This window comes from Paenibacillus sp. ClWae2A (assembly GCF_032452295.1).
Lineage (GTDB): Bacteria > Bacillota > Bacilli > Paenibacillales > Paenibacillaceae > Paenibacillus.
In genome coordinates, this window is record NZ_JAULSQ010000012.1 from 1 (window position 1) to 115,343 (window position 115,343).

88 protein-coding genes and 1 riboswitch (1 of these 89 running past the window's edge) are annotated in these 115,343 nt (G+C 47.4%); of the genes, 16 read left to right on the top strand and 72 right to left on the bottom strand.

Features of this window, described 5'->3' with window-relative positions:
• Positions 1 to 542: 542 nt before the first annotated feature.
• From QVE09_RS25105 to QVE09_RS25135, 7 genes are all read right to left on the bottom strand, one after another.
• Entirely contained in the window at positions 543 to 1,088 is a 546-nt protein-coding gene (locus QVE09_RS25105) for a GNAT family N-acetyltransferase (protein WP_315939018.1), read from the bottom strand.
• A 51-nt stretch (positions 1,089 to 1,139) separates the two neighbouring features.
• Positions 1,140 to 2,744: a response regulator gene (locus tag QVE09_RS25110; RefSeq protein ID WP_315939019.1), complete on the bottom strand. Its 1,605-nt coding sequence runs from the start codon at positions 2,742 to 2,744 to the stop codon at positions 1,140 to 1,142.
• On the bottom strand, positions 2,741 to 4,609 hold the full coding sequence (locus QVE09_RS25115) for a cache domain-containing sensor histidine kinase (protein ID WP_315939020.1): 1,869 nt from the start codon (positions 4,607 to 4,609) through the stop codon (positions 2,741 to 2,743). The genes QVE09_RS25110 and QVE09_RS25115 overlap by 4 nt, the downstream gene beginning before the upstream one ends.
• A gap of 28 nt (positions 4,610 to 4,637) precedes the next feature.
• Positions 4,638 to 5,486, bottom strand: coding sequence for a carbohydrate ABC transporter permease (locus tag QVE09_RS25120; protein ID WP_036616400.1), 849 nt, complete (start codon positions 5,484 to 5,486; stop codon positions 4,638 to 4,640).
• Complete coding sequence (locus QVE09_RS25125; protein WP_315939021.1) at positions 5,483 to 6,433, bottom strand: carbohydrate ABC transporter permease; 951 nt, start codon at positions 6,431 to 6,433, stop codon at positions 5,483 to 5,485. Before QVE09_RS25125 ends, QVE09_RS25120 begins: the two co-directional genes overlap by 4 nt.
• 47 nt (positions 6,434 to 6,480) lie before the next feature.
• Positions 6,481 to 7,821, bottom strand: a complete 1,341-nt coding sequence (locus tag QVE09_RS25130; RefSeq protein ID WP_315939022.1) for an ABC transporter substrate-binding protein — start codon at positions 7,819 to 7,821, stop codon at positions 6,481 to 6,483.
• A 266-nt stretch (positions 7,822 to 8,087) separates the two neighbouring features.
• Positions 8,088 to 10,334 carry a glycoside hydrolase family 88/105 protein gene (locus QVE09_RS25135; RefSeq protein ID WP_315939023.1) on the bottom strand — a complete coding sequence of 749 codons (2,247 nt, stop codon included), beginning with the start codon at positions 10,332 to 10,334 and terminating at the stop codon, positions 8,088 to 8,090.
• A 566-nt stretch (positions 10,335 to 10,900) separates the two neighbouring features.
• On the opposite strand from QVE09_RS25135, the gene QVE09_RS25140 reads away from it, so the two are divergent.
• A complete protein-coding gene (locus tag QVE09_RS25140) occupies positions 10,901 to 11,728 on the top strand; it encodes a methyl-accepting chemotaxis protein (protein ID WP_315939024.1) in 828 nt (275 codons plus the stop codon).
• Between the two features lie 155 nt (positions 11,729 to 11,883).
• On the opposite strand, the gene QVE09_RS25145 is transcribed toward QVE09_RS25140, so the two are convergent.
• On the bottom strand, positions 11,884 to 12,702 hold the full coding sequence (locus tag QVE09_RS25145; protein ID WP_315939025.1) for an endonuclease/exonuclease/phosphatase family protein: 819 nt from the start codon (positions 12,700 to 12,702) through the stop codon (positions 11,884 to 11,886).
• Between the two features lie 283 nt (positions 12,703 to 12,985).
• Between QVE09_RS25145 and QVE09_RS25150 the strand changes: the two genes are divergently transcribed.
• Both QVE09_RS25150 and QVE09_RS25155 read left to right on the top strand, forming a co-directional pair.
• Complete coding sequence (locus QVE09_RS25150; protein ID WP_315939026.1) at positions 12,986 to 14,761, top strand: SWIM zinc finger family protein; 1,776 nt, start codon at positions 12,986 to 12,988, stop codon at positions 14,759 to 14,761.
• Complete coding sequence (locus tag QVE09_RS25155) at positions 14,758 to 17,787, top strand: DEAD/DEAH box helicase (protein WP_397387096.1); 3,030 nt, start codon at positions 14,758 to 14,760, stop codon at positions 17,785 to 17,787. The genes QVE09_RS25150 and QVE09_RS25155 overlap by 4 nt, the downstream gene beginning before the upstream one ends.
• Before the next feature lie 92 nt (positions 17,788 to 17,879).
• Here QVE09_RS25155 and QVE09_RS25160 read toward each other — a convergent pair whose 3' ends face one another.
• Positions 17,880 to 18,347, bottom strand: coding sequence for a hypothetical protein (locus tag QVE09_RS25160; protein WP_315939027.1), 468 nt, complete (start codon positions 18,345 to 18,347; stop codon positions 17,880 to 17,882).
• A 385-nt stretch (positions 18,348 to 18,732) separates the two neighbouring features.
• Between QVE09_RS25160 and QVE09_RS25165 the strand changes: the two genes are divergently transcribed.
• Complete coding sequence (locus QVE09_RS25165; protein WP_315939028.1) at positions 18,733 to 19,416, top strand: type 1 glutamine amidotransferase domain-containing protein; 684 nt, start codon at positions 18,733 to 18,735, stop codon at positions 19,414 to 19,416.
• Between the two features lie 102 nt (positions 19,417 to 19,518).
• Here QVE09_RS25165 and QVE09_RS25170 read toward each other — a convergent pair whose 3' ends face one another.
• The 4 genes from QVE09_RS25170 to QVE09_RS25185 all read right to left on the bottom strand — a co-directional run bounded on the left by QVE09_RS25170 (position 19,519) and on the right by QVE09_RS25185 (position 24,932).
• Positions 19,519 to 20,478: a 2-keto-3-deoxygluconate permease gene (locus QVE09_RS25170; protein ID WP_315939029.1), complete on the bottom strand. Its 960-nt coding sequence runs from the start codon at positions 20,476 to 20,478 to the stop codon at positions 19,519 to 19,521.
• A gap of 6 nt (positions 20,479 to 20,484) precedes the next feature.
• Positions 20,485 to 21,942 carry a glycoside hydrolase family 1 protein gene (locus tag QVE09_RS25175; RefSeq protein WP_315939030.1) on the bottom strand — a complete coding sequence of 486 codons (1,458 nt, stop codon included), beginning with the start codon at positions 21,940 to 21,942 and terminating at the stop codon, positions 20,485 to 20,487.
• 86 nt (positions 21,943 to 22,028) lie between these two features.
• Positions 22,029 to 23,957, bottom strand: coding sequence for a beta-glucoside-specific PTS transporter subunit IIABC (locus tag QVE09_RS25180; protein WP_315939031.1), 1,929 nt, complete (start codon positions 23,955 to 23,957; stop codon positions 22,029 to 22,031).
• A gap of 138 nt (positions 23,958 to 24,095) precedes the next feature.
• The gene (locus QVE09_RS25185) at positions 24,096 to 24,932 is read right to left on the bottom strand and encodes a PRD domain-containing protein (RefSeq protein WP_127546504.1); all 837 of its coding nucleotides are present in this window, start codon (positions 24,930 to 24,932) and stop codon (positions 24,096 to 24,098) included.
• Between the two features lie 322 nt (positions 24,933 to 25,254).
• On the opposite strand from QVE09_RS25185, the gene udk reads away from it, so the two are divergent.
• The 4 genes from udk (at position 25,255) to QVE09_RS25205 (ending at position 31,317) form a co-directional block, all read left to right on the top strand.
• A complete protein-coding gene (gene udk, locus QVE09_RS25190; RefSeq protein WP_036616377.1) occupies positions 25,255 to 25,887 on the top strand; it encodes a uridine kinase in 633 nt (210 codons plus the stop codon).
• Between the two features lie 110 nt (positions 25,888 to 25,997).
• On the top strand, positions 25,998 to 26,327 hold the full coding sequence (gene csaA, locus QVE09_RS25195) for a chaperone CsaA (protein WP_315939032.1): 330 nt from the start codon (positions 25,998 to 26,000) through the stop codon (positions 26,325 to 26,327).
• Positions 26,328 to 26,657: 330 nt separating this feature from the next.
• On the top strand, positions 26,658 to 27,929 hold the full coding sequence (locus QVE09_RS25200; RefSeq protein ID WP_315939033.1) for an S-layer homology domain-containing protein: 1,272 nt from the start codon (positions 26,658 to 26,660) through the stop codon (positions 27,927 to 27,929).
• A gap of 496 nt (positions 27,930 to 28,425) precedes the next feature.
• Positions 28,426 to 31,317, top strand: coding sequence for a DUF5704 domain-containing protein (locus tag QVE09_RS25205; RefSeq protein WP_315939121.1), 2,892 nt, complete (start codon positions 28,426 to 28,428; stop codon positions 31,315 to 31,317).
• Positions 31,318 to 31,720: 403 nt separating this feature from the next.
• On the opposite strand, the gene QVE09_RS25210 is transcribed toward QVE09_RS25205, so the two are convergent.
• The 6 genes from QVE09_RS25210 to QVE09_RS25235 all read right to left on the bottom strand — a co-directional run bounded on the left by QVE09_RS25210 (position 31,721) and on the right by QVE09_RS25235 (position 38,033).
• Positions 31,721 to 32,602, bottom strand: a complete 882-nt coding sequence (locus QVE09_RS25210) for an ATP-binding cassette domain-containing protein (protein ID WP_315939034.1) — start codon at positions 32,600 to 32,602, stop codon at positions 31,721 to 31,723.
• Entirely contained in the window at positions 32,592 to 33,389 is a 798-nt protein-coding gene (locus tag QVE09_RS25215; RefSeq protein WP_315939035.1) for an ABC transporter ATP-binding protein, read from the bottom strand. The genes QVE09_RS25210 and QVE09_RS25215 overlap by 11 nt, the downstream gene beginning before the upstream one ends.
• Entirely contained in the window at positions 33,389 to 34,981 is a 1,593-nt protein-coding gene (locus tag QVE09_RS25220) for an ABC transporter substrate-binding protein (protein ID WP_315939036.1), read from the bottom strand. The genes QVE09_RS25215 and QVE09_RS25220 overlap by 1 nt, the downstream gene beginning before the upstream one ends.
• Positions 34,978 to 35,829, bottom strand: coding sequence for a nickel transporter permease (gene nikC, locus QVE09_RS25225; protein WP_315939037.1), 852 nt, complete (start codon positions 35,827 to 35,829; stop codon positions 34,978 to 34,980). Before nikC ends, QVE09_RS25220 begins: the two co-directional genes overlap by 4 nt.
• The gene (gene nikB / locus QVE09_RS25230; RefSeq protein ID WP_315939038.1) at positions 35,830 to 36,768 is read right to left on the bottom strand and encodes a nickel ABC transporter permease; all 939 of its coding nucleotides are present in this window, start codon (positions 36,766 to 36,768) and stop codon (positions 35,830 to 35,832) included. It abuts the gene before it with no gap.
• A gap of 167 nt (positions 36,769 to 36,935) precedes the next feature.
• Positions 36,936 to 37,128, bottom strand: a riboswitch (cobalamin riboswitch).
• Between the two features lie 77 nt (positions 37,129 to 37,205).
• Complete coding sequence (locus QVE09_RS25235) at positions 37,206 to 38,033, bottom strand: AraC family ligand binding domain-containing protein (protein ID WP_315939039.1); 828 nt, start codon at positions 38,031 to 38,033, stop codon at positions 37,206 to 37,208.
• A gap of 205 nt (positions 38,034 to 38,238) precedes the next feature.
• Here QVE09_RS25235 and melA point away from each other — a divergent pair, with 205 nt between their 5' ends.
• On the top strand, positions 38,239 to 39,540 hold the full coding sequence (gene melA / locus QVE09_RS25240; RefSeq protein ID WP_315939040.1) for an alpha-glucosidase/alpha-galactosidase: 1,302 nt from the start codon (positions 38,239 to 38,241) through the stop codon (positions 39,538 to 39,540).
• Between the two features lie 117 nt (positions 39,541 to 39,657).
• On the opposite strand, the gene QVE09_RS25245 is transcribed toward melA, so the two are convergent.
• The 10 genes from QVE09_RS25245 to ytxJ all read right to left on the bottom strand — a co-directional run bounded on the left by QVE09_RS25245 (position 39,658) and on the right by ytxJ (position 52,017).
• Entirely contained in the window at positions 39,658 to 40,359 is a 702-nt protein-coding gene (locus tag QVE09_RS25245; protein WP_315939041.1) for a response regulator, read from the bottom strand.
• A gap of 1 nt (position 40,360) precedes the next feature.
• Positions 40,361 to 41,953, bottom strand: coding sequence for an ATP-binding protein (locus tag QVE09_RS25250; RefSeq protein ID WP_315939042.1), 1,593 nt, complete (start codon positions 41,951 to 41,953; stop codon positions 40,361 to 40,363).
• 7 nt (positions 41,954 to 41,960) lie between these two features.
• Positions 41,961 to 44,300 (bottom strand): histidine kinase, encoded by a 2,340-nt coding sequence (locus QVE09_RS25255; RefSeq protein ID WP_315939043.1) that lies wholly within the window; start codon positions 44,298 to 44,300, stop codon positions 41,961 to 41,963.
• A 103-nt stretch (positions 44,301 to 44,403) separates the two neighbouring features.
• On the bottom strand, positions 44,404 to 44,964 hold the full coding sequence (gene kdpC / locus QVE09_RS25260) for a potassium-transporting ATPase subunit KdpC (RefSeq protein WP_315939044.1): 561 nt from the start codon (positions 44,962 to 44,964) through the stop codon (positions 44,404 to 44,406).
• A 61-nt stretch (positions 44,965 to 45,025) separates the two neighbouring features.
• On the bottom strand, positions 45,026 to 47,026 hold the full coding sequence (gene kdpB, locus QVE09_RS25265; RefSeq protein ID WP_315939122.1) for a potassium-transporting ATPase subunit KdpB: 2,001 nt from the start codon (positions 47,024 to 47,026) through the stop codon (positions 45,026 to 45,028).
• A gap of 208 nt (positions 47,027 to 47,234) precedes the next feature.
• A complete protein-coding gene (gene kdpA / locus QVE09_RS25270) occupies positions 47,235 to 48,908 on the bottom strand; it encodes a potassium-transporting ATPase subunit KdpA (protein ID WP_315939123.1) in 1,674 nt (557 codons plus the stop codon).
• 63 nt (positions 48,909 to 48,971) lie between these two features.
• The gene (locus tag QVE09_RS31585; RefSeq protein WP_074096687.1) at positions 48,972 to 49,049 is read right to left on the bottom strand and encodes a potassium-transporting ATPase subunit F; all 78 of its coding nucleotides are present in this window, start codon (positions 49,047 to 49,049) and stop codon (positions 48,972 to 48,974) included.
• A 324-nt stretch (positions 49,050 to 49,373) separates the two neighbouring features.
• Complete coding sequence (locus tag QVE09_RS25275) at positions 49,374 to 50,570, bottom strand: spr1629 family repressor/antitoxin (RefSeq protein ID WP_315939045.1); 1,197 nt, start codon at positions 50,568 to 50,570, stop codon at positions 49,374 to 49,376.
• Between the two features lie 38 nt (positions 50,571 to 50,608).
• The gene (locus QVE09_RS25280) at positions 50,609 to 51,367 is read right to left on the bottom strand and encodes a spr1630 family ClpXP-sensitive toxin (protein ID WP_315939046.1); all 759 of its coding nucleotides are present in this window, start codon (positions 51,365 to 51,367) and stop codon (positions 50,609 to 50,611) included.
• Positions 51,368 to 51,477: 110 nt separating this feature from the next.
• A complete protein-coding gene (gene ytxJ / locus QVE09_RS25285) occupies positions 51,478 to 52,017 on the bottom strand; it encodes a bacillithiol system redox-active protein YtxJ (RefSeq protein WP_315939047.1) in 540 nt (179 codons plus the stop codon).
• A gap of 415 nt (positions 52,018 to 52,432) precedes the next feature.
• On the opposite strand from ytxJ, the gene QVE09_RS25290 reads away from it, so the two are divergent.
• Entirely contained in the window at positions 52,433 to 53,290 is an 858-nt protein-coding gene (locus QVE09_RS25290) for a hypothetical protein (protein ID WP_315939048.1), read from the top strand.
• Positions 53,291 to 53,396: 106 nt separating this feature from the next.
• Here QVE09_RS25290 and QVE09_RS25295 read toward each other — a convergent pair whose 3' ends face one another.
• The 20 genes from QVE09_RS25295 to QVE09_RS25390 all read right to left on the bottom strand — a co-directional run bounded on the left by QVE09_RS25295 (position 53,397) and on the right by QVE09_RS25390 (position 80,474).
• Positions 53,397 to 53,825, bottom strand: a complete 429-nt coding sequence (locus QVE09_RS25295; RefSeq protein WP_315939124.1) for a VOC family protein — start codon at positions 53,823 to 53,825, stop codon at positions 53,397 to 53,399.
• A 167-nt stretch (positions 53,826 to 53,992) separates the two neighbouring features.
• Positions 53,993 to 54,364 (bottom strand): hypothetical protein, encoded by a 372-nt coding sequence (locus QVE09_RS25300; protein ID WP_315939049.1) that lies wholly within the window; start codon positions 54,362 to 54,364, stop codon positions 53,993 to 53,995.
• Between the two features lie 84 nt (positions 54,365 to 54,448).
• Positions 54,449 to 54,676, bottom strand: coding sequence for a hypothetical protein (locus QVE09_RS25305; protein WP_017691180.1), 228 nt, complete (start codon positions 54,674 to 54,676; stop codon positions 54,449 to 54,451).
• Positions 54,677 to 54,864: 188 nt separating this feature from the next.
• A complete protein-coding gene (locus QVE09_RS25310; RefSeq protein ID WP_315939050.1) occupies positions 54,865 to 55,737 on the bottom strand; it encodes a sugar phosphate isomerase/epimerase family protein in 873 nt (290 codons plus the stop codon).
• Positions 55,738 to 55,749: 12 nt separating this feature from the next.
• On the bottom strand, positions 55,750 to 56,625 hold the full coding sequence (locus QVE09_RS25315) for a sugar phosphate isomerase/epimerase family protein (RefSeq protein WP_315939051.1): 876 nt from the start codon (positions 56,623 to 56,625) through the stop codon (positions 55,750 to 55,752).
• A gap of 17 nt (positions 56,626 to 56,642) precedes the next feature.
• Positions 56,643 to 59,774, bottom strand: coding sequence for an alpha-mannosidase (locus QVE09_RS25320; protein ID WP_315939052.1), 3,132 nt, complete (start codon positions 59,772 to 59,774; stop codon positions 56,643 to 56,645).
• Positions 59,771 to 62,083: a glycoside hydrolase family 3 N-terminal domain-containing protein gene (locus QVE09_RS25325; RefSeq protein WP_315939053.1), complete on the bottom strand. Its 2,313-nt coding sequence runs from the start codon at positions 62,081 to 62,083 to the stop codon at positions 59,771 to 59,773. Before QVE09_RS25325 ends, QVE09_RS25320 begins: the two co-directional genes overlap by 4 nt.
• 45 nt (positions 62,084 to 62,128) lie before the next feature.
• Positions 62,129 to 64,348 carry a helix-turn-helix domain-containing protein gene (locus QVE09_RS25330; RefSeq protein ID WP_315939054.1) on the bottom strand — a complete coding sequence of 740 codons (2,220 nt, stop codon included), beginning with the start codon at positions 64,346 to 64,348 and terminating at the stop codon, positions 62,129 to 62,131.
• A 175-nt stretch (positions 64,349 to 64,523) separates the two neighbouring features.
• Positions 64,524 to 66,161: a type 2 periplasmic-binding domain-containing protein gene (locus tag QVE09_RS25335; RefSeq protein WP_083679689.1), complete on the bottom strand. Its 1,638-nt coding sequence runs from the start codon at positions 66,159 to 66,161 to the stop codon at positions 64,524 to 64,526.
• A gap of 129 nt (positions 66,162 to 66,290) precedes the next feature.
• Positions 66,291 to 67,199 carry a carbohydrate ABC transporter permease gene (locus QVE09_RS25340; protein WP_315939055.1) on the bottom strand — a complete coding sequence of 303 codons (909 nt, stop codon included), beginning with the start codon at positions 67,197 to 67,199 and terminating at the stop codon, positions 66,291 to 66,293.
• Positions 67,200 to 67,214: 15 nt separating this feature from the next.
• The gene (locus tag QVE09_RS25345; protein ID WP_074093076.1) at positions 67,215 to 68,192 is read right to left on the bottom strand and encodes an ABC transporter permease; all 978 of its coding nucleotides are present in this window, start codon (positions 68,190 to 68,192) and stop codon (positions 67,215 to 67,217) included.
• Positions 68,193 to 68,506: 314 nt separating this feature from the next.
• Entirely contained in the window at positions 68,507 to 69,919 is a 1,413-nt protein-coding gene (locus QVE09_RS25350; RefSeq protein WP_315939056.1) for an alpha-L-fucosidase, read from the bottom strand.
• A gap of 634 nt (positions 69,920 to 70,553) precedes the next feature.
• Entirely contained in the window at positions 70,554 to 71,612 is a 1,059-nt protein-coding gene (locus QVE09_RS25355) for a Gfo/Idh/MocA family protein (RefSeq protein WP_315939057.1), read from the bottom strand.
• 256 nt (positions 71,613 to 71,868) lie between these two features.
• Complete coding sequence (locus QVE09_RS25360; protein WP_315939058.1) at positions 71,869 to 72,735, bottom strand: sugar phosphate isomerase/epimerase family protein; 867 nt, start codon at positions 72,733 to 72,735, stop codon at positions 71,869 to 71,871.
• 105 nt (positions 72,736 to 72,840) lie between these two features.
• Entirely contained in the window at positions 72,841 to 74,598 is a 1,758-nt protein-coding gene (locus tag QVE09_RS25365; protein WP_315939059.1) for a glycoside hydrolase family 35 protein, read from the bottom strand.
• 1 nt (position 74,599) lies between these two features.
• On the bottom strand, positions 74,600 to 75,325 hold the full coding sequence (locus QVE09_RS25370) for a galactose-binding domain-containing protein (protein ID WP_315939060.1): 726 nt from the start codon (positions 75,323 to 75,325) through the stop codon (positions 74,600 to 74,602).
• A 9-nt stretch (positions 75,326 to 75,334) separates the two neighbouring features.
• Positions 75,335 to 76,060: an alpha-L-fucosidase gene (locus tag QVE09_RS25375; protein ID WP_315939061.1), complete on the bottom strand. Its 726-nt coding sequence runs from the start codon at positions 76,058 to 76,060 to the stop codon at positions 75,335 to 75,337.
• 30 nt (positions 76,061 to 76,090) lie between these two features.
• Positions 76,091 to 76,855 carry a copper homeostasis protein CutC gene (locus QVE09_RS25380; RefSeq protein ID WP_315939062.1) on the bottom strand — a complete coding sequence of 255 codons (765 nt, stop codon included), beginning with the start codon at positions 76,853 to 76,855 and terminating at the stop codon, positions 76,091 to 76,093.
• A gap of 454 nt (positions 76,856 to 77,309) precedes the next feature.
• Positions 77,310 to 77,501, bottom strand: a complete 192-nt coding sequence (locus tag QVE09_RS25385) for a hypothetical protein (protein WP_017691199.1) — start codon at positions 77,499 to 77,501, stop codon at positions 77,310 to 77,312.
• Positions 77,502 to 77,690: 189 nt separating this feature from the next.
• On the bottom strand, positions 77,691 to 80,474 hold the full coding sequence (locus tag QVE09_RS25390; RefSeq protein WP_315939063.1) for a glycoside hydrolase family 3 C-terminal domain-containing protein: 2,784 nt from the start codon (positions 80,472 to 80,474) through the stop codon (positions 77,691 to 77,693).
• A gap of 672 nt (positions 80,475 to 81,146) precedes the next feature.
• Between QVE09_RS25390 and QVE09_RS25395 the strand changes: the two genes are divergently transcribed.
• Positions 81,147 to 81,827 carry a PBECR4 domain-containing protein gene (locus QVE09_RS25395; RefSeq protein WP_315939064.1) on the top strand — a complete coding sequence of 227 codons (681 nt, stop codon included), beginning with the start codon at positions 81,147 to 81,149 and terminating at the stop codon, positions 81,825 to 81,827.
• Between the two features lie 114 nt (positions 81,828 to 81,941).
• Here the strand turns inward: QVE09_RS25395 and QVE09_RS25400 are convergent, their stop codons facing one another.
• From QVE09_RS25400 to QVE09_RS25435, 8 genes are all read right to left on the bottom strand, one after another.
• Positions 81,942 to 83,030 carry a low temperature requirement protein A gene (locus tag QVE09_RS25400; protein WP_315939065.1) on the bottom strand — a complete coding sequence of 363 codons (1,089 nt, stop codon included), beginning with the start codon at positions 83,028 to 83,030 and terminating at the stop codon, positions 81,942 to 81,944.
• A gap of 203 nt (positions 83,031 to 83,233) precedes the next feature.
• Complete coding sequence (locus tag QVE09_RS25405) at positions 83,234 to 84,190, bottom strand: ring-cleaving dioxygenase (protein WP_315939066.1); 957 nt, start codon at positions 84,188 to 84,190, stop codon at positions 83,234 to 83,236.
• Between the two features lie 132 nt (positions 84,191 to 84,322).
• Positions 84,323 to 84,550 (bottom strand): DUF896 domain-containing protein, encoded by a 228-nt coding sequence (locus QVE09_RS25410; RefSeq protein ID WP_315939125.1) that lies wholly within the window; start codon positions 84,548 to 84,550, stop codon positions 84,323 to 84,325.
• A gap of 247 nt (positions 84,551 to 84,797) precedes the next feature.
• Positions 84,798 to 85,841: an SPFH domain-containing protein gene (locus QVE09_RS25415; RefSeq protein ID WP_315939067.1), complete on the bottom strand. Its 1,044-nt coding sequence runs from the start codon at positions 85,839 to 85,841 to the stop codon at positions 84,798 to 84,800.
• Positions 85,842 to 85,918: 77 nt separating this feature from the next.
• Positions 85,919 to 86,722 (bottom strand): TPM domain-containing protein, encoded by an 804-nt coding sequence (locus tag QVE09_RS25420; protein WP_315939068.1) that lies wholly within the window; start codon positions 86,720 to 86,722, stop codon positions 85,919 to 85,921.
• Positions 86,719 to 87,750 (bottom strand): TFIIB-type zinc ribbon-containing protein, encoded by a 1,032-nt coding sequence (locus tag QVE09_RS25425; RefSeq protein WP_315939069.1) that lies wholly within the window; start codon positions 87,748 to 87,750, stop codon positions 86,719 to 86,721. Before QVE09_RS25425 ends, QVE09_RS25420 begins: the two co-directional genes overlap by 4 nt.
• A gap of 36 nt (positions 87,751 to 87,786) precedes the next feature.
• On the bottom strand, positions 87,787 to 88,491 hold the full coding sequence (locus QVE09_RS25430; RefSeq protein ID WP_315939070.1) for a PspA/IM30 family protein: 705 nt from the start codon (positions 88,489 to 88,491) through the stop codon (positions 87,787 to 87,789).
• A gap of 227 nt (positions 88,492 to 88,718) precedes the next feature.
• Positions 88,719 to 88,937, bottom strand: a complete 219-nt coding sequence (locus QVE09_RS25435; protein ID WP_076329625.1) for a hypothetical protein — start codon at positions 88,935 to 88,937, stop codon at positions 88,719 to 88,721.
• A 228-nt stretch (positions 88,938 to 89,165) separates the two neighbouring features.
• On the opposite strand from QVE09_RS25435, the gene QVE09_RS25440 reads away from it, so the two are divergent.
• The 4 genes from QVE09_RS25440 to pdxA all read left to right on the top strand — a co-directional run bounded on the left by QVE09_RS25440 (position 89,166) and on the right by pdxA (position 94,389).
• Positions 89,166 to 90,848, top strand: a complete 1,683-nt coding sequence (locus QVE09_RS25440; RefSeq protein ID WP_315939071.1) for a sigma-54-dependent transcriptional regulator — start codon at positions 89,166 to 89,168, stop codon at positions 90,846 to 90,848.
• 166 nt (positions 90,849 to 91,014) lie between these two features.
• Complete coding sequence (locus QVE09_RS25445; RefSeq protein ID WP_036616292.1) at positions 91,015 to 92,001, top strand: 2-keto-3-deoxygluconate permease; 987 nt, start codon at positions 91,015 to 91,017, stop codon at positions 91,999 to 92,001.
• A gap of 94 nt (positions 92,002 to 92,095) precedes the next feature.
• On the top strand, positions 92,096 to 93,391 hold the full coding sequence (locus tag QVE09_RS25450; RefSeq protein WP_315939072.1) for a four-carbon acid sugar kinase family protein: 1,296 nt from the start codon (positions 92,096 to 92,098) through the stop codon (positions 93,389 to 93,391).
• Entirely contained in the window at positions 93,388 to 94,389 is a 1,002-nt protein-coding gene (pdxA, locus tag QVE09_RS25455; RefSeq protein WP_315939073.1) for a 4-hydroxythreonine-4-phosphate dehydrogenase PdxA, read from the top strand. Before QVE09_RS25450 ends, pdxA begins: the two co-directional genes overlap by 4 nt.
• 209 nt (positions 94,390 to 94,598) lie before the next feature.
• On the opposite strand, the gene QVE09_RS25460 is transcribed toward pdxA, so the two are convergent.
• Positions 94,599 to 95,522 carry a helix-turn-helix domain-containing protein gene (locus QVE09_RS25460; RefSeq protein WP_315939074.1) on the bottom strand — a complete coding sequence of 308 codons (924 nt, stop codon included), beginning with the start codon at positions 95,520 to 95,522 and terminating at the stop codon, positions 94,599 to 94,601.
• Positions 95,523 to 95,721: 199 nt separating this feature from the next.
• Between QVE09_RS25460 and QVE09_RS25465 the strand changes: the two genes are divergently transcribed.
• Positions 95,722 to 98,895, top strand: coding sequence for an alpha-mannosidase (locus tag QVE09_RS25465; RefSeq protein ID WP_315939075.1), 3,174 nt, complete (start codon positions 95,722 to 95,724; stop codon positions 98,893 to 98,895).
• Between the two features lie 117 nt (positions 98,896 to 99,012).
• Here the strand turns inward: QVE09_RS25465 and QVE09_RS25470 are convergent, their stop codons facing one another.
• From QVE09_RS25470 to QVE09_RS25535, 14 genes are all read right to left on the bottom strand, one after another.
• The gene (locus QVE09_RS25470) at positions 99,013 to 99,867 is read right to left on the bottom strand and encodes an aldo/keto reductase (protein WP_315939076.1); all 855 of its coding nucleotides are present in this window, start codon (positions 99,865 to 99,867) and stop codon (positions 99,013 to 99,015) included.
• 165 nt (positions 99,868 to 100,032) lie between these two features.
• Positions 100,033 to 101,277: a macrolide family glycosyltransferase gene (locus QVE09_RS25475; protein ID WP_315939077.1), complete on the bottom strand. Its 1,245-nt coding sequence runs from the start codon at positions 101,275 to 101,277 to the stop codon at positions 100,033 to 100,035.
• A 182-nt stretch (positions 101,278 to 101,459) separates the two neighbouring features.
• Positions 101,460 to 101,960, bottom strand: a complete 501-nt coding sequence (locus QVE09_RS25480; protein WP_315939078.1) for a hypothetical protein — start codon at positions 101,958 to 101,960, stop codon at positions 101,460 to 101,462.
• A gap of 329 nt (positions 101,961 to 102,289) precedes the next feature.
• Positions 102,290 to 103,543, bottom strand: coding sequence for a mechanosensitive ion channel family protein (locus tag QVE09_RS25485; protein ID WP_315939079.1), 1,254 nt, complete (start codon positions 103,541 to 103,543; stop codon positions 102,290 to 102,292).
• 148 nt (positions 103,544 to 103,691) lie between these two features.
• Positions 103,692 to 104,333 carry a polysaccharide deacetylase family protein gene (locus QVE09_RS25490; RefSeq protein ID WP_315939080.1) on the bottom strand — a complete coding sequence of 214 codons (642 nt, stop codon included), beginning with the start codon at positions 104,331 to 104,333 and terminating at the stop codon, positions 103,692 to 103,694.
• A gap of 175 nt (positions 104,334 to 104,508) precedes the next feature.
• Positions 104,509 to 105,384, bottom strand: a complete 876-nt coding sequence (locus QVE09_RS25495) for a carbohydrate ABC transporter permease (protein WP_249913690.1) — start codon at positions 105,382 to 105,384, stop codon at positions 104,509 to 104,511.
• Between the two features lie 15 nt (positions 105,385 to 105,399).
• Positions 105,400 to 106,269 carry a carbohydrate ABC transporter permease gene (locus QVE09_RS25500; protein WP_017691225.1) on the bottom strand — a complete coding sequence of 290 codons (870 nt, stop codon included), beginning with the start codon at positions 106,267 to 106,269 and terminating at the stop codon, positions 105,400 to 105,402.
• Positions 106,270 to 106,475: 206 nt separating this feature from the next.
• Complete coding sequence (locus QVE09_RS25505; RefSeq protein ID WP_315939081.1) at positions 106,476 to 107,789, bottom strand: extracellular solute-binding protein; 1,314 nt, start codon at positions 107,787 to 107,789, stop codon at positions 106,476 to 106,478.
• A gap of 144 nt (positions 107,790 to 107,933) precedes the next feature.
• A complete protein-coding gene (locus tag QVE09_RS25510) occupies positions 107,934 to 109,685 on the bottom strand; it encodes a response regulator (RefSeq protein WP_315939082.1) in 1,752 nt (583 codons plus the stop codon).
• Positions 109,676 to 111,706, bottom strand: a complete 2,031-nt coding sequence (locus QVE09_RS25515; RefSeq protein WP_315939083.1) for a cache domain-containing sensor histidine kinase — start codon at positions 111,704 to 111,706, stop codon at positions 109,676 to 109,678. Before QVE09_RS25515 ends, QVE09_RS25510 begins: the two co-directional genes overlap by 10 nt.
• Positions 111,707 to 112,345: 639 nt before the next feature.
• Entirely contained in the window at positions 112,346 to 112,708 is a 363-nt protein-coding gene (locus QVE09_RS25520; protein ID WP_315939084.1) for a hypothetical protein, read from the bottom strand.
• 108 nt (positions 112,709 to 112,816) lie between these two features.
• Positions 112,817 to 113,524 (bottom strand): uracil-DNA glycosylase, encoded by a 708-nt coding sequence (locus tag QVE09_RS25525; protein ID WP_315939085.1) that lies wholly within the window; start codon positions 113,522 to 113,524, stop codon positions 112,817 to 112,819.
• A gap of 356 nt (positions 113,525 to 113,880) precedes the next feature.
• Positions 113,881 to 114,387, bottom strand: coding sequence for a hypothetical protein (locus tag QVE09_RS25530; RefSeq protein WP_315939086.1), 507 nt, complete (start codon positions 114,385 to 114,387; stop codon positions 113,881 to 113,883).
• A 44-nt stretch (positions 114,388 to 114,431) separates the two neighbouring features.
• Positions 114,432 to 115,343 carry the 3' portion of an MBL fold metallo-hydrolase gene (locus QVE09_RS25535; RefSeq protein ID WP_315939087.1) on the bottom strand. Its footprint extends 69 nt past the window's final position, so only the last 912 of its 981 coding nucleotides appear in the window; the start codon falls outside the window, past its right edge; the stop codon is at positions 114,432 to 114,434.

Genomic DNA, 115,343 nt, shown 5'->3' on the forward strand with positions numbered 1-115,343 from the left:
AAACTTTCGCGTTCATTCTGCAAGCAGAATGTTTACTCACTCGTTGTTCAGTTTTCAAAGATCAAACTTGTTTTGTTACCGAACGTCGTTCTCTTCAGCAACTTTTATATCATAACACTTCCGAACCAACTTAGCAAGCTCTTTTTTTAAGTTTCTTTTCGAAGCTTATTTGTTTTGCCTGCGGCACTTTGTTTCTCGTGTTTTTTTGGCCGGAAATAGAATATATCATATACACAACACAATTACTACTTGTAAAATATCCCATTAGAAAACTAACTATATATTTGATTCAATCTCTTCATAATCTCTTTTTCCAATGGCAATATCCTCTTACTATATCCTATATACACTCACCGGTCTAATCTATCTCAATAATAGGTTGTGAATAGACTCATTCAACATCATTACATTCGTTCTATAAGATAAGAAACATAATACATCTACTTAATAACACTGCTATCTATTATGTCGGTATCAAATCTAATAATTAAACTCCATAAGCTATGGGCTTATATAGATTGTGCTTTTCACTTTTTATGCTATTAGTCTCTGAACCTGCCCATCACTATCGTGTCGTGATACTGTCCATCCGTGTGTCGCCGATCCTTTTTCAAAATGCCTTCGATCCCGAAGCCACTCTTTTGGTATAACTTGATTGCCTTTTCATTGGATGCCAGCACGTTCAACGTCATCTTCTCTACACCAGTCTGGTCTGCCCATTCTATCGACTTCTCCAGCAAGTTCTTGCCAATCCCATGTCCCCAAAACTCTCTGGTTACACACACACCGAACTCAACCTTATGGCAAAAGCGCTTCAGCTCTGTACCTTCACATCGGGAGTATCCCACAATCTCGCCTGCTACTACAGCAACAAGGAACAGATTCCGTGACTTCTCAGTGTCCAAATGGATAATCCGCCTAAACCCGGCTGCGTCGATATACGCCTCGCCCTCTTCACGATCCATGTTCTCGGTTTCCCCATCGATTTGTACACGAAGTGAAGACAAGGTCTCAGCATCCTTTTCCTCTGCCGATCTAATGGAGTAAGATAAACCTTTAATGTAATATTCCTGCTGATCCATCATCATAAGAACCATACCTCCTCTTCCACTTTATCTAATTACTGTACCTGTATCACTCTACCCCACCTCAGACGGACTCTTGCCCGTAAGCATTTTGAACACCTGGCTGAAATACGTTGCATTACGGAACCCCGTCATCTCGCTCACCTCATATACCATGTAATGTCCCGACTGCAACAGTTCCAACGCTCTCTGAATCCGGTACCCGTTCAAATAACTCACGAAATTCTCACCGGTCACCCTTTTGAACAGTTGACTCAGATACTTCGGATGTACGAATAGTCCCTTGGCTATCGCTTCAAAACTAATCTCTTCGGCGTAATGCAGCTCCACATACTGTTTCACCTGCTCGATAAGTTTATTGCTTTTCTTCTCGCCCATCTCCTTGCGTATCTGTTCCAGCCAGTTGCAGATAATACGATCCATCCAGCTTACCAGATCATGCAAAGCATATTTCGATTGAATTTCACGCAGAAAATCACTCATCGCCAGCGGCGGTGTTAACATAGGGTGAAGTCGGTTCCAGCTATGCATCAATGTGTCAAACAGACTGACGGCCACCACCTGTACATCCTGTATCCCAACACATTTCCCCTCTTTCAGCAAAAGGCAAATATGATGCCATACCTCTTCCGCCAGGTCAGGTCGAATATCCGCCCAAGCCTCATTCCATTGACGAAGCAATAATGAATAATCGGTCACACTTGGTTCTGTATCCTCAGACGCTTCATAGTGGTAGATACGACTTCCACCTTGAAACTCTGCTGTTTCCACCGCTTCCCTGCTCTCGAGATAAGAATCTATCACCTCACATGGGTGACTCTTGGATCTCCCGATTCCAGCACTCACTTCAATTTTCAGATACGTAAAGATCTGATCGATCATCCGCTCCACAAGTGGCAGGCATTCCTCCAGATGATCTTTATCTCCTAATAGAAGCAACACAAATACCTGATCCGAATAATCAACGATCTCTACCTGACCATTCATGTGCGCCGTATGCTCCTTCACCGTCTCTTGAATAATATCGGCCGCACCATAGCGGAGAAGCTGCCAATCCCGTTCTTTCATCCGTGTCAAAAATACGGGGCGATTCAGTTGCAGACTAATGGCGCGTGTCTGTGAGGACATATGAATGCCTATATAGTCCATGCGTTCTTTAGGCAGTTCCTCTGCCCGATATCGCGTAGTCAGCAGTTCGTGAAGGAATTGTTTACGCAAATAAGGAAGCACCCGTCCAACCTCCTGCTTGTACGTCTGCTCCAGCAACTCATGCCGCTCCCGCACATCTTGTTCCAGTAGCACCTCCCGAAGCACAGACTCAATCTCCTCAACCTCTGCCGGCTTCAGCAAAAAGTGATTCACCCCCCAGCGCATGGCTGCCCGGGCGTTCTCGAATTCGTCATATCCACTAAGAATGATGATCGGCAGGTGGGGATGATCACGTCGTAACGTCTGTGTGATCTCAAGCCCGGTCATCCCCGGTAGATAGACGTCAGTCATAACGACATCTGGATTCATGCGGTGAAACAGGTCCAGCGCATCCAAGCCATTGGAAGCAGTGCCTGCAATGCTGAGGCCCAGAGAAGGCCAATCGATATGATCTGTTAATGCCTTTACAATATGAGGATCGTCATCAACAAGCATAATGGTCTTCATCATTTTTCACCGTCCAGCCATAGATTTAATTGCTCGTCGGTCTCAATACGCGGCAGCGTAATGGTCACTTCCACGCCACCTGACTCTCTATCGCCCAGTTGAACGCCATACCTCTTCCCGCAATAAAGCTGAATGCGCTGATGTACATTCCGTACACCGATGCCACACGTCTCTTCGAGTTTCCACCCCTCCGGCAACCCCCGCCCATTATCCGTGATACGAATGACGATATCCTGATGCGGGCCTTCCACTTCGTGCATATGCACCTGAATTCGAAGTGTGCCTTCTTCAGGGTGCCCATGCATAACGGCATTTTCGATAAAGGGCTGCAAAATGATCTTGGGAATGTAACAACCGCGAATACGCGGATCGATCTGCTCCTGATATTGAATGGAGAACGGTAGCCGCTCTGACTGTATGTTGACGTAGCAACGGGCATGTTCCAACTCATCACGAACCCGTATAAACAATCTCCCTCCACTCAGTCCGATCCGCAACAGCTTACTGAGTTGTACAATCATGCGACTGATATCCTTGGCTTCGTAATCAAGTGCGCGCCAGTGGATCATGTCGAGGGTGTTGTATAGAAAATGGGGTTTGATCTGGGCCTCAAGCAAGCCCGTCTGGGCTTCACGCTTAGCCCGGCTCTCATCCTTCACCTGTTCCATCAGCGTCGTGAGCTGTGAAGCCATGTGATTAAAGCCATATGCCAAATGGGCATATTCCTCCGTAAATGAAAGTTGGACCCGGGTATCGAAGTCCCCTTTCTCCAGTTGTCTCATTCGTTTGATCAATTGTCGCAGAGGGCGGATGATCTGCCTTACAAACAGGTACGCAAGCACAGCCGAGCATAATAGTCCCAGCACGGCGATGCCGAGGATCTGCCAGCCCGCTTGTCTGAGCGGAGATAACAGTGTATATACCGGAATAGTCTGTACGAGGCGCCATTGAAGCATGGCTGGCCTGGAGTACAGCACCAATTGAGCACCTCCGGGTTGGCCGGAAACTACTTCGTATCCGTCTGCACCAGGTTTTACATGTTCCTGAATCCATGCACTATCTATAATAGAAGAAGATGAATTTACAGCTCCACCCGTTTCCTGTACTGTACTCGCTTCATTTCTTCTATCCGCTCGTTCATTCTCCCCTGCTGGATCAACTTTCCCCATCTGCATTACGACATTACCAGCCGTATCTACCAACAGGACTTTTCCATCAAGCACCATGGGTACATCGGCAAACCTGCGTACGATGTCCGCTCTACTCAGTCGAATGAGCACATAGGCAACCGTTCCCCCACGACTGTCGAAAATCCGTTGGGCGTATCCGACCAGAGATTGGCCCGATTCGTTCTCACGCAGCGGAACCCAAGCCGCATCAGCCGTTTCCAGCGTAGCAAACCAAGAGTCGTGTGCGATGGTGTCCACTGGAAATATGCGATCAGCCATAGTTACTGTCACTTCATTAAAGACATCCGTATACAGTTCTATGGAAGTGATGCCTTCACTGACGACCATGGTATGATCCAGGATTCGAGAGACCTCTCTCCGCTGGTGAATCTGTGCAAGCCTGCCCGTATCAGCCGTTTCGAGCAAATTGGACAGCTCCCGATTGCTTGCCAGAGCATAGGCGGTTCCTGTTACCCCTGTGATGAAATCAAATCCCCGACGTGTGCTCTCGTTCAGAAGAGCCAGACGTGCTTTGCTAATCTCAGCAAATGTGACCGCGGAGAAAGACTGATATGCCAGCCAGACGACAACCGAGACAAGCAACAGGTTAAACGCAATAAAGCAAGTCACCATCAACGTGGAGAGCTTGCTTTGTTGCAGCTTTTGATTAATAAATGAAGACCATCTTCCTTTCCCCATGGAAAAATCAACTCGTTTCGTCTTGGAATTACCCTTTGAGCCCAGAGGTCGCGATTCCTTCCACGAAGTACTTTTGACACACGATAAATACAATGAAACATGGCACCAACGACAACACCGACATGGCAAACATCGGACCCCAATCAGATTGAGAGCTGGAATCAAGGAACAGACGCAGACCCAGCGGCACGGTGTATTTGCTCACGTCACTCAAGTAGATCAACTGACTGAAGAAGTCGTCCCATGTCCACAAGAACGTAAAGATCATCGTGGTAACCAGCGCTGGAAAGGCAAGTGGAATGATGATTTTGGTGTATATTTTCACAGGACCGCATCCATCAATGGTAGCCGCCTCATCCAGCTCTTTAGGTAATCCCCGGAAGAACTGTACCATGAGGAATATGAAGAAGGCGTCGGTCGCCAGCCATTTTGGCACCACAAGCGGCAGATACGTATTCACCCACTCCAGGTGGTTGAAGAGAATATACTGCGGGATCAGCGTCACATGATGGGGCAGCATGATCGTCATAAGCATCAGGCCGAAGCAGATGGCTTTGAAACGAAAATTCAATCTGGCGAAGGCATACGCCGCCATAGAGCAGGAGATGACATTGCCCAGCACGGCGCCAAGCGACAAGATGACAGAGTTGGTCAGGAAGCGGGAGAATGGATTGCCCTGAATACCCGACCAGCCATTCATGTAATTTTGCCAATTCCATTCCTGTGGCCAAAACCAGGTCTCTGTAAAGATCATATGTCCCGGTTTGAATGAGCTGCCCAGCATCCAGAGGATCGGGTAGAGCATGACAAAGGCGATGCCTGAGATCAACACATGTTTGCTGACGACCCATGCTGTAGAGTTCCGTTGTCCAATCATGATTTCCCACCATCCTCATAGTGCACCCACAGCTTGCTGCTGCGGAATACGAGCAATGTAAATACGCCAATCAGGATGACCAGCACCCAGGCCATCGCAGAAGCATAACCCATCTGAAAGAATGAAAATCCTTTTTTGTACAGATACAGAGAGTACATTAAGGTTGAGTTCACTGGCCCTCCGCTACCATTACTGATAACAAAAGCCTGTGTGAACGATTGAAAGGACGTAATCAGCTGCATGACAAGATTGAAGAAGATAACGGGTGACAGAATCGGCAACGTTATATAGAAGAATCTCCGCAGAGGACCTGCACCATCTACCGCTGAAGCTTCATCATACTCGGGTGGAATCTGCTTCAGGCCTGCCAGGAAAATAATCATCGACGATCCGAACTGCCACACGGATAACAGCACGATGGAGTACAGAGCATATTTCGGATTCGCTACCCAATCGGGCGCTTTAATGCCTACCATGGCAAGAACACTATTGAGTAGCCCGTCCCCACCCAGCATTTTACGCCACAACATCGCAATCGCCACGCTACCTCCAAGCAATGTCGGGATGTAATACACTGTCCGATAAATACCTAATCCTCGAATCCCTTTGTTGAGCAACATCGCTACAAGCAGCGCGAAAATCAATTTGACCGGTACGGATACAGCGACATACGTGAATGTGACTTTGAGCGACTGGGTGAACAGTTTATCCGATGTAAACATCGTGGTGTAGTTATCCAGACCGACCCAGGAAGGGGCGGCCAGGATACTGTAATCGGTGAACGAGATGTATAACGATACCAACATTGGACCCAAGGTGAGAAATAACAATCCGACAAGCCATGGGGCGAGGAACAGAAGCGCAGCTCCATTATGCGCATATCTCCGTTTGACCCGCCGGGTAGCTACACGCTCGATTCGGGCTTGACTGACCTGTGATGTGTTCATCTTCGCAACCTCCCCGCGGAATTAGAAGTGTGAGACAGTTTCAATCATTATTGACTCGATCCAAGCGTAGCCTTGGCTCCTTCAATAAACTGGGCAATGACATCTGGATTATTGCCTTGACCGAAGGCGATCTGCTCGCTTGCGCTCTTGAAACTTGTGTCCACTTCAGCAAATCCTTGCGGGTATGGCGGGTCAATCTCGCTGGAGTGCTTCGATACAGTATCGATAAATTGGAAAATGGTTTGCTCCGCTTCCGGCAGCGTAGGTTGCATCTGTTCACGAATGCTGGAATTGACCGGCACCCCACGTTCAGAACCAAGAATAGCGGTTGCTTCTGGATCATTGACCATGAAATCAATGAACATGGCAACTTCCTTTGGATGTTTGGTTTTGCCATAACCGGAGAGGAACTGGCCTGGTTTCAGGTATTCACCGATTTGCTTTTCACCTACACCATGCGGAAGCACCTGTATGCCGAGCTTATGATCCTGGTTTTTGTTCACCTGCTGGAATGTCAGCAATTGATTGGACCATGCAAAATCCATGGCAGCTGTGCCCAGTGAGATCGGGCGTGTCTCCAGCGCATTGGTTGTGGATGCCGTTATCTCCGCTGTGGTCACTCCACCATTCTCGCGTAGTGCGCCCCACATATCGAACCATTGCTGAAGCTCCTCGCTGGTAGCGGTCATTGTGCCACCGTCGAACAATCCTTTTCCGGATTGCCGGATAAACACTTCAAACATGTTCGTTGTACCGGAAATGTCTGCTGATCCATAGAACCCCTCACCTTTGGCTGCGGCAATCTTGGTTGCAATATCCCCAAAATCCTTCCATGTCCAGCTCTCTTGCGGTTCTTCAATACCTAATTCCTGAAATACGGTGGCGTCATATATGACACCTGGTGCGTTAACTCCGAGAGTAATCGCATATAATTTATCGTCAATTGATCCGGCTGTAATCATGCTCTGATCATGATCCTCTGTCCGCAGCTCTTTGCTCTCTGCAAACGGGGTCAGGTCAAGCAAGGCACCACGCCGGGCAAAGTCAGTCAGAAATGCGTAATCCATCTGGATGATATCTGGAGCATTCGAACCCGCTACCTGTGTAGTCAATTTGTCAAAATAACCATCCCAACCGGAGTATTCAGGCTTAATGGTGATTCCCGGATGTTTCTCTTCAAACAATTGGATGACTTTGGTCGTCAGATCATGTCTGGTCTGTGATCCCCACCAGGTCATGCGCAGTTCAATCTTGCCTGAAGAGTCTCCTTCACTTTCACTTGCTTCACCAGAAGAAGCTGGCTTATCAGAGGCCCCTCCCGAACAGGCTGTAGCGAACAATAACAGGGACAGGCAGAACAGGGTTACCCACTTTTTGGTGATCATCATAAATGAATTTCCTCCCCTTTTGCTTCTATGGAATCGCTTACAAAACCTATTGTATCGGTCCATTGCTGGACATGACATAAACAAAAGTAAGCTTTCCTGTCAAAAAAGTAAGGAGTTGAAGGATTTAAAAACCACCGGGAATACCATTCCCGGCGGTGATGTTCCCGTTTCAGATTATGATTACGGGTATACAACCGTATTACGTGTAGCATAAGACACCATGTTGTATAGGAACGATAGTATGAAAATCAGACCTCGGTGGTCCGTCAGGAATGTGAGACCGCAGGTGAAGACACCCTGTGCTCAGCCAGATGTTTCTTCATTTTGGCTACCTCAGTTCCTGCCAGCATCATAATGCCTATTCCGTGATTGTCATTGGTGACGGTACGCAAGTCCTGATCATAATACTCTGCGGTAAACGCATATCGCGATCCACTGCACACGCCATGGACATTCCCTTGACGATCAATCGCTTTACAAATGAGTCCCCTCCAAGCTTGCTCGGCTGCCGTGACGTAAACTTCAGGGTCTTTGAACCAGCCAAAACGTACACCTCTCGCAAAACCATAGGCAAACATCGCCGTGCAGGAGGCTTCTTCATACGTCTGCGGTTCGTTCAACACCTGATGCCACAACCCACTTTCCCCTTGAAGGGCCGCATACCCTTCACACAGTTCGTTGAAAAAATTAATCAGAGCCGGGCGCTTGGGATGCTCTGTTGGTAAAGCTTCCAGTACTTCCGTCAAGGAAAACAGTGTCCAGCCATTGCCCCGTCCCCATGGAATCTGCGTTGCCTGTCCGTATTTGAAATCATACACATGGGACATGATCTTGAACTCAGGCATGAACAGATATTTCCGATACAGTGAAAATTGTCTGGCGGCTTCATCCAATGCGGCTGAGTTGCCTGTCACCCGTGCATAACGAACGAGAAACGGCGTGCTCATATATAGGTCATCTGCCCACATGGTATTCTCGGCATACTCGCCTACACATGTGCGATAAAATGCTCCATCCTCCTGCCTTTCCAGGCGACAAAGCATGAAATCTGCAATCCGTTCAGCAATCGGAAGAAAAGTTGGTTCATGACACTCTGAATACGCTTCCAGCATGGCCGAACCAAAAGAACCGCAGTTATCCAACATTTTCAACATGACCAATTGTTGATTGACAGCCGGGAAACCATACTGCTCCCGATCCCATAATGAGTACTCATACATCTGGGTACATGCCTGCACATGCTCAGCCGCATAACGTGTAATATCCGGTCTCTGCAAATAACGCCCAGTCCGTAATAGACCATATACAGTGACACCCAATGGATAATCCCAGCGACCATAATTGGTCACACTGCCCACGGTCCATTTATTGCTTAACATGGCGTTTTCATAATAGGGTCTGATCCATGCATCTGGTCGATCTAAACGCCAATACGTCTGTTCCAGCCCCGTTTGGTACACTCGGTCCGTTCGAGTCAGATCCTGCAAATCCAGTTCAACCTCCGACTCAAAAGGGCCGACATATAACCAAGACTCTCCGGAAGCACCGTGCACACGCTGAGGAAGTTCCAGTGAAAGTGGCTTACCCGAAACGGTTGCGTTCAAATTAAAATGCCAAGGTCCCGCCGCCGTATCATTGCATTCACTTCGGACAAGCAGGTCATTCCGTCCAAACGGGACTGGTACATCCACTTCGAACGAACCCTGTTCCTTCACTTGCGCCACAGGCTTGCCGCTAATCCAAATACTCAGAGAACCGGAAGATTGACCTGACAATCGCACTGCATTCCCGGTTGGATCGTTATTGTTCAGATGGGTCCAAGCATAAGCATGCTTACCAGCAAGATTTCCGAATATTCGCTCGAAAGCTGGCTTGGTTTTATCTTCATCAGACCAGCCTGTCTCAGGCAGCCAGTTCAAGCTGTAGTCTAATTCTTTTCCAAGCAGGTCCGGTTGTTTACTCGTGGCTGGGTTCGGTTGGGAGAACACCCACCCCGCTTGTCCCTGTCTCTCCTGGAATGGAGCAAATACATTCAAAATGCGCACTTTACCTTCATCTGATCCGAACTGGCAACCGAAGCCGGCAGGGGTGTTTTTCATTTCCAGCCAAATGGTGTTCCAACCGGGCTTGATGTCGATGCTGAGCTTCACCGTTGCATCAGGACTAATCTCATCCATTACGGTAGAGCGATAGACCAACTGCTCATTGAAATAAAAGCGAACAGGTCCATAACAGCGGACCAACACATCCAGATTCCGGTCCTCATCCCCCCAGACCAGCGCAGCTGCGTAAGACATATGGTCTTTGGGTGCATCAGGAAAGCGTTTACCTAAATTCAGATCATAAAGCCCTTTTTCATTTTGCAAAATACCAGACTTCTGGAATACCCGATATACAAAATCAGCCTGCGCATTGGCTCCAATATACCTCTCGGCCAGTACTTTCAACACCTGATCCTGATCTTCTCCAAATCGGTAATACATGCTCTGCGGTTCACTGAAATAGGTCGTCATTGATGGCACACATCCCTCTCGCGTTGAAATAAAATCTTATCCGAAATAAAACGTTCGCCTGGGCAGATCAGATCCGTATTCTGCTGTCGAAGCTTCAGAAGATATAGCGCTTAACCTTCGTAAGAAACTCCCTTGCCCTGAACGTTAATACCTTCTAGTTTACTCAGACACCAATTAATAATCCCAGTATAACTGACATGTTCTATGGTGGCTATAGATTTTTGATTACGCTTACAAAAAATCAGGGAATTCGGTTTTTCCTTCGCCAATTACACCTTCATTGGGACATTAATTTAAAAAAAACGGAAAATGTTACCGATATAGAGACTATATAAGTTGAACTAATCATTTACACAGAAACGTAGAGGACAGAAAAAACCTGAAAAAGCGAAGCGTTCGCCTTTATCACCGGATTTTTCCCTTGAGAAAAGGGAATCAAAAAAATCTGGAGATAACAGCGATTGGAAGGTTATTCTGTCATCGGAGTGTACGTGTGAATATATCTTTAGTTCAACTTATATAGATTTAAAAATTCCACTTTTTGTAACGGGAAGGAAAGATGAACATTGAATACTCTTGAATCTCTGGTAAATGCTATGCCTTTTGTTAGCCAAATGTTCCGTGACGACATATCCATATCCATTAATGATCATGAGAAAGTATTGTATTTTTCCGAAGCAAAAAGTCTGGAGATTGGTGTGAAGGTTGGGGATGAGCTGCATGACGATTATAAAAATTTCAAAATGCTCACCAACAAGGATACGCGTACCGTGGCACGTATGCCTGGTGATCTGCAAGGCAGACCCTTTGACGCCATCCTTATTCCCATTAAGGAAAAAGATCAGGTCGTGGGTATATTGGGTGTGAACTACGCACTGGATAGTCACATGACACTGGAGACGCTGATTCGTGAAAATGAAACAACCATTAATGCGCTCGTCGGTGGCATTCAGCAGATTGCGGCACATTCGGAAGAACTCTCTGCGACCTCGGAAGAGATTCTGCGCAACTCCAAAAAAGCTTCAGAGAACTCCGTCAGTGTGTCTAAAGTAACAAACGTCATTCGTGAAGTATCGGAACAAACCAATCTGCTTGGACTAAACGCCATGATAGAGGCAGCTCGTGTGGGCGATCAGGGAGCCGGCTTCGGTGTAGTTGCCAGTGAAGTACGCAAGCTGTCCGATCATACAAAACAAGCAGCGGCTGATATCGAAACATCCCTCGGTAGTGTGCAGGATTCCATGAAACATATGGAGCAGGAGATCGGTCAGATTACAACCGCAACAGTGGATCAGGCCAAGCTTGTTTCTGAGTTCATGGAAAGTATCGAACAGCTTAGTGAGACAAGCGCGAATCTGAAAAAGTTTGTACATCAGATGCTGGCGCTCGAATAACAATACAGTTCCACAACAGAAAGAACAAACGATATGAAATGTACATAGAAAATGATTTAGAATGTGAAAAGCCTCCGGCCACTTCCCTTTGCAGGAAGTCAGCGGAGGCTTTGCTTCGTATTTGAGGTGATGTCCCATTTATAGTCACACGGCTGTTATATCTCTACAGCGACGCCAAAATGGTCAGACACGACCGGCCCGTTTTTACCGTTCAAGACCACGGTGGAAGACTTGGCCTGGATTGGACGATTGGAGAAAATATAATCGATCCGAAGATCGCGTTTGTTATCTGCCCAGCCGGCAATAGCCTTCACCACGGTTGCTCCTTCATCCTTTTGCAATGCTGTGGTGTACAGGTCATTCCAGCCTTTGCTCATCATATAATCATAGCCTTCATCACGCACTTCCGCGACATTATTAAAATCACCCATTATATATAACGGCTGATCCATGTAGGGGGCAAGCTTGCTCTCCGTCAACTCCCACTGTCCCTTGAAAGGTTCCTGCGCATCATCCCACCAGTTATAATGTCCGTTCACAAACCAGGTTGCTTCACCTTGGACAACCGTCTGGATTCCCACAATCTTGCGTGTACGGTAATTGTTATAATCCCGCATGTGGGACACGTATTCCCCAAAAGCCTGCTTAACCGGCGTCCGGCTAAGGATCGCGAGTCCTTCATCGTATTTTTGGAACCCGACATGCGCGGGAATCCACGTCCAGTGATATTGCTCTGTCAGCTGCTGAAGCAGGACGTATGCGTAGTTGTCTTTTTTAATCACAGCATCCGATTCAGTAGCATAATACATCTTCAGTTCTTCTTCAGAAAGCGCCGCTTCCTGCATGGACTGGTTGACCTCTTGCATGGAGATCACATCAAATTGATGTGTATTAATAAAATCAGCCAGTTGACTGATCTTCTTCAGTTGATCCTCTTCCGCCCAGGCGTGTGTGTTTAACGTAAGTATTTTCATATGCTCTCTCCTGTTGTGTGTAATATGACCGTTTCCCCGGCCTGCATCGTTCCTGATAGGAATACATACTATAAGCATACACAATATGCTCCATTCTTGCATGTCGGCCGCCAGCAGAACCGACGTGTTCATCCTGGTTCCTGCTGGCCTGAAATAACTTCAAATTCTTCATAACCCATGCACGGATTGGCTCATAACTGATATGATGGATACAGCAAATTTACAACATCACGTTATAGACGTGGTGATTACTGAACCTATGTTTACCCCAGGAGATGGAATGATGAACATACCGAATAACATGAGAATGGATGATGCGCAGTGGCAACAGTTGATCAGGCAGGTTGCGGAGCATTTTAATAACCTGACGATCATGCGCGGATTCCAATATTATAAACAGAAACGTGTCGGGCCATTAACCTATTCCGAACAACAAGGGATTTCGGCCGTTGTACAAGGATCGGAAGAATATGAGGTCACCCTGAGCATGGAATCCCTGACTACAAGTCATTGTACCTGCCCGGTGAGTTCCGTATGCAAACATATGACAGCTGTATTGATGAGTTATGCCGAGCAACTGGAGCGACCTGTGCATGCAATTGTGAATGCACACTCCAGTACTGCGCTCAAACAAACGACCAAACCCGTCGGGGCCATGTCCGCAGGACGATCCAGCTATACAGATGCCGATGAACAACAGGATATGGACCTTCCGGACAACCAATACAGCCAGATCAAGGAGCGTGCGACAGAGCTTGCTGATCTCGAAATCTCGGAATGGCACGAGCTATTCCACTCCTGTCTGAGACGGCTGGGTACCGGCACAGCAAGCACATCCTACGTGCAGGAAGCAACGGACGAGCTATATGCCATTAAGCCAAGGCTGAACTCTGCGATGGACCAACTTTTTGAATTACATGTGCAGCTGCACCTCATACGATTCTGCGTACCGCCGGCTCGTAACTCAATCACGCATACCCCCGTGTACTTGAGCTACCCTGCCCAGCTCGCGGTGGATGCACTTCTGAAAGACATTGAGCGGATCTTTAACCATCCACTAGACCTTTCGGGTCTAAAGGGAAACAAGCTTGAACAACTTTGGAACAGACTGGCCGAAACCTCAGCTTATTTACGCAAACAGATGATGCCTGAAACAGCCAGCATGATGTTCTTCACTCCAATCTATCGACAACTGTGGTTGAACTGGATTGTGCCTGAGCTTCAAGGTTCGCGGGACATATTGGCGTCGGAACAGGCCATCTTAGATGATATAGAACACAATATAACCACCGCTTCGCCACCTTCCCAGTCAGGTGGAAGTGTCTTGGGTAGCGCTCAGAGTAATGGAAGTAATAGTGATAGACCAGGCAAAGCCGTAACACTGCCTTTACCACTGGTACTTGCGCAGAGCTGGATGTACTTCCATGTAGGGCAAGATGATCAGGCGTGGCAACGACTCGTCCATGGAAGCTCAGCCTATGGCATCCCGCCAGAACATCTGTTGCATTTTCTCCATGTGCTCGCAGATTCAGCTGAATGGAAGCGGCTTGGGGATTGGTTGGTACAACTTGGCCCCCTGCTGGCGAATCGGCGCAATACACCTTTGAATGATTACATGCATCTATGGGATACGGCCATTCAACATCTGCCCGATGCAGAGAACCGTATGTGGGACACGCTTGTCAGTATGCTTCCCCACTCCCGCCCCGCCTACGAGGATGCTATGCATTCGCGTGGACAGTGGCGCAGATGGATTGATTTTCAGCTGAGTACGGGAACGGAACCTCTCGAATTCCGCGTAGCGATGCTGCAACCAATCGAAAAAGATGCACCTGAGCTGCTGCTTCCCTTCTATCATCAGGCAGTGGAGCGTTATATCGGACACAAAAACAGGGACGGATACAAAGCAGCGGTGAAGCTGTTGAAACGTCTGTCCAAAATCTATAAAAAAATGAAGCAAGAAGCGCACTGGGAGCAATTCATCACCACACTCGCCGTTCGTAACAGTCGGCTGCGCGCCCTGCAGGAAGAGCTTCGGAAAGGTAAACTGATCTCATGAGCTTAATTCATCCTTACACTGAAACGATTGAGGTTCACGTCGCTTTAACCGGATATGGCGATGCTTTGTTTTACGGAGCACTCAACACACACCACTTTGTACCGGGACAGTCGCTTAAGCAGCGGTTATTCGCTTGGCATGTGCCTTCCTTCTACGGTACCGAACTGGAAGTTCGGCAGATTGAGGAGATTGAGCTGGTTGTTCTGCCTGCGGAAGAAGTGATTCCCTTTTTTGCCGAGATGCATACTCTGCTTCATATTGAATGGAAGTGGGACGAGCAAGCGGAACATCTGATTCGACTAGCTCCAGCACTGGCATCCTCCATAGAAAAACGAAAATACGTACCTAGCTTCGAGGCATACCGTGCAGGACAGCTTCAGTGGACCTGGGACCCGGATAGCTTGAAAAAGCAGGATCGGGCATCGCTTACCAAAGCGATGCAGCAAACGGACGAGAGTTATGCCGAAGGACTTGGGGCGGCCTACTCCGCCTTTGTGTTCCAGCGCTGGTACAGTTCGGAGGAAGCGGCAACCGATCTGCGGCGTGAATTCCCGCAGTTGTTTCCAGAGCGCGGCACTCTACCCAAGACAGCCGGGATGGATGCTCAGTCCTGGCTCGTATCCATTGGCTGGAAAGCAGATGCCACACCATTCAGACCCATGCTGCAATTGCAGGAGCCGGACGAGGATGAGCCATCTTGGCGGCTACGACTGGTATTGCAGAATAAGCTGGATGCCGCTGTATTGGTACCCGTCATGCTAGATTCACGGGGCCGGCTTGAAGGGGAGTGGCCCGAGGTATGGACACCGTTCATTCTGGATCGCTCCGCCGGATGGCTGGATCAGCTGCGTGCACATCTGCCGCGTCTTGGAGGTTCCATTAGCGGCAGACGGGACGTGCTGAGTGATCCTTTGGGAGATCAGGAAGCCTGGCAGTTCCTGACGCAGGATAGCGGCAGGTTGCTGGCAGCGGGTTGGCAAGTCCTGCTCCCAGGTTGGTGGGAAGCAGCCCGCAAGAAAAAACCGAAACTGCGTGCAAAGGTGAAGCCAGAGGAAGGCAGTGAGCGAGGACAGTCGTTCTTCGGCCTGGACTCGATTATTCATTTTGACTGGCGCATTGCGATTGGTGACACGGATCTTAGCGAAGATGAATTCGCCGACCTTGTTGCCCGTAATGAACGATTGGTTCGCTTCCGTGGAGAATGGGTTCCTCTCGACCCCGACCTGCTGGAACAGATACGTCGTGCCATGGGCGGTGTAGATCGGGAACAGGGACTCTCATTCCAGGATATTCTGCACCTGCATCTGTTGCATAATGAGCAAAGGGAATATCGCAACCAGAAATGGAAGGAAGGACAACAGACGGAGGAAGAGCAGCAACCACAGGATGATCAGAACATTCGGCTGGAAGTTGAACTTAACGAACACCTCAACCGGGTTATCGCACAACTGGGGGGCGGACAAGGCGGTGCGCCTTCACTGCCCATTCCGACAGGGCTTCATGCCGAGCTGCGATCGTATCAGAAGGAAGGTTTTGCATGGCTTGGTTTCCTGCGCAGATTCGGCCTTGGGGCATGTCTTGCCGATGATATGGGTCTCGGGAAAACCATTCAATTCATTACGTATTTATTACACATCAAAGAACATGAACCACGTAAGCCGGGACAGGCTCCGGCACTTCTGATCTGTCCAACTTCTGTATTGGGCAACTGGCAAAAGGAGATTAGCCGCTTCGCACCCTCCATTCATGTCAGCCTGCATTACGGAGCACGCCGATTAAGCGGGGAAGAATTCCGGGAGCAGACGGAGCAAGTGGACATTATCATCACCTCCTTTGCTACCGCTACACTCGATCAGGAAATGTTGCAGGCTTATACGTGGTCATGCATTTGTCTCGATGAAGCGCAGAATATCAAGAATGCTCAGACCAAACAGTCCCTGGCTGTTCGCAGTTTCCCGGCGAAACACCGCATTGCCATGACAGGCACGCCAATAGAGAATCGGTTGTCCGAGCTGTGGTCGATCTATGATTTTACCAATCCAGGCTATCTGGGGAGTGCACGGGCATTCCAGACTCGCTTTATCAGTGCCATAGAGAAAGATAAGGATGAGCAACGGATGCAGGATCTTCAACAGCTCGTGAAACCGTTCATGCTGCGCCGTAAGAAAAAAGATCCGAATATCCAGCTTGATCTGCCGGACAAAAACGAGATGAAGACCTACATTCACCTTACGGGAGAACAAAGTGCATTGTATGACCAGTCCGTGCAGGCCCTGATGGATAAAATGAAAGAGCTGGAAGGCATCAAGCGCAAAGGTGCCATTCTATCGGCGTTAACCCAGCTTAAACAGTTGTGTGATCACCCTCTGCTTCTAACGAAAGAAGCCTTGCCTGAGGAACTGCCCGATGACGGCGCATTAACATCTTCTTATGATGTGTACAGTCCACAAGATATGGCGATGCTGATCAGCCGCTCTGCGAAGCTGGAACGACTGATGGAGCTTGTCCGAGAATTACGGGACGAGGGTGAGCGATGTCTGATTTTCACCCAATACATCGGTATGGGTCAGATGCTGCAACAAGTACTGCGTCAAGAGTTGCAGGAACCTGTGCTATATCTGCACGGGGGCACATCCAAGACGGCACGGGATCGCATGATTGAGGAATTCCAATCCCGCACATTGCCTGAGGATAAGCAACCGTCCGTCTTCATTCTGTCCATCAAGGCAGGCGGTGTGGGATTGAATCTGACCGCAGCCAATCATGTCTTCCACTTTGACCGCTGGTGGAACCCTGCTGTTGAGAATCAAGCTACCGACCGGGCTTACCGAATGGGCCAAACCAAAGATGTACAGGTGCATAAGTTCATATCTCTCGGTACACTGGAGGAGCGGATCGACGAGATGTTGGAGAGCAAACAACAGCTTAGCGATAACATCATCACAAGCTCCGAGAACTGGATTACGGAATTGTCAACGGACGAGCTGAAAGATCTGTTCACTCGGCGTCGGGACTGGTCAGGCTAACTTGAATTGAAGAGAAACACAAAAAGAGCGAAGTTTCGGAATTAAAATTCCGGCTTCGCTCTTTTTGTATTGTTGCAGTTAATCATCCGTTCTTAACGCATGTTACCGATGATGGATGATCTTGAATCCTGCATTTTTTTGACAAAGTTTGTCATTACATCAAATGCTTCATTGCGCTTGTTGGACATGGACTGCAGACGAAGCATGTCCATCTGTTGGGAATTGCTCGCTGCATCAATTTGGCCTTTCAGCTTTTGAACAGCTGCTTCATCCCCGTTTTGCTGGGCGATCTGCAATTGAGAGTTCAACTCCGCGATCTGTTGATTACGGTTCTGAACTTCCTGAATTTGCATTTGCAGTTGGACATCCAATAATTTGGTACGTTCGCTCTGAACCATCATCAAAGCTGTTTCGATATCCATACTGCTGCTGATGTTGATCGGTGTTACGCTAGAGATGTTGGAGACTGAAACTGTGCTCGCTGAAGCTGAAGAGACGATGGATACTGCAGCAACGGCAGCAACTACGGTTGAAGTGAAAAATTTGCCTGAACGTTTCATGATTGTTCCTCCAAGTATATATGTAATATGTACCAGTTTTTTATTGGCATCTTCCGCCATTCTAAATCAAAAGAACTAGTTGTTCAATCAAATTAACATCAAATTTGAATTAATTTCGATATCGCTTACACACGCCTACCTCCGCTTACAATTTGAGTTAAATAAACAGGGCATTATAAGTAAAAGTGCATTCTTAAGGGCATATTTACCCTACTACTAGATTGTTCTTTACTCCTAAGCTTGAAAGTCACATTGGCGATCGAAGATACGTTCATGATTTTACTTTAGAACATGGTTATGTTATATTCACTAATATATTTCACACAATTTAATTTTGTGATATTTAATATAAATTGATGTTATATACTTTACGGGAGGTTTTTATATGAAAAAGATACTGGTTGTTCTAACAAATGTAGATAAATACGCAACGAAGGACGAGCCTACCGGCTTGTGGCTGAGCGAAGCAACTCACTTTATTGAAGAGTTTGATCACAACGAAAATGTTCAGATCGATTTGGTTAGCCCTAAAGGTGGGAATGTACCTCTTGATCCGAAAAGTCTTGGCGACTCTCTGGATGAGAGCACCAAAGCCTATTTTGAGAATGAAACGTTCATGAACCAATTAAAAAACACGTTGAAACCTAGCGAAGTAAACGCGAGTGACTACGATGCAATCTACTTCACAGGCGGTCACGGTACGATGTGGGATTTCCCGGACAATGCCGAACTTCAAGAGCTTTCTCGTGATATCTATGAAAAAGGTGGCGTTGTATCCGGTGTGTGCCACGGGGTTACAGCTCTGTTGAACGTGAAGCTGTCCAACGGCTTGCTTTTGATCAACGACAAAACCGTTTCCGGCTTCACGAATGAAGAAGAAACATTGGCTCAACAAACCGAGTATGTTCCTTTCCTGTTGGAAGATGCGTTGAGAGAACGCGCTGCACAATACGATAAAGCTGTTGCCTTCAGCTCCTATGTCACAACAGATGGCCGTGTGGTCACAGGACAGAATCCGCAATCCAGCAAAGCTGTAGCTGAAAGTGTTAAACAATTGCTCGGTCTGTAAAATAAACCGGTCGATCCCCTCCTCCCCCAGGAGATCATATAGATGAACAAATCAAAACAGCACGTGATCCGTCATGACCTGACAGAACACGTGCTGTTTTTTCTAGTGATTTGTTGATGCAGAAGCTTCCGTCACTGTTCCTCCAGCCAAACGTTTCACAATAAAAGGTACGGTCACCGACGTCAGGATCACGGCAAATGCAATCTGAGCGATAGCTGTGTCCACATAAGGCGCATACGCCGGATTAAATCCGGCAGCCATCGAAGGCACCACCATGGACAATCCAGCAACCGAACATGTCGCAGCCGCTGCGTAACCGGGCCGTCTTAATATCGCGCGATCGATCCCAATGAGCGGGAGCATGCAGATCAGCAAAAATAACACCGTTACCAACAAGCCGGATAAACTGGACTGAAATGCAATACGCAGATCAATGTTGGACCCGAAACTGGTACCTAGAAAAGGCAGCAGAATCAGTGTTCCCGGAGCGAACATCTTCTGTATGTTACTATCCAGGTTACCAAGAAGTATGCCGATGAAAAAAGGCACTAGCGTAGCAAGTACACTAAGGTAATCAATGCCAACACCGCTTGCCGAATTCAATATCATAACCGGAATAACCGGTACGGCGATTAGATTCAGAATGCCAAACGCAGCACGATCCACATCATCTCCGTATGTGTTCATCAAGGCCAGATATAATCCCGGATTACAGCTCGTCAGAACGGCGATGAAGGCTACCGCAGACACTCCTCCAACCCCACTTATGCCAAAAAAATGTACAAACGCCCAGCCGAACAGGCAGCTGATGAGGATGCGTGAAATACAGAGTACTCCTGCTCTCTTCAAGGTCACCAGAAGCTGTGACAAGTTCAGTTGCGTCCCTGACACTAGCAAAATCATGCCAATCAGTACCATGGTACCTTTCGACGTGAAAAGTGCTGTCGTTGGATCCCCGATCTGAAAGAAAGACGGAAACACCGTGTTGATGACCGCGGCGGCCAGCATAGGAACAATCAGCAAGCCGCCGGGTATTTTTTTGATACGACCCAGAATATTCATGACCTGTTACAGTTCTGCTCCGTTGGTACGGATCACATTCTGATACCAGAAGAACGAATCCTTACGGTATCTTTTCAGCGTACCATTACCATAGTCATCCTGATCCACGTAGATAAACCCATACCGTTTGCTCATCTCGGAAGTCCCTGAACTGATCATGTCAATTGGCCCCCACATCGTGTAACCCAACACTTCGACCCCATCCGCAATGGCGAGTCCCATCTGTTCAATATGTTTGCTCAGGAAATCAATCCGGTAGGGATCGTTGATCGTTCCGTCCTCATTCAGTTTGTCGTAGAAGCCTGAGCTGTTCTCCAGAATGAAGATAGGTTTTTGGTACCGATCATAGACGAGATTCAGCGTATACCGCAGGCCAATGGGATCAATCTGCCAACCCCACTCGTTTGCAGGCAAATGCGGGTTTTTGTATACACTGTGTACGTTCCCGGCTGTTAATTCAAGTTGTTCGGTATCACTACTGGAAATCATGGAGTTGTAATACGACATCCCCACAAAATCAGCCGTATGTGCGAGAATGCTATCCAGATCGCCGTCTTCGATGTTCAACTGGATCTCCTTGTTTTTGAAATACGTTCTACTATAGTAAGGGTATTCGCCTTTATTAAGCACATCGAGATAAAATTGATTCTTCATCTGATCATCCTGTTGCATCTGGAGTGCGTCCTCCGGCTTGCATGTGTAAGGATACGTTGTAAAATAAGCCACCATACTTCCGATCTGGTTATTCGGATCAATCTCATGGGCCATTTTGGTTGCTCTGGACGCAGCTACAAATTGATGATGCAACCCCTGGAACAGCATTTCCTCATAATTCGGAGCATCATAATCAATGATTCCCAGCGTTTTGGCCGATGCTTTCACGCTCATGTTGATCTCGTTGAACGTCACCCAATATTTCACTTTGCCCTTGTAGCGATTGAACAACACATCACAATAGTTCACATACAGATCGATCAATTTGCGGTTATACCATCCTCCAAACTTGTCCATCAGTACAATTGGCGTATCAAAGTGACTGATGGTGATCAGGGGCTCCATACCATGTTTAAGACATTCATCTATCACCTGGTCATAGAACTCTAGTGCCTTTTCGTTCGGAGCGGCATCGTCGCCACCTGGAAATACTCTGGCCCATGAAATGGAATAACGGAATACTTTGAAGCCCATCTCGGCAAACAAGGCGATATCCTCACGAAAAGAATGATAGAAATCAATTCCCCGGCGCTTCGGATATTTTACGGTATCCGGGTCATTCCTGGCCTCTTCAATCATCTCCCAATTCACTCTGATCTGCTTGGTCACTTTGCGATCGTTCTTCTCGTTAAACTTCATCACTTCTGGAATGGTCAGACTCTTGCCATCTACATTATAAGCTCCCTCGGCCTGACAGGCAGACAGTGCACCGCCCCACAAAAAATCTTTTGGAAAATTGGAATTCGTCATTTTAGTTTCCTCCTGTTATTACGTGTTATTAAGACCATCTAGCTTGTAACTCGTCGTAGCTTAACCAATGAAAAGATGAGCATTTCTTACGGAATCAGCTTAATCAAAGGTTCACTCTCCCGGATCGGGCCGCTGGTCGCTGTAGTCAGCACATCTCCGTATTGTTGCATGTTGGTTACCACAATCGATGTAATGGTGTTATAACCTGCTGACGTAATGCCCTCCGGATCAAAATCAACCAATAAATCCCCAGCCTTGATTGTCTGTCCCTGTTCGATATGGGCGTTAAAATATTTCCCTTTCAGACTAACGGTATCCACCCCGATATGAATTAGAATCTCGACACCATTCGCTGCTTTCAATCCGATAGCATGTTTGGTGCGATAAAGCGCTTCGACTACCCCATCAAATGGAGCGTATACCTTGCCATCTGTCGGAACGATTGCAATGCCTTTACCCATCAACTCTTGGGCAAATGCCTGATCTTCCACCTCAGAGATCGGTTTGATCTCCCCTGTCATTGGACTAACGATAAGCATGTCAGAAGATGTGGATGTCTGTGATGATACGGACGCTGAATTTACCTCTGTGGCAACGGATGTCTGATTACTATTTACCTTATCTGTAGCTTGCTGCTTCGATTTACTTCCATCTGTATCTTCCTTGATGCCAGCCAACAGCGTGAAGACAAAGCCGAGTACAACTGCGGCAATACAACCAATAACGACATACATGTAACGATCAGAGGTATACGTACCAATTGCCAATACACCAGGAAGTGAAATTGCATTCGCTGTTGTATGCACCAAGCTGTAGAATCCACCGACTAATCCACCTGCCAGGCAACCTGCGAAGAAGGGACGTTTGTATTTCAGCGTAACACCATAGATCGCCGGCTCGGTAATTCCGAACAACGCGGTAAATCCACTCGAAGCAGCCGCTGATTTCATCGTTTTACTCTTCGTCAGTACAAACACACCGAAGGCTGCTCCAGCCTGAGCCAAATTCGCTGCCAGTGCCGTTGGTAACAGCACGGTTGCACCCAGTGTAGCCACTTGTTGAACCTGAATAGGCATGATTGCATAGTGCATACCGAACATGACCATAATCGGTTTGAAAAATCCAAGAATCGCACCAGCAAGAACACCTGCAGTTGAGAACAATGAGTTGATGCCATTCGTCAACCAGTCACCGATATATGATCCTACTGGGCCAAGCACGATTAGTTCCAGTGGAATCATAATGAACAAAACAATCATCGGAGTGAGCAGGACCTGTAGAAACTTGGGAATCACTCGATTGACGATCGGATACACATAACTCATAATCCATACCGCCAAAATGATTGGAATGACGGAAGAGGAATATTTCATCAACAGAATCGGCATGCCGAGAAAATCAATACTGTTTACACCCGTCTCAGCAATCTGAGCCGCAGCGTTCAAAATGGTTGGATGCATTAGTCCCGCAGCAAGAGCTACCGCCAAATAGGGATTGGTTTTGAAACGGTTTGCTGCACTAACAGCCAGGAAGAACGGCATGAAATAGAAAATGCAGTCCCCGATCATGTTAATGATCGTAAGGAAGCCGGAGCCTTCCAAGTAACCCATGGCAGTTATAACGGTGGCCAAACATTTGATCATCCCGCAACCAACAAGTGCTGGCAGAACAGGCGTGAATATACCTGCGATGGTTTCAAGCACTACGTTAACGGGGTTGCGTCTCTTTTTCGGTCCACTGTCTGTAGACTCCGTAAGCTCGCCAATCTTGTCAGAAGTTAAATTCTTCACTTCACTGTATACCGCGTCTACTTTGGCACCGATAACAATCTGAACCTGTCCACCGGAATTTTGTGCCTTGAGCACGCCTTCGAGCTGATCCAGTGCCTTTAGGTCTGCTTTGTTATCATCCTTCAAAACGAATCTCAAACGGGTTGCACAGTGTGTCAGACCCGATATATTTTGCTCGCCGCCAACGAGATCAAGTACGTTTTTAGCCAAGTCTTTGTTGTTCATGACCCTTCTCCTCTACATGAATAAATTGGATATATAAAAAATGACCAAGCCGGGGAATCGTCATTCCCTACGCTTGGTCATGCCTGATCGAATCAGTAACAGTCCAATATGGATTATTCGGTTAGTTCCTTCACTAGTTCATTCCGTTGGTTCATTTGAGATCAATCGTTGAATATGCAAGATCAAATATAATTTTTCATCATCCGAACAGGTCCAGCCGTAATTATTTTTCAGGAAGTCAGCAATCTTCTCCACACAAGCCAGTTCTTTCGGAAACTTCTCCTTCACCATCAGGAAAAGCGATTCATTCTCATCCTTGAGCGACTTACCGCTCATCTGCCTCAGAATGAAATACCGGATATGTGTGGCAAAGCGCATGAAATGGATGGAATCCTCCTGAAAGTCAATTTTGAGCGCATATTTGATCACGGACAGGATCTCGCCCGTAACTGTAGTCACCTTGGTGGTATCCGTCATCTCTCCCGATCCAACCTGTGCATTAACAAAATGCAGAGCAATCAATGTTGTTTCGGCTGCTGGCAGAGCGATATCCGTTTTTTCCTGAATCAGCTTCAGCGCAGCCTCCCCCACCCGGGTCTCGTCCGGATAGAGTGTCCGCACTTCCCATTCCAGTGGATTTTTGATACGGATGCCTTCTCTGGTTCGGGTTAATGCAAAACTGATATGGTCGGACAGGGTGAGAAGCAGATTCGGGTTAAATGTTTTATTCAGGATCTGACTGCCCAGCTTGATGACTTCCTCTGCGAGATAAATATCCTCAATCGGAATACTGTTCAGCAGGTCATACATACGAATATTCTTCGGTGCTACAAATATTTTTTCCACCAAGTCCGTCTCCGTCAGCTCGTAAGGCGTTTTCAGAAATCCTACACCCTTGCCTACGACAAAAACCTCTTCGTTATGTTCATTAATAGCGATGGCTACGTTATTGTTTACTTTCTTGATAACCTTCAATGTTCTCACCCCCCAACAAAAATAAAAAAAGACCGAAAGCGATTACAGTAAAGCAATCGAATTCGGTCATGCCTGGTTTCCCCAGTAACAGTCCGTGTTATGAATATATGTTTATTATAGTGCTGTTTTTGAAAAAGTCAATCATCCAATCCTAGGGAATACATCCCTCTGCACAGCAGATGAAAAAAGCAAAGCGCTGTGGTACAATGAAGGAATTGTGTATTCACAGACAGACATGTGGGTAAAGGTGCTGAATCGATTGTGGAACAGCGCTCTTTATCCATGATTATGCTGCCATTCTAGGGAGGCTTATGGAACAACCATGCTCATTATTGGTATCGCCGGAGGAACCGGCTCCGGTAAAACGACGGTAGCTCGATCCGTCATAGACCGTCTGGGATCAGCTAAAGTTACTTTTATATCCCAAGACAATTATTACAAAGACCAGTCGCAGCTCACACCTGAGCAACGCAGACTCACCAATTACGATCACCCGTTTGCATTCGATAATGATCTGTTGATTGAGCATCTTACCTTGTTGAAAAAAGGCCAAGCGGCGTATGCTCCCGTATATGACTTCACCATAGATAACCGTGCTGCCAATGAGACGGTTGAACTGGCACCGAACCATATTGTCATTGTAGAAGGATTACATGTGCTGATTGACGAACATCTTCGCAGTCTAATGGACATCAAAGTATTCGTTGATACCGATTCCGATGTGCGGATTCTGCGGAGAGTACTGCGGGACATTGAAGAACGCGGACGCACAATCCAATCCGTGTACAAACAATATCTCGAAACGGTGAAACCAATGCACGATGCTTTTATCGAGCCATCCAAAAAGTATGCCGATATCATTATTCCAGAAGGCGGACATAATGAAGTAGGTATTCAGATGTTATCCATCCTCACCGAGAAATACCTCACCGGGGAAAATTGGAACGGCGCTTAATTTGCTGCAAGCAACACAATAGAAATCCAGATTACGATACAGTGTAATCTGGATTTTTTGTTGATTTTTCATTTATAATAATCCACATCATTGAAAGGAGATCTCCCCCTATGGCTACTTTTGAAGAGTTCATGCAGCATGACATTCGAGTTGGTACAGTGCTGGAAGCCGAACCCTTCCCCAAGGCTCGTATACCCGCTATTAAAATGACGATCGACTTCGGACCACTTGGTCTGAAACGTTCCAGTGCTCAGATTACCCAGCGATACACGCCTGACATGATCATTGGCAAACAGGTCGTTGCTGTAGTTAATTTTCCACCTCGGCGGATTGCCGGTTTTGTCTCTGAAGTACTTGTGCTGGGCGGCGTACCTGGTGAAGGCGATGTTGTCTTGCTTACACCGGATAAGCCATTGCCTAATGGAACACCGATAGCCTGACTTTTTTTGGAGTAAGAAGAATATGGGCTTTTCAAATGTTTGGAAATCGGGTATTCTTGATTTATTGATGAAGGAACTACATATGTTGGAGACCTTAAAGCATAAGGCTATGAATCTGCGGATTCGTGGCCTTTTTTTGTGTTTTTTTGAAGGAATATAGGTCTGGAGGATTAGTAAGAGTTGTGTGGAGAGGAGGGAATATATTGATAAATCATACCAACAGCCTAGTTATACATGGTAGAATATTGATTATTATTACAAATTTAGTATCTAGTAGCCTAACTGGTACATACCAAAGACAAAAAACTACAATTGAGAGGAGTAAGATTCATGAAAAAAATGATGATTTCAGGCGCAACGGCATTGGCTATATTAACAGGGGGTATCGTAGGTTTTGGAGGCGTTGGGAGTTCCGTAGAAGCCGCACAAGCTACAACTAAGTTCAAAGACGTTCCGGCTACTCACTGGGCATCCTCAGCAATTAATTTGGCTGTAGAACAGGGGTATTTCAAAGGGTATGCCGACGGGACATTTAAACCAAGTTCACCCGTTACCAAAGCTGAAATGGCAAGTATCCTGGGTCGTCTATCCGACCAGCCTAATACATCAACACAAGCACAAAACAATTTCACGGACATACCCGAGTGGGCAAAAAACGGTGTCTCTACTGCTATTGCAAGAGGTTTTATCAACCCTTCTAATTACAAGGGGAAATTGGATGCACAAGGCGCTCTTCAACGAGGCGAGATGGCTACTTGGCTGACGCAAGGGCTAACCGTGGTTGATCCTGAGTACAAACAAGCACTCTCTGATGTGACCAACACCGTTGTGCCTGCAAAGGAATATTTCACAGGTAAACTTGCAAGCGCTCAAAAAAATGCAGTCGCCGTTGCCCTGGGAACAGGACTGATGAGTGTGGCAAACGATAAAACATTTGGCGTTGATCGTACCACCACTCGGGCGGAAGTAGCTGTATTGATCGCCCGTTATGCAGCAGTTGCCAAAACAAAACCTGCCGATTTTCAGGGTTTAAATGAGCTGCGAGCAGTGGGTTTGACGGGGACGAATTTGAGTATTATTGCGCCTAAGTATCAGAAAGCAGGACCAGAAAAATTTTCCGAATCGTATGATTACAGCAAAGTAACAGGCGATTTTGCGAAAGTTCGTAACCAAGAATTAGTTACAGTAACGAATTATGCAGATCTGAAGGTCAAGAACTGGATCATCGTCAATCCATATGTGAAAGAAACTGAGAGAAGTATCTATTATCCCGTTTTCGTTGATGAAAAAGATAGATTACTGAGAGGCGCTTATTATTCTTTCACAGAGTTTGATATTAATATTAAGAACTCTATGAACCAACTGCAAGCCGGTAGTCTTATCAATTCCCCAACTATTAATGCTCTAACTTCACCAAGCACCACAGCTTTTAGCGAGTATGGACCTAAACATATAAATGATCTTCTCGGACCCAAAGGCGTGTTTGTCGAAAAAAACCCTGTTTACTGGGGTCATGGTCTCTTACATTTTGACAAGTCGCTAAATCCTGGAGTACGCCTGACGCTCAAAGATGGAACAAACTATACTGCAGTTCCAAATTAAATCATGAAAAGGGTGTTCCACTGTGCGTTTCTATCAATTATTAAAGAAATTATTAATAGCATATATAATATTTTGTATATTGTTTCCAACCCCTTCAGTTATATTTGCTGGAGGGGGGCCTGGAACAAAGCCAGTGTTAGAAGCCTCTCATATTGTACCTTCATCACCTGCAAAGTCTCAGAAAAAAGTAATCCCCGTTGAGGGCAGTGGAATGTCTAATATCGGTGTTTACGTTTACCAGCTCGATAATTTAAGATGGCGTGTAGATGGAGAATGCAACGGCCAAACATTAAGCAATAACCCCGATACCAACAAACCAAACTCATCATTAGTTTGCGTAAACCTTTCACTAGATGCACCAAGCTATAGGCCCGCTGAGTACTTTGATCGTTCAGGTCAGAGGTATTCTAGAAGTGAATTAACTACAATTTCGTTAAAGCCCATGTACATGGATAACACACAATATTACTTACCAGGAAAACCAATCTTGGTTAGTGTGGAATCATTTGACGGTGATACGGTGAAATTTACAACTCAAATCGGAGGTGCGATTGAACCAACAGCTCACAGACCCTACAATCCACCTAAATACTCTGCTGACTACGTATTTAATACTGATATATATTGGCGGGCCTTTGCTGAAATAACTAAAGAGATCAACCTAACCGCTGGTGGACAAATTAGCTTGAACCAGTCCAAACAATTGAATGCAACTGTTAAGACCAAAAATGGAGATGGAAACTTTGGAGCGGAGACCAATGTAAACACTGGCAGCGGTGGTACAACTACATGGGAATCATCCAATCCTGGTGTTGCTACCGTGAGTAACTCCGGAGTAGTTCAAGCCGTCAGCAGAGGAACCACAACCATTACCGTATTGTGGGAAAAGGATGATTTTGAGCTAACTACCACAACAAACATCGGTGTTGAAGAGAGTCCAGGTACTGGCGAGGGCGACGGTAACGGAGGCGGTGGAGGTTGCACACCAACGATTGGACCACCTTCTGCTGGAACCATCATGAGCATGAATGATCTCGATCCAAATACCAACGGTGTTATCAAGTCAGATAACAGAGACAATGAGACATTCAATGTGTTAAGAGGAATCCCTACTTCCGAGTCACTCTACACAAATGCCTTTGCTGACAATTATCTGTTTAAACAAGATTGGGCGAAAATGAGCGGTAAAGTTACATACAACTGTAATGTCACAATCTCGTACGACAGAGAGTGGACAGTACCTGGACCAGAGGAATGTGATGATGATGGTTGTACACCCGGGCCACCTGTACCCGCGAACGACACGGTACCCAAGCCATACAACTTCCAGATCACAAGAGACTACTCCTACTGGAAAATTAACAATCTGGAAGTATACAAGATCGCTAAAGCAACCATGAATAATTACGCTTTGCCCGGTGAGACCGTTACGATGAATCCAACAGGATACACACCACCAACACTGGAGTCTAAAAATGATGAATCCGTAGAAAGCCATGTTCGACCAGGGCAAACCACTTCAATCTCATATACTCCACCCAAATTAACAGGTGGTTTGAACCAACCTCCCAGTGTGCCTGATGATACATCACGGTTAAAAGGGATGGCTGAATCCAACATACCTCAAAGTAAAGTGAATAATGATCTAGTAAAATTCAACAGCACAACCATTATGAATGATGTAGAAGCAACCAAAGATGGCCCAACACCATCCAACATTCCTAATCCAACGACAATCGGTCGCGATGTGTTGTATAAACCGGGTAATATGATCAGCAATTCCCTGCTGAATAAAGCAAACACCACAAGCTCAGGTGAGATCTATTATGATTTGCTACCGGGCAACGTGAATGGCGGCGCCAACAAAATATTACCGATTAACGGCATCAACACCGTCACGGTACACACCCCTGTCGTCAACTACGCCTGGGTATCGGATGATCAGCCGCATAATCAGAAAACCGTACCGGACCCGACCAGCGCTGCACTCATTCTGGAACGTCCGTTCATTGTGCGAATCCCTACATCAGGACAGCACTTGGACGCAGCAAGTTATCCCGGTTATGGGAATCGGGACTATGCCAAATATTTTCGAATCAAACAGGTGCAATTTCCGTTTGATGTTTACAATGCAGACCGGAGTCAGTTTATCCCTTCCAAGACATGGGTCGATATTCCGGTCAATCAACTGGATACCACATTTTATCTCCCTGTATGGGTAGATGAAGGTAAGTATCACATTGCATTCCGCAACATTGCAGAGAATGCACCTGCAAACTTTACCGAGCAACAGGATGCCAATACCAATTTGGCACATCATGTTGCAGCAGATACCGTACCGGTAGATGTGATCGGAAGGTTATATGATTTTCACGTCACGGATATTTCCGATTACAACTGGGAGAATGTATTTCGCAAGCGACTGGGCAGTCCCGAACCAACCGGCTACAGCTACTGGGCTGGGATGAATAGCATTGATGGTGATCCGAGAGGTAACCTGGCTCCATTTGTATTACCCATTCGACCAGGAAGCCATCCGGTGCAGGGATTCGCTAACGCAACTGTGAAGACGGGGTACCATTTCAAGTTCGATCTGAAGACCAAGGGCAATATGTTTGGCAAGCAGGATGGTATTCGAATAACACCTACTTTTTCTTTTGTAAGCAAAGACGGGTCCTCCCGGCAAGAAGTGGATCTGTACTACCATCGAGGCCAGGAACGCCTGATCCGTGTCGGATCGGCACAGGATCTGGAGAAACGATTTGTTGTCCTGAACTCACGTCTTCGAAATGTACCCGGCACAGAGTTAGGCGATACAGCGCGTTATCAGTATACTTATGAACTGTCAGCGGAAGAACGCAACCAGCGTACATTAGCGGAACACATGGTTCGCCTGGTCGATCAGACTTCCCATCAAAAAACATGGGTAGGTCGTTATGACTGGATGATCCTGTCTGCTCCGATTCGGACGCTCATTGGACCCAAAACGGACATTCCTTCCGGAGTCAACGTGGACCGGGCCAATGCAGCAATCCAACGCTGGTACGGAGAGTACAGCTTGCCAGCCGATGTATATGCCGTACCAAAAGGTACCGATCTTGAACCCCTCGCTCGACAGAATCAGCTGGATGAGAAATCGAAGATTTTTCTAAAGAACGGTTATATCGTGGTTAACTTCAACATGGAGAGCCTGCGGAATGGAAATACAGAGGCACCCCATCTGCAGTACATTCATGCGCCCCTGATGAATCAATGGCAGATGGAAGGTTTCAACAAAACCCCAACAGACAGCCAAGGCAAAGTCTGGCCGCTGAAGGATGGCGATATTATCTTTTACCATGCTGATCAGTCCAGCCGGAACGATTTCCAATCCCAGGTTCCACACTAGTTCTGAATCGCTCATGTCAATACGACTGGCTAAGCGATTGTAGACAACTACATTTGCACAAAAGAAGTCTATCTGCGGAATATCTCTCCAAAATAGACTGACTATCCGTTTGGCGATGAGTACCCAATGAAGCAATATATATATGTTGATGAAATAACTATTAAGTGCCAGACAAAGTACTATGCAGTCTTCACAAAACTTTGGTGAACTGAATGACATAGGTGCTCTGAACGAAATACGATGAAGTACTCACAAGCTATTTCAGTGTCACGTCGCAACTAACTTTTTACAATACCTTTCGTACAAAAAAAGGGGGACCCTATAAGTCATCTACAGACTTCCTGGGTAACCCTTCTTACATCATTCCCTAGGTATAACCAACTTCACCGAACCGTACATCGAGTTATCCTGACAAACTTGCCTGAAAAACCTCCACCTGCTTTTGTTCCTTTTCTCGTTCTTGTTCCTCTTCCAGATTCTGTACGCGCATCCTATGCTTCATTTCCCTCACGGACAACACCGAGGCCATCAGGCTCCGGGTGTAGGGGTGATTCGCTGAACTGGTCAGCTGCCAACTCTCCACAACCTCAACCACCTCACCCTGGTACATCACAGCAATTCGATCACTGACCTGCTGCACCACTGCAAGATCATGCGATATGAAAATAGATGAGATACCTGTTTCCTTTCTCAACTCCACCAACAGATTCAGGATCTGCTGCTGAATGGAAACATCCAGTGCTGAGGTGGCTTCATCGAACAGGATGATGTCTGGCTCTACTCCAATCGCACGGGCAATGACTGCTCTCTGCTGCTCTCCCCCGCTCAATTCATGCGGATATTTATCCGCCGTAGCGGCAGACAATCCTACCGTCTCCAACAGCCTGAGCACTTCCTGCTCCGCTTGCTGACCTTTCATTATCTTATAATTGATGAGTGGCGCCCGAATAAAAGCCCCAATCTTCATTCGCGGATTAAAGATAGCCGAAGGCTCCTGGAAAACCATCTGAATTTGTTTTCGTTGCTGGCGTAACGCCTTCCCATTCAATCGGGTAATATCCTGCTCACGATATCGAATCTGTCCTGAAGTCGCTCGTTCCAAATGGGTTACACATCTAGCCAGTGTGCTCTTCCCGCTACCACTTTCCCCGACAATTCCCAGACACTCCCCTGGATACAAATCCAAATGAACAGCTTTCAATGCATCAACTGCCCTGTGTCCCTTTAACTCGTAGGTTTTGCTCAAATTTCTCAGTTCCAGAATCGGTAACTCCTCATGAGCCATGAACATTTCCCTCCAATTCAGGTACAGCACTCAGCAGTTTGCGAGTGTATTCATGCTGAGGCTCGGATATGACGCGGAAAGTATCTCCAATCTCAACCAATGAACCATCCTGCATCACACCAATTCGGTCCGCCATATGAGCTGCAACGGCAATATTATGCGTTACGATGATCATGCCCGTCCCTTGACGGGAACGAAGCTCACTCAATCGGTTCATCACTTCATTCTGTATCGTCACATCCAGCGAACTCGTCGGCTCATCCGCGAGCAGAAGCTCTGGTTCCATCGTAACCGCCATAGCAATCGCCGTTCGTTGTTTCATCCCCCCACTGAGCTGCGAGGGATAGGCACGCATAATTCGTTCGGGATCATCCAGTCCCATGTCCGAGAGCATATTCACAGCCATGGCTTGAGCTGATTTTCTTGACACGGTGAAATGAGTACGAATTGCTTCAATATACTGACTACCGATGCTGCGAATCGGATTAAGATACGAACCACTGTCCTGAAACACCATAGCAATTCGCTTCCCACGCACTCCAGCCCAATCCAACCGCGACTCACGTAATAGCACTTTTTCCTGAAAAGAAATCTCCCCCTCGGTGTATCGACCACCTTCGGGTAACAGGCCAAGTAAAGCCCGAATCAGAGTTGACTTTCCGCTGCCGCTTTCACCTACAATCCCGATAATCTCCCCCTTATTCATAGAGAAGGACAAGTCCCGCAGCGCCTGAGAATCACCTTTGTAGGTTACGGACAGATGATTGACACTAAGCAAGGGCATCATTACTGCCCGACCTTAATATTACGATCCAGCAGGTAGAAATCGATAGGATACATCGTCGCGCCTTGCACGTTGCTTTTACTCACAATATTAATCGGGGTATAGGTCAAAAACATATAGGCTGCATCATCCAAAATGATCTGCTGGGCTTCTGCTGCAAGGGCATACCTTTTCTCCACATCAAATTCGGAGTGAAGGCGAGTAATGACCTCATCCAGCTTCGGATTGCTATATCCGCCCACATTCCATTCCGCACCGGTCATGAAGTAGAAATCCAGAATATACTGCGGGTCACCCGTAATGCCTGTATTAATACTTGTTAAAGCGAGATCGTAATTTCCGCTCTTCTGATGATCGGTTAGATCCTCATAGGAGGTCATCTCTACCTGAACGCCAATCTCTTTAAGCTGGGACTGCATTGCAGCAGCCACAATCGAATCGGACTCATAAGCGGAGTTGAGAATCAGCTGTAGCGACAGCTTCTTGCCATCTTTTTCACGGATGCCATCGCCATCTGTATCCTTGAAACCAGCCCCATCTAGCAACTGTTGGGCTTTCTCCGGTTCGTAATCATATCCTTTGATCTTGTCATAGCCGAAAGGCAGAGCTGAGGTGAATGGTCCTTTGGCTGCCTGACCCCCCACCAGCGTATTTGCGTACATCTCCCGGTCAATACCATAAGAGATCGCCCGGCGAACCTCCGGATCACTCAGTAGTGGTTTGGTTGTATTGAACCATACGAACTGGGTACGCAGGCTTGGAATCTCATCAATGGTATATTGACTCTTATCCTGGAATAATGACAGACTACTGCGTCCCACGTTACTGGCTACATCAATCTCTCCGGACTGCAGGGCAAGGGCACGTGTGCTGTCATCTTTGATGTATTTCAACGTCAATGTGTCAACATCTGCCGCACCGCCCCAATACCCGTCATACTTTTTCACCTGAATTTCTTGATCCGGCGTATAACCTGTCACCATAAATGGTCCAGTAGCAATAGGCTCGCTCTTGAATTTGGATGTATCAGCACTAGTATCCACGATGATAAACAGCGGCTCGGCAATATTGCCAAGCAAGGACGCGTAAGGCTCTGTCGTCTTGATCGTCAGATCTTGTCCTTCAGCAGTCATCGACGCAACTGGCACAGTTGCTTGTCCTCTCTCATTTAGTTCAATGGAGCGTTCGATTGATTTTTTCACCGCTTCTGCGGTTACTTTGTTTCCGTTATGGAAGGTTACACCCTCCCGAATATGAAAATGCCAAGTCGTGTCATCCACACGTTCCCATGTATCTGCAATTTTAGGGACTAACTTCATATTCTCATCAAACTGAATGAGCGTCTCACCAATCGCTGCACGTGTAAGCGTCCAACCGTTCCATTCTTCTGCCGGGTCCAGATTGCTGCCAAGCCAGAATAGGGCTACATTCAGATGCGTTGGTGCACTTGTCGTGCCACTATCCGTCGCCGCTGACTTCTCCGTTGCATCAGACGAGGTTGATGGATTATTCGCGTTGCCACAAGCTGCAAGCAAGAACACAACCAACATGGATACGATGGTAAACAGGATTGGTTTTTGAAAATTCCTCTTCATTCTGATTCCTCCAGATAAGCTGTATTTTTCTTGGGATCAAGCACATCTCGCAGGCTGTCTCCCAGTAAATTAAAAATAATGACGGTACTAAATATCGCCAGGCCCGGATATATCAACAACCACGGCGCAGTCTGCAGATATCTTCTGCCTTCATTTAACATGGCCCCCCACTCGGGATTCGGTGGCTGCGCGCCAAGCCCGAGAAAGGATAACCCCGAGATGGACAGCATCATACCACCCACATCCATCATTGCCATGACGATTAGCGGGGACAACATATTGGGCAGGATGGTCCTGCCGATGATCTGTATCTTGCTTGCTCCGCTGAAAGCAGCGGCAGCGACATATTCTTTTTGCTGAAGGGAAATCACCAGGCTTCTGGCCATCCGTGCATACTTCGCCCACCAGACAACCGACAGTGCCAGCACCGTATTGAACAGTCCCGGCCCAAGCATGCCTACCACAGCGATGGCAAAAATAAGGCCCGGAAAGGCCATCAATGTATCAGATAGGCGCATGAGCACCATATCTGTCACACCCCGAGCGAAACCGGCGATGACCCCAATCGCTACACCTAGTATGAACACAATGCCAATCATCATAAAGGTGAGCAGCAGCGAGGTTCGTGCACCATATAGAAGACGAGATAATACACAGCGGCCCAGCTGATCGGTTCCAAGAGGATATTCGGCGCTGGATGGCTGCAGCACTTTGGCAAAGTTCGTTGCAAGTGGATCGTGTGGTGCAAGCAGCGGTGCAACCATGGCAAGAATAATCCAGAAGACGGTCAGAGACAGCAGGAATGTGAACCAGCGATTTTGCAGTAATACAAGTCTGAAGGCTCTCATCTATACATCCACATCCAGTCGGATTCGGGGATCACGAAGATGTGTCCATACATCAACCAGCAGATTCAGCATGACATATATGATCGCCATCCAGATGACATACCCCTGAATCAGAGGATAATCCCTTGTGAAAATTGCATCTACAGCCATCTGTCCAACACCCGGCCACACAAATAAACTTTCCACAATCGCTGCACCACCTAACAAAGCACCTGTCGTCATGCCCATAAGAGTAACGATCGGCAGCAGGGCATTGGGGAGAATATGACGCAAAATAATGATCGACTCCTTCACACCTCTGGATCTTGCTCCGATCACATAGTTCTGGCTTGTCTCCTCAAGCAGGACCGCACGAATCTGTCTGCTGTACTGGGCAACAAGTGGAATCGCGAGTGTACATGCAGGCAGAATCAGGCTGTACCATCCGGAATTGCCCATTACCGGCAGCAGCTTCAGCTGTACACCGAAGACCAACATGAGCAACATACCCAACCAGAAGCTGGGCATCGATAATCCGGCAAAAGAGAACAGACGAATGACGTGATCAAGCCATTTGTTACGATAGACAGCCGACAACATCCCTAATGGAAAAGAAACCAGTATAACCAGAAGCATGGCGCTTCCTGTTAGCCAAAGCGTTGCAGGGAGCCGTGCCATCAGCACGTCCAGTACTGGACGATTGTATTTATATGATGTACCGAAGTCCCCAGTCACCACCTGTCCCAGCCATGTCCCGTATCGGTAGAGAAAGGGCTCATCCAATCCAAGCTCCGACCTCACCTGCCTGACTAGCTCATCCGATGGTGTTACCCCTGTAGACATAAGCATAAGTCTGGCTGGATCTCCCGGTGACAGGTAGGTTAGCAGGAACGTCAGGAACGTGATGCCGAACAATACGACTACCAGTTGTATTAATCGTTTAACGATATATCTGCTCAAGTGCTCTAACGTCCTTCCCCAAAACTTTATGTATGTGTCATGATGTTCTTCGTCCATAACAAAAAAAGCGTCCCTCTCCGTGTTACTGGATGAGGACGCCTTAAATAAACAGATTTTCAGAAAAAATCATGCTCTCTAAACACCTTCCTATCTCCCGTAGGGTACTACTGTGTTTGTTAAACCTGGCAGGTCTCCTGGCTCCAGAATCATCGTCACTTGCAGCTCCTTCCCGGCTTAAACCAGTGGATTATCGCTACCTGACTCCTCTGTTACAGTGGCGGGACCGCGCCGGTATTACACCGGACTTCCCTATTAAGCTTCTACCCTGACGGGCAAAGCACCAAGTTCCACATATTCAATTACACTTCTGTATCAGTATAGCGGGACAACGTTTAATGATCAAAACTTTTCTTTTAAATTTGAAGCACTAGGTGCGTCTAATCTCGATTTCTCGAACCCTTTGGAGACACACCCGTCACACGCTTAAACATCTTGGAAAATAATAATGGATCCGTATAGCCAACAGAGTGCGCCACTTCACTGACCGACAGTCCTGGATTCTGAAGAAGTTCGGCAGCACGATTCATACGGTACTCCAGGAAAAAGGACTGTAGCGACATGCCATATCGCTCTTTGAACAATCCCGATAGATACGTGCGATCCAGCCCCACAGCTTGGGCAATATCCAGAATGGAGGTTCGCTGGCTGTACCTGTTCTCCATGAACTGCACCGCCTGCCGGATGTACGTCTCTTTGTTCGAAAGGAGCTGCCCTATTTCTTCCTCCACAGGCGAAGAAGAGATTAATTCTGCCATCAAGCGGTACAAGAGACTCTGATTCATCACATCGCCTCCCGGACGCGTGGAAGCCTGGACCATCTCTGTATACAACTGTTCCATCGTATTCGTATCCTGGGCATCATATATCGGGCGCTCCGGGCTCAATTGGGCACGTTGCATGAATGCTTTGGCTTGTACGCCTTTAAAACCAAACCACGAATACGTCCATGGCTCCTGCGGATCTGCCTCATAATGAATAAGTGTGTCCGGGAGAATGACAAAACCCTGTCCCTCGCTAAGCTTGTATTCCTGATCGCCCATGTACACGGTGCCCCGTCCTTCATGGATGTAGTGCACAATGTAAGAATCACGTACACCCGGTCCCCAATAATGCGCAGGCTCACATGCCTCCCACCCAAAAAACAACAAAATCAGCTCCATCTGTGTCCAGCCTGCGGGAACCACATTCATCTCAATGCGACTCACTTTTTCGCCCACCCTCCTTATTTCCTTCCGCGGTTCACCATCTGTATATCTAATTAAATTATAACAGCTAAAGTACATAATTATTAGTTGAAAGCGGCAACAAAAATGGGATTATACCATGTTTGAAAGGGGTTGAGCCATAGTTATATGTGCCGAATCGGCCTATAGTTGGGGTACAACATTTTTCAGGGAGGCTGAACTTAAGATGAACAAAATTACGTTTCTCGGTGCAGGAAGCACCGTCTTTGTTAAAAATGTATTGGGTGATGTCATGATGACCGAAGCACTGCAGGATTTTGAGCTGGCATTGTTTGATATCGATGCTGAACGTTTGAGCGATTCAGAGCGTTTGCTGACCAGTCTGGCCCGTTCACTCGGAAGTCGTTGCGTCGTGAACGTATATCATGACCGCAAAGAAGCGCTGCGCGGGGCCAAATATGTCATCAACGCTATCCAGGTCGGTGGATATGATCCATGTACCATTACGGACTTTGAGATTCCGAAGAAATACGGACTGCGTCAAACGATTGCAGATACACTCGGTATCGGCGGAATTTTCCGTAATCTGCGGACGATTCCGGTTATGCTGGATTTTGCCCGAGATATGCAGGAAGTATGTCCGGATGCATGGTTCCTGAACTACACCAACCCGATGGCCGTGCTTACCAACGTCATGAATGTACATGGTGGGATCAACACCGTAGGTTTGTGTCATAGTGTGCAGGTATGTGTACCACATCTGTTTGATGCACTGGGGATCGATCAGACAGGTGTCGTGGCTAAGATTGCAGGGATCAATCACATGGCGTGGCTGCTCGAAGTTACCAAAGACGGGCAGGATCTATACCCCGAGATTAAACGTCTGGCGAAGGAAAAACAGAAAGAACAGCATGACGACATGGTTCGTTATGAGTTGATGCAGCGTTTTGGCTATTATGTAACGGAATCCTCCGAACACAATGCCGAGTACCACCCTTACTTCATCAAGCGGAATTACCCGGAGCTGATTGAACGCTTCAACATTCCACTCGATGAGTATCCACGCCGCTGTGTGAACCAGATTGAGGGCTGGAAAGAAATGCGTACCAAGCTGTTTGCCAGCGAAAATATTGAACATACCCGCAGCCGTGAATACGCATCGCATATTATCGAAGCGATGGAGACGAATAACCCGTACAAGATTGGCGGCAACGTCATGAACAACGGACTGATTACGAACCTGCCGCGTGAAGCATGTGTCGAGGTACCTTGTTTAGTGGATGGATCAGGGATCAGCCCTACGTATATTGGGGATCTGCCTCCACAACTCGCGGCTTTGAACCGGACAAACATCAACACGCAACTGCTGACAATTGAAGCGGCAATCACTGGCAAAAAAGAACATATCTATCATGCCGCCATGCTTGATCCACATACGGCTGCGGAGCTGTCTATCGATGACATCGTAGCGATGTGTGATGAGTTGATTGAGGCTCACGGCGACTGGTTGCCAAAATACACGTCATAATATAAAAGCACCGTTTCCTTTGCAGCTAAAGGGGACGGTGTTTTGTTCTTTCCATAGCGCTCACCCGCTGAATGGTGCATCACATCATGGTTAAGAAATGTCCCGCTCTCTTAAACGTTATTCGGCAGGGAGCAAAAAGCGATAACCAATGCCAGGCTCCGTCTGAATATATCGCGGATTCGTTGGATCTTCATTTAATTTTTTGCGCAGATGTCCTACATATACCCGAAGATAATGGCTGTCGGACTCATGATGATGCCCTCCCCATACTTGCTGCAAAAGCTGGCGCTGAGTGATGATTTTTCCTGCATTGGAGGCAAGCACCTTCAGCATCTCATATTCCGTTGGAGTTAATTTGACCAAAGTCCCCTCCAGTTCGACCTGCCTTTGGGCCAGATCAATCGTGAGTGATCCAAAGCGCAGTATTGGCTCATCCGTTGTTTTGGCTACATGACGCAGCGCCACTCGAATACGGGCGACCAACTCACCCATTCCGAATGGTTTGGTCACATAATCATCTGCACCAGCATCCAACGCGGCAATTTTGTCTCCCTCCTGATCCTTCGCTGTCAGCACAATAATCGGTACCTGTGACCATTCACGAATCCGGCGAAGCACCTCCATACCAGACATGCCCGACAAACCAAGATCAAGGATGATCAGATCCGGATGTACAATACTGGCCTGAATAACGCCCTCTTCGCCATCCCCACACTCGTGGAGTTCAAATTGGTGTGCCTGAAGGGTAACCTTGAGCAATTTGCGAATCTGCGGCTCATCATCGATCACCAGTATGCGAGCCCCTAGTGGTGCGTTCATGTTATTCTTCAACCTCTCCTTGTTCTGAATAGGGAAACCGCGATCCGTGAGCCTCCATGGGGATATCTATGCGTATTCTCGTACCCCCGCCCGGATTCGGCTCTGCCACAATGGTACCTCCGTGGACTTCCACAATGCCTTTGCAGATCGCCAGACCAAGCCCCGTTCCTGTGACATGCTGAGTCGACTCCGAGCGATAGAACTTATCAAATATACGCAATCTTTCTGCTTCCGGTATACCGATGCCTTGATCAGCTACCCAGATCTTCAATTGACTTGAACTCTTATCACTCGTCACAGTGATGACAATCTGGCTCTCACCGGGCGAATATTTGATGGCGTTGCTGAAGATATTCACCAGTACCTGCTCCAGTAATACTTCATCTCCGTAGATAAATGCCGGATCATCAGGCAGTTCAACCTGAATGTTGGGATGCGGACTGAATTCCCGAACCTGTGTCAGTACAACGCTGATTATGTCTCCCACGTCACACCATTTCCGGTTCAGCTGCAACATGCCGCTCTCCAGCCGGACCATACCCAGCAGATTCGTGACGAGACGATTCATGCGTAAGGCCCCATCCCGAATGTTGCCTGTTAATTCTCTCCGATCCTCGGGTGTAAAAAGAGTATCGTTCTCCAACAATCCCGTAGCCGAGCCGATAATGGCGGTTAGGGGCGTACGCAATTCATGAGAGACCGAGTCCAGCAGCGCTGTACGTATGCGCTCCGATTCGGCAGTGATCTGCGCCAATCGAGCCTCTTCCGCCAGCTTCACTCGGGCAATGGCACCTGCGGCCAGTCCACCGCATGCCTCCAACAGACGAAGCTGTTCTTGCTGCTCATGAACTTCACCAGCGTCCATGCTCACGGCGAGCACGCCATGAATCTGCTCCTCTGTGCGTAGCGGTACGTAAAGTCCGGGAGATTCCCGTAAAGCGGATGATCCCTTACCTGCGATCTGTCCGTGATGATATACCCATTTGGCAATGGCAACCTCCGACTCTCCATCTCCCCAGCCATCCTTTTCCCCTTCTGATGCGGATGTGGAAGAGCTTGTAACCAGCAGATCCCCCTGTCCATCCGGAAGATACACAGCTGCTGGCTTGCCCAAGGTGAGCGAAACCTGGGTTGCAATGTTAACCAGCAACGTATTCAGATCCGTAATGGCTGTCATCTGACGACTCAATGCGTACAGGGAGTTAGTCGTGGCCTCGCGTGCTTTTACCATCTCCAGCTGTTGTCGCAATCGACCTGCAAGACTGGCTGTCAGGATCGCCACCGCAAGATACACGACAAAGGAAATGAGATATCTCAAGTCTTCAACCGTAAAGCTCAAATATGGCGGTACAAAAAAGAAGTCAAACATAATGACGCTAAAACTCGCGGCATATATAGCTGGCCCCATTCCCCAATACACGGCACTCACCAATACAGGAAATAGGTATACAAGTGCTACATTAACCAGATCGCCACTCATACCGATGGCATGAAGCAGCAAAGTTAGCAGAGTCACCCCAAGGGTCACCCATACATATGCCGGAACCCGTTTTCCATGGGATGCCTGCGTTTCTTTTTTTATTCGTTCAGACAATATCCATTCACATCCCGCTCGGTTCATAATCGTAATCTGCAACGATCAATACATCCAGATGCCGCGACAAGCGTACAAGTCGGTTCACCACCGAACCTGAGCCGCGGTAGCCATTCAGCCACCACACCCGTCTTGCCTGCCCGACCACCAACTGGGTTGCTCTTGCCTCCGATGCCTTTCTTGCCAAAATCTCAGGTACATCGCGCAGCCTTGGACTGTGATGAATATGAAATTGACCACCAAGCCGAATCGTCAGCTGCTCCAACGCTTCCAGATGGCACTTAAATTCGTCACTCATGGACTCACCGATGTGGATATGATGTACATGCCAGATGGCTTTTAGACGAAAAGCCATGCGGAATCCGCGCCGGATCAGCCGCTCGGCATGACGATCACTGCTTACACATACAAAGACCGCTTCCTGTCTGCGCCAAGGTCCTCGAAGTGCAATTTTGGCCTGCTGTGCTTCAAGCCGTTCATCGACATCGTCCGCCAGCTCGCGCAGAGCAAGTTCTCGCAAGGCAATCAGATTGCCAATTTTGAAGAAATTCGCAAGGGCTTGCTCGACCTTGGCAGTTGCATAGATTTTACCCTCCCTCATGCGCTGCCGCAAGGCCTGAGGCGCCACATCAATCAACTGCACCTCATCTGCCATCTGAATGATCCGATCGGGTACGGTCTCGCGGACACGAACACCGGTAATATGTTCAACGGCATCATTCAGACTTTCGAGATGCTGTACATTCATTGTGGTAATCACCGAGATGCCTGCATTCAGCAGGAGCAGGACATCTTCATAACGCTTTTGCCGGACACTTCCGGGCACATTTGTATGCGCAAGTTCATCCACAAGCACCACTTCCGGACAAAGACGCAGAATGCCCTCCGTGTCCATCTCTTCCAGACGAGCCTCCTGATACACTCGCTGTGCGCGAGGGATCACAGACAGGTGACCCATCTGCTCCACGGTTTCCGCCCGCCCATGTGTCTCCAGCAAGCCGATCTGCACATCGATGCCCTTACGGAGCAAATCATTGCCTTCCCGCAGCATCATGTAGGTTTTGCCTACTCCTGGTGCAGCACCGATATATATTTTGAATGTGCCGCGCTGAATCTGACCAATCTGTTCCTTCATTTCCTGCTCGCTTAGTCTGCGGTATGTCAGCGACTCCACATCGTTAACTTTAGCCGGAACCACACGTTCACCCTCCCTGGCCGCTCGATCAGCAACCAGAAACAGATCAACACCACGTAATCTGCGTAACAGCGAGTTAACAACGGACCCTTGCCACAGTTCCTGCCAGCGCGTACGCCGGGAGTGTCCCATCACAATTCGGGTAATCTGGTGCTCCATTGCGTAACGCGCCAGCGTAGACGGGATGTTGCGACGGTGTATTACTGACAGCTCCTCCATATGGCCGCCAAACTTCTCCACCAGCTTGATCATATTCCGCCGAAATACGGTTGCCTCCTTGGTTAATGGCTGCTTCATATTCCGAAAAACCACGGCGCACAAATCACCATTCAGCCGTTTGGCAATCTGTTGTCCACGCCGGATATAGATCGAGCCGTTCCAATGATATTGCGTGGACACCAGAATCCGTTCCATGATGCCTGTTGTGACGGTAATTCCCATCTCCTCCCGATGCTCACGCAGGGATTCATTCACCCCTTCTGCCACCAATCTCAGTGCCAGTTCGCGCAGAATACCCAGATTGCCTTGACGAAATACAGTTTCTCCCTCATGCCCCTTCAGATGACCTTCTGCCAGACGGCTCAGTATGGTTTCCGGCGTGACGTCAATCAGCTTGACTTCATCCGCAAGTTCCAGTGTATCCGCAGGTACGGTATGTTCTACTGCGATACCGGTGAGCTGCCGCGCCAACTCGGTATACCCTTCCAACTCATACACATTCACCGTTGTCATGACACTAATGTTGTTTCGGAGCAAGAAGTGAATGTCCTCCAGCCGGGTAGCATACCGAGCGCCTTCTCTGTTGCGATGTGCCAAACCATCTACCAGCACAACCTCCGGATTACGCGCCAATAGTGCGTCCAAGTTCAGATCCTTCATCTCTGTATCATCACTCTGGCGTAACCAGTGAATGCTTGGAATCCGTTCGAGTGCGCCAAGCTGTTCCACCGTTTCCGGTCTGCGCATTGTGGAGACGGCGCAGATGACCACATCAATGCCCTGCTCACGCAACGTATTCCCTTCTCGTAACATGTGATACGTTTTGCCTGATCCGCTGACTGGGCCAATGTAGATTTTAAGCGTACCCTGCTGCAGCTTCGTAATCATCTTCAACATCTCTTCTGGTGACTTGCGCTTGAAGCTGTCTTCCATCCGTCCTCTCCCCCTTTCTTATTAGAGCGTGTCTTAAAATATGAAGAAAAAAATGGAGAAAGCCCCTCACGATATGTCGTGAGCAGGCTAATATCTTCATTCGTTAGTTCAGTTCTGCTGTCAGCGCCAGATTCAGAGCCGTTACATTCACACGCGGTTCCCCGAATATACCCATCTGACGACTTTCCGTATGCTCATTTACAAGTTGTACAAGTTGCTGTTCACTAAGCCCCGTAGCTTCGCTAATGCGCGGGATCTGTGCCTCAGCGGCTTCGGGAGAGAGATCCGGGTCAAGTCCAGAGCCTGATCCCGTCACGAGATCAGCAGGGATCTGCTTCAATCCCGGGTTTTCCTGCCTAATCTGAGCAATCTTTTCCTTCATCTCGCCGATATACTCCTCCGAAGCTACGGCGCGATTTGAACCGGCTGAAGCCGTTGGGTCATAACCGGCATTTGATGCCCGGGGCTGGAACAGCCCCGGCGATTGGATTTTCTGTGCTAGCAGTGACGAGCCGATGATTTTCTCATCTTGCGTAATCAGACTGCCATTCGCCTGCGCAGGAAAGAGAAGTTGGGCTACACCAGTTGTTACAAGCGGGTAGATTAGGCCGCATATCAGCATAAGCACGACGGATAGCCGTACGGCGGGCAAGAACATGTTCATACAGATCACTTCCTGAATTCATTAGGATAAAAGAACAATTTTGATAAGCGTTGTTATCTCGTTAAAGAATCCCCGACAAAACCATATCAATCAGCTTAATGCCGATAAAAGGTACAATCACACCGCCTACGCCATAGATGAACACATTGCGGCCAAGCAACCTTTCGGCTGACATCGCCCGATACTTAACCCCTTTCATCGCGATGGGAATAAGCAGCGGAATAATAATGGCGTTGAAGATAAGCGCCGACAGGATTGCAGACTGCGGTGAAGCCAGATTCATAATATTTAGCGCCTGAAGCTGCGGCATGGCGAGAATGAACATGGCTGGAATGATGGCAAAATATTTCGCGATATCATTGGATATCGAAAAGGTTGTGAGTGCGCCGCGTGTAATCAGCAACTGCTTGCCAATGGAGACGACCGACAATAGCTTGGTCGGGTCAGAGTCCAAGTCAATCATGTTGGCCGCTTCCTTGGCCGCCATGGTGCCCGAATTCATCGCCAGGCCCACATCGGCCTGCGCCAGAGCAGGAGCATCGTTGGTACCATCGCCCGTCATGGCGACGAGTTTGCCCTCCTGCTGCTCTTTTTTGATCGCAGCAATCTTGTCTTCGGGCTTCGCTTCGGCAATAAAATCATCCACACCCGCTTCCAGCGCTATGGTCGCTGCGGTTAACGGATTATCGCCTGTACACATAATGGTTTTAATGCCCATGGCGCGCATCTCAGCGAACTTCTCTTTTAGACCTGGCTTCACAGTGTCTTTTAGATAGATCACACCGTAGATTCGTTCATCAATGGCAACAGCAAGCGGCGTGCCTCCCGCCTTCGCAATACGATTTGCAATCTCATCCAGGTCACCCGGTATACGACCTCCTTCGGAAGCAATATGAAGTTTGATCGCATCCACCGCACCTTTGCGGATCTTCATTCCGCTACTCAGATTGAGACCGGACATCCGGGTCTCTGCCGTGAACTCCACATTTTCCGCATTTGCATACTCCGTCTCAGCCCAGCTCTGGCCTTGTTTGCCTGCCAGTTCCACAACAGAACGTCCTTCCGGGGTCTCATCTCGCACAGAAGCCTGTAAAGCAGCCTGCGTCATCTCTGACGAAGCAATGCCCTGAACGGGAATAAACTCAGATGCCATGCGGTTTCCGTATGTGATTGTTCCTGTTTTGTCCAGAATCAAGGTGTCGATATCCCCGGCTGCTTCCACCGCTTTACCTGACATGGCGAGCACATTGAACTGTGTAACACGGTCCATCCCGGCAATACCAATGGCGGATAACAATCCACCAATTGTGGTTGGGATCAAGCAGACGAGCAGTGCGATCAATGTCGCCAGATCCAATTGAATACCCAGGTAATTCGCCATCGGAACCATCGTCAGAATGACGATTAAGAAGATCAGGGTTAATACGGCGAGCAGGGTGGTCAGCGCGATTTCATTAGGTGTTTTCTGGCGCTGTGCACCCTCAACCAGAGAGATCATCCGGTCAAGGAATGACTCACCCGGATCGGTCTGAACACGCATGACGATGTAATCGGACACGACGCGGGTACCTCCGGTAACCGAGGAGAAATCACCTCCTGCTTCCTTGATGACTGGGGCGGATTCTCCTGTAATGGCCGATTCATCAATGGAGGCCAAGCCTTCCACAATCTCACCGTCCGTCGGGATCAGTTCACCGACTTCCACACGGACCATATCGCCTTTTTTCAACTGGGTCGAAGACACTTTCCGGATGGTTCCATCCTTCTGCACCAGATTGGCCATGGTGTCCGACTTCGTCTTGCGTAACGTATCCGCCTGCGCCTTGCCTCTACCTTCTGCAAGTGCCTCCGCGAAATTAGCGAACAGCAGCGTGAACAACAAAATGAAAAACACGGCAATGTTGTACCCGCGCCCAGCCTCAGATGCGGTGAAGAGATCTGGATTGATGCAGAGTAAGAGCGTAATGAATGTACCAATCTCAACAATAAACATGACCGGATTTTTGATCATGACCACCGGATTTAGCTTTTTGAATGCATCCAGTGAAGCCTGAAGTATCATCTCCTTGCTTAACGAACGTTTTGATCCGGGATCACGTTGAATATGACCGCGGTTGTTATCCGGCTCATTGCTCTTCGTTCTATACATTTCTGTATCCATGTGTTGCATCGTCTGTTCCTTCTTTCGTTCGACTGCATTCATCGTGCACTGCCACCTCCATACGTTACGTCCCTGTGCTGATCCATCTGTCGTTTCCCTGTCATATCCCTCATTGAATCATCGCCAGATGCTCTGCAATAGGTCCAAGAGCAAGCGACGGGAAGAATGTGAGTGCGCCGACAACAACGATCATCATGACCAGAATGCCAGCAAACAGAGGTGTGTGTGTCCGCAATGTTCCCGTGGTTACCGGTACAACCCGTTTCGTAGCAAGTGAACCCGCGATAGCGAGCATGGCGATCATCGAAACGTACCTTCCCAGCAGCATAACGATACCAATCGCGATGTTGTAAAAGTCTGTATTGGCATTCAGTCCGGCAAAGGCCGATCCATTATTGGCTGCACCCGAGGCAAAAGCATAGAGAACTTCGGTCAGACCATGCATACCCCCGTTCGAGATGGACGCAATAGCTTCAGGCCGCATAAGCGCGAGTGCCGTTGGCGCAAGGATAATCAAAGGATGAATGAGCAAGGCGATGGATGCGAGCTTCACTTCTTTGCCCTCGATTTTTTTGCCCAGGAACTCAGGTGTTCGTCCCACCATCAATCCACAGATAAACACAGCCAGAATCACATACAACAGTCCGTTGATCAGCCCTACCCCTTTGCCCCCAAACACGTTATTGAGCATCATCTGAGCCAGTGATACCATACCTCCAAGTGGAGTGAGCGACTCGTGCATATTGTTGACCGAACCTGTAGTAGCCGCTGTTGTGACTGCCGTGAATAAAGCCGATTCGGGTATGCCAAACCTGACCTCTTTCCCCTCCATATTGCCTTGCAGGCCTGCTGCATCCAACGCGGGTACACCGCGATATTCGGAGACAACTACGGTGGTCAACATCACAAGGAAAAGAAAACTCATCGCTGCGAACAATGCCCAACCCTGCTTCCGGTTATTGACCATCAAGCCGAAGGCGTATACCAGTGCCGTTGGCAACAGCATCATACAGACGATATGCACCAGATTGCTCAGGGCCGTCGGATTCTCGAATGGATGTGCAGCATTGGTTCCAAACCAGCCGCCACCGTTGGTACCAATGTGTTTGATCGACTCCAGTGAGGCGACCAGTCCACGTGTAATCGTCTGCTGTGTACCTTCAAGCGTCGTTGCGTTCACCGCTCCCGCGAGCGTCTGAGGCACACCCTGGAACACAAGGAACAGGGCCACGATGAAACTCAGCGGTAAAAAAATTCTCGTAATCGACCGCACAAGGTCGACGTAAAAGTTCCCCAGTTCATCCCGGCGGCCTACCAGCCCGCGAATGAACGCAATAGCTACCGCAAATCCCGTTGCTGCCGACGTAAACATCGGAAACGTCACGGCCAGCATCTGTGACAGATACGACAAGGCGTTCTCGCCCGTATACGACTGCCAGTTCGTGTTGGTCATGAACGAAACGGCCGTATTAAATGCCTGCGCCGCTGGCATATTGCCGATGCCATCCGGATTGAGCGGTAAATATTTTTGCAGTCGCAGCACCAGAAACATCAATACCAACATTACAAAGTTGGAGAGGAGAACCGCCGTGAGGTACTTTTTCCACCCCATGGACTCGTTCTCTCGTACCCCCATCACTCGATAGAGCAGTCGCTCCGGCCCGCCAAAAACGCGATCCAGCCCCGTTCGCTGTCCATCGAACACGTTCACTATATATTTTCCCACCGGTTTCACCAGCAGCAGGATGATCAGTAGCGTCACCGCTACTTGCACTACACCGATACCCATATCCGCATTTCCTCCCTATTCAACGTTCCCTTGTTCGCATTACGTACATCGTCAGCATCAGAATTTCTCTGGCTTCACCAGCACATAACCGAGATAAATCACCAGTGCGAGTACAATCATGCCGATGACAATCATTCCGCTCCCCCTCTCTACCCTCAAGCCTTCTCGCAGAATTTCACAAATCCCCAAAACACCGCAAACAGTAACACAACCAATCCAATCATCGTGGCATCATTCACCATGCGCCCTTCCTCCCTCTCTCTACCGTTCTCTGCAACTGCTACATGTAAAATCGTAATACGAAACGCTGTAAAAAAGGGGTAAATAAATGCCTCCATAGGTGTAAAAAAAGCGTAAAAAAGACCCGATCTCCTCAGCTCTGGGCTGAAAAGAACGGGTCTATCATCATTTTTATACGGAGCAATCCATTACGTGCCAATCTATTACCTACCCGTCATTTCAAGAACTGCGTGTAGGCATTTTCCTAACATTTTGAATGCTAGTTTCAGGCTTGTTCGTCATGTACTTGTTAAAAAAGTCCGTGTTTATTCCTGTCATATGATGAAAGAAGGTAGTTTCCACTTTCCAATCCTCCTCAATCATATAACGGATATCCACAAGACCTTTCTTGGAAAGCAGGTCAATAATGGTTTTAATTCGCATCGGCTTTTGAAGTGGAATCTCCCTGTCGAACGGCTCTCTTTCCAAATATCCTCTTCGGTGCATCGCCGCATAGAAGTTCCGATGATCCTTAGCTTCCATCATTCCTAGATGTGCTGCTCTGTATCCCAACACTTGTAGTGAAGTCTTCCATTTCTTTTTTAAGTCAAGATACTGATCGGGATTTGTCTTGTGCGTGATATCATTCATGTCCAATGCGAACTCTTCCTCAGGCAATAAAAAGGCACCCGCAAACAGATTGGCTTCATTCTCGATCAATTTATGTTCTTTCCGATCCAGATTGACAAACTCAAGACGATAATGAAGCAGCAAATGACCAAGTTCATGTGCAATATCGAAATTCCTGCGAACCGCGGAACGTTTGATGTTGCCCAGTATGATAAATGGACGATCGTTCCGTGTCCACAGGCTGTACGCATCAATTTCTTCACCAATTGCTTTCTCAAAAACGTACACACCGCTTTTTTCAATCCAGAACATTAGATTTTCATTCGTGGATGGCTCCATATTCAGCCGTTGTCTCGCAAGTTGGGCAACATAATGGATCTGAGTCTTACGATCATCGTCAGAGTGATTCATGTATTCAATGACCTCTTCCCGCAGCTTGATGATCTTCAGCGTGGGGAGGCTAATCTGAGCGGTAATATAATTGATGAACGTATCTAGATATGCTACATGTTTTGCTTCTGTCTGTGTCTTTGAGATGACATTCATTACTTTCGAACGATAGGCGATGTTCATGACATCAATATTGGCGGAATTCATATGCTCTGTTAACATATCTTTTGCATAAAAATACTTGCTTTTCACACTAAAAATGCGTTTCAACTCGTTCACAATTGGCACTTTGGGAGAGGTATACGCATTTTCATATTGCCAGACTGCTTGTTCTGTCACACCTAATTGTTCGGAGAGTTGCTTTCTCGAATATCCATGCATGATCCGTAAATTGGTCAAATTTTCACCAACGAACATGCTGCTCCCTCCTTACTGGACTGCGAACTACCAAGGAATCAACCTCGCTGTTCTTCTTCCAAAATTTCGATATCATAAGCCGCCGGATCAACGATATCTTCCATATCTGGTGCAAGTACCTCACGGTCACTCTCATTTAACTCAGCACCTGAGATCAGATCCGACAAATCTTCTATAAAATAAGCTATATTATCATGCGGATTGGGCAGATAATGCTGAACCTTCGAAATTTGATATGCATCATCAATAGCATAAGTGAGTATATGAAACTCATTATATGTAGATGCAAGATGTTCAAGTTCTTCTTTCACACGGCTGACCTGACTCTCTGAGATTGGAAAAGAAAGTTGCTCAACCCTCTCCAACTCGCCATGTTCATTACGGCGTGGTTGAATCAAAAAAAATTCCAGATCGTTATTAATCTTGGAGAGATCGTGTAAATAGGTACGGAAAGCACCTTTGTTGTCAACGCCCGTAGGTAACTTGGCACTGGAAAAACTATGCTCATTAAAGTAGGCTGCGTTCTTTATCAGAAACAGAACTTTTGATTCTTCATGTGTGAACTGGAGATAATCCCATGTTAAACCTGCTTTGGATTTCTTGTGAGTGAATCCTTGTTCACCGCAATAATCTGCGATTTTGCTCTCAATAAAATTTCCCTTTGTCCAGGCAAAGGCTGAACTAATCTTCATGTTTCTCTTCCGATCTTTACGGTGATCAATATATTCGCGGTATCCTTCAACAATAGCATCAACAAGCATCTGACTATGTTCCGACTTGAACTTATATTGTTCCATATAGATCACTCCGATTCATAAATATGAAGACAAGTTATATTTTAATCGAAGTTCGTGTGCAAAGATATGATTTTTTTTGATATTTTTAAAGTAAACTTATCTCATACACTTCATCCAAACGGATTCTGTGCCCACTGCAATAATCTCTTTTTCGTGATTTTGCCATGGGAGGTATGTTTGACGACTTGTCCCTGATCGAGCAGAAGTACCTGCGGTGACTCATGGTGAACCTCTGTCTCCTCCGCAATGTGACGGGATAACGAGCGATTTTCAATCACTTTGACGATGCGGTAATCCATGTGTTGTTTGGGATCTGATGCATTGGTGCCTACAAACGCCATAAACTCTCTGTACGCTCTCGCACTGATTGAACAAGTCGTGCTGTGTTTCAGGATAAGCACCGGATGATCCTGCGAGCGATGAAGCGCGTCTTCCCAGTCACCAGATTTGTGCAATTCACGGACATGTTCGCTGAGCATATGTTCCGAGTCTGACCCCGCACGTTTGCTAACCACCGCACCAATCACAATGCCAAGCGCCAAGCCAAAAGCAATCCCGAGTCCAAGCTGCTGCGTAGCCGCACCAATGCTGACTCCCATCGCAACACCTATAGCCAGCCATACGGCTTGATGATTCACCTTTTTATCCATACAGATCTTCCCTTCTTAAACTATGTATATCAAGGCTATATAAGTTGAACTAACCATTTACACGATAACGGAGAGGACAGAAAAAACCTGAAAAAGCGAAGCGGTCGCGTTTATCACCGGATTTTCCTTTAGAAAAGGGAATCAGAAAAATCTGGGGATAACAGCGATTGGAAGGTTGTTCTGTCATCGTAGTGTCTGTGTATATAATCTTTAGTTCAACATATATAGTAACAACTTCCCACCGTATATTCTGATCAAATTATAGCATAGGCCTCTGTGAGCAGGCGTTGATAATCTTCATCTTCAGGTACAGATTTCAGTGATTGGATTTATGCAAAATGCCCATTTGTGATACACTGGTTGTAATTTGGAAACGATGAACATGAAGAATGGATTGGAAGGGCGGAAATTCCATATGACATACGCGTTTATGATTGAACCGCAAGATTTTATTGCGCTGGATAACGAAGATGAGCTGATTGAGAAATGTCAGGAGTGGGGCTTGCTTTCTGGTAAAGCGACCAAACTCAAAACGTTCTATTATAAAGGAAATGGATTAAACATGCCGTGCACCATCATTGGATATGTCGATCACATGGCAGCCGTTATTCAACTGGATAATGGACAAAAGCATTGCATTCACCCGTCGTATCTAAAGGAAATGCAAGCGTCCAGTTACAACGCAAGAAGCATAGGCACAGCCGGATTAGATCGTATCACAGAATCGACAACTTCAGATACAGTCGCACCAGACGTTCCTGCTGATATCACTCCAACTCCAGATGCCCTGGTTAACCAGGATGAAATCCCTGCGGATCTGGATGATTCGGATGACACAGACACAGATGAATTCTCCTCGGGGCTGAAGGGTGATCCGGATGGGTTAGTAGAAGAGTATGTTGGACCTCAGTCTGGGGCAGCCAGTGAAGCCAAACCCAAAACCAAAACAGCGAGCAAAGCCAAGACCGTTAAGATTGATCTGCCCGAAGGTAAAGTGAAGATGAGTGCCGTTGTCAAAGAGTTCACCACCGTACCAAATCACTTCTCTGACAATGACGATGAAGTCATCATCTATGAAGCAGTTACCATTACGGAGCCAGACGTCATCGATGTTGGGGAAGCCTGGTCGAGCCACAGTGCCACCGTTAAGAAACAAGAACTGGAAGTGGGAGATGTCATCACGTTTGAGGCAAAAATTATCAAGAAGAAACTGACACGTAACCCGGTTCCCTATAAAATCAACAACCCTTCCAAGATTCAGAAGGAAGGTTAATCAAGGAAAATTAATCACGAGTCATTACAAAAAAACCTCCAAGACTGCCTGAAGCAGATCGCGGAGGTTTTGCCATTTGTAGGCTATATTAGCGAAGAGTACGTTCTTAAGCTTGTCCAGGCGTAGCATTAATCTGAAAATGTACGCCGAATTTGTCGACAACCGTGCCGTAGGCTGGACTCCAGAACGTCTCTTGTATCGCCATTTCCACTACGCCGCCATCTTCCAGTTGGCCGAAAATTGCTTTGGCTTCATCCACAGTATCCGTGTTCACAGTAATACTAACATGATTACCTATGGTGTACGGCATGCCTGGAAATGTGTCGGACAACATTAATACTGAGCTGCCAATCTGCAAAGAAGCATGCATAATACGGTCTTTTGCTTCTGGCGGGATGGGGTGATTCGGGTCAGATGGACCGTCACCAAATGTTTGAAGCGCGAGCACTTCGGCTCCAAATGCCTTTTGATAAAAATCTACCGCTTCACGTCCATTACCATCTGTTATCAGATACACATTCAAGCTGATCGACATGCGTTCTTCATCTCCTTGGGCTCTTGTAATTATACGATTCACGCCACTTGCGACATGAGTATATATGAACAGGTTGTCCTTTGACAAGCGTATATTTCTCCACTCATCTCTGCGGACCGTTACACGATTAGGGTTACCAACATATTCTTAATCCATCCCTCTCTCCACTAGTTCTTTCGCTTGCGTATATCATAGAGAGCTGTGATCAGAACACCCGGAACCAGTGCTGCAAAACTGGCATAGATCAGACACCATTTCAACAAGGTAAATACCGGAGTGAGTTCAGCAAGCACAGGCGTACGTTCAGGATAACGATACATGATCAGAGACGCACCTATATTTTCAAGCATGTCCATAGCCCAACCTAAGACCGGAATCAGATTCACCCAGCGCCAGCGACTCTTTACCGGAAGCACGCGATAGAGTATCGATAACAGAACGACCAATAGAAATAAATAGGCTACGGGCCATATGAGATCAAATGCGAATCGTGCCTGAATATAGGCGCTCCGCCCCGCTTCGCCATACTGCTCAGCCATCTGATCGAGATCATTTGCAGTGTAAAAAAAAAGACCACTCTCCCGAATCCTGTCGGTAAAATGGTTGTGTTCAATCCTATGAAGTTATCGAGCTTGAACGATGTTATCTATTTCACTTTTCAATAAGAGGTATCGGTGAACACTTCTCATGATCGGGACCTTCGTTAGTTTGTTCTTGTCCACGTACAGTTTCATCTGGTCTTTGGTCAAACCAAGCAAACTTCCAGCTTCCGATACCGTCAACACTACCTCTGGGTTCGTAGCATTAAACGTCCTCTTTACTTTCTGATTCCAGTCCTCGAATACCTGCATAGATCAGTGACATCTCCTATCCATAGCCAGTTATTATCAGGCTGAATATATCCATTATACCACACTTGTGCTGCTCGTAACTTAATCCTTGCGCAGAACCATATTCTGATAGGCTTTTTCACTTGCTGTAACATGAGAAAAAGAGCCACGTCTGAACGTGGCCCTTGATGATCTCTCTATGATATTCGTTACGCCTCTTCCCAGAAGCGGCGCAGGTTGTCCATGGCGATTTTGGATGCGGATTTGCATTCCTCCATGCCTTCGAACTCCACCGTAATGTTGCCATCATAGCCGGAGTCTTTGATCAGCTTTACAATTTTGCGGATCGGAATATCCCCTTGCCCAACGATGGCCCCACGCAAGAAGTTGCCGTAGGCTGTCGTGAACCACTCACCCTCACCCGGATGCTCATCATAAGGACGGAAGTAGAAATCTTTGAAGTGGACCAGAGAAGCGTACGGCAGATTTTTCATGACGCCGATGATCGGATTCTCATCCACGCACATAAAGTTGCCAATATCGAGTGTTGTTCTGAAGTTCGGGCGATCCACAGCATGCAGAACACGCTGCACCCGATCACTCGCCTGCACGCTGAAGCCGTGATTCTCAATAGTTGTGGTGATTCCAAACTGCGCGGCATAGTCCGCAATGATCTGGCTTCCCCTCACCATCAGCGGCAGATGTTCCTCGAACCAGGCAATCGTCATCTTCTCCTTTGGCAGGGTAAACGCCGTGACGTCATGCCGTAGATGTTTTACACCCATCCGATGTACGACATCCACATGCCTTTTGACCCGAGCCATCTCTTCTGCAAACGCCTCTTCCGTCTCCTGCACGAAATTCGCTGGCATCGAGTAGTTGGACAGTTCAATACCCGCAGTCGCTGCCCGTTCCCGAATCGCATCCGCCAGATCGTGATTATCCTCCACGGTATAACCGTAAGGCACCATCTCCATATGCTCCCCGCCGTTTGCCGCAATCCAGTCGATCACATCCAGCACCGTCATCTCACCGGAATTCAAATCGTTCAACAAACTATACGTGCTCAGGCCCACTTTCATCTGCTCAGCTCCCTATCGATATTGTTGGATAAATTGAACCGCCTTACGAATGTCCTGCTCCGGCTGATTGCCTACCTCACGTTCAATCGTCAGATAACCGGTGTAACCAATCTCCTGAAGTGCTGCAAAGTATCCGTCAAAATCAACGCCACCCTCGCCCAGCGGCACCTCACGGAAGAACGTTCCGGACGAGACCATCTCGGCAATCTTTTCGTGATCCATAGGCGCATAACCGACCGCTCCGTATACGTCTCGTGGGTCAACTTCCTTCAGCCGCACACCATCCTTCACATGGGTATGTACGATGTAATCCTTAAGCAGATGAACGCCCCGCGCCGGATCATCTCCGGTCACCATCACCATATTCGCCGGGTCAAAATTCACTGATACTCCGTTGGTCGACAACGTATCCAGGAATCCTTTTAAGTCAGCTGCCGTTTCCGGTCCTGTTTCAATGGCAAAGTATGCGCCCACGCTTTTGGCGTATTGGCCCAACTCCTCACAGGCAGCGTGTAGCGTAGCATAAACTTCCGATGAAGGGTCATGTGGAACAATGCCGATATGTGTGGTGACGATGTTGGTGCCCAGATCGAGGGCCAGATCCACGATCCGCTTGGACTTCTCTACTTTCCACGGATTATCTTCCTTGACCTGAAACCCGTGTCCACCCAGATCGCCAACCAATGCTGAAATTTCAAGACCCAGCGAATCAATGTAACTCTTCAGCTCTTTGCGCGCCGCAGGCGTCAAATTTTCAGGGTCCATCTCTCCCTTGACGGCATAGATCTGCACACCTTCTGCACCTACGTCTTTGGCCTTGTTTAACCCTTCCCGTACACCTACGCCAAAGCTATCCACGATGACACCAATCTTATTCGTTAATTTCATGTCATACCTCCTGAAGATTACATAATTGGATTCATTGGAACAAGTTTCACCGACTTAATCTCATACGGTTTGAAGGTCAGTTCGAATGTGCCGTTTGGACAAAGCAAAGGTTGGATCTCATCCTCTAACAGATTAATGATGGATGCCTTGATTTCCTTCTCAGTCCACTGAACCTGCACCGTTTCCCGACCTCCTGAGGATTCGTAGAAACGCAGCACCGTTCCCGAGCCGTCTTCTGCAGGCTTGATTGCATCCAGAATGACATGTTCACTGTGGAACTGAACCCAAGCGTGTTCAGCTGGCAAGTGACCCGAAGACGGGTTCGCTGCCACAACCTCCATCGAATGATTCAGCTCCATCGCTCGGCGAACGACAGCGGCTTGTCGCCAATCGCCCTGATGGGGCAGGATCGAATACGTAAATTTATGATCGCCTTGATCGGCATGTTCATCCGGCCATTTCGGGGCACGAAGCAGGGACAGGCGGATCGTACGATCCTTGATGTCGTATCCGTACTTGCAATCATTCAGCAAACTCACACCGCTGTTGCCCTCCGAGATATCCGCCCAGCGATGTCCACAGACCTCGAACTGCGCCTGCTCCCAACTGGTGTTGTTATGGGTTGGACGCTCCAACGCTCCAAACGGGATTTCATAGGCTGCTTTGGCTGCCACCAGATCCACCGGAAATGCCACCTTGAGCAGCTTATGACTCTCATTCCAGTTCACTTTTGTATGGAAGTCAACACGCCGCTGGTGACGATGCAAAATGATATCCTGGCTGATCTCCGATTGATTCAGCTTCCAGACAAAACACAGTACATCTCGCGTAGCCCCGTGCTGTACAATCTCTCTGGAGATCAACTGCACCGCACCTGCTCGCTGGGATTCAAACCGTGGATCGATATCCCAGGCATCCCAGTACGTCGGTTTGTCGTGGAAAAACTGCCACTCATTCGCCCGATCACCGGGCTTCAGCCAGTCGCGTCCTACCGTTTTGTCATACCATCGGGTGATCTCTCCCAAGTCATTGAACTCAAGGGTATAGAATTCGGTTTCCCATGTGGACGGGAAGCGTCCTTCTTCCCTTACTGGAAGGATAACATCCGATGCCTCGCGCAGCCATATGGTTGTATACCCAAAAGCAGGAATCGATGGAACATGCACGAGCAGCGTGTACTTGTCTTCCTTTTGCACCAGATCAACAGCCAGACGGTTTCCATGACGATCAAATGCAGCCATCCCGGCGAGGTGGGCATCGCCTGTAATGGTGATATTTTCTCCACGTTCCCAGCCGAGGCTGTTGAATATAATGTAGGGCAGACCATCGACTTCATCTGTTGCAATGTTCTCCGCAAGGCTATCCAGCGTTTCCCGCAGTGCGGATGTACCTAATGCAAATACCTTCGTGTACTCCTCGGTGGACGTTACGTATACTTCAGGAATCGACGTTCCCGGAATAATGTCATGGAATTGGTTGAGCATGATCAGCTTCCATCCCTCATCTAGGTCATTCTTCGTGTGTGCGGCGCAAGCTCCGGCAAATTGCCCCCAGATCTCCGCTTCCCGGTACAATACCTCTGCCTTACGGTTGCTACGTTTGTTCCTTGCATGGGTCGTATAGGTTCCGCGATGCAGCTCCAGGTACAAGTCCCCGTGCCACTTTGGCAACGTCGGGTTATTTAACGATATATCTTCAAAAAAAGCACCTGCTGTGCTGAATTTGCTGATTGGCTGCCCCACCATCAAGTGGGATCGCTCCGCAAACTCCACCATTTCATTCGTCACGCCGCCACCACCATCGCCATGTCCGTAAAGCAACATTTGCTCAGGGTGCACATCCTTTTGTTTAAATGATTGCCAATGTTCATCCACATCTTTGGGACGCGTATGCTCATTCACTCCATGGTTCAGATACGCCAGCACCGAAGTACCATCAATGCCTACCCAGTCGAAGAGGTCATAAGGGAACGCATTAGTATCATTCCAATTCAGCTTGGTGGTCATAAAATAAGGAATATCCGCAAGCTTCAGCATCTGCGGTAAGGAAGCACAGTAGCCGAATGTATCGGGCAACCACTCAATGTTGGATCGTTTGCCAAACTCCGCCTGGTAGAAGTTCTGTCCATACAGAATCTGCCGAACCAACGACTCGCCACTCGGAATATTCAGATCCGGCTCCACCCACATGCCTCCAACCAACTCCCAGCGGCCTTCAGCTATTCGCGCTTTTACTCGCTCGTACAGCTCCGGGTAATGATCCTTAACGAAAGCATACAACTGCGGCTGGCTCTGGGAATACACAAAATCCGGGTACGTGTCCATCAACGTACACATGGTCGAGAACGTGCGACTGGACTTGCGAACCGTCTCACGTACAGGCCACAGCCAGGCAATATCAATGTGGGATTGTCCAACCAGATGCATGAAGCCACTTCGATATTCCTCCGGGTCTTCCTGCTGTACCGACTGTACTAATCCATGTTCGAAGTTCTGTATCCATGCTGCATCCGTCCAGCGGTCCGGTTCATTGTACATCTCATCCATCACCTGGTGAATGACCTGAACAAGTGCCATCCGCTTGGGCTCCTTCTCGTTATATGCCCGGAGCGACTCAGCGAGTACCGTCACGCTGTACATCAGGCTCTGCAGTGGCTGATTAATATGAACCAATGCTGCCCGAATGCCCTGAATAGGCAGCTGAATAACAGCTTGTCGGTTGAGTGGATCATGCGGCTCTGGAATCGGATCGTAGAGTTCAATCTCCAACTGCGGCGTATTGCCTACCCGACTTCGCGGAAGGGGTACGAATCCGTGATTTCGATCCAGCCCGTGATAAGGTATGCCATTCACCTTCAGCAGCCCTTCCCCTCCGGCCTCGAAGATCAGCCCAACGGCCTGATCTTGCCATTCACCTGGAATATCCACACATTTGCTCAGAAAATACGTCGTGCCATGTACGCTGTTCAGCGGATTCAAGCTTTGCATGGCCTTGTCTGCCTGCTCATCTTTATTTTCATACCCCTGCTCGTACTCGTATTCCCCTGGCCGAATGTATCTGGCCCTCTGCATCTCCCACGCCGGAAGCTCGATCGTATCCAGCCATTGCCGCTGCTTCAGATCTTCGATGAATCGTTGAATTCGAATCATACCTCCACCCCCACTTTCTGGATATGCAGACTGCAAGCGGTCCAGTCAGCCGAATTGCGGCCAACCATGAGCCTGAATTCACCCGGTTCCACGACAGACTGGAGACGGGAGTCGACCAGTGCGAGATGTTCTTTTTGCACAGGGAATGTAACGGTCTGGGTCTGTCCTGGCTCCAGATGAATTTTACGAAAACCTTTCAGTGACATTTCAGCCCGCGTGACCGAAGCCGATAGATCGGTGATATACAACTGCACAACCTCACTTCCCGCAACCGCGCCAGTATTCGTGACTTCAACCATCACCTGAGCTTCATCTTCCGGGCCGATGACTTCTGGCATTACTCTTACATTCTCGTATTTGAATTCGGTGTAGCTCAGTCCATATCCGAACGGATACTGCGGCGCAAGATCCATCTCCAAATACCGCTTGCCACGAGTGCGTTTGGCATGATAGTAGACCGGAAGTTGCCCAACATGCTTGGGAATGGAGACGGTAAGGCGGCCAGATGGATTGACATCACCGAACAGTATATCTGCGATGGCGTTACCACCTTGCTGCCCAGGGTACCACGCTTCCACAATGGCATGGACATGCTCATCAATCCAAGGTTCAGCAATGGGGCGACCGTTAATATAGACCACAATAACGGGTTTCCCTAGCTTATGTACCTCCTGCACCAGCTCCAATTGAACACCCATGAGATTCAGGGATGCCCGGTCAATACCCTCGCCACACTCCATGTCGTTCCATGGATCATCGGTTACCACAGACGCACCTGTCCGCAAGTCGATCGTACCTTCACCAAAATCGCGGGCGCTGGAACCACCCATCACCATCACGATGACATCGGCCTGTTCCGCACAGTCGAGCGCTTGTGCAAAGCCCTCTCTGGAATCGCCTTTAATCCGGCAGCCGGGTGCGTACAGCACCTGACCCGAATCCGCACCAAGCTTGCGCGTAATGCCATCCAGTACGGTGACGATCTGCTCTCTCGGCTGTGGCGAGGTATAGTCCCCGAGCTGGTTATAGATATGGTTCGCGTTCGGACCAATGACAGCTAGCTTTGTACCTGTTTTGGCAAGCGGAAGAGTATTTCCCTCATTTTTCAGTAAAACAATCCCCTCTTGTGCAACTTCCCTCGCCAGCTGTGTATGGTCTTCACATCCGATGACCTGTTCTGCAAAGTCAGGATCAACGAAAGGCTTTTCAAATAACCCAAGTCTGAATTTCATCTCCAGCACCCGCCGCACAGCCAAGTCCAGATCCTTCTCTTCGATTAATCCCTGCTCCAACGCCTGACCGAGATGTTTGCGGTACATATACCCCGACATTTCCATGTCTACCCCTGCCTGAAGGGACTGCGCTACGGCCTGTTCCCCGTTCTCGGCGGTGTTATGTCCATGGACCAGCATCTGAATGGCGCCAAAATCAGTAATCACAAACCCATCAAAACCCCACTGCTCACGCAGAAGGTCATTCAGCAGATACGTACTGGACGTGCAAGGTACGCCATCTATCTCGTTATACGCGGTCATGACAGAGCATGCTCCGGCTTCCACTGCTTTTTTGAACGGCAACAGATCTATTTCATGCAATTCACGTAATCCCATATGCACAGGTGCTGCATTACGCCCGCCCTCTGAGCTGCCATAAGCCGCAAAATGCTTGAGTGTCGCGACAATCGTCTGGTTGGAATCGAGGCGATCACCCTGTAGTCCCTTCATCGCTTCTACTGCGAGTTCACTAATCAAGTAGGGATCTTCGGCAAAACACTCCTCCGTCCGCCCCCATCTCGGGTCACGCACCACATCAAGCACTGGAGAGTAGGTTGCCGCTCCTCCCTGACTCCGGGTCTCCACAGCGATAGCTTCACACATCCTGCGATATAACTCCATGTTCCACGTGCTGCCTACTGTTAAAGGTACAGGAAACACAGTTGCTCCAATCGCCATATGTCCATGGGAACACTCTTCTCCGAACAAAATGGGAATGCCCAGCCGAGAATGCTCCATGGCATACTGCTGAATGACATTTGTCGCGACGGCTCCCTGCCGTGGGGACAGCCCCGTCTCAAGTGTCACTTCGGTCCATGGATCGGCACGAAGTACACCATACAGAGAGCCGACACCACCCTGTTCCATGTCCGCTTTGAACTCTTCCGTCACCTGTACTGTACCATCAGCTGCTTTATCATACGTCTTCCATCCCATCGGCTGAATGAGTTGTCCAATCTTCTCTGCCGTTGTCATCCGTCCGATCAGATCCTGAACCCGTTCCTGAATGGGAAGCGAAGCATCTTTATAGTCCATATGCACATTCTCCTTATGCGTTCGGAATTAGTTAGGCGCATGCACTCACATGGCTTTGCGGTAGTCACTTGGTGCCACACCCACCACGTTTTTGAAAGCCCGGTTGAAGGAATTATAGTTCGTGTATCCCACTTCTTCACTGATCTCCTGAATAGCCTTATCCGTCTCCTGCATGAGCAATTTGGCTTTTTCGATGCGATGACTAATGAGCAGATCCACAAACTTCTCCCCAATCTCATCCTTGAAAAGCTTACTCAAATACTTCGGATTAATATCGAATAGATCACTAAGGTAGTTCAGTGACAGATCAGGATTGTTGTAATGCTCTTCGATGTATTTGCGAATCTCCAAAATATTCGATCTGTGTTTTCGGGAACAATGCAGCGTCTGCATCTGCAGCGCCAGTTCCCTGAACCCTTCCCAGCACAGCTCACGCAGATCGTTTAACGTCTCCCAGCCCTCAAGCCTCGGAAGCAGTGGAGTGAATATAGCAGCCCATGACTCCTGGTACTCCCGTGGAAGTTCGGCGAATTCCCGATTGTAATGTTGAAATAACAATTGGATCGTATTCATAATCTCCTGACGGGACAGAACGGACTCACTAATCTGTTCAAACAGTCTTTCAAAATGTTTTTCCCAGATATCGTCCGACAAGCGCATTGCCTGCACAAGCAGTGAGATGGTCTTCAGAAACTCATACACATCATTGGTCGAATTCGGTACATCGCTACACGGAATGATGCGATTCATCCCCAGTACAGCCTTGTACTCCAGCGCGTGCACAGCTTCTTTCAATGAAGCTCTCAGCCCCCGAATATCGACAGCAACCCGACCAACACCGATGGTCACGGTGAAGTTCAGATACTGATCGATTCTGTCCAGATAACCAGCAAGCAATCGATACTCAGTCTCCTCGGCCTGTTCCATTTCCGGAATCCAGAGGATGGCGTACAGACGCTGATCGGAGATCCATTCAGCCCATACTTCCGTTCCTTCATGACGCGCACTCTCCTGCAGGATACTGGATAACACAAATTTCAAGAGGGATTGGTCCTGATCATGATACTCCGTCACAAATGCATCATACCGATCCATTTCAACTACCATGACGGCCCAATGATGCTCCAGCTCAGGCAGTTTGAACTTCTTCATCTCCACTGTCAGCTCCGTGCTCGTAAAGTCTCGTGTGCCTTCAAGCAACTCCTGAAAGAACATCCTTTTCTGCAAAATCAGATTCTCTTCATGCTCCTCCTGATATTGTCTCGTCTGATCAATCATGCGTTCTAGCGTGGTATGGATGAAACGGAATTCGTTCTCTTTGCCATAATTCAGTCCGGATTGCTTCTGCGAAGAGACGGTCTGAATTAACGTGACAATCTGCTGAATCGGCTTGTAGTTTCTGCGGGTCACATAGATCACCCACACCACGCCAATCAGCACAACCACTACAGCAAAGGCAAACCAGATATTATAAAATTGCAGAGCCCATTTGACGATTTTGCCGTTATTGAGACCTGTCTGCACCTTCCAACCGCTATAACTCGACGTAAATTCAGAGAAAACTTCTCCCGACGTAGTTTTAGTGGAGGCTGTAACCCCTTCGGGCATGCTGCTATCCCACAGATTGCCGCCTGAACGGTTGAAGATGTTCACAAACGTGAATTCCGGATCATACATCTGCATAATGGATTTTCTCAGGGTACTCAGGTCCACGTTTGTCACCACAAGTCCTTTGCCGTTTCCTACACTTCGCACAATCGTAATCACCTGTTCCGTCGCTTGTGAAGGAAAAGCCTTGAATGCTCGTGCTCCTGCCCACTTCTGTTCATCCCTTGACCGGCTGTCTGCAATAAATTCTGCATCCGGGAACTCTTCAATCGGAACAGCCTTCCCGTTACTGAAGACCGTGCCATCTCCATAACGAACGAGATAAATCGAATCAATCACCGGATACTCTATTTTCAATTCATCAACCACCTGGACCGCCTGAATGCCGGCATACACATCATCGCTGCCAGATACCGAGAAATAATTCTTCAAGTTAGGGTTGGTCAAAATCTCACGCAGTACCTTGAAGTCGATGGAGCGCAGGGAGTTGTCCAGATATTGCGTGACCTGTGATGCAAGGAATTCATTGGCCTTGAGCGCTTCTCTACGATTCTGTTCATTGAATACTTGAAAGAAAATAAAGAATAGAATGGTCGTCACAATAAAGAAAACAGGCAGATACGATAACAGCAAACGCCTAAACCAATTGTTGTTCATCTCCGAGATCCCCCCACCATTACTGTTCATGCTGAATGACGACAAACATCTGTGCTGATCGCTAATTTTCCATAAATATTCAGTACATTATATCGGATGACGTGGGGTTGTCATAGGAGAAGACCGTCCCGGTCACGGGTGACAGACGGGACAGTCTCTATATTGAATCCTTCAATTATTGATTCTTCTCAATGGCACGCTGGTAGATCTCAAGGTAATTACTCAGTCCAAGGCCATCGAAGCCTTTGACATACGAATCCCATTCCTTATCAATGCTCTTGCTACCAATAATGAACTGTGCCATATTCGTCTGCACATAATCCTTGATCGCGGTAGTCAGTTGTGCAGCTGATTCCGTATCCTCTGGACGGATAAATACGTTCGCAGGGTATACTTCTTTGGGTGCATAGGGTTCATACACATTGGTAGCTTGAGCCAGACGTGTACCATATCCCTCTGCTTCTAGAGGATTCTGTCCTTCCGCAAACAGATTACGGAACGTGTTGGACAAGTCATGTGCTCCGATCTGTGACCAACTCTCGTTCACAACAACGTTCGGATCACGCTCAGGCAGGTTGTAGTAGCTGTATTTGGCCGGCTCGCCATTGATGTTTTTCTCATCGGCATCTGCCTTCTTCCAGCCCTTGCCTTCAGTTGGTCCATACTCTGCGTACAGCGCACCTTCTTCACTGAACATGTAGTCTACAATTTTGATAGCGGCAATCTGCTGTGCTTCTGTCGCCTTGTTGGTGATGGCAAACTCAAACTCACCTACGCTCTGCGTGGCGCCTGTCGTCTGCACTCCATCTGGTCCTTTCAATGGAGGAACGATCTCCCAGTGCTGGTGACGGGTGATGTCTTTGTCATAGGTATTCACGAGATAACTGACCAGCGCCGTCGTAATGGAGCCGACTACTTCATCGCCTTCCTTGTTCCCCAGCTGTCCAATCGCCTGATCATTCTGTGTAAAGGAAGCCGGATCAATCAGGCCATCAGCATAGAGCTTGTTCATGTACTCCAGCCCTTTCTTCCAGCCTTCCTGATTGGCGGCAAAACTCACCTTGCCATCGTTCACGATCAGGTATTTGTCGTTGTCATTGTATATAAAACTATTCATCAGGTAGGCATCAATGTTGCCATTCCATACATACTTGTTCGGTGCGCCCGTAAGTGGAATCTCATCCGCTTTCCCGTTACCATTCGGATCTTGTGTCTTAAACGCCTTCAAAACGGTATACAGTTCATCTGTAGTGGTTGGCATTTTCAGACCCAGATTATCGAGCCACTCCGTGTTGATCCAGTATTTCTGTGCATACGTACAGTGGTAACATTCATTGAAGATCGGCAGCGCATAGATGTTGCCATCCGGTGCCGTGATGGCTTCTTTGAAGTATGGCTTCTCTTCCATAATCTTGGTCAGATTCGGACCATACTCCTTAATCAGATCCTGTAGCGGAAGGAACACGCCCTGTTTTCCATAGGTTTGAAGGTCTGAGGTGGTGAACTTGCCGTGAAGAAACACTTCGGGATAATCACCACTAGCCAGCAGCAATTGTCTGCGATCCTGCAAGGCGTCCGTTGGGGCCAGATCCCATTTTAGGGTAACGTCGAACTTGTCTTCGATAAATTGGGTAAATTCATTCTCTTCCATAGACGCTTTGCCTTGCGGAGCAAAGAGGGTCATGGTTACAGGACCACCGCTCTCCCCGCTACCGTCGCTACTTCCACCCGATTCCTCGGATGAACTGCATGCGGACAACAAAGCCATCGAAGCAAAGACCAGAAACAACATCGAAATCCAAGATTTTCTCAATCTGACTCCTCCTTTTTGTTTATAACGGCAAATTATTGACTTGTACTGCACGTGTATAAAATCGACCCCGGAAGCTGGCGTGTTCCTTCCACCTCCTTTCAAGAGGCAACCGGGCTTAATTCACAAGGATTAACCTTTAAGGGAACCCACCATGACCCCTTTGACAAAATGCTTCTGTACAAATGGATACATGATCAGAATTGGAATACTCGCGACAACGATCAGTGCATATTTCAACACCTGCTCAAACCCTTGGTCCCGTATCTGTTGGCTGGTATTGGCGAGCATCGCCGGATCAGCCGCGTTCAGGATAAGCAGATTGCGAAGCACGTATTGTAGAGGGAACAATTTCTCGGAACGCAGGTAGATCAATGCATCAAAGTACGCATTCCAGTGACCTACGGCATACATGAGTGTCATGACTGCCAGAATGGGCTTTGATAAGGGAAGAACTACGCTGATCAGATACCGGATATCCCGGCAACCGTCCATTTCCGCGGCCTCCCCGAGTTCTTCCGGGATGGAAGATTGGAAGAACGTTCTCGCCACGATGACCTGGAATACTGCGAGCGCCCCGGGCAGCCACATCGCCCAGCGTGTATCGAGCAGGTGCAAATCCTTCATCAAGAGGTAGGTGGGAATCAGACCGCCATCAAAGAACATCGTGATCATCATGAAAATAATGATGGCCCCTCGTCCATAGAACGATTTGCGTGACAAAGGATACGCCAGCATGACGGTCAGCACCACGTTAATGAACGTGCCCACCACGGTATAGATGATCGTGTTATAGAAACCGAGCATAAGCTGTTGGCTTTTGAAAATGGAGATGTACGCCTTGATGTTAAAGTCGACCGGGAACAGCCACACCTGACCGGATGTCACGGCTCGTGAAGAGCTGAACGAAGAACTGATGATATACAAGAGCGGATAAAACACCGTTAGCAGTATGGCGAACAGAAAGATATAGTTGAATGTCATGAAAATGCGGTCACCGAGCGGGTCCTTGATCCGGTTACGATTAATCAGGTTGAACATGGATAAGCTCCTCCTTTACCACAAGCTGTTCTGGGATACTTTACGCGATATGCCGTTGACGATAACCAGCAGGATCAGATTGATAATGGAGTTGAAGAACCCTACTGCCGAGGAGAAGCTGAAATTCGCTCCGATCAGACCTACCTTGTACACATACGTGGAGATGACCTCCGAAGCGCTTGTGTTGAGCGGATTCTGCATCAGGTATATTTTCTCGAAGCCCACGCCCATAATGCTGCCCAGACTCAGAATCAGCATGATAACGGTGACTGGAACGAGCGACGGGAGATCGATGTGCCATATTTTCCGAAGCCTTGATGCGCCGTCCATCTTTGCTGCTTCATAGAGAGATGGATCAACACCAGCAAGAGCTGCGATATATATAATTGATGAATATCCCATGCCCTGCCACACTCCGGACCAGACATAGATCGATTTGAAGTATTCCGGGATGCCCATGAAGTTGGTCATCGGGAAGCCGAGTAGTGTGAACAGCTTGTCTACCACGCCCACATGCGGGGAGAGCATCAGAATGATAATGGATACCATAACAACCGTTGAGATAAAATGCGGAGCGTAAGTGACCATCTGCACGGTCTTCTTGAAGTAACCCGTTCGAATCTCATTCAGCGCCAGGGCCAGCAGGATGGGAATAGGGAAACCGGCGATTAAGGAATAGAAGCTAATGCCTATCGTGTTCTTAATCAGTAGCCAGAAGTTTGGAGATTGGAAGAAGGCTTCAAAATGTTTGAATCCAACCCAAGGGCTTCCCCAGATTCCTTTGACCACACTGAAGTCCTTGAAGGCGATCTGTACACCCACCATAGGAATGTACTTGAAGATCAACAGATACAACACCGGGGGCAGCACGAGCAGGTAGAGCTCCCAGTGTTTCTTGAGGCTTTTGATGAATGGATGCTGCCGCTTGGGCTCCACATGTTTCCTCTGTTGGAGTTCCATCTTGGCGGGTATGCTTTCCGTAGCTCGACTCATTTGCGTCACTCCTTCTACACCTCAAGTGTAATAATACATTACATTTACATCCCTTAAACATCCTTTTTTCTGTTCGCGCTTCCTTCTCAAACACAAACCATGTAAACATTCATATCAGGTAGCGCTTTCTTGATTTGATAGTACATTGCCCGATAAACTTTTATCAATTTGCAATTTTCTCCGACTCCTCTTTATTCCACAAACCCTTGTGTGACAAGCGATTTCGAGCCGTTTCTATTGGGAATTGTGTCCCTTATGTATGAATAAAAAAATCCCGGAGGTGGTTATATCTCCCCCGGAATTGACATGGCATTCTATGCGCTTGTGATCAATCTGAACGTATGTGTGATCGGCGCTTCATTGGTTGTAGCGGATTGGGGCAGATCCACAAGAAGTCCGTCTTCTGTCTGCTCATACGAAAGTACGTCATCGCTACCGACGAGTTCCATCCGCTCTACCTTTTCCAGATAAGGAATGACCAACTGTGGTTGTACGGTCTCATTCTCGTTTCGGTATAAACGGAAGGCATATACGGTGTTGATCTCTTCTTTCTGGGTGAAAGCCCAGTCCTTCGTAAAATATGGCCCGCAGATCCGGGTTCCATAGACGCCTTCTCCATGAGCACCCAACCATTCACCGAGGCCCTTAATGCCTCGAATTGCCCCTTTTGGGAGACGCCCATCGGGTTGTGGTCCTACATTCAGCGCCAGGTTACCACCCTTGGACACGACTTCGAGCAGAATATGTGCCAGCTGTCTTCCTGTTTTATACTGATCATCGAATCCAAAAGCAAAGGAGTTCCCCACGGTAATACAGCTCTCCCATGGAATGTTCATCGGATGTTCCGGTATGGTCTGCTCGGGGGTAACGATATTTTCATAGGGCCCACCCACGGTGCGATCTGCGGACAGAAGCCAAGGTTGTGTGGTCTGACGCGCCCGTTCCACGACTTCTCCAAGCCTGATATCCTGACCATGGCGACCTTCGCGCACCCAGCCGGCATCCAGCCACAGACATTCGATCCGCCCGTAATTCGTCAGCAGTTCCATGATCTGCTCATGTGTGAACTCTACGAATTTCTCCCACAGCCATGGATACTTATGGGGATCATACGAAGGGCCGCGCCACATATGCCGTCCGCGCTCCATGCCCGGTGCCCAGTAATACGGGGTATGCCAGTCCGCTTTGGAGAAATACGCTGAGATGCCAAGCCCTTTGGCCCGAAAAGCGTCAAATAGCGATCGACAGATGTCCGCATACTTATGGGTATGAAAAGGCGTGTCCTTGCCCGTAATCCGGTAATCCGTCGTTTTGGTATCCCACATGCAGAAACCGTCATGGTGCTTGGTAGTGAACAGGAAGTATTTGAACCCGTTATCTGCCGCCATTTGTGCCCATTCCTCAGGCTGGAAACGAATCGGATTGAAGGTTTTGTTAAGCTCGAAATATTCTCGCTTGAAGTCTTCCATGTCATCCGTCCAGTCGATGTCATCACGCGACCAATCGCCGTCCTCATCGCTCAGCGCCCAGGATTCCACGAGGCCAAGCTGGGAATACGGCCCCCAGTGCATCATCAGCCCCAGCTTCTGATCCTTGAACCATTCCAGCCGCTCATTCAGCAGCGGATCCTCCGGTTTGATCCATTCATCCTCTTTGCTAAAATTGTGCACCCCGGCTTCGACGATCTGCTCTTCCTGCTCCAGTACGGTTTCTTTGGTTTCGCTCATCCTGTTTCATCTCCTCTGGATTAGATGTCATACGCTGAAAACATAGGTTTACACTCGGCCACTGCGCGGTCAGAATAATCTTCCGATCGCTGTTATCCCCAGATTTTTTTGATTATTTCCCTAAAGGGAAAATCCGGGGATAAAGGCGAGCGCTTCGCTTCTTCAGATTTCTTCTGCCCTCTCCGTTATCGTGTAAACGTTTAATTCAACTAAGAAGGACATCGTAAATCCTGTCATTTTTAGCGTGGTAGGATCTTCCTAAGCTTTAGCTCGCCGCTTCCGATTAGTTCTGTGTTCTCCGTTTTGGCGTAAACGCTAGTTTAACTATTAAGGGGCGTAGTAACTACGTTATTTCGAGTGCGGTGCCATCTTCAATTACTGTGAAATCCCTTATTCCCATATAGCGTGTGTCAGGTTCCTTAGATTTCGGCTAGCGCTTCGAATCCTTGAATAAGACGCCTCAGATTCGTTAGCACTCGCTCCCTACTCTGCTCCAACGGCGAGCGGGAAGGACAACTCCGAGTCCCGCCCCGAGCGGAGCTTTCATTGAAAAGGAGCAAAGTGCTCATAACTTTTAATGCCACGGGAGTAGTAAAGTATCAACGTAGAGCATCCCCTTAATGCAATGCCCCATTTACAGTGTGATTTCTCGGCCTTGGCGAGCTGATTCGTAGATGGCACAGAGCATTTTCATGACCTCGACGCCGTCTTCGACGGGGCTAAGTGTTTCTTTGCGACCCTGCGTACTGTCGATAAAATGGTTGATTTCATTGCGGAATGAGCCCATAAAGTCGAATGATTTGAAATCTACCTGTGGAGTCATGTTCAAAATGGTGTTGAATTTCTCACCGATGATCGAAATTTCCGGCTCCAACTCGGCACCGCCCTTGTCACCATATAGTTTGACCGAAGTCTCATCTGCTTTGGCATGAAGTGTAAAACTAACATCTACGAGCAGGCTCGCACCGTTCTCGAAACGAATCAGAGCGTTCGCCATGTCCTCAACGGTGTTCTGCTTCGCATCATAGTCCGCTGCTTTGTAGAACGACAGATTGTTAATGTTCGAGCGGTTCCCCAAACGGTCGGATACGTTAGCGGAGACAGATTTCACCTTCGGTCTGCCCATCAGATACCAGCAAATGTCAATCACATGCACCCCGATATCGATCAGTGGGCCACCGCCGGAGCGGTTAATATCCGAGAACCAGCCACCCGGATTGCCCAGACGCCGTAGACTGGAGGCTTTGGCATAATAAATCTCGCCCAGTTCACCCTCGTCAATAAACTTCTTCAGAATCTGTGCATTGTCGCTATAGCGGCGAACAAAACCGACTTGCAGCAACTTTCCGCTGCGATGAACGGCCTTCTCTACCTCGAGGGCATCCTCCACCGTTTGACAGAGTGGTTTCTCACATAACACGTTTTTGCCCGCGTCCAGAGCAGCAATGCTAATCTCGGCATGGGAGTCGTTCCATGTACAAATGCTGACGGAATGAATCTCGGGCAGTGTGAGCAATTCTTTGTAATCGGTAAACACATGAGGTGCATCATATTGCTTCGCCACTTCTGCGGCACGTGCTTCATTCAGGTCGCAGATGGCATATATTTCAACGTCAGGATTACTGGCATAGGCTTGCAAATGGCAATCGGATATTGATCCGGCACCGATGACGGCGACTTTCAATTTGGACATAGTGCTGATTCCCTCCATAAATAAAATAATTGACGTCCAGCGGATAGACGTTCCGGTTGCGAATCGTTCTTCTGATCGCTCTTATCCCCAGATTTCTTTAATCCCCTTCTTTCAAAGGGGAAATCCGGTGATAAAGACGAACACTTCGTTTCTTCAGAATCGATTTCGCCCCCTCCACTACTTTTCCTGACTGAATTAACTTTCCGTTTGAGCCATACGTAACTATTCATATTTCATTTAAAACAAGTACTCAGCCCTATGCCTCTTCCCATAGGCGGCGGACGTTATCCATAGCAATGCGTGAGGCCGTTTTGCAATCTTCCATGCCTTCAAATTCAACCGAGATATATCCGTCATACCCGGATTGTTTCAACACACGGAACACCTCAGGCATGTCGATATCGCCATGGCCCACAATGGCACCGCGGAGGTAATTGCCATGCGAGGTTTGGAACCAGCCTTCACCGGGGTTCCGGTAGGAAGGTCTCCAGTAGAAGTCTTTGGCGTGCACGATCGACGCGTACGGAATGTTATTTTTCACGGCAATCACCGAATCTTCGTCCACACAGAGGAAATTGCCTACATCCAGCGTAGTCTTGAAGTTTTCCCGCGACGTTTCATGTAGCAAACGCTGAATTCGCTCGCTCGACTGCACGTAGTATCCATGGTTCTCCACGCTTGTTGTGATTCCAAAATCCGCTGCATAATCGGCTATCCGCTGACAGGCTTTCACCAGTACCGGCAGGTCGATCTCGAACTGTGCTACAGTTCCCTCTGGTGCAGGGCGGAAAGCCACGTCATGACGCATCAGCTTCACGCCGAGCGCAGCAGCCACATCCACATGTCGCATCACATTCTGGATCTCTTGCTCCAACGCTTCGGCGTCCTCCTGAACAACAAAGTTAGCGCCGATGGCATAATTGGAAATGTCGATCCCGACCTCTTTTGCCACAGCTTTGATCTCATCAATCAACTCCGGATTATCGATCAGACTGAATCCCATTGGAACAATCTCCACATGTTCTCCGCCCTGATCGGCGATCCAACGAATGGCATCTGGTACGGTTAATTCTTTGCGATCCAATACTTGTTGCAGACTGTAGGTGCTGAGTCCAACTTTCATTTTTCCTCATCCTCTCATGTAGTCGATGTCCATACCCAACGTATACCTTTTTCCGGCAGACACGACAATTCCCAATAATCGTTTGGCTCACCTATTTTCCTTTTCCTAGCCCAAATCTGGTGTATCCACAAGCGTTACGGCCTGATCATCCGTCCGATGTAGTTCGAATACGATGATTTCATTCTTACCTTCGTGAAGGAGCGGAGCAGGTACATACAATGTTTTTTGCGGTCCTTTATTCCAGTAGCGCCCCAGATTGAATCCGTTTACAAATACAACCCCCTTGGTCCAGCTATCCAATCTCAGAAAAGTATCTCTGACATCCGTAATCTGAAGACTTCCCCTATAAAAGGTTGGCCCCTGTGCTTCGCTAATCACATCATTGAATTGTAAACCGGACAGATCAGTTAATGGCAGACAATGAATCCTCCAATCATATAAAAATTGAAAGCCATGTCGCACCCCCTCCGTAATGCCCTTTGGATCTCTCAGGTACGGGCCATAGTTGATTCGCCCCATATTTTCAACAAGGATCAATAGAACTGCGCCCTCTGGCGGTACTTCAAACGAAATCGATACTGCTGTATTCCCCCGTTCCAGCACGCCCTGAAATTGACCATCAACAAACACAAGCGCACGGTCACGCACCTCCTGAACCACCAGTTCCTGTCGCTCCCTGGGCCCGGATATTCGGGTTTGATAACAAATAAATCCATAATCCTGACCCAGCTTCTCCATCGGTTCCGGATTCGTGCGTTGCAACGGGGCTGATATCCTGTCCAATTGTGTAAGTAATGACGCCTGCTGGTTCAACTCCACTCGCCCATAGGCGAGGGTCCCCTTCGATTCTGGCAGCACAAGCTCACCCAGATCTTCGTTGTGATACCGAGCAATAAGATCACGTACGGCATGAAATTTCGCTGTCGGCTCCCCGGATTCACTAAGCAGTGAATCGTAGTCGTAACTTGTAATGGTGGGTTCATACTGATCCTTCTGCTGACAGTTCGCCCCGTTATAAAATCCAAAGTTCGTTCCACCGTGGAACATATAAAAGTTAACCGAAGCTCCTGCTCGAAGCATCTCTTCAAACACACCAGCCACATCTGCGGCTTCTCGGGTATGATGCGACTCACCCCAGTGGTCGAACCAGCCGTTCCAATACTCCATGCACATCAAAGGTTCTTCTGCCTGATATTCACGCAGCTTGGCAAACGCTCCCTTCGTCCCTGATCCAAAATTGACTGTAACCAGATGCCCCGGCACTGATCCCGCTTGCAGCATGTGGTCTGTCGGTCCGTCCGAGGTAAATAACAACACATCCATACCGCGTTCTACCATGCCCTCACGTAAATATCGTAGGTAAATGGCGTCGTTCCCGAAGCTGCCGTACTCATTTTCAATTTGCATTGCGATAATCGGCCCACCATGGGTGCTAAGAAGGGGCTTCAATTTGGGCAAAAGCACATCATAATAACGATCCACATTCGCCAGAAATTTTGCATCATTACACCGCAGACGAATCTCGTCATCAGCAAGCAGCCAGGCAGGTAATCCGCCAAACTCCCACTCAGCACATATATAAGGACTTGGACGAACAATCACATGTAGACCCACATCTCCCGCAATGCGAATAAAACGTTCGAGATCAGCCATGCCATCAAAACAATACTGCCCCGGCTGTGGCTCATGAACATTCCACGGCACATACGTTTCCACTGTATTGAAACCGCAGGCTTTCAGCTTGAGTAGCCGATCCTCCCAATAGTCGGGGACCACTCTGAAATAATGGATGGCACCCGACAAAATCCGAATTGGATCGCCGTCATACAGAAACTGTGAACCTTTATACGTCAGCACCGCCATGTTACATCCCTCCCCGCTCGCTCAGATATATGCCTAACCCGGACAACGTAGGATACCATCTCGATTCATGAATGGTTACTCGCATCCTTCTCGATGTGACCTGTGGGAAACAGCAAATTCGCTTGTAGCCCACCACTGTCCCCTTGTAAAACTCTTCCCAGCCCCCATCTGCTCTCTGCAACTCCAGTGTAAAACGCTCAATCCGTTGACCTGTCTGGATATGTTCCATCAGCACCACCCGGTCAAATGAATGTTCCTCCTGCAAATCCAGCTCGATCCAAGCCTGCTCGGTTCCTTCGTGTGGACACCAATACGTATCCCGCCGTTCCGTCAGCACTTCTGATACGGCATGTTGTTCATCCATCGTCTCCGATGTTTTTACCAGCGCCTGCAAGGCGAAATTTTCCTGAAAAATGGTACGCAGCGAATCTCCCAATTCCTGTAGTCGCTCGACATCCGTTTCGTGAATGAGACCACGCGTATCCGGTGGCAGATTGAGTAAAAAGGTGGCGTTGCCCCCAACTGCGCCGTAATAGACGGCGAGCAATTCTTCCAATGTTTTGACCTGATCATCTTCACTGGCATGATAGAACCATCCCGGGCGAATCGAGGTATTCACCTCGGCTGGGTACCAGATCAGTCGGTCACCTTGGGAACGAATAACCTCTCGGCTTCCCAAATCACTGTCCTGCGTATTGATCCTTGTGGCGAACTCACCATCATCCACCTGTTGCGATTACTCCTGAATCTTCTCATTATCCTGCATATGCGCGGGCACAACGCTCCATTCCGATTCCCGCGTATGCCCCGCTTCATTGCCACACCAGCGAACATCCGGGCCACATACCGAGATAACAGCTTCGGGCTGGAGTTCACGAATAAGCGCATAATAGGCGTCCCAGTCATAGACCTGCCTTTTGCCATTTGGACCCTCACCACATGCACCATCGAACCATACACAGAAGATGTCGCCATAATTCGTGAGCAGCTCGCGCAACTGATGGAGGAAAAACTCGTTATATCTCTCGGAATCTCCATAAGTGGCTTCATGCCGATCCCAAGGAGACAGGTACACGCCAAACTTCAATCCACCCTCACGGCAGGCATCGGCGACTTCCCGAACCAAATCCCCCGCACCATTCCTCCACGGACTAGCCGCGACCGTATGCGCTGTAAACTGACTGGGCCACAAACAAAATCCATCATGATGCTTACATGTCAAAATAAGCCCCTTCATCCCCGCAGCCATGCACGCCTGCACCCATTGCATTGCGCTCAGTTCAGAAGGATTGAAAATCGCCGGGTCTTCCTCCCCAGTGCCCCATTCCTGATCCGTAAATGTATTTACCGTAAAATGAATAAACGCGTAGAACTCCATCTCCTGCCATCTCAGCTGGCGTTCGGATGGGTTAACCTGTGCTGCGGACTTAATCCATTCGGCTGGTTGCAGTTCATAATTCATGGCGTATCACTCCTTTTATTTAGCGCATTCCTATATCATTGGACCACCCTTGCTCGGACCGCTACTCATTCCACTACTGTTCATGAATTGCTGTGATGCGATCAATAACTGCTGCTTGGCTTCTTCAACCAAATGTGGATCAATGGGATAATTAAAGCTGCCTTCGTGCCTAACGCCTGATCCCATATGCATTTCCGTGATCCCCGTCTGACTCACTAGCGTTTGAATTCCCTCTATGGTGACCCCCGACCCTGCCATGACAGCGATGTTCAAGGTTTGCCCCAGTTCCTGAAGCTGTTTCAGTTCCAGTATGGCTTCAGGCGCTGTCTGTTTCCCTCCCGATGTAAGCACACGCTCCACGTTGCCCAATGTGTTAATGGCCTTGAGCGCCTCAGTCAGGCTTGTGCTCACATCAATTGCACGATGAAACGTAACGCCCAAACCCTGAGCTTCGGCCATACATGATTGCAAGGATATGAGGTCGACTTCACCAGCTCCTGTAAGTGCACCGATCACGATGCCAGCGGCTCCAAGTTCACTCGCCACGCATACATCCCGGGTCATGGCGTGGATGTCAACTGTGCTATAGCGGAACGAGCGGCTATGCGGACGGATCATGACATACACTGGGATGGAGACTTGGGACAACACTTGCTCCATGACACCATAACTGGGGGTAAGTCCACCTTCGGACATCGCTGACACCAGTTCAATCCGATCGGCACCTCCCTCCTCGGCTGCCTTGGCATCTTCTACATCCACAGCAATAACTTCCAATACAAGCTGTCCTTCCATAAGGATCGCTCCCTTCACTTCATCGTAGATTACTCCAGCACCGGTAACCCGTATCGATACCCATCACTCGAACTGCACACAGCCTGATCCATGACATAAAGGACCGACTGAACGCTTCATCAGCGCTCCTGCGGTCCTTCTTCATCATTATGGGCGACGGTCAGCTTCCCGGAATACAACCCGAAAAGGCTGAACTTCCTAAAGATATACTGTTTGTCGGCAATGATCTTCATGATTGGATTCTCCTTTGGGGATCGGAATGGGGGGGACTGGAAAATAGAGAGTGCAACGGACATCAATACCTCGCCTTATTTAATTTTGTTATTTTCGTTATCATTAACGTTATTATTGATTAGCAATAGTCTAAAACGTTAGGTTCAGAACGTCAATACAAAAAAAGACACCCCAAGGGTGTCTTCGTGTCTTGGATAACCTTCTGGTTATCCGAGCTTTTCTATTTTCTACGCCGAGCCTTCGTCATTCGATTAAACATAATCAGTGCAGCAATGATCATGGCTATCATGGCAATATTACTCGCCACTTCTTGTGATAATCCGAAAAGAACTCCCAGGTTAGTCACCAGGCCTCTCACAATCAGCGCCACCACAACCAGCAGGATTGGACTCAAAAAATTATAATTTCTCATTCTTCGCAACACCCCTGACCCCATTGTTCAGAACTACGAATCTCATAACACTATCATAACAGTAGCTATTCTGTGTTACAACAAAGGACACCCGCGTACAGTGTCCTTTGTCATATACCAACGTATTCTGCTTTGGATGACAGAACAACCTTTCGATTGCTCTTATCACCTGATATTTCCGATTATCTTTTACACCTGCTTGAATTCGATCCAATCAATCTGGAGACCTGGTTTGGTGAAGTCCAGTTTCAATTCATACAGTCCTGCTTCAAGGTCTACTTTGACAAGTTTCTGTCTGATCCATTTGCCTTCCGTACCATTTGTTTGAATGGTGGTCACCAACTGATCATTCAGGAGCAGGTTACATGCACTTTGAGCGAGTTCAGGCTCAGGGGACATGATCTGTACGATAATCCGGTAATGGCCGGCCTCGCTCACTTTCATGTAGACGGGTTCAGCTACCGTAGGTTTCACCTGTGCGTTCTCAACCAGATCCTGAGTTTGTGCAGCAGATAGGGATGCATTCGCCTGGAACGAAGCGATATTCTCTACAATCTCATGTTTGCGGGACGAAACCGGTGCATTCATGATGAACTTGCAGATATTAATCGCCGAGCGTTGCAACTCTCCGCGAGTCAATGTTCCATTTTCCAAGGATTCAATCGTGTTGTCATCCCAGCCATTAATCTCTGCGCCGTAGTTCGGTACAACCATGTAGAGATCATTCTGCGCCCGAATCATCCAGTTGGTGTATTTGCGATCAGCCTCTCCACCTTCGGTCACATCGTTCATAATTGCCCACCAGTCGGTCATGACGATACCCTCGAAATTCCATTCGCCACGCAAAATCGTGGTGTTCAGGTCGTAGTTGGATGCCGCCCAGTGTCCGTTAATCGGGTTGTAGGAGGTCATGATGGAGTTCGCTCCGCCTTCTTTTACAGCGATTTCGAACCCTTTCAGGTAAATTTCACGCAGTGCACGTTCGGAGACAACGGCATCTACTTTGCTACGGTGTTTCTCCTGGTTGTTGCAGGCAAAGTGTTTCAGTGTGGCATTGGAACCACCTTTCATAATACCTTTCGTACATGCTGCGGCAAATACACCCGAGATCAGTGGATCTTCAGAGAAGTACTCAAAGTTCCGGCCATTGAGAGGGCTCCGGCGGATATTGAGTCCAGGTCCGAGCAGGGTGTCCACCTGATTTCTCAGCAATTCCTGTCCTTCCATCACATACAACTCTTCAACAAGATCCTTGTTCCATGTCGCCGCAAGTAACGTACCAATGGATACCTGGGTTGCCTTCTCGCCGCTATCCATACGAATACCGGACGGGCCATCTGCCGTACATGCTACCGGAATACCGTAATTAAACAGGCTGTCGCTGACACCACCAAATGCAGATGCTGTTCCCGAAGTAACAAGCGGACTGCTCATACCTTCGCCTCGGACAATCGACGCCAGATCCTGATCACTCAGTTGAGCGATGAAGGTTTCCAGACTCACTTTGCCAGCCTTAACGTCACTCAGCTTGTGGCCCTGGTTACCCGTCTGCTCCAGCGTTTGCGGAAGATTCTGCTCAATCCGGTTCGCCATGGATATCTTACGTTTCGGTACTTCTGCATAAGTCAGTTCATAAGATCCATCTTCCTTGCGCGTACCTGGTTTCATCCGTGTAAAATCTTCAGTTGGGGCCATCGCTTCTTGCAGTTGCTCCACCAATTGAAGAGATTCAATCACATATCCATCCTGGCCATCAATGTTGATATGCTGCACTTGTTTCACACTGGTTCCTACATGCAGTCGGTATGTGCCTTCTTCCAATACGTACGCGGAAGCAAGACCTGTAACACCCGCATCATCATAGGATGCCATGGCATGGATCGGGAAGCTGATCGTCAGGAGTTCTGACTCACCCGGCTGCAACAATCCTGTTTTGCCAAAAGCCACCAAAGCCTTGACCGGTTGTCCCAGTTTGCCTTGTGGTGCTTCATAATAGACTTGCACAACCTCTTTGCCCGCATATGTTGTACCTGAGTTGGTCACATTTACACGAACTTCAATGTAGGTTTCGCCGTCTTTGGTTACTGATTTTGCTTCCTCGTGCTGGGCTAAAAACGTCGTATAAGACAGGCCGTAACCGAATTCAAACTGAACGCGCTCAGGTCGAAACGTTTCGAAATAACGATAGCCTACATAGATATCTTCCTGATACAGGTTCTTGAACTCATTGCCGTAGTTGCTTGTCGAAGGATAATCTTCAACGGAATATGCAATCGTATCTGTCAGTTTACCGCTTGGTGTAACGTCGCCCGCCAGCACATCAGCAATCGCGTTACCACCCTCCATACCGCCATGCCAGGAGTAAATTACACCTTGAATCGGATGTAGATACGTTTCGTTTAACCAGCTCATGTCGATGATATTTGAGACATTCAACACAACGATTGTGTGTTCAAACTGCGAAGTAACTTGCTTCAACATCGCTTTCTCATCTTCTGTCAGTTGGTAACTTCCTGGCGCATCCGCATTATCCTGGTCTTCCCCTGCTGTACGTCCAATCACGATAATGGCTTTGCTGGATTTGCTTCTAGCCTGTGCAACCAGTTCATTCGTCAAAGGCATTTCTTTCTGATTCCATGGCTCGGCAGCCCATACTTTTCCGCCATCATCAAATGGATTTTCCTCGATCCACTTCTCATAGACAGCTGCCAGTTCTTCATTCACCGTTATATTCTTTTTGCTGCGCAGACCATCCAATAGATTCGTTGTGTAGGCCACATGAACACTACCGCCTGAACCCGTACCGCTGCGATAATAATTGACTTGAATCCGTCCAAAAACTGAAACGTTTTCGTTTTCACGAAGTGGAAGCACTTGACCTTCATTTCTGACTAAAACGGCTCCTTCTGCTGCAACCGTACGACTAAACTCTGCAAACCCTTCCAATGGAACTCCGATTTGATGTGTGCTCAATGATTTCCCTCCTGATTGTCATCCCCATACCTACGAATCGCTATATATAAAATGAACTAACAGAACGCACACTCATTTTATAAAAAGATATTCTATGATCTGGTAGATTCACTTGTACATAGTCTCATATTAACAGATTCTATAGAAGAAATTAAATTAGATTTGTGCTTTTGAGAGGAAATTACCTTAACGTAACATGTTGTAGACACAATTACACGGTTCCATGATATAAGAATATGCTCATTCAAACAATTTTTCGTTAATAATACAATAATTTAAGAATTATATCGGAAAATAAAATTCGATAAATGTATGGATAATGCCTCCTAATTGGTTGAGCTGCAAGGCTTTTGTGGTATACTAGTAATATATACAAATTGGGAGCGTAATACGCTCACCAGGGCTGCAACCCTTGGTTCCACTCCGCAGTGGACATTAAATAAGATGCGGAACAGAGTAGTTAGTTGCATAACACATGGTAATACGGAATATACTATATTTGGACCCTTAGGGTCACTGGGGAAGGCGACCCCTAGTTCCACTCCGCGGTGGACTCTAAATAAGACGCGGAACAGAGCTTTTAGTCGCCACCATATTGTAATTGTGAAGGCGCGGGTTCTATCTACCTAGCGTCTTTTTTAGTATGTAAATAGAAATTGTGAGGGAACCTATATGCTCGAAAGGATATCGCATGTCCAGAACTTACACTCACTAGATGTAAAACCAAGAATAGATCAGATTAACCTAAAATTGCTCCTCGACTATTACATCAGCTATCTATTACCTTATCGATTTACATATCATTTGGAAGATGGTTCCATACTTCACTTAGATTTTAACAAAGAAAACTTTTGTCATCTTGTAGGCTTACAAAGTATTGTCAATAAAACTTTGAAGGAACGCGCAGCTTCAAAATATAAGGGCATGCCAGGTTTCAATGGCGTTATGAACGGTATAATTACGTTTGAAGATTTAAAAAAGAAAAACAAGGGTGGATTCAATAGTGTAAAAAGTAAATTAGTTAATTTTCATCTCATTCCCAAGCTACTTATTTCTTCAACACAAGTCGTTTACTACACCCAACCTGTTAATAGTATTAATTGTGCCCTATTAATATTTGACGTATATCACAACGCTTATATTCATCTTGGGATAGATAAAACAATGGAAGGAACTTATGTAGCAAGAACGTTTCTTATCGAACCGATAACACACAAAAATTCGGGCACTACATTCATTGATGGTCAAAAAGGCCCTATACCTATAGTTAAGACAATAAAAGCGTTAAGACCCGATACACAATTAGCAATCTCTACTGCTACCACCACCTCTGAATCATCAGATAAACATTAATGGTAGCTCAACTGTGATCGATTTCAGGTACAAACTAAATAACCATTTTCCAGTATTATACCGGAGAATGGTTATTTAGTTTATTCTGCTACCTAGAAATTCCTTTAATATATATCAAGTCGTAAGTTTCGCATACACCAGGAAGAATAACATGTCTTCGCCCATGATGACATAACCCGGAACCTGGTAGACCAGATCCACAAGGACAAATGCCACCAGTAACCCAACCATGAACGCCAGATGGCGCGGACCCAGTCGCAGATGTGCGTGTCTGTAACGATGGAACACAAGTGAGGTCGACAAGAAATACAGTAGCGTCGATCCAAATACAAACCCTAGCATGAACACATAGTTTAACTGATTCTGATATAACAGCTGAATTGAAGCAGCGATCATACTCATGGAGATGTAGATGAACAGATGGCCGTATATGATCGCTTGGCCGGCAGTCTGAATCTCTTTGCTGACCTTTTTCTCCACGTTGTCGAAGTACTGCCACCACATCGCAATGACAAAGATGGACGTAAAGGCGGCAAACAAGATGGATTTCATATCCCAATGATCGGCTTGCAGCACAGCGATAATGCTTACCACCGATTCACCCAGCAGGATGAGTGTAAATAAAGCGAAACGTTCCAACAAATGATGAGTCTGAACCGGTACTTTCACCAGATTTTTACGTCCGATCAACGGAAGTACGATGTCCACGGCAATCCCTGCATACAAAATCACGTAGCGTAACCAGGAATCGAAGAACAATGAACCCGATGAAATCAATATGCCAATAAGGAAACAGATACCCAAGTAACGAGCCGCTTGCTGCTGATGCTCGCCTTTTGACTTGTGAGCCGTCAGATACTGAATCGCCGTAAATGCCCGTGAGCCGATATATCCAATGAAGAAGGACAGGTAGTATTGGTCAAAATGGGTAGAGAGGCTTGCCGTCATGACCATAACCGTCAGAAGCTGAAGGATGAGGAATATTCGATGGATCAGGATATCTTGACCATAGCGGTTAATAAACAAGGTCTGACCGACCCATGCCCACCAAACAGGGATAAAAATAAGCACAAACTTCATTAAATATTCAAACGTAATTACTCCATGTTCGGCATGTAACAAGACATGACCTGCTTTGGAGACCGCTGCTACAAAGAGCAGATCGTAGAACAGCTCCAGCCAGGTAACCTTTTTCTCCATCATCCTTCAATGCTCCTTTGGTTTTTCATTTACACATACACTTCGATGACAGAATAACCCTCCAATCGCTGTTACCCCCAGATTCTTTCTAGTCCCTTCTCCTAAGGGAAAATCCGGTGATAGCGTATGCTTCCGATGTAGCTTTCTTTCAGAAAGCTTTTAGGCGAACGCTTCGCTTTTGCAGGTTTTTCCTAATAGAACTCTTATTAATTCGCAGCTGTAGCAGGTACGAGTGTTCTTACCTCGATCGGTTGCAGGTTGCCCTCAATTTGTGGGCGGTATTTCTCAAACCACTCTGGCAGCATCAATTTTTGTCCAAGCGAATCAGCAGGTTCATCTTTGGCAAAGCCCGGAGGATCGGTAGCAATTTCGAACAGAATGCCGCCAGCTTCTCTGAAGTAGATTGCGTTAAAGTACTGACGATCCCGAACTGGAGTCGGTTGGTACCCGTAATCACGTACAGCCTCACTCCACTGTGCATGCTCCTGATCATCTTTGGCGCGCCATGCAATATGGTGCACGGTTCCTGCGCCGCCCATACCCAGAGCCATGCGCGTCACTGGAACATCTACGACATTACCGATATCCCCGCTGGAACGGAAACGGGCATACTCTTCATTTTCACTCACTCTGACAAATCCCATGATTTTCTCAAGAGCATCCATCGTTCTTTGCGGGTTAACACTGAACAGGACAGCACCTCCGAAGCCTTTGATCGCTTTATCTGTTGGAATCCCTTCGTGTGTCCAAGTGCTGGTTGCTCCCTCTTCCCGTTCAACAAGCTCAAGCCGCAGGCCTTCGCTATCTTCGAATTGAAGCAGGTCTTCATTGAAGCGACTTGTTTTGGTTACCTCAATGTTATACTGTTCCAGCCGGTTCTGCCAGAAGCCAATCGACCCAGGAGGAATGACATAGGAAGTGATGCCGACCTGACCTCCGCCAATTTTGCCTCGTGGTGATCCAGCAGATGGGAAGAAGGTGATGATGGTACCCGGGCTTCCGTGTTCGTCTCCAAAGTACAGATGATATACATCAGGTGCATCGAAGTTGATTGTTTTTTTCACCAGACGAAGTCCCAGAACTCCGGCATAAAAATCAACGTTGGCCTGTGGATCTCCTGCGAAAGCTGTAATATGGTGAATACCTGCTGTTTGAATAGTCATGATTATTTCCTCCTTGGTTTGGTAAGCCTGTTTTGAATTTAGTAGGTGTTATATATATTTGAGTTAGTTAATTGATTTATAGTAAGTTTGAATTATCTTTAAATTAAGATATGTGATCTGGCGAATTGTATTCTAGTCGTTATTTTGATTAGCCTGTTCTTGTTTCAATTTATCTGGAGTCACGTCATCGCCGTTTGGATCATAGATGGTTGCATTCAGCAGAATGTCGTTGACCGAACCGCGAAAAGTTTGCAGATATTCCTTGCGAAGACGAACCTGTTCCTCTTTCTCCATCTCCGTCAATCCGCCCTCTTTAGCTTTTCTAGAAAGTTCATTTATTCTGGTCAATGTTGGGATCATCATCTTGATCTCTCCTCGTGAAATGGATTAAAGATATTTGTTCTTGGCTGTTATTTATATTTAAATTAAATATCTTAAATTAAAGATAAATGATTTGTGATCGGTTGTCAACTCTTTTATCAAAACTAAAATAAATGAACCTGCTTCCCCCTTAACCCCCTGTTGCTTTAACTATGAATTCAGCAAAAAGGGATAGCCCCGCAGTATTTGGTGCACTGCTAGACTATCCCTACATGTATTTATTTGATTAGCCCAGCTTTTGACCACAATTCGGACAGAAGTTGGCTCCTTCATTTTTGGCTCCACAGTTCGGGCAAAAGTTTGGCTTCTTGTTGCCTTCTGTAGATGAAGAGTTACCTGAATCACCGTTGCTATTGCCCGCTGCCTTCTGGTCAGCATTCTGATTCTGAGACGAACCCGCATTGCTGTTCTGATTCTGGCCTTGGTTCTGGTTCATGTTTTTCATCATTTCATTGGCCATGTTCATACCAATCATCATACCAGCCATATCTGAGGCCGCGCCGCCGCCCTGTACTTTACCGGATGAGATGCCGTCTGTCATGCTGACCTGCTGATACTTTTGCAGATTACCAATCATCTCATGCGAAGCGGTCTTTGTAATCATATCCTGAATCTCTTTTGGATAATTGAAGCTCATCACCTGGAAACCGGTAATCCCAATACCGATGTCCATCATCTGCATATCCAGATCTTCCTGAATACCTTTGGCAATATCCGATGCATTGGCCTGCAGGTTGAACATATCCTTCCCTTCGCGGCTAATCCACTTCATTAGAAGCTGATCCAGCACGGAAGTGATACGGATTTTCACGTCCTCCACCAGATAGCTCTGTTTGATGCCTGCAATCTTATCGATCAGGGTCACATAGTCACTTACTTTAAAATTAAATGTACCGTTGGCCCGAATCGGCATTCCGCCCGGAAGTTGTGGTGTTGGAATCAATACCGGGCTTTGCGTGCCCCAGCGCACGGTGAACTCTTTTGTGTTTACAAACAAGACTTCGACCCGCATGCCGCTGTTGAACCCAAATTTGAATCCTTTTAATGTAGAAAGGAATGGAATGATCTCGGAATCGATATTAAATGATCCTTCGTCCTCGAAAATGCCTTCCACTTTACCGTTATTCAGAAAAATGGCGTCCTGACCGGAACGGATGATGAGTTTACTCCCCTTCTTGATCTCCCGGTTGCTCCACTTCCAAAATATCATGTCATCTCTGAACTCTTCCCATTCCACCACATTCGAAAATTGATTTCTGAAAAATCCCATATTCGTTTCCATCCCTTCTATTAGTAAGCATTGTGTGTCATCATGCCTGCGTTGAGTTATTGCGAGTGTCCGTGATGCTAGAAAGATCGGCTGCTACCGCTATGGGAATGGCCACCTCGGGTGGTTCCTCCACCGCCGCCTCCGCCACCGTTATTATTGTTCTTCTCAATCTTGCGTTTGGTGACAGTTGTACGAATGTACCGATCCTGACGATCAATTACACTGGAATTACTTGAATCCTCATAAGTCGCACGATTGACCGTGACACGTCCTCCAGAACGATAGGTCATGATACCAACAACAATACCCCCAAGAACAACCGAGACTCCCAACTGAAACCAACCGTTGAACAAAATATTGTTTGGATTCACACCAGGTTCATACCCCATATATTTGTAAGAGAGCTCAATATATTTCTCAAATGCAAGTTTATAATCCCCACTGGACAATTCAGAGGTAATCCGGTTACGGATAGAATCCAACCGCTGATCACTCAAATATTCTTTTGCTTTATAAAATCCGGCCAGATACACTTCGCGATTATTCATATCCATCGTCAAAATGACAGCATTGCCAAATTTCTTATCGTACCCTAGCCCCTGCTTATCATAAAAATCTTCTGTTAAAAGCATAACATCCTGATTCTCTATATTATTTGTGGTCAAAATAACAAAGTCCGTCTGCCGTTCCGCGCCATACTGATTCGCAAGTGCATTCAGCTCAACCTTATCCTGCTCACTCAGTAGGTTGGCCTCATCGTAGATGAGATTTTTGCTCTCCGCTGCGGATGCCGATGACATGGGAATCAACGGAGCAACAAGGGTTATCATTAGTAAAATGAGCGTAGCCATCACGACGACAAGAGGGGTTCTTTTTCTCATAAGAATCCACCTCCCATCATCCAGGAAACCAGCTTCAGTGACAGCAACGAGACCGCAGAGACTCCTGCGAACCATCCGGCCACTTTGGCTTTGCTGATCGGCGGTCTACCGACCACTTTACCTGTCTGACCATTCATGGCAAAGGTATACTGTGCCCGATTGTAGTCATAGTTGACCATCCACACCGGGAGCAGCACATAGTCCGCGTTTTTGAGCGTTGTATCAATCTGTTTGTCCGTGTAGCTCACGCTGGTATAACCAGATACGGTTGAAGCAATATAAGAATCAATGTAAGATCTCGTTTTATCCTTGGCCCGTGGAAAAAGTTCCTCGTCCGTATAACTGTATTTTTCCGCAATGTACCCCGCCAGATACGGGGTCTTGAACAATTTCAGCTGATTATATGGAAAAGGCTCAAGCTTATCCATCAGTTCATCCTTCATTTTCTCCGATGCATCGATGGGCAGATTCACGTAATTCAGCCGGATTCTGCGGTATATATCGAAATGCTGTGTTTCCGTGTAATGGTAGTCGCCCTGGGTGTAGGATCTGACCTTGGTGCCACGACCATGCACTTCGATTTTGTTATGTAACTCGTACAACCAGAACGGCACATACATGCCGGTAATGCTCTGAATCCGATCGGCGGACATGAAGCCACTTGGCGTTAACAGGCCGTTTCTGCACCACTTTTTGAAAGCCTGCTTGGCTTGATCCTTGTTGATCGAAAAGGGAATCACCATGGCAGGGGCCAGATTGCCCGTCAGCCGATCACTGAGTACAACCGCCGCACCGCAGAAACTGCATGTTGTCGCACTGGTCTCCGGCTCCGTGACAATGTCAGCTCCGCAACTGTTACAGTGGTATTCCTTGACCTCATTTTCGGTGAATACTTGTCTCTTCAAGGGATCGGGGATCTGCTCTATGTTGTCCTGGCGGCCGCAACTGGGACAGGATAATGCACCTGACACACTGTCAAAGATCATACCACTGCCGCAGTTTGGACATTTATATTCAATAACCGGCATCTGCTCACCTCAATGTTAACGAAATGGTGTAACGTATTATTTATTCTTCAGCTTCTCCTGAATTGCTGCGAGTTCTTCATCCGCACTTGGCGACGTATTTTCATTATTACCCGCATCTGAGTTCATGTCCCTCTCCAACTGGGCAATTAATTCGTCCAGATCATCTTCCTGTGCTCCAGCACGAAGTTCTGCCAAAGCCTCTGCTTCGTTCAGCGCCTGGTTCGCTTTGTCTTCCATGGCCTTCAATGCGGCATCAGCTCTGCCCGCAGATGCATTCCGTTCATTAGCCTGTTGCTGAGCCTTTGCATCTGCCATGCGACTTTTCAGTTCTGCATGCCGCGCTTCCAGTTGCCCCAGATCTGCAACCAGTTTATCGTTCATATGTTTCATCATCTTGGCTTTGGCGGAAGCACGTTCATAGGCGGCTTGTAATTCGTTCAATTTGTCAGCCAGCTTCACTTTCTTCTCCAGAAAATTACGTGCCTTATCTTCGTCTCCCGACTCCGCCGATTTCTCCGCATACCGCTGTAACTTCTTGACCTCGGCGTTACACTCATCCAATGCTCGCTTCGCCCGGCTCTCATCTGACAGCACCGCTGCCGTCTCCGCTTTTACCTGACTCAGATCACTGCTCAGGCTCCGCATATACTCATTCACGCTTTTCTCCGGGTCTTCCGACCGCGATAACATGTGGTTCACATTGGCCTTCATCACGTCTCTAAACCTCGATAAGATTCCCATTACGTGTTCCTCCTCCGAAAAGTTCATATGTATACTATAATACATGAATACGCCCACATACGTTTCACATTTCACGATGGCAAGTGGAGTCTCTTCTTTCCAAAGTCGGGTAATGATGGAGTAATAAAAGAAAAGACGAACCCCTATAGTGTCGCCTTATGAGCTTGTATAAACACACAAAAACTCAAGTACTAATCCTTACTCGCAATCCACAAATCCCTACCTAACTATGGCTCAACCGGAAGGCTCTCCACCGCTGTGAAAAACACATCCAATAATTCAACGTTATACGTTTTATGGACGTATTCGGTTATTAACGCCACATCCTCTTCCCTTTGATACTCCAGACATGGACGGCCCTCACTCCACAGCACCCTGCACGGGAACTTTCCGACAACATCTTTAATAATGTGATCCGGCTCAGCTACTTTATGAATGTCTCCCATATGAAATCTCCTCATTTCTCCACACTTATCGTATTCAATTATGCATTAATTTTGAAATACATAACGGTTCGGTTCAGTGCACTTCATCACATTCCACTCGGAGGGTTATGAAGGCATATCACACGGGCATTTTGCAGACACAACAGGGCTGCTTCCCCCATAGGTGCCATTCCTTCGCAAGTTGGCTATAATAAGGGGATCAAAGTTTTCTATAAAGGCAGGAAAATTATGCGTACACGAGTTCACTTTATTGCTCCCTACGAATCGATGATTCCTATTATACAAGAATGCATTCCTCGCTTTCCCCAGTTAGCCATTCAGACGGACGTGGGCGACTTGGCGAACGGTGTGGAATTAGCAACTCAAGCTGAGAAAAACGGTGCAGAGATTATCATCAGCCGCGGCGGAACTGCCCAATTGATTAAAAAAGCAGTGACTATTCCCGTCATTGATGTGCAGTTATCGGGTTATGATATGATTCGTTCACTTACCCTGGCAAGCCAGTTTAACGGCCAAACAGCCATTGTTGGCTTCTCCAACATTACCTCTGGTGCACAATCGATTATTGATCTGATGGATCTGCCCCTCAAGGTCTATACCATACATAGCTCGGAAGATGTGGCACGATTGCTCCTGGAGTTGAAGGCTTCCGGGTACCGACAGATTGTCGGAGATGTGATCACCGTCAACACCGCGAAGACTTATGGTCTGGAGGGATTGTTAATCCAATCTGGCCAGGAATCCATCCTTAGAGCGATGGAGGATGCACAGCTGGTCTACCGTTATTTGAGCAAAAATCATGCGATATCGATCATACTGAATGACCTGGTTACACGGGAACATCCCAATTTACTTATTTTAAATGAACGGAATGAAGTTGTATTCGAGAACCTGACCGATTTTGAGAAAAATCCGCTGACCGATAATCACATATATCTGACCAACACCAGCCTGGAATTCCATCAATCCCAGATCCAGAATGTGTTCATGGTGGATGATTACCAGCTCACGGTTAATGCCTATGAAACGACCCTGGAGAACAAGAACTACAAGGTATATATGCTGGAAAAAGGACAACCCTATGCCTTTGCACAATTCGGCATAACAACGTTCACGGACGCATCGATGGAACCTATCGTTGCCGAATCCCCTGCCATGCAGGCTGTATTAAAGAACATTCGGGCACTTTACGAGCATCATGAACCGATCTATCTGCTGGGTGAAGCGGATTCCGGTAAATCTTTTCTGGTCAAACATATTCATCAGATGTACTCCGGTGGTGGACTGTTATTACAGATTAATCTCTCGCAAGTTCCACCCGGTCATTTGCACAAGATACCACTCGCCAAGGTTCGAAATGTAGAGATTAACCACATGGAAACACGTATGGAAGATCCGGAGTTGCTCGCTTTTATCCAGAGCTGCCTTCAAAACCAGATTGGGGTGTTTATACTCGGGGAGCAGGCATTGAACCCCCTGTGGTCACTCGCTCTGGAGCTTAATACGATCATGATGCCAAATCTTGCGGATAGACCAGAGGATCTGGCTCCACTGATGCAGCATTTCCTTACGGGTTACTACCAGAAGTACGGAACTACTGCGGTGAGAATAAAAGAAGATGCACTTCAGTTGATCCAAGATCAGATCACACATATTAACGTCAACCAGCTGAAACATCTGATCAAGCAGGCTGCACTCAACGAACAGGATTATGTAATCACTACGGCTACCTTGTCCCGCTTGCTGGACCAGCAACCTTCTTCAAGCCCAATGAAGTTGAACGGTACGCTGAAGGAAATTGAGAAGGAAGTTATTCAGTTCGTACTTCAGGAGGAAAACAACAATCAATCGAAGGCTGCAGAGCGTCTGGGGATTAACCGGGCCACATTATGGCGTAAACTTAAAGATTAACTTTAAGTTTACGTCTTTTTTATCGCCTTGTTGTGTTGCATTTTTAAACAGTTTACCGTGTGTTTAAAATTTACAATAATTTATTGTTGCTATATTAAACGACATGGGATAACATAATCCCTGCAAGCGCTTCATAAAAACGATTACTTCATAAGGAGCTACTACTATGAACATTAAAGCAACTTTAGATCGCATCCCTGGCGGTATGATGGTCGTTCCCCTGTTACTTGGTGCAACCATCAATACATTCTTCCCGAATGCCCTGCGCATTGGCGGATTCACGGAAGCTCTCTTCGTTAACAGTGCCAGTACATTGATTGCCCTGTTCCTGTTCATTGCGGGTACACAGATTACGTTTAAAACAGCAGGTTCCTCTGTCGGCAAAGGTTTGACCTTGCTTACGTTCAAATGGGTGATTGGTGCAGCCCTTGGTTTTATCGCTATTTTGTTCGCGGATTCAAACGGATTATTTCTCGGCCTTGCCCCGCTTGCCATTATTGCTGCGATGACTAACTCCAATGGCGGTTTGTACATTGCTCTCGCTGGCCAATACGGGAAAGAAGATGACAAAGCAGCCTACCCTTTCCTGGCACTCAGTGATGGTCCTTTCCTGACCATGGTAGCGCTCTCCATCTTTGGTGCGATGGGTTTTGCGAACGGCATGTTTTCCCCTATGGCCTTTGTCGCGGTATTGCTTCCGCTCATCGTTGGTGTCATTATTGGTAATCTGGACCGCAATCTGGCGGAATGGCTGCATAAAGGCAGTGACAAACTTGTTCCGTTCTTCGCATTTGCTCTGGGTATGAACATTAGCTTCTCTTCCATCATTCAAGGTGGTCTTAGCGGAATTTTACTGGGTGTGTTAACCGTGCTATTAACGGGCGGAATCGGTTTCCTGCTCTTTAAAGCCATCGGCTGGAACCCTATCGTGGGTGCTTCCGAAGGTTCAACAGCCGGGAATGCCGTAGGTACACCTGCTGCCATCGTGGCTGCTAATGCTTCATTTGGCCCAATTGCCGAGATTGCTACGGTGCAAATTGCAGCGAGCGTTGTAACAACAGCCATCCTGTTGCCGATCTTCATCGGATTCCTCTCCAAACGATTAGAGAAATCAGGTGGAGTCGAGAAATACAATCAACGACCAACCACATAAATGGGTATCACCTGATTTAATGTGCTTAATCTGTGCTTAATGGATGATCTGAACGGACTTTTATTAAATTGTGCTTACAAGGAGGGATGACTGCATGAAATTAGCCATTATTGCAGATGATTTGACCGGTGCCAATGACAGCGGGGTGCAGCTTGCCCGTCATGGCTTGAAGACCAGTGTTCTTTTTAATATAGATGAAGGCCCTCTTACACGTTACGATGCCGTCGTCTTTGATACAGATAGTCGTTCCATATCCCCACAGGAAGCGTATGACCGTGTATATCGGGCAGCTGAATTGCTGACGAACAACGGATTTGAGACGATTTTCAAAAAAATGGACTCCACCATGCGCGGCAATATCGGCACCGAGATTGATGCTGTATATGATGTCGTAAAGCCGGACTTTATGATGATTGCCCCGGGTTATCCAAAAAATAACCGGACGATATTGGAAGGAATTCATTACCTGAACGGCGTTCCGCTGGCAGATACTGAAATTGCCCATGATCCGAAGACACCTGTAACGATTTCCTACCTTCCGGACTTGTTGAAACAACAGACCAAGTACGAAGTTGGCGAGATCACCGTCGCCGATCTGGAAGCCGGGCAGAATCATATTCGCACCAAGCTAGAGCGGTTGAAAACAAATAACATCCCGTACGTAATGGTGGACTCCACCGAAGAAAGACATCTGGAACTGATTCTGCAGATGACTCGTGAGTTGGATTATACCTTTACTTGGGCAGGCTCGGCGGGCATTGCTAATTACCTCCCTGCGCATTACGAGTTGGAATCCAGGGCTGCTTCACTTGATATCCCGGAGAATTCCGGTCCAATCCTAACAGTGGTAGGCAGCGTGAACAAAAACTCACGTGAGCAGCTGCATCGCTTGATGCGCAACTCCCGCGTAGCTTCAGTCTCCTTCCATTCCTTCAAAGCGGTATCCGCAACCGCAGACCGCGCGGAAGAGATGGAACGTGTCTATAACGAGGTCCGAGACAAAGCGCTGGAAGGACAAGATGTTGTCCTCTACTCCACCGCTGAACAGGTGGATATTGAACTGGCACGGGCAACGGGCGAGATTCGTGGTCTCAATCACACGGAAGTCAGCAACCAAATTGTACTCGCGATGGGTGAGATCTGTGCCAGATTGCTGGAAGAGGGACTTTTCAAAGGGGTATCCATAACCGGCGGCGATACGGCAAAACAAATCTGTCTGAAATGGAATATTAGCGGCTTCGAGCTGCTGGATGAGCTTGAAATCGGCGTGCCGATCTCCAAGTTTATAGGGATTGATGATCTGCATGTGATTACCAAAGCAGGCGGATTCGGCAAACCCGATGTCTTTATTCATGCGATTCAAAAATTAAAAGGGGGTATTCTCGTATGAAACCTACAATTGGAATTACAATGGGCGACGCAGCAGGTATTGGACCGGAGATTATTATGAAAGCACTGGGTCATCAAGAGATGTACGATCAGTGCAACCCACTCGTTATTGGCGACGCGAAAATTCTGGAGCGTGTGTTACCTGTCATCGGCTCAGGTCTTAACGTTAACGCGATTCAAGAGCCTTCTGAAGCCAAGTATGAATTCGGTACTGTGGATGTGATTGATCTGAATCTCGTTCCTGCCGATCTGGAATATGGTAAAGTATCTGCCGTGGCTGGAGATGCAGCATTCCAGTTTCTCGCCAAAGCCATTGATCTTGCCAAAAAACAGCAGATTCACTCCATCTGCACCGCACCTTTGAACAAAGAAGCTCTGCATCAGGGGGGGCACCTGTATCCGGGGCACACCGAGATTCTGGCGGACCTGACGGATACACAGGATTTCTCGATGATGTTGACCACGCCGAATCTGCGCGTTATTCACCTGACAACACACATGGGTCTGATTGATGCTATTGCGAGTATTAACCCGGAAAGAACCTACACCGTTGTGAAGCTTGCTCATGATACGTTGAAAAAAGCAGGTTTTGAGAATCCGCGCGTTGCCGTATGCGGAATCAATCCTCATGCCGGGGAGAACGGCTTGTTCGGTAATGGAGAAGAAGAAGAGAAACTGCAGCCCGGCATTGAGCGTGCGCAGCAGGAAGGCATTAACGTCGTTGGTCCACTCCCGGCGGACACACTCTTCTTCCGCGCTGGTCGCGGTGACTTCGATATCGTTGTAGCCTGCTATCACGACCAAGGCCATGCACCGATCAAGGTGATGGGCATTGAGGAAGGCGTGAACATCACCGTTGGCCTGAAAGGCGGTATCATCCGTACGTCTGTGGACCACGGTACGGCCTTTGATATCGCTGGTAAAAATATCGCCGATGATAAAAGCATGCTGGCTGCCATCCGCTCTGCTATCGAGCTGGCGCCGAAGGATCACGTTTAAGAATAGCCGTCATACGGGGCACAAGAGTAGTTCTGGTTGTGCCACCATCACTAGGTAGACGTAATCTATATAATAGAAGGAAAAAGGCAATCCCTTTGTAACTTAGAGGGTTTGCCTTTTTCTATATCTTCATATATTCATATATTTGTGGCCATCGCCATTCATGCAGCACATCTCCATGGACATTTCCCGATCATCTCTGTCTTCAGTCAGCGCTCAGGCCTACCCAAGGATATCACTTCACGTTCGCTCTGCGAATGTCTGCTTCGGCGATATGCACTTGGTGACATTCCGTTCTGTTTGTTGAAGATACGGTTGAACTGGGAAAAGCTTGTGAACCCACACTGTGCAGCAATATCTGTGATTTTCTCACTTGAATTCAGCAGCAATTGCTGGGCATTCCGAATACGGGTCATCTGCACATACTCCGTGAAGGTGAAGCCGGTAACCTTATTGAATTGGCGAGACAAGTGATGGGCACTTACATAAAAGCGCTTGGATACCTCATCCAGAGATAAATCCTGCTGATAATGACTATGAATATAGGATGCAATGGCATACATGCGTCGGGACATCGATGATCCTGTCTCTTCACGCACATACCCGTTCTCTGCCGAATAACGATGAAGGGCACAGAGAAACTCCATGAACTTGCTATGAATCATAACCGATTGAAGTGCAGAAGGCTGCTGCGATATAGCAAAAATATCATTGATCGGCGCCAGGACTTCCTTGCGTTTTTCTTCTGTAAATCGGAATATCGGGATGGGTTCATCAAAAATCGAAAACAGCTCATTGTAATCGTTCTCAAGACCAGGTGTATTACGTGGCATGGCAAAGGTGATCATCAATCGTTTCGGCGGGGTACCCTTCGGATATTGCGTTTTATGCAGCAAAGAAGGTCGCAGCAGAACGATATCATAAGGTTGAATCTCGTACAAACTGCCTTCAATGATGTGGGCAGCCGTGCGATCCAGAAGAATACAGATTTCATAGAAATCATGGAAATGCTGAAACTCCATATTTAGATCATGAGAACGCTCGTCATAATCCAGATGATAAAAAAGTGAATCTCCAGGCTGGTTCACATGGATCGCATATCCCTGCTCGTATGCCAAAACCGATGGTGTCATGGACATGCCCCCTATCCTGATTCTAATGATTTTATTTTAGCATGAAATGCAATAAAAAGACGTTATTTTCAGCATACAATACATAGTTTCACCCATTTCTCTTTTGTTATGATAAAGTTGATATGTTAGCGCTTGCAGTATTATCACTCCAACAACGACTACAGCCTGTACTTACTACAAACCAAGGTGGGAAACCAACATGAAAATGAATTCCTTGTATACTCGAATCCATACCATAGTTAAACACTTGGAACGTGCAAGACTAACCTCAAAGACATATATCCCTGAGCTTTATCATAAAGAAAGTGGTTACCACTCCTGGGAACTGGTGCATGAGGACCCTTCCTCCTGGAACGTATTCCGTAAGGGTGATGGCTGGGGTGGCAAAGACGTTCACAGCTGCTTCAAAACCCGCATTCAGATTCCGGATCAAATGGAAGGGAAAAAGATCGTGTGTGCCATCGTCACCGGTGCTGATGATATCTGGAACTACGATAATCCGCAATTTCTGGCATTCCTCAATGGGGAATTGATCTGCGGTCTGGATGTTAACCATACGGAAATCGACTTGACCTCATCCGCGGTGAAGGGCGAAGAGTTTGAGCTGGCATTATATGCGTATTGCAGTACGTCTGCCGCGGATGTTTTTCTAAATGTATATATCGCCGAACATCATCAGCAAGTCTCCGATTTATATTACGATCTCAAGGCTGCGCTGGATGCTGCGGATCTGCTGCGTGAGGATGATCTGGAGCGCCTGAAGCTGATCGAACATCTGAATAAAGCCGTGAATCTGCTGGATTTGCGCCAGGAAAACAGTGCAGAATTCCATGCGTCGGTGCTGGAAGCGCGCCGATATCTGCAAGATCATGTCTATGGTGATATCCGCCCTGCTGGTGATCATATCCCTACCGTGCACTGTATCGGACACACGCATATCGATGTGGCTTGGCTATGGACATTGGATCAGACTCGGGAGAAGGTCATTCGCAGCTTCGCGAGTGTACTCTACTTGATGGACAAGTTCCCGGAGTATACCTTCATGTCCTCTCAGCCCCAGCTGTATGCATACCTGAAAGCAGACTACCCGTCCCTATATGAGAAAATCAAGGAAAAGGTGGCCGAGGGCCGCTGGGAAGCGGAAGGTTCCATGTGGCTGGAAGCCGATTGTAACCTGATTTCGGGTGAATCCATGATCCGTCAGATTATCTACGGCAAACGTTTCTTCAAGGAAGAATTCGGCGTGGAGAACCGCGTGCTCTGGCTGCCGGATGTATTTGGTTATAGTGCAGCGATGCCGCAGATTATGCGCAAGAGCGGCATTGATTATTTTATGACGACCAAAATCGCCTGGAATGATACAAACCAGATTCCAAACGACACGATGTATTGGAAAGGAATCGACGGATCAGAGGTCCTGACCCATTTCATTACAGCAACAGATTATGACAAACATCCTGATTTCAGGCAGCGCCGCTTCGAGACGACCTATAATGGACGGTTTAATGCTTCGCAAGTGAAAGGCACGTGGCAGCGATACCAGAACAAAAACATCAATGCAGATGTCCTGCAATGTTTCGGATTCGGGGATGGCGGCGGCGGACCAACTGAGGAGATGCTGGAGCATGGCAGACGACTCGATGTTGGATTGCCGGGTGTACCCGCGGTGAAACGTACCTTTGTACGCGAGTTTTTCGAGAAGTTGGAGCAAAATCTGGCTGATGCTCCTTCCGTTCCTCGCTGGTCGGGTGAGCTGTATCTGGAGTATCACCGGGGTACCTACACTTCCATGGCGCGCAACAAACGGTACAACCGTCATAGCGAATTTGCGCTGGCCGATGCCGAATTGTATGCCATGATTCATCGTCAGGCGAATGCACAGGCGGCCTATCCAACCGATGCACTGGAGCATGCATGGAAGCTGACGATGCTGAACCAGTTCCATGATATTCTCCCGGGCAGCTCCATTGAGCAGGTATATGTGGATTCCAAGGAGCAATATGAAGAAGTACTGCGTGTCACGGATGAGCTGAAAGACAGTGCGCTGAACGGCATTGCAAGCCAAATTACATCTGATGGCGAAGCCATTGTAGTATTTAACACGACCGGATTTGTACGGACGGATGTGGTTGAACTGCCTGCTTTTGCGAGAAAAGTGACCGTTTATGATGGAGATCGTCCTCTACCAAGCCAGCGGACTCCCGAAGGTGGACTTGTATTCCTTGCAGAGAACGTGCCTGCATCCGGGTATAAATCTTTCCGAATCACACCGGATCTGACAGGCGAGCTTGTCGCGGGAGTTTCGGTTGCACAGTGGGAAGCCAATCAGCGCCACATCCATACACCTTGGTACGATATTCACCTGAATGAAGGTGCCGAATTCACATCCGTATGGGACAAATTGGAGGGCCGCGAGTTGCTTCAGTCTGGCAAGCGTGGTAACGTGCTGCAAGTGTTCGAGGATCGACCTGCGGAATACGAGGCATGGAACATTGACGATTATTATGAACAGCATATGTGGGAGATTAATGACCTGCAATCGCTGGAGTGGGTTGAAAGTGGGCCCGTACGTTCCGTGCTTCAAGTGAAGCGACAGTTCCTGGACTCGGTCATTGAGCAAACGATCATCTTCTACGCGCATACACACCGGATTGATTTCCGTACGTTTGTGGACTGGAAGCAGGAGCATCTGCTGCTGAAAGCCGCCTTCCCGCTCGATATCTGGAGTGAAAAGGCCGTTTACGAAATCCAGTATGGCAACGTTGAGCGTGCTACCCACCGTAATACGAGTTGGGATCAAGCCCGGTTTGAAGTATGCGGGCAGAAGTGGGCCGATCTGGCGGAGAACGGGTACGGTACCGCCCTGCTGAACGACTGCAAATACGGATATGATATTCATAACTCGGTGATGCGACTGTCGCTGATCAAGAGCGCAACGTACCCGAATGAAAATGCCGACAAAGAGCAGCACGTATTCACCTACGCGCTCTATCCGCATCAGGGCGACTTCCGTGAAGGACGTGTCATCCAAGCTGCTTATGATCTCAACCGTCCGCTGGTTGCTCGTGAGATTGCATCGCAAACCGGTACGTTGCCGGGAACATGGTCACTCGCATCGGTCGATCAGGATAATGTCGTGCTGGAGGTTATCAAAAAAGCCGAGAACAACGATGATATGATCATCCGTCTCTATGAAGCACACGGCCGCCGCAGCCATGCTTCTCTGCAATTGCCTGAGGGAGCAGGTGCGACGGCGTACGCGTGTGATTTGCTCGAGAACAACGAAGCGGAATGCGCCGTGGAAAACGGACGGATTTCTTTTGATATCAAACCGTACGAGATTCTAACTTTCCGTATCCCTGCGGGACAGTAAACAGAAATTACGCTACATGAAAAACTGCAACATTGCTTAATATGCTTCAACAATAAAGCAATAAAGGGCTGCCTCCTGTCATATCTGACATGAGAGCAGCCCTTCATTTGTCGTTCTTTAAAATTCTTCGTACTCGCTTGGGTCCTGATCCCACAAACGTCCATCCGGACGATTAAATGCAGAGATGACCTGCATCTCTTCTGTGCTCAACTCAAAATCGAATATATCGATATTTTCCTGTTGATGCTGCAAGGAGCCGGCTTTCGGAATGGGAATGGAACCCAGCTGAACATGCCAGCGCAGAATGATCTGGGTTGGCGTTTTGCCATGCGTTTCCGCAATCCAAAGAATGTTCTCATCCTTCAGAATATCCTGTACGGCATCATTGCCACGTCCAATTGGACTCCAGGATTCGTTCACTATGCCATGCTTCTTATCCTGTTTCCGCTGATCAGCTTGGTCAAAGAACGGATGCAGCTCAATCTGATTCAGACTCGGCGCTATCCCCGTTTCCTTAATCAGACGTTCATTATGTTCAGGTAGGAAGTTACTCACTCCGATGGAACGAATATACCCGCGTTTTTTCGCTTCAATCAGTGCTTGCCATGCCTCGACATACATGTCCTTCTTCGGATTGGGCCAGTGAATCAGATAGAGATCATAATAATCCAGATCCGCTCTGTATAGAGATTCCTGGATCGCCACGAGTGCCTTGTCATAAGCGTGATAACGCCCCGGCAGCTTCGAGGAAATGAGCAGATCTTCTCTGGCGATGGAGCTTTGTTTGATTGCTCTGCCCACCGTTGCCTCATTCTCATAGTTATACGCCGTATCAATTAATCGATAACCCGCATCCATTGCGGACGCAATCGATTTAACGCCTTCTTCTCCTTTTAAACTATAGGTACCAAATCCAATTGCAGGCACTTTCAAGCCATCGTTCAATGTATATTCCGGAATTCGATGATTCATCTGAAGACTCTCCTTTGCAAAAGGTATACGAACAATATGGTAAAAATAATGCCCCTCTCCGTTTATCTACCCCTCCATACGCGCTTGAATCAATTGGAAGCCACCACTCCGTTTTAGTCAGGTGACGGCTTCCTCTTCTAGCTCTCATGAAGAACGGTCTCCTTTTCATTCAAACGAAGAGATGGGCGTGGCCGATAACGGCTGATTGCCTATAAAGTTCTTAATGGCCATAGCAGCCTGCTTATACCCGCCAGCATCGCGTAACGTTTTCCCAATAACCTCAGCATGCTCCTTGTAGGAGGCATTACCGAGCACTTCTAATACTGCGTTTCTAAGCACATCGGGTGTAAGGTTATTTTTGTCCACGATGACCCCTGCTCCCAACTCCTGTACCCGGCCTGCTACACGCGGCTGATCCGATGCTAACGGAAGCATGATTAATGGTACATTGTAATACAAAGCTTCGCTGGTACTGTTCATGCCTGCATGTGTCAGAAAAGCATCTACACACTGCAACACTTCCAGTTGAGGGACATAGGGTCTTATGATGAAATTGTCAGGAATGAGATCAGCAATGGGCTCTATATCGGTATCCCTCCCAGAAGATAATATAAACTGCACAGGCAAATTACGAAAGGCCGTGAAGCAAAGCTTATAAAACTCGAGATCTTTATTTAAAATGGTTCCCATCGAAATATAAACGACCTGCTTATAAAGAGCATGCAGAGATTCATTTGCAAAAGCTGGCGCATCCTTGCGTGGGATAATGGATGGGCCTGTGAACACAAAGCTGTCGTCCAGCTTGTCCCCCATGGGTTGAAAATAGCGGCTTGTATAGACAATCTTCAGTTGTCCTGGATGCCCTGAAAGTTCCGCCAGGGAAGGTATAGCCATATCGAACTGGGAAGCTATTTGCTGGGACACTTCCACGATGCTGTTATATAGCTCCTTGACCTCCTCCGTATCATCATTCAGTTGATTGTCTGATCCAAGAGGCTCCACAAAAACAAAGGTGCTGGTTGAGCATACCGTTGGTATACCTAGCTTCTCACCTAGAATTTTTCCTCCCCAGCCTATTATGGAGTCAAAAATGATATAATCGTAGGTTTCATGTTCGATCAGATTCAGAACATCTGGAATAAACCGATGAATAACTTTTTCCAATATCATATATAAAAACTGGTAAGGATGTTTGAGTTCGAATGGCTTCATACCAGGATTGTTGAGCAGGGTAGCCTCGTTGAAGGAGTAGGCTTTAAAATGTGCGCCTAACGCTTCAATCTTCGTCCGGTATTTTTCGGTACAACAGTAGACCACTTCATCACCGTTCTCTACCAGTTCCTTGATTAATCCAAGCGACGGATTGATATGGCCTTCTGCAGGGATCATCACAACTAATACACGTGCCACGGCACTCACCTCCATTAAATTTTCCAATGAACTCAAGTGGGGGATATGGTAACCCATTCTTCCAGACCATTGGCTTGAATAAATAAAACTCTACTACCTCATTGAGGCGGTAGAGTTCCTATTCATGAGACGGAAGCATTAAAGTCTACGATACCTGACGTTATTTTACTCTCACGAGATGGTCACGGCACCCAAACATCCCTTTTATAAAAGGTTACGCTGTAAGCATCGGTATCGCTGTAACGTCCATCCTTGCTTACCACTTTAAAATATACATTATTGTAGTCGACAAGAACTGTATCCGCTCCTGACGTATTCGTAGAAGAAGCAACCAAATTTCCAGCGCTGTCATAGGCGTACAAATCGTAATCATAGCCGGAAGGAGAACCCAGCACGACAGATTTGCCATGCCCTCTGAATGTAAAGTAGTCTACATCTGTCGGGGATGATAGATAAGACCAAGCACTTCCACCCCAGTAAGCCGGACCGTAGGGAGTGGCCACCGTTTGCGTTGGGATTTTATACGCGGTGCTCAAAGTGTCATTCGACTCGTAATTATCCGCCAAGGCCGTACCCACAATCGATCCTGATAAAAGCGTCACCATAATAGCAGCATACAATGTTTTCTTCATTTCATTCTCCCTCCATTTCTTATGAAAGTTAGCACGCCAAAGAGACTTCATGCTTTCCCTCGTTCTTAGACACGCCTAATCAGAATAAGCTCCAATTCACCTCTTTCAAAATATGGAATTAATTAGATTATAATGTAAAGAAATACATATTGTCTACTTGTTTTTGCAGACATTCTGTTTTGTTATCTTGCACTGAACCCTATCCCATGAACTGACCGTCAGTCTCATAAATAAAGCACTTGGATCTGTTCCTGTAATTTTAAAATTAGCCAACTTGTTAAGACTCCACGTATCCTCACCCATGGCCGAATTGGAGGGACATCCAAACGTAAAAACGACCACCAACATGGTGGTCGTCACATCTATTTTGATAAATCTTCTTAGTACTCTCGCGCATATTGCTTATCCTCTTTCAGTTGCACAATGTCATGTCCGGTTGGATTCTGGAAGGCCCGTAGTCCAAATGTTGACGCCACCGCGAAGATATGGTCAAAGATATCCGCCTGAACGTTCTCATATACACCCCAGTTAATATCATTGCTGAATGCATAGATTTCCAGAGGCAGCCCGCGATCTTCCGGTGCTAATTGTCGCACAATCATCGTCATATCTTTATTGATTTTTGGATGATTCCTCAAATATTGATGGATATATTCCCGGAATACACCGACATTTGTCAGTTGTCTGCCGTTCACGTTGCTTTCGGTATTCACCTCGTGCTCCATATTGTATGCTTGAATTTCCTTTAATTTTTCCGTTACATAATCAGTCAGGTAGTGGATTTTCTCAAATTCAGCCACCATCTCTTCCGTACAAAAACGGATACTGCTGATATCAATATAGATACTCCGCTTAATCCTTCTGCCGCCGGACACCTGCATGCCTCTCCAGTTACGGAACGAGTCCGAAATGAGGGCGTAGCTTGGAATCATCGTAATCGTTTTATCAAAATTCATAACCTTTACCGTGTTCAATGTAATGTCGATGACATCACCGTCCGCGTTATACTTTGGCATCTCGATCCAGTCACCAACGCGCACCATATCGTTCGACGATAGCTGTACACCGGCCACGAGGCCCAGGATCGAGTCTTTGAATACGAGCATTAATACCGCCGATAACGCCCCAAGTCCACTGAGGATAATAAGCGGGTTCTGTCCGATCAGGCTGGAGATGACGATAATGCCCCCGATAATGAACAGGACAATCTTGGCTACCTGAATGTAACTCTTGATTGGGCGGATCTTCGACACCTCATAGGTACGATAGATATCATCGAAGACATTCAGCAGAGCATTCAGAACCGTAATCATGATGACAATCATGTAGGTCATTGCTGCTTTTTCAATCAAAGCCTGATAGGGCGGGAAAATATAAGCAGAATAATAGATAATAATGGCCGGTACGAGATGCGACAGCTTATGGAATAACTTCTTCTCCACAATGATGTTGCCCCACTTATACCTGTTGTTATTGACGATATGATTAATCGCCTTGAGCACTAATTTTTTGGCTATAAAGTTCGCCAGTACCGAAATCACTGCTATAAAAATAACCATAATCACATTCGAAAGGTATCCAATGGAAGGTCCACTCATGCCGAGTTCTTCTAGTTGATTTCTGATAAAGTCCATTGTTTCCTCCTGACATAATCTAGTTTAGCCTATTATTATAAAGTAGTTTGAGAGGGCAAGCAAAGTTTGTGCTCCCGCTTCATTCTTCCTATGTATTATATATATTAAAAAAAGACCCTGTCATTCAAAGAATGATGGGCCCACTTGATTATGTCGTCTTTGCATCATGATCACGAGAAATATCCAGCAACTCACTCACCGTAACCAATCGATACCCTTCCCCCGCCAGTTCCTCCACCAGCACACGAACCGCCTCCACCGTCTGAGAACGATCGCCGTACCCGTCATGGAATATGAGCACGCTTCCTGGTTTCACCGCAGACCGGGTACGCTCCAGAATATGCTCAACGCCGGGATTGTCCCAATCCCTCGCATCACCGTTGACCGAACCAATCGTGCGATATCCACGCTCCGCCGCCAGAGACAGTATATCATCGTTTACGCCAAAATACGGCGGGCGGAAGCAGCGGGCAGGTTCCCCCGTAACTTCTTGAACAAGATTTTCTGCGCGTTGCAGCTCCTCTCCGGCTTCCTCCAGCGTCAGCTTGGTCAGATCCGGATGCGTGTACGTATGGTTGGCGATCTCATGCCCTTCACGGTGCACCTCCGCCGCAATCTCCGGGTGGTTCTCCATCTCTTGGCCAATCATGAAAAACGTCGCCCGCCCACCGGCACGGCGGAATATCTCAAGCACTTGAGGTGTATACACCGGATGTGGCCCATCATCAAACGTGAACGCCACAACCTTTTCCCGAACAGACTCCTGCACTATCAACGCGGTACTGAGCATAAATAATGGCCCCTCTCTGCAACTGCCTGCTACATACCCCCTTATTATTCCATGACCACAGGCTCCGGTCTAGTCCAGAGATCACACCTTACGAAATCCCGAATCAAGTCGATATCTACCAGAAAGAGAGCACAGCGAGCAAACAGCAACCCCCTTCTACCGCCACGCCCTCCAGCTAACCTTTGATCGCACCTGCGATCATGCTCTTCTGCACCTGTTTGTTCAACAGCAGATAGATGACCACCGTTGGCACCGTTGTAATCATCAGTCCAGCACCAATGATACCCCATTGCGTAATGTACGTTCCCACCATCGACATCATACCCACCGTCAACGTCTGGTAAGCCGTGTTATTGATAAACGTAACTGCAAACATCAGCTCATTCCAGCAGGACAGAAATGTGAAGATCGCTACAGTTGATATGGCCGGACGCACAAGCGGCAGGATAATGGAGAAAAACGTCCGGTATATGCCACAGCCGTCGATAACTGCCGACTCCTCCATCTCTCTTGGGATACCTTTGAAAAAGCTGCCCAGAATGAATACCGCCATCGGAATGCCAAATGCCACATAGGGAATGATCAGAGACCAATAGCTGTTGAGCAGGCTCAGATTCTTCAAAATAATAAACAATGGCAGCAGCGCCGCATGAATCGGCACCATCATGCCCAGCAAAATGAGTGTCATCGTGAACCCGCTGAGCTTCCAGTTCATTCTTGTGATTGCGTAACCCGTCATGGAGGACAGGATCAGTACCAAGACAATGGAGGCCGCAGTAACCAGCACACTATTCATAAAATAGGTCAGCACATGGCCGTCGGACATTGCTTTGGTGTAGTTACTCCACAAAAACGCTTTGGGTAACCCAGCCACATCACCGCTGAAGATTTCACTGTTATCCTTCAGGGAAAACAGCGCCAGCCAGATGAGCGGGTAGATCTGCACAATCGCAACGAGGATCAGAAACGCTTGCAGGAACACTTTCCCGATCGGTCCGGAGATGGACCTCGGCTTGGGCTTTTTTTGCAACATGACTTCTATGGTACTCATGCCTTTTGCCTCCCTCTACTCCGTTTTGAACAATGAATTAATGAGGATCGTACACACCAAACACTCCACAATGATGAAAACCGAGATCGCACTGCCATATCCGTACCGGAACGTATCAAAAATGGTAGCGTACATCAGCGTGCTCGGTACTTCAGTGGTGTAGAATGGTCCGCCTCCCGTCAGCACATAGATCAGGTCAAACACCTTGAACGCACCAATGACGGAAAAAACAAGGCTTACCTTCAGAATTGGCTTCATCAGCGGGATCATAATGGACCACGCCGTGCGAATACGGGAAGCACCATCCATTCGAGCAGCTTCGAGCACATCCTGAGACACGGACTTTGCTCCTGCATACATCAGCAGCATGTGATACCCCACGTACTGCCACAAGGTCGGAATAAACGATGCCGCCAGCGCGGTGTCCTTCTGCCCCAGCCAGTCCTGTGCCAGGCTGGATAAGCCAATACTTTGCAGCAGCACGTTCAGCAGGCCATAATCGGCATTGTAGATTTTTGACCACAACTGGGCAATAACCACCGTTGAGATCAACACCGGGATGAAATACACGGTCCGGTAGAATCCTTCCCCCTTCACGTTGGACGCCAGAATCAGTGCGAGCACCAGCGAGATCGGCAGTTGAATGAACACCGAAGCACCTGCGAATAACAGGGAGTTTTTGATCGAATTCAGCACCCGGGTATCCTTAAACATCTCTACATAGTTGTCCAGGCCAATAAATGTACCCCTGCCTACGCCGTTCCAGTCCAGCAGACTGTAATAACTGGAGACAAAGATCGGAATGAGCACAATACCGCAGAACAGAAGCAGTGTCGGTAGTACGAAGACGGCTATCGTGCCTTTATTGGAAAATACAGAGTTCATTATTGTTCTCCTCTCAAAGGCGTGACCGGGATATACCGGACCACGCCTTGTTTGGGTTCATCTTCATGGTTAGAAGCGGTAGCATTGCAAGCTCACAAGGTCTATGCGCAAGATATTCACAGGTAATTTGCAAAGACTTGTAGTGTAAGGACCTAGGGCCTGTAAGCATTTAAGCTTGCACGCACGTATACCTGCCTACCTGTTTTCTATAGACTTAGCTCTGTTGGTTTGAGCTGTGCCATCTGTTTGCAGAACTCCTCCGGTGTTACATCGCCGGCAAGCAGCTGGGCAATCAGGTTTTTGTGCGCTTCGGCAGACTCCGCTGGCAGAATGTTATCCCACCACGCGATGAATGAGGTCGCCGTTTTCATAATATCTGCCGCAGACAGATCAAGGGAGGACAGGCTGGATGTGTCGAGTGCATCGGTTTTCCAGCTTGGCAGACCCGCTCCAGCCAGGAAACCTTGCGTACCAAGCTGCTCACTCAGATACATGAGGAATTCCACGGCTTCCTTCGGATGTTTGGTATTCTGGTTGATGTAGAAACCATCGACGGCTCCGCCAAAGATTTCGGTATTTGTGCCTTTGCCATCCTCAAACACCGGGAACGGAATCACTTTCACTTTTCCTTTGACTGCGGAGGACGGGTCCTCAATTCCTGCATTCACCCAGTTGGCCTGGAACATCATCGCCCCGTTGCCTGCATTAAATGCCCCAAGCATCTCGTCATAGCTCATGCTGAACATGCTGCTGTTGAACGCTCCTGCTTGTGCAAGCTGCTGCATTTTGGTCGCGGCGGCAACAAAATCGGGCGAATCCCACTTCGACGGATCTTTAAAGGCTTCCATCACCGCAGCATTGCCTGCCTGACGCATCGCAATAATGTCGTACCAGTACATGCCCGGCCAGCGATCCTTCTCTCCAATCACAGCCGGGGTGATTCCTGCCGCTTTCAGCTTGGAGACTGCATCCAACAGTTCGTTATAGGTGGTCGGAATCTTGGCACCCGCCTGCTCGAACAGTTCTGTATTCACGTAAAGATTGGCGATATGTGTGTACACGGGCAATGTGTAGATTTTGCCGTCCATATTGATGGCCTCCGCCATACCCGGCCCCATTCGTTCTTTGATATCGTCCGTCAGGTAACTTGAGATTTCCAGCACATTACCGGATTTGATATATGGCTGCATGAAGCTGCCACCACCCATGCCATAGAACAGGTCTGGCGCTTCACCAGCTGCAATCGATGTTTTGACTTTGGTTTTGTACTGTTCTCCTGTCGTGCCCGTACGTTCAACCTGAATGTCCGGATGCTCGCTGTTCCATTTCTCAACAATCTCGGGCAGCAGCTTGGCCGAAGGGTCGGTATTGCCGACCGATTGATCCCACAGCGTCAGCTTAATCTTGCCGTTACTTTCCCCCTGTGCTCCGCCGGACGAACCGGATGAACATGCCGCCAAACTGCTTACAATGCCCAGAGTCAGAATTAGACTTGCTGATTTTTTTAATAGCGCTTTCATATCTATAGACCTCCCTATGTGTTTTCGTTGGTTCTAGCCCATATTTTAGGCGAAGTTTGCTTTGTTCTCCATTTAGAAAACAGGCATCGATTTGTAATATTTGAACATATTGGAATTGAAACTGGGTGTTTGCATTCTCGTTTTTCAGGTTTTTACATTCCGATATTCATTCATGGATCGGCCGATATGTTTTTTGAACAAGACGCTGAAATAATGCGGGTCCGGGATGCCTACCTGCTGCCCGATCTCATACCCCTTTAAATCGGTCTGCTTCAGCAGCGTTTCGGCCTTTCTCATACGAAGCTGCGTCATATATTCCACAAAGGTCTGCCCGGTTTCTTTTTTCATCAGCCGCCCCAGATGGCCTGGACTTACGTAAAAAGCAGTTGCGGTGCTGGAAAGCCCCACTTCGGAATTGCCCATGTTCTCTTCAAGATAAGCCTTCACCCGGTCGATCAGATTGCCTTCCTTAGCCTGTCGCTTGGCTTGTATGACATCCGATACCATGCGGACATGCTGCTCCAACATGCTTTTTAGTTTGGGCAGGTGATCTGCTGTAAAAATGGCCGCAACGGCCTCTTTGTTTAATACGTGTTCTCCCTCAAGCTGCTGCTCTATGGCAGCACGCTGGCACTCCGTAACCACATCCATGGCTGCCATCCGAAACTGTGAAACGTCCGAGAACGGCACAGACAGCATACGCTCCAGCAACAATACGGCTTCTTCCCCTGCACCAACACTGACGTAAAATTGCAGTTGTTGGAGCAGCTGAGCATCCGAGTGGTAGGGCCTTTTTCCGCCTTCGATGACCAGATCTTCGAAGCAAATGACCTGATTTTTCCCCACAAACGCCTGATAATCGAGTGCACGACAAGCTTCCCGGTATCCCACACTGGCCTTTCCCCATCCTGATTGCCATTGCCCAATCCCTACGGTCACATCAACTTCACACCCTTCGAGCTTAAGTGTATGTTGAAGTTCTTCCTGAAGCTGCTGTACCTGATTGGCAAAATCCGTATCCGCACCAAGCGAGAGCACAACGATCCGGTTATGTGGGTCCATGACGATAATGGTTTGCGAATCCTGTGAATAAAAAGCCTGCACCTGCTTCATGCCTACCATTCGCATCAGAATATGTATTTCCTCAGCGGGTTGTGGATGAACTTCTGTCTGATATCGGCTTAAATGGGTTTGATCATGTTGAGGCTCTCGTTGAACTTGGCTGAGTTGGTGGGGTTGATGAGATGTCTCGGACAGATGTTGATATACCTCTGGTGCAGATATCTTCATTTGCGGTGCAGCAACCTCCACCTCCATTACTGCGATGCGTGATCCTGGTTCACCAGACGAGATAGGAATACCGAAGAAACGCCCCTTCTCTTGTAGTTCATCCTCAGGTATCACATCACTTAACCATTGATTCACAAATCGCTCCCTGAGATAAGGCAAGCTCTGCTTCATCTCCTCCCGCAGCTTCATCAGCTCGTACTCGCGCCCCATCTCCTGCTCGATTGCCACTCGCAGCTTCGCCGTAACCTGTAATAACTCAGAAGCACGAATGGGTTTCAAAATAAAATCGGATATGCCCAGCTTCACACTCTGACGAGCATATTCAAATTCATCATGTCCCGTCACAACCACGATTTTTATGTTCGGGTAACGCTCCATGAGGATGCCGCTCAGTTCAATGCCGTCCATCTTTGGCATGTATATGTCCGTGAATACGATGTCTGGACGCAACAGCTCCACCTGATCCAAAGCCTCCACAGCATCGGAGGCCTCACCAACGATAGACATGCCTTGCTGTTCCCAATCGATACGCATGCGCAGCAGATTTCGGATGAGGTACTCATCATCCACAATCAATACCTTTAATGGTTCCACAGTTAATTCCATGATTCATTGGCTCCCTTCGGGATCGTTATGATAATGGTTGTTCCTTTTCCAACCTCGCTCTGCAGTCTGAGTCCATCTTCTCTGTCATAAAAAATGCGAAGCCGCTCCATCGTTCCCCATAAGCCAAAGCTTGGATTGTGTTTAGAGTTATAGGTAATCTTAGAAAGATTAGAGGGGTTAGAGGAGTTAGTTGAGTCAGAACGGTTAGAACTGTTTATTTCTTTGCGTTGAACCTGCTGCGCGTCCTCCCCGGACATGCCGACTCCGTCGTCATTGATCGTTAGAAGTACTCCCTCCTTGGATCGACGAGCTTGAATGCGTATCGTGCCTGGGCTGCCTTTGGGACGAATACCATGATACAGCGAATTTTCCACCAGCGGCTGGAGCACAAGCTTGGGAATCATCACCCGTTCACAGTCTGAATCGATATCGTACTGCACTTCAAATACACCGGGGTATCGCACCTGCTGGATCGTCAGATAATTGCGTACAATCTCAACCTCTTCGTGCAGCGTAATTAGTTCACGGCCTTTGCTGACACTCAGCCGATAGTAACTTCCAAGCGCTTCTAACAACTCACATACCTTATCGTTCATGCCCGACATAGCCAGGGAGGTAATAGAATCAAGTGTGTTGTATAGAAAATGCGGCTTGATCTGCGCCTGAAGTGTATTCAGCTCTGCTCGGCGGATCGTTTGCTGCTCCTGAATGATGCGTTTCAGCATCTGCTCAATCTGCTCAATCATCTGGTTGTATCCTCCATATAGCTGTGCAAATTCGTAGCTGTTCAGCTCAACCGTCACTTTGCGGAAGTTGCCACTTGGCGCTTTCTGCATGGAACGAAGCAGCTTGTGAATCGGCTTAATGACGCTACGCGAGATAATGAATGAACTGATGAAAAAGACAGTCCCGTTCACCGCCAGTAGAATCAACGCAAGCAGCACCATAGATTTATTACGGGTATCTGTAGCCTGGTATGGGCTCATGCTGATGAATTTCCACTGATCATCACCAGCCGAACGATAGGTCACAGCATATTCCTGACCACCCGATTGCAAGGTGATGAAGCCGGAGGATTGCTCTTGGAATGTTTGTTTTAACTTGGCCTGATTCGCCTCTAACATCTCGTGCATCCCATCCTGTCCAGAAGCGGTAGACATGGATTCGTCGGATACAGCAGGTACGGCCTTCTTTCCATCGGTGGCGTTGGTTGCGATCACCCGCTGATGCTCATCCAGGATGGCCACCTGAAATGAATCCGGTGCAGACAGGTTAGCATAGGCCTGAGCGATGGATTTGCCCTTGATGTTCATGACCAGAAATCCAAGCGGAGACGTATCATCCAAATCTCGAATGAGTCGAATAAATGAGACCACCTCGTGCCCATCATTCTCCCCCGTCGCCGAGACTCCGCTGTCGTTGTTGCCACTATTTAGCCTGAGGAGATATCGTCCGTTGTGCTTCAGTGCCTGTTCGTACCACGGCGCTTCCTTCACATTCGCTTCCATAAACGTGGGCCATTCCTGAGTACCGACCGAGAATCGGTGCCCCGAATTATCATAAATATATACAGAATCGATAATTGGAACCGCTTGCATAAGATTGGTCAAATACGCGCTGACCTTGGACTGTGTCTGTAAATTGGAGTACACATTGCCCTGCCGCAGCAGGTTTTGCAAGTTGGGATCGGAGAAAATCATTTTCGAATAATTGTTCACGTTCTCGATCATCAAATTAACGTTGGTCTCAATGGATGTAATCGTCTGTAGTGATGCTTCATTGATCTTTCGCTGCGCGTCATTTTCCGAGATTCGATTCAACACCAATGCACTGAACGCCACCGTTAGCAGAATAATGACAAAGTAGGCAAACGGAATTTTAAAAGCCAGCGTCTTGGGCTTGCGTTGAATGAACTCTTTGAAACGGGAAGTCCAATTATTCTTCATTGCACTGGTGTTCGCTTTTGCATTTGCGTTTACTTCTGCATCGGTCTCAATATCCGATTGGGCTGTTGCTTTCACTTCTATTTTTCATCTCCTTCTGTTGCTGCTCCTGCATCTGTTGTTGCATCTTTTGCTCTTTGATTCACTGTGACCCTCCTTTGGTTCCGATGTGTGATGGGTTTATCGGTTGGGATCGGATGACCTGTTGTGATATCCACCACTCTCTCGGATTTTATACAATTCTATATTATAGGACGGTGTATGGAGGAGGCTCAACTCTTTTTATCGCTTACGGATGGCTTGACTGAGTGAATTAGAATGGGGCTTTGGAAAGACGATTGCTGTGAATGCAAGGGGTAGGGGCCCGTAATTGGAGCCGCAAGAAGTGTTGCTTTATAAAATTTTGGAGGTATAGATAATAAGATGTGGTTTGTACCGGATGGAGAGAGAAGCGGGGAGGCGGAGGATCTGAATACACAAAAGACGATGATAAACGTCTCTTGATATACCTTGCGTATGCGTATACTTTTGAGCAGGATTACGATATGTAGTTGCATATTTCAGACTACTGGCAGCGTATTGATCGAGTAGTTAAGGTTGGGAAGTCCAATCATGGTCTTCTCGTATGATGAATTGAAGTGGGAAATTGTCGGGGGCAAACTGCCCTCGGGTAGGACAAGTACAGAGTTCGTTATGGTAAGTAACAGCGAATCGTGATCAAAGCGAGAATTCGGTAACTCCTTTTTTGGAGGCATATTTCAGCGTGTAGCTTCCTTCTGTTCCATATGGCATCGTAGCGATTTGGATGCGGGTATAATCCAGCCGACTCTCCCTCAGCACTTTTTTAATTAGCGCTATGCTCCGATCTTCGTCCGTTACCACACAGAAAATGTTCATTACATATTCCTTAGGATCAGCCACACGGCTACCCAGATCACATCCATCCACCTCTCCCAAATCGGCCTGGGTTAGAACGGTTTCCAGATATTCCATCACCTTTTCCTTCAACCAATGATCTCGTTTGCTGCCCTGCGCGCTCTTCAGTGGATATTGCACCACAAGCCAGTATTTTTCACTCATTTAGCTTCACCAACCAATCTTTATATGATAGGGCATTACGTTATGTGTATAGCACTTGGATGATAAAAACGCATATGTCAGCCTTACATTCCTCCAGTTAAAAATGGGCTAGATAATGGACCTTACTGCTTTTTGGAATTGTACTGCCCTTCCATTTGCAGGATGAGGAACATGGTGATGTTTAATGAGATGTGAGCTTAACGTGTCTGCTGCCTTTCTGCCAATAGCCACGATCTGAGCATCAGGATTTAGTTGCATAAGCTGTCTGGCGAATACCACACCATCCTCCAACTCTGCCAAAGTCGGCGTTCGATTCGTCATCCTGTTTTCGGCAGATTGATAAGGATGAAAGGGATAAATGTTCCAAAATATAAAGTCCGTTGGTTTCCACCTTGAACTGGATAACACTTCACCCCATATGATGGATGCTGTCGGTTCTGCGAAACCATACAATGCCTGACTCCGGTTAGGTTTGGCGATATTGGGTAGGCTTGTTCGGACACCCGGATCACCTGCAAAAATCATCTGGTGATTCACCAGAGAGTGATGCCCGGTAACCATTCGCTCGGACGTCAAGGGTACGCCGGAGAACCTCGCCCCTTGATAGCCCACAGCTTCAGCAATAAAAATGTACCGAGCCTTGGACATTCTTGGTTCCAAATACCTGACCAAATGTTCAGAACGAATCTTCACCGCTTCGGGGCCGATATCATAACCCGTCACATAATCGCTCCAAGGATTAATCACATTGACTGGCGATACATATGCTTGCATCCCTGCAACAAAATCGCGGATCTGTTGCTGCGTTTGGCTCATGCTTTTTTGCCCCCTTTGGGAGATTACAGAGTATATCGGGCTGGCATCAGCTTATTTTACAAAGATTATAGCATAAACTAAAAACCACCAACCAGAACGCTGGTTGATGGTTTCTTGACTCTAATGGAGGCGAGGGGAGTCGAACCCCTGTCACCATATTATTGAGTTCTTTTAAATTATATTAGCATGTATCCAGAATGCTTATTTGATAAGGATATAAACTTCTGTATTCATTACCTTATATTATTATAAATTAAATTGAATTATCTTGAAATATTCATTTTGTCTACAAAGGTCTACAAATATCGGACAGGAAATGTTCACTTTATAAGTGTAAAAAATAAACGGAAATAACATCACCAATTTAGAAAAGGTATTTTCTTTTGGGTTATCTCACGAAATATATTAATTATTTCATCATCGATATTTGGAGGATGTCCCGATTGTTCCATTATGTAGATTAAAGTTTCGATGTGATTGGAATCATCTCTAACTACTTTATGCTCCAATGGATATTGCATAAATATGCCCGGCTTTATGTTCTCATCAAATTGATGTATTGTCATATCGATCACTGGTTTCTCCAACTTAAAAAGTTTACCATCCTCACTGTGTACTATTAGCCAATGTTTGCATTCTTCTCCTCCAAAAAAAACATTAATTCTCTGTATTCTAAACTGACTAAAAAAAGTCTTATCTTTAGAAAGGAGAGCATATAAGGTAATGACCGAAGCAAAGTTACAAAAATTATGAGGATATGTAAATGGTTTACCCTCTTGATCTTTACCTATTGTTGATAGATTGTATAGACTGTTTTGGAACTCTTCTAGGTAAGTAGCATATGAATTTAACTCACTCTCCATCATTTCCTCCGATAACGTGTCATATGAATGATTTTTAATTAGCCTTAGCAACTACAAAATGAATTTAATGGGTCTAAACTCCAAGCTCCATTTGAATTCGTCAAATGAACAGTCTGCTCGTCTGTACCAGTAACACCACATCTCGTACATGCTCTTTTATTATAATTTATATTTTTGAACTCCAAACAAGGTCTACTGGAATGCCTTTCACTACTCCTAACAAAGAAGAAATCTTTATTAGCAATATTTTGATAAACAGGTTTATGCTCTTTGTCTGATGAACCGTGATGTGGAACTGTTACTACAGTATTACCAGAATTAAATTTCACTTCTTCACCCTTGCAAAATTTAAAATTAGAGTCTGCAGTAAATAAGATATTTGCAATATTCTCTTGCACATTGTTGTATCTAAAAACTAAACTTTCTCTGTTAATCTCAGTTAGATGGAAAATCACTTCATCATCAGAGTCATAAGGCTCAATTACTCTTGTGTACTCTTTACAGTTTATTTCGTAAATATTATGATCTATTTCCTTGTCGATTATATTATCACAAAAACTAAACCATCTAAACCTGATACCAAAACGATAACTGAGATGGTAACAAAGCCACACCAGTTCCGATATTATTTCTAGTTTTTTTTCGATATCTTCATTAGACAACTCCTCCCGCTCTTCATTTTCCCATATTGCATAAATCCTCCTTTTTACTTCTTCTGATACAACAATTTTACTATTTTTAGATAACTTGGTTACATTAATTCGAGCAAAGATATCTGGGAGCCATACTTCATCGAGTGTGATTGTAGTGCCTCCCATTAAAATTTTTCTTAATAACTTGATAAGCCCGTATATATGATCCTTATCATAGTGAGTACAGATTACTACATTGAGCTTATTCGTTATTTTAGATATGTATTTAGCTATATTAGTACGCCCATCTCCACCATCCACTAA

Coding starts and splice junctions, on each gene's coding strand:
- QVE09_RS25105 (WP_315939018.1), bottom strand. CDS start 1,088: ATGATGATGGATCAGCAGGAATATTACATTAAAGGTTTATCTTACTCC.
- QVE09_RS25110 (WP_315939019.1), bottom strand. CDS start 2,744: ATGATGAAGACCATTATGCTTGTTGATGACGATCCTCATATTGTAAAG.
- QVE09_RS25115 (WP_315939020.1), bottom strand. CDS start 4,609: ATGGGGAAAGGAAGATGGTCTTCATTTATTAATCAAAAGCTGCAACAA.
- QVE09_RS25120 (WP_036616400.1), bottom strand. CDS start 5,486: ATGATTGGACAACGGAACTCTACAGCATGGGTCGTCAGCAAACATGTG.
- QVE09_RS25125 (WP_315939021.1), bottom strand. CDS start 6,433: ATGAACACATCACAGGTCAGTCAAGCCCGAATCGAGCGTGTAGCTACC.
- QVE09_RS25130 (WP_315939022.1), bottom strand. CDS start 7,821: ATGATGATCACCAAAAAGTGGGTAACCCTGTTCTGCCTGTCCCTGTTA.
- QVE09_RS25135 (WP_315939023.1), bottom strand. CDS start 10,334: ATGACGACCTATTTCAGTGAACCGCAGAGCATGTATTACCGATTTGGA.
- QVE09_RS25145 (WP_315939025.1), bottom strand. CDS start 12,702: ATGAAAATACTTACGTTAAACACACACGCCTGGGCGGAAGAGGATCAA.
- QVE09_RS25150 (WP_315939026.1), top strand. CDS start 12,986: ATGAACATACCGAATAACATGAGAATGGATGATGCGCAGTGGCAACAG.
- QVE09_RS25155 (WP_397387096.1), top strand. CDS start 14,758: ATGAGCTTAATTCATCCTTACACTGAAACGATTGAGGTTCACGTCGCT.
- QVE09_RS25160 (WP_315939027.1), bottom strand. CDS start 18,347: ATGAAACGTTCAGGCAAATTTTTCACTTCAACCGTAGTTGCTGCCGTT.
- QVE09_RS25165 (WP_315939028.1), top strand. CDS start 18,733: ATGAAAAAGATACTGGTTGTTCTAACAAATGTAGATAAATACGCAACG.
- QVE09_RS25170 (WP_315939029.1), bottom strand. CDS start 20,478: ATGAATATTCTGGGTCGTATCAAAAAAATACCCGGCGGCTTGCTGATT.
- QVE09_RS25175 (WP_315939030.1), bottom strand. CDS start 21,942: ATGACGAATTCCAATTTTCCAAAAGATTTTTTGTGGGGCGGTGCACTG.
- QVE09_RS25180 (WP_315939031.1), bottom strand. CDS start 23,957: ATGAACAACAAAGACTTGGCTAAAAACGTACTTGATCTCGTTGGCGGC.
- udk (WP_036616377.1), top strand. CDS start 25,255: ATGCTCATTATTGGTATCGCCGGAGGAACCGGCTCCGGTAAAACGACG.
- csaA (WP_315939032.1), top strand. CDS start 25,998: ATGGCTACTTTTGAAGAGTTCATGCAGCATGACATTCGAGTTGGTACA.
- QVE09_RS25200 (WP_315939033.1), top strand. CDS start 26,658: ATGAAAAAAATGATGATTTCAGGCGCAACGGCATTGGCTATATTAACA.
- QVE09_RS25210 (WP_315939034.1), bottom strand. CDS start 32,602: ATGGCTCATGAGGAGTTACCGATTCTGGAACTGAGAAATTTGAGCAAA.
- QVE09_RS25215 (WP_315939035.1), bottom strand. CDS start 33,389: ATGATGCCCTTGCTTAGTGTCAATCATCTGTCCGTAACCTACAAAGGT.
- QVE09_RS25220 (WP_315939036.1), bottom strand. CDS start 34,981: ATGAAGAGGAATTTTCAAAAACCAATCCTGTTTACCATCGTATCCATG.
- nikC (WP_315939037.1), bottom strand. CDS start 35,829: ATGAGAGCCTTCAGACTTGTATTACTGCAAAATCGCTGGTTCACATTC.
- melA (WP_315939040.1), top strand. CDS start 38,239: ATGAACAAAATTACGTTTCTCGGTGCAGGAAGCACCGTCTTTGTTAAA.
- QVE09_RS25245 (WP_315939041.1), bottom strand. CDS start 40,359: ATGAACGCACCACTAGGGGCTCGCATACTGGTGATCGATGATGAGCCG.
- QVE09_RS25255 (WP_315939043.1), bottom strand. CDS start 44,300: ATGGAAGACAGCTTCAAGCGCAAGTCACCAGAAGAGATGTTGAAGATG.
- kdpC (WP_315939044.1), bottom strand. CDS start 44,964: ATGAACATGTTCTTGCCCGCCGTACGGCTATCCGTCGTGCTTATGCTG.
- kdpB (WP_315939122.1), bottom strand. CDS start 47,026: ATGATACTTCAGGCTTCACTGGATGCATTCAAAAAGCTAAATCCGGTG.
- QVE09_RS31585 (WP_074096687.1), bottom strand. CDS start 49,049: ATGATTGTCATCGGCATGATTGTACTCGCACTGGTGATTTATCTCGGT.
- QVE09_RS25275 (WP_315939045.1), bottom strand. CDS start 50,570: ATGTTCGTTGGTGAAAATTTGACCAATTTACGGATCATGCATGGATAT.
- QVE09_RS25280 (WP_315939046.1), bottom strand. CDS start 51,367: ATGGAACAATATAAGTTCAAGTCGGAACATAGTCAGATGCTTGTTGAT.
- ytxJ (WP_315939047.1), bottom strand. CDS start 52,017: ATGGATAAAAAGGTGAATCATCAAGCCGTATGGCTGGCTATAGGTGTT.
- QVE09_RS25290 (WP_315939048.1), top strand. CDS start 52,433: ATGACATACGCGTTTATGATTGAACCGCAAGATTTTATTGCGCTGGAT.
- QVE09_RS25295 (WP_315939124.1), bottom strand. CDS start 53,825: ATGTCGATCAGCTTGAATGTGTATCTGATAACAGATGGTAATGGACGT.
- QVE09_RS25300 (WP_315939049.1), bottom strand. CDS start 54,364: ATGGCTGAGCAGTATGGCGAAGCGGGGCGGAGCGCCTATATTCAGGCA.
- QVE09_RS25305 (WP_017691180.1), bottom strand. CDS start 54,676: ATGCAGGTATTCGAGGACTGGAATCAGAAAGTAAAGAGGACGTTTAAT.
- QVE09_RS25310 (WP_315939050.1), bottom strand. CDS start 55,737: ATGAAAGTGGGCCTGAGCACGTATAGTTTGTTGAACGATTTGAATTCC.
- QVE09_RS25315 (WP_315939051.1), bottom strand. CDS start 56,625: ATGAAATTAACGAATAAGATTGGTGTCATCGTGGATAGCTTTGGCGTA.
- QVE09_RS25320 (WP_315939052.1), bottom strand. CDS start 59,774: ATGATTCGAATTCAACGATTCATCGAAGATCTGAAGCAGCGGCAATGG.
- QVE09_RS25325 (WP_315939053.1), bottom strand. CDS start 62,083: ATGGACTATAAAGATGCTTCGCTTCCCATTCAGGAACGGGTTCAGGAT.
- QVE09_RS25330 (WP_315939054.1), bottom strand. CDS start 64,348: ATGAACAACAATTGGTTTAGGCGTTTGCTGTTATCGTATCTGCCTGTT.
- QVE09_RS25340 (WP_315939055.1), bottom strand. CDS start 67,199: ATGTTCAACCTGATTAATCGTAACCGGATCAAGGACCCGCTCGGTGAC.
- QVE09_RS25345 (WP_074093076.1), bottom strand. CDS start 68,192: ATGAGTCGAGCTACGGAAAGCATACCCGCCAAGATGGAACTCCAACAG.
- QVE09_RS25350 (WP_315939056.1), bottom strand. CDS start 69,919: ATGAGCGAAACCAAAGAAACCGTACTGGAGCAGGAAGAGCAGATCGTC.
- QVE09_RS25355 (WP_315939057.1), bottom strand. CDS start 71,612: ATGTCCAAATTGAAAGTCGCCGTCATCGGTGCCGGATCAATATCCGAT.
- QVE09_RS25360 (WP_315939058.1), bottom strand. CDS start 72,735: ATGAAAGTTGGACTCAGCACCTACAGTCTGCAACAAGTATTGGATCGC.
- QVE09_RS25365 (WP_315939059.1), bottom strand. CDS start 74,598: ATGGCGGTGCTGACGTATAAAGGTTCACAGTTTCTGTATGACGGCGAT.
- QVE09_RS25375 (WP_315939061.1), bottom strand. CDS start 76,060: ATGAATTATGAACTGCAACCAGCCGAATGGATTAAGTCCGCAGCACAG.
- QVE09_RS25380 (WP_315939062.1), bottom strand. CDS start 76,855: ATGGAAGGACAGCTTGTATTGGAAGTTATTGCTGTGGATGTAGAAGAT.
- QVE09_RS25385 (WP_017691199.1), bottom strand. CDS start 77,501: ATGAGAAATTATAATTTTTTGAGTCCAATCCTGCTGGTTGTGGTGGCG.
- QVE09_RS25395 (WP_315939064.1), top strand. CDS start 81,147: ATGCTCGAAAGGATATCGCATGTCCAGAACTTACACTCACTAGATGTA.
- QVE09_RS25400 (WP_315939065.1), bottom strand. CDS start 83,030: ATGATGGAGAAAAAGGTTACCTGGCTGGAGCTGTTCTACGATCTGCTC.
- QVE09_RS25405 (WP_315939066.1), bottom strand. CDS start 84,190: ATGACTATTCAAACAGCAGGTATTCACCATATTACAGCTTTCGCAGGA.
- QVE09_RS25410 (WP_315939125.1), bottom strand. CDS start 84,550: ATGATCCCAACATTGACCAGAATAAATGAACTTTCTAGAAAAGCTAAA.
- QVE09_RS25415 (WP_315939067.1), bottom strand. CDS start 85,841: ATGGGATTTTTCAGAAATCAATTTTCGAATGTGGTGGAATGGGAAGAG.
- QVE09_RS25420 (WP_315939068.1), bottom strand. CDS start 86,722: ATGAGAAAAAGAACCCCTCTTGTCGTCGTGATGGCTACGCTCATTTTA.
- QVE09_RS25425 (WP_315939069.1), bottom strand. CDS start 87,750: ATGCCGGTTATTGAATATAAATGTCCAAACTGCGGCAGTGGTATGATC.
- QVE09_RS25430 (WP_315939070.1), bottom strand. CDS start 88,491: ATGGGAATCTTATCGAGGTTTAGAGACGTGATGAAGGCCAATGTGAAC.
- QVE09_RS25435 (WP_076329625.1), bottom strand. CDS start 88,937: ATGGGAGACATTCATAAAGTAGCTGAGCCGGATCACATTATTAAAGAT.
- QVE09_RS25440 (WP_315939071.1), top strand. CDS start 89,166: ATGCGTACACGAGTTCACTTTATTGCTCCCTACGAATCGATGATTCCT.
- QVE09_RS25445 (WP_036616292.1), top strand. CDS start 91,015: ATGAACATTAAAGCAACTTTAGATCGCATCCCTGGCGGTATGATGGTC.
- QVE09_RS25450 (WP_315939072.1), top strand. CDS start 92,096: ATGAAATTAGCCATTATTGCAGATGATTTGACCGGTGCCAATGACAGC.
- pdxA (WP_315939073.1), top strand. CDS start 93,388: ATGAAACCTACAATTGGAATTACAATGGGCGACGCAGCAGGTATTGGA.
- QVE09_RS25460 (WP_315939074.1), bottom strand. CDS start 95,522: ATGACACCATCGGTTTTGGCATACGAGCAGGGATATGCGATCCATGTG.
- QVE09_RS25465 (WP_315939075.1), top strand. CDS start 95,722: ATGAAAATGAATTCCTTGTATACTCGAATCCATACCATAGTTAAACAC.
- QVE09_RS25470 (WP_315939076.1), bottom strand. CDS start 99,867: ATGAATCATCGAATTCCGGAATATACATTGAACGATGGCTTGAAAGTG.
- QVE09_RS25480 (WP_315939078.1), bottom strand. CDS start 101,960: ATGAAGTCTCTTTGGCGTGCTAACTTTCATAAGAAATGGAGGGAGAAT.
- QVE09_RS25485 (WP_315939079.1), bottom strand. CDS start 103,543: ATGGACTTTATCAGAAATCAACTAGAAGAACTCGGCATGAGTGGACCT.
- QVE09_RS25490 (WP_315939080.1), bottom strand. CDS start 104,333: ATGCTCAGTACCGCGTTGATAGTGCAGGAGTCTGTTCGGGAAAAGGTT.
- QVE09_RS25495 (WP_249913690.1), bottom strand. CDS start 105,384: ATGAGTACCATAGAAGTCATGTTGCAAAAAAAGCCCAAGCCGAGGTCC.
- QVE09_RS25500 (WP_017691225.1), bottom strand. CDS start 106,269: ATGAACTCTGTATTTTCCAATAAAGGCACGATAGCCGTCTTCGTACTA.
- QVE09_RS25505 (WP_315939081.1), bottom strand. CDS start 107,789: ATGAAAGCGCTATTAAAAAAATCAGCAAGTCTAATTCTGACTCTGGGC.
- QVE09_RS25510 (WP_315939082.1), bottom strand. CDS start 109,685: ATGGAATTAACTGTGGAACCATTAAAGGTATTGATTGTGGATGATGAG.
- QVE09_RS25520 (WP_315939084.1), bottom strand. CDS start 112,708: ATGAGTGAAAAATACTGGCTTGTGGTGCAATATCCACTGAAGAGCGCG.
- QVE09_RS25525 (WP_315939085.1), bottom strand. CDS start 113,524: ATGAGCCAAACGCAGCAACAGATCCGCGATTTTGTTGCAGGGATGCAA.
- QVE09_RS25530 (WP_315939086.1), bottom strand. CDS start 114,387: ATGGAGAGTGAGTTAAATTCATATGCTACTTACCTAGAAGAGTTCCAA.